The following is a 115343-nucleotide window of genomic DNA, read 5'->3' as shown; positions in this document are numbered from 1 at the left end:
ACGCGTCCCTGTCAGGACAAGCCGTGATAGCGGCGGGGAAAGTTGCTATTGTAGCCGTTTTAACAACAGGACGTGATGATGGAACTTACGCAGTGGCAGTCTTGCTTTGAGCGTTGGCTCGATGAAAACCACGCGACCCACGACGCCGCGCATGATATTTCGCACTTTCGTCGTGTCTGGATGACGGCGCAAAAAATCATGGCGAACCAGGCGGTCGATTCACTGGTGGTACTGACCGCCTGTTATTTTCATGACATTGTCAGCCTGCCGAAAAACCATCCCCAACGCAGCCAGTCATCACGTCTGGCGGCCAGCAAGACGCTCGACATTCTGCGTCGCGATTTTCCGGATTTCGCCTCTGAACGCTATGCAGCCGTGGAGCATGCCATTGAAGCGCACAGTTTTAGCGCCGGTATCACGCCGCACAGTCTTGAAGCCAAAATTGTTCAGGATGCTGACCGGCTGGAAGCGCTTGGTGCTATTGGTCTTGCGCGCGTCTTTGCGGTATCGGGGGCGCTGGGCGTGGCGCTCTTTAACGCTGAAGACCCGTTTGCCGACGCGCGCACCCTTAATGACCGCGCCTTTGCCCTCGACCATTTTCAGACCAAGCTGCTGCGCTTGCCTGATACAATGCACACAGACGTGGGGCGCGAACTTGCGCAACATAACGCCGATTTTCTCATCCAGTTTATGGCGAAATTAAGTGCCGAATTACAGGGCGACTGCCTGGGGCTGGATAGCCAGGTGCTGAGCCGCTTCCGTCGCAGTTTGAGCGAGTGAACTGTGGTAATCTGTTTCCAGTCTTTATTCTCCGGTTAAAAGAATGCAGGAAAATCGATCAGTGAGTGAGCCCGCGCCAGAGCAGGCTGAGAAATCAACGGCAACGGTGCAGGCTTTATTGCGCCAGCTGCTGGATATCTATGATGCTAAAACGCTGGCGAATCAGCTGGTGGCGCACGGTGAGAGCCACTGGAGCCCGGCAATCCTGAAGAGACTGCTGACCAGCGAGCGGGCAGGGCAGCGTCTGAGTGAGGGCGAGTTTCGTTACCTGCAAAACCTGCTTCCGCGTCCTTCAGCTACGCACCCGAACTATGCCTTCCGTTTTATCGATCTGTTTGCCGGCATTGGCGGCATTCGACACGGGTTTGAGGCCATTGGCGGGCAGTGTGTGTTTACCAGCGAGTGGAACAAACATGCGGTCCGTACCTACAAAGCCAACTGGTACTGCGATCCCCATGAACACCGTTTCAACGCCGATATCCGTGATGTTACGCTGAGCCACAAAAGCGGCGTGAGTGATGAAGAGGCGGCTGAGCACATTCGCCAGTCAATTCCGGCCCATGATGTCCTGCTGGCGGGTTTCCCGTGCCAGCCTTTCTCGCTGGCCGGCGTGTCGAAAAAGAATGCCCTCGGACGCGCCCACGGTTTTGCCTGCGATACGCAAGGCACGCTGTTCTTTGATGTTGTCCGCATTATCGACGCCCGTCGACCGGCGATTTTCGTGCTGGAGAACGTCAAGAATCTCAAGAGCCATGACGGCGGAAAGACCTTCCGCATTATCATGCAAACGCTCGATGAGCTGGGGTATGACGTAGCGGACGCTCAGCATATGGGCGCGGATGACCCGAAAATCATCGACGGTAAACATTTCCTGCCGCAGCACCGCGAACGCATTGTGCTGGTTGGTTTTCGCCGCGATCTCAACCTGAAGGGGGATTTTACCCTGCGGGATATTCCCTCTTTATATCCTGCGCGTCGCCCAACCGTGGCCGACCTGCTGGAACCTGTCGTCGACGCGAAATTTATCCTCACCCCGGTGCTGTGGAAATACCTTTACCGCTATGCGAAAAAACACCAGGCCAAAGGCAACGGTTTTGGCTTCGGGATGGTTAATCCGAACGATCCGCACTGTGTGACGCGCACGTTGTCCGCTCGCTACTATAAAGATGGCGCAGAGATCCTGATCGACCGGGGCTGGGACAAAGCGCTGGGGGAGAAAGATTTTGACGATCCCGATAACCAGCGTCACCGTCCGCGCCGCTTAACGCCGCGTGAATGCGCTCGGCTGATGGGGTTTGAGACCCCGCAGGGGTACACCTTCCGCATTCCGGTGTCGGACACCCAGGCTTATCGGCAGTTTGGTAACTCGGTGGTCGTTCCCGCGTTTGCGGCGGTGGCAAAACTGCTGGCCTCCCGCATCAGACAGGCCGTGGCGTTACGTGAGAGTGAGGCCGTCAATGACGGATGTTCACGATAAGGCGACGCGCAGTAAAAACATGCGTGCCATCGGCACGCGTGATACCGCCATTGAAAAGCGGCTAGCCGGGCTGCTGACCGAGGCGGGGTTTGATTTCCGCGTGCAGGATGCCGCGCTTGCGGGCCGTCCGGATTTCGTTATCGATGCGTATCAATGCATCATCTTTACCCACGGCTGTTTCTGGCATCACCACGACTGCTACCTGTTTAAGGTTCCCGCGACGCGTACGGATTTCTGGCTGGAGAAGATTGGCAAGAACGTCGCGCGGGACAACCGTGACCTTAGCACGCTTCTCGCGCAGGGCTGGCGGGTGTTGATTGTCTGGGAGTGCGCGCTGCGCGGCAGATTAAGACGTAACGATGCCGACCTGACAGAACGGCTGGAAGAGTGGATCTGCGGCGGCGGGCAGGCCGCGCAGATCGACACCCAGGGTATTCACCCGCTTACGGCTTCTCCACCTCACACGGCGTAACAACCGGCTTCGCAGGAAGCAGATATTTCCCCAGCGTTACCAGCACAACGGCAAAGACAATCACGCCCAGCGCCAGCCATTCCACGGGAGATAACGTTTCGCCCGCAAAGCTGGTGCCCAGCAGTACGGCAACCACCGGGTTCACGTAAGCGTAGCTGGTCGCGATCGCCGGCGAGACATTGCGGATCAAGAACATATAGGCGTTAATGGCGATGACAGAGCCAAATAGAGCCAGGTAACCCACGGCCAGGAAGCCCGAAAGGTCCGGCATGGCTGTCAGTTTTTCGCCCGTCAGCGTTGAGGCAATCAGCAGCACAATTCCCGCCGCGAGCATCTCAATCGCGCCCGCCATCATGCCGGTCGGTAGCTCAATTCGTGAACCGTATACCGACCCAAATGCCCAGCTCATGGAGCCGATCAGGATAATCACTGCGCCCCATGGATTTCCGCTCAGGTTACCGCCGCTGTTGAGCAGGATGATCCCGGCAAGCCCGATCCCAATCCCTACCCATTCGAGCTTGCGGGTGCGGAGGCCGAAAAGACGGCTAAAGCACAGGGTAAACAGCGGGACGGTCGCGACCACGACGGCGGCAATTCCGGACGGCACGTTCTGGTGCTCGGCGACCGTCACAAACCCATTCCCTATGGCCAGTAGCAGCAGGCCAATCAGAGCGGCATTGAGCATCGGGCGAAGCGGAGGCAGCTTATGGCCCCGTAACAGCAGGAAGGCCATCAGTAACACGCCCGCCGAGAGAAAGCGTACGCCCGCCATCATGAGCGGCGGCCAGCTCTCCACGCCGATACGAATGACAAAGTAGGTGGAACCCCAGATGATATACAGCGAAAAAAGTGCCCCAATGAGCGGTAGCAGTTGCCGGAAACGCATAATCCCTCGCGACAAAATGAAAAGGTCGCTGACAGTAAACGCCAAAACTATCGGCCTGGCGAGCGCTTTAATTGTGTAGTTGATGTGAATTTTTTGTTGACGCGAGGTGCCTGTTTCCGGGTTTACACTTTTGCTCCATACTATTCACTTAATTACCAAAAAAAGAAGGAATGAGATTTTGGCAGGAAGTAGCTTATTAACATTACTGGATGATATTGCCACCTTACTGGATGACATTTCGGTGATGGGGAAACTGGCGGCGAAGAAAACCGCCGGGGTTCTGGGAGACGATTTATCGCTCAACGCCCAGCAGGTGAGCGGCGTTCGGGCCAACCGTGAATTACCGGTGGTATGGGGCGTAGCGAAGGGTTCATTCCTGAATAAGGTGATCCTGGTGCCGCTTGCGCTGCTGATCAGCGCGTTTATCCCTTGGGCGATCACGCCGTTGCTGATGATTGGCGGCGCATTTTTATGCTTCGAAGGCGCTGAGAAAATCCTGCACTCGTTCGCCGCACGTAAGAACAGCGACACGCCGGAAATGCGCCAGCAGCGTCTTGAGGCGCTGGCCGCGCAGGATCCTAAAACCTTCGAGCGTGATAAGGTGAAAGGTGCCATTCGTACCGACTTTATTCTGTCGGCGGAGATCGTGGCCATTACGTTAGGTATTGTCTCTGAAGCACCGCTTCTGAACCAGGTCCTGATCCTCTCCGGGATCGCCATTCTGGTCACGGTGGGGGTGTACGGGCTGGTGGGGCTTATCGTTAAGCTGGATGATATCGGCTACTGGCTGGAAGAAAAATCGAGCGCTATCGCCAAAGGTATCGGTAAAAGCCTGCTGGTGACCGCGCCCTGGCTGATGAAGAGCCTGTCAGTGGTTGGTACGCTGGCGATGTTCCTTGTCGGAGGCGGTATTGTGGTTCACGGTATCGCGCCGCTGCATCATGCTATTGAACATTTCGCCTCGGCGCAGGGCAGCATAGTGGCGGCAATTCTGCCCACGCTGCTTAATCTTGTGCTGGGCTTTATCATTGGCATTATCGTGGTTGGGGCCGTAAAACTGGTCGAAAAAATCCGCGGAACGTCGCACTAATTGTTACCTGTTGCGGGGTGCAAAAAGATCATTCCTCGTCTAAATTGAAAACGTTTCACCCTGATACAGGAGGCAGGTATGGTCTTTTTGGTCAGTGATGAAGTTAAGCCTAAGAAGGGCGGCCCACGTATGATTGTCACCGGGTATTCCAGCGGTATGGTGGAATGCCGGTGGCACGACGGTTATAGCATCAAGCGGGAAGCGTTCCGTGAAGATGAGCTTCAGCCGGGAGACGGGCAGCGCAAGCGAGACAAGGCTTAATGACATAACGCCCGGCTTTGCCGGGCGTTTTTACCTTCCGTATCCGGCGTCGGGCAGTAATCAGGGAGTGTGTGTGCAGCGCGAGACCTTTGTTGTAAGACGATCTTTTCTGCAATGGCTGCATATGCGTAGCAATCCGGGGTTGATTGTTAATCTCTGTTTTCTCATCGTACTGATATTTTCCACGCTCCTGACCTGGCGAGAGGTGGTGGTACTGGAAGATGCGTATATCTCCAGCCAGCGTAATCATCTGGAAACGGTAGCCACTTCGCTGGACCGGCAGTTACAGTACAGCGTGGATAAAATGCTGTTTTTCCGCAAAAGCATGCGTGATGCCATCCAGACGCCGCTGGCCTTTGATGTCCTGTATGAAGCGATTTCACGCTTTAACGCCTTTCGCACGCGCCCCAGCTGGCAGCTCGCCGTTGATAAAAAACGCACTCTCCCTATTAACGGCGTGTCGGATGCGTTCGTCGAAAAAACCACGCTGTTGAATCGTGACCCTGAGCGTATCAGCAATGAAATTTCTGCCGCCCTCGAAGTGGGGTATTTACTCCGACTGGCGTCCTCGGTGGGGCAAAGTGAAGAGCGGGTTATCTATGCGTCACGCGCCGGGTTTTACCTCGCGACGGACACGCCTGAACAGACGAGTGATATTAGCCAGCGCTATTACTATCTGGTTACCCAGCCGTGGTTTACCCAGCAGTCTGAACGTAACAATCGCGCTCGCGCGGTGCGCTGGTTTATCTCCAGCCCGTCACCCTGGACCGGTGGTGAACGGATGATCACGGCCAGCGTGCCGATCTATTTTGACCATTACTGGTATGGCGTTGTGGCGATGGATTTCTCATTGAAGACCATGAAACATCTGCTGGAAGAGGCAACGCAAGAGCGTACAGAGGGGGAATATCAGCTGTACGACACCCGGCTGAATATGATTGCCACGTCAGAAGAGGCCGGGAGCCTGGTGAACCGGTTTGACGAACGCGAAACGGCGCAGATAGCACACGCAATCGAGAACGATACCGGCGGGGGGATCCGCCTCGGAAGCCGCTTTATCAGCTGGGAGCGGCTCGATCACTTCGATGGTGTGATTTTACGCGTTCATACCCTGCATGAAGGCGTGAAGGGGGACTTCGGCAGTATCAGTATCGTGCTGGCGCTGCTCTGGGCACTCTTCACCGCCATGCTTCTTATCTCGTGGCTGGTTATCCGTCGGATGGTCAGCAATATGTACACGCTTCAGCACTCTTTGCAGTGGCAGGCCTGGCACGATCCGCTCACCCGCCTGAATAACCGTGGTGCCCTGTTTGAGCGTGCCAAAATGCTGTCGGAAAAATGTCGGCAGCAGTCGCTGCCGTTCTCTGTGATTCAAATCGATCTCGACCATTTTAAAAGCATTAACGATCGCTTTGGCCATCAGGCCGGGGACAAAGTGCTTTCCCATGCCGCGGGCCTGATTGGCAGCGCACTGCGCAAGAATGATGTTGCCGGACGCGTGGGTGGGGAAGAGTTCTGCGTGGTACTGCCCGGCAGCGGGCTTGAAGAGGCGAGGGGGATTGCGGAACGCATTCGCTCACGCATCAACAGTAAAGAGATCCTGGTGAAAAAGAGTACCACCGTGCGTATCAGTGCCTCACTGGGGGTAAGTAGCGCCCAGGAAAAGGACAATTACGATTTCGAACAGCTGCAGTCAGTGGCGGATGCCCGGTTGTATCAGGCCAAGCAGTGCGGGCGCAACCGGGTGTTCTGGCACGATCAGGATAAGAAGTGATCCAGCCCCTCCTGCCAGCCCGCGGGTCCGGGCTGTTGCGTGTGGTACACCCGGGCGGGGTTATCGTCACGTAACGTGATGCCCTGCCGGTTAATGCCCTTAATCACCACGGCGTAGTCTACGCTGTCCAGCAGCGGGGCATCATTTGGACCATCGCCGAGCCCCAGGGTGACCGGCACAATGCCTTCCCGCGCACGGTACTGCTCAATCAGCCAGTCAACCGCAACGTCTTTACCGCAGCGAGCATCCAGAACATGCCAGAAGCGGGCTCCCTGCAGGCATTTCAGGCCGCACTGCGCCAGCGCCTCGTCAAATTGCGCCATTTTTTCATCGCTGTCGCGCCAGATAAGCGTGACTGAGGCTTCGTGTCGGCGCGCGAGGGTCGAACGATAGCGCGTCAGCCCCGTCCACTCGCTGATAACCCGTTCGTCGACGTCATCAAAGGTGGTGAATTTAAAGCCCCGCTGCTGGCGAATCTGGTCGATCAGCGGGCGAATGTCGCGGTGCGTCATCCCCCTGATGTGGCGTTGACCTGTCTCCCAGCGCACGTCGGGCTGAATCACCGCGCCATTCTCAGCTATCAAGGGTAACCCCTCCAGACCCAGATCCTGCTGGATATCCAGCATTTCTGCGGCGGTCTTGCTGCTGCAGAGAATAACCGGCACCTGGTTATCCTGGAGGGTGTCCAGCCAGGGCATGGCCGGTTGCCACTCGTACGTATGAATATCGAGCAACGAGCCGTCGAGATCGGAAAAGATCAGCAGGCTATCCTGCAGTGAAGGCATAACGACTCCTGATAACTGACAAACTGCCACCTAAGAATATTCCTAAAAAAATTCCTGATGCTTAAGTGAGGCAAAAGGGCATCCCGCCTGCCAAACCCGCATGCGGCGCATGTTGTCCCTCATAACTAAATTTATTATGTACCAAATATTATATTCGCCATGAGAATATATGCTTGTCATACAAAATGGTTGAGGATAGTGTTTTGTGTACATCAGATTTCCTGGTGTAACGAATTTTCAAGTGCTTCTTGCATAAGCAAGTTTTGATCCCGGCCATCCCCATGACCGGGATTTTTTTCGTCCTAACGATTTGCTTCAGACACGCTAAAATCGTGTATATCAAGCTCGAAGGCCTCCGCCAGTTCACGGTAGGTGTGATAATCCCTTCCGTTCACAATGACCCTGTCGGAATTGTCGTCTGAACGACGGACTTCTGACTCACTGATCTCATTAATGGCGGCCAGCAGGGCATCGACATCCACCTCAACCTCGCGTTTGATGGTGTCGCTGTACTCTTTGTCGGTCTTCATTACGGGGTACCTCATTTTGCCGTCTCCAACCGTAAGTATAGACTGCGCACAAAAACGCCATTCACACCGGGCAGCGATGCCAGTTAAGGCGTTTTGTTCTACACTGGCTCAAAACCAGAGGAGGAACGTATGAAGGTCAACGATCGGGTAACCGTTAAAACGGACGGTGGGCCACGCCGCCCGGGTGTGGTCCTGGCAATTGAAGAGTTTAGTGAAGGCACGATGTACCTGGTATCACTTGAAGACTACCCGCTCGGCATCTGGTTTTTTAACGAACTGGGACACCCGGATGGCATCTTTGTAGAGAAAGCGCAATAGCATGGCGTCGGGTGGCGACTGGCGCGCCCGACACTGTCCACAGAAGCAAAAATCTCTGGCCAGGCCAGAGATCAAAGGTAGGGTGCAAAGGGTTTTTTTAGCGACTAACGCATGTTGACGAAAATCCCGTTCGTCACATTATCGGTGAGGCGTACCACGTGATAGATCACTTGCTTATTATGCGTTTTAATTTTCCTTTTAATATTTCCTTTATGTGACGAAACGGTTTTGGCTTTAATATTCATCTGGTCTGAGATCTGAATAGTCCCTTGCCCTGCCATCCACATTCGCAGCATGCTTGATTCAGTCCTGCTTAATGATAGGGTGGGTAAGTTAACCGCTCCTACATTTTTAACTTCTTTATTCAAATAATCACCCAGAATGTCATCCAGCGACTCTGGTTTAATCGATTTAGAACTGATCAATAAATTTTTACGAACCAACAAATACTCATCGAAATGGATATTCGCGATCGCCATAAAAACAATAAACAGGGTTTTTGGATGCTGATTAATGATTTGCTTAATGTGCTGACTGTTGGCTGGATCGTGAATGAAACAGTCCTCATTAATAAACACCACGCCTGGTTTAAGTTCGTCACAAGCGGCTGCGAGTTCGTCAACGGTGTGTGCATCGTTGATGTCTCTCTTTCTTACCCCTCTGCTTGCCAGGTACCCGGTTAACCCTAGCCGGGTGTAGCTGCATAAATCCATAATGATCGTTGACATGGCATACCCTCACTCAATGCGTAACGATAATTCACCATCTGCCTGAGAGCTCATAACAGCCATACGGGATGGAAAAAATTAATAAACCTGTGAGCATGACAAAGACTTTCAGGCGGACTCACTATCCCGTAAAGTTACGTATAATTTGCCAGGAATCTTCTTAAAGTAAAGTAAATATTAAGTATTGTGAGGTGGTTAGAAACAATTAAACCGCGTCAGATATATCCTGGAAGATGTTTTTCACGTTTTATTTTAGGAATATCCTCAGAAAGACAATATCAACTGTGAGGACTATTATTTACGCGGTAGCTCACTGACAATATCTGCTAACAGATTGAATATCTCGCCGAATAAGTGCTCACAGAAGGGGGCGATAAGGGGCATCAGTAATGACATTAATAAAATACCGACCGTCAGCGTCAGCGGAAAACCAATGACGAACACCGAGAGCTGCGGTGCCATTCGGTTGAGTAAGCCTAAGGCGAGGTTCACGGTCAGCAGCAGGGTGATGATCGGCAGCGCCAGCATCAGGCCGTTCAGGAAAACAAGCCCGGCCGCACGCGTAAGCGCCAGAAACGCGTTGCTGTTCACCGGGTTTTCCCCAATCGGCAACGTATGGAAAGTATCCACCAGCATGGAGATGAGCCACAGATGGCCGTTGAACGACAGGAACAGCAGCATGGCGAGCAGATCGATAATGCGCGCCAGCACCGGCATGTTGAGGTGGCTACCGGGATCCACAAACGTGGCGAATGATAAACCCATTTGCAGGCCAATCAGTTCGCCGGCGGTCCGCACGGCCGCGAAGGCAAGCTGCATGGTAAAGCCTACGGCTACGCCAATCATCACCTGTTGCAGTGCAACCCACACCGCTTTCGCCGAGAAGATCGGAATATCCACGGGCGGGAGAGAAGGGGCGACGATAATGGTGATGATGATGCCCAGCCCCACTTTGACGCGCTTGGGTATCGTTTTCTCACTGAGAATGGGGGCCGTTGTAATCAGCGCCAGGATACGCAGCATCGGCCAGAAATAGACGCCAAGCCATTGAACCCACTGGTCACTGGTGAAGTGCAGCATCGTCGGGTCAGCCGATGATGTACGGCAGATTGGTAAACAGGTTGCGCATATAGTCCAGCAACAGGTTCAGCATCCACGGCCCGGCAACGATAATCGCCACGAACACGGCGATGATTTTTGGGATAAATGACAGCGTCATTTCGTTAATCTGCGTGGCGGCCTGCAGGATACTGATAATCAGACCGGTCACCAGCGCGACAAGCAGTAACGGCGCGGCAACGGCTATCGCGATTTTCATCGCTTCCGTGCCCATCATCATGACCGATTCTGGCGTCATTACGGCTCCTTAACTGTAGAAACTCTGCGCCAGCGAACTGACCAGCAGTTGCCAGCCATCGACCAGGACAAAGAGCATGATCTTAAAGGGCAGGGCAATGGTGGCCGGGGGCACCATCATCATCCCGAGCGCCATCAGAACGCTGGCGATCACCAGATCGATAATCAGGAACGGAATAAAGATGGTAAAGCCAATCTGAAAGGCCGTTTTCAGCTCACTGGTGACATACGCAGGCAGCAGAATACGCATCGGAACGGCTTCCGGTCCCTGAAGCTCGCCGGTATTGGACAGGCGGGCGAAGAGTGCCAGGTCCGCTTCCCGGGTCTGGCGGAGCATGAACTCCCGCAGCGGCTGAGCCCCTTTATCGAGCGCCTCCTGCATGGAGATTTTATCTTCGCTAAACGGCCGGTATGCGTCGGTATAAATCTTGTCGATAACCGGCGACATAATGAAAAAGGTTAAAAACAGCGCCAGACCCAGCAGTACCTGGTTAGGCGGCGCGGACGGGGTGCCCAGCGCATTGCGCAGCAGGCCAAAGACGATGATGATTCGGGTGAAGCTGGTCATCATCAGCAGGATCGCCGGAATAAACGTCAGCGAGGTGATGAAAACCAGCGTCTGCACCGGCAGAGACCAGCTTTGCCCGCCGCCTGCAAGAGGGGTTGAGACCAGACCGGGCAGTTGCGCGTAAACCGCAGGGGCAAACAGGCCGACGCCCACAAGCGTAAGGGATAACAAACGGCGCATCAGGATCTCCCGGAACGCTTAAGCAAACTCTTCATGACGGACTGAAAATCCGCAGGGACTTCTGCGCGCTCGTCACCCGTTGCCGGGGCTGGCGGCAGTTTATGCAAGACGTTGATGCTGGAGGCAGTCACGCCCAGCACCAGCCGTGCATCTTCCACATCGACAACGACCACGCGCTCGCGTGGCCCCAGTGTCGTGCTGGCGCTGACCTTCAGACCGCGGGTGCCGGCGGTTTTACCCGCCAGGCCGAAGCGCTTCGCCAGCCATGCGGCGATAAGAATAAAGGCAATAATACCGAGCAACGCGCCACTCACCTGGAGCAGCGGAGAGCCGGGAACGGCAGAGGGCTGTGATATTGTTGCCTGGGTTTTCATGCTTAACGGCTCAGACGACGCATACGCTCAGATGGCGTAATAATGTCGGTGATGCGCACGCCGTATTTATCGGCAACCACCACGACTTCACCCTGGGCAATGAGATAACCGTTGATCAGAATATCCAGCGGTTCGCCGGCGAGCCCGTCAAGGGCCACCACGGAACCCTGCGTCAGACGCAGCAGCTCTTTAATTGTCATGCGGGTACGGCCCAGTTCCACGGTCAGCTTAACCGGGATATCCATAATCAGATCAATATCCTGCAGCGTACCGCTGACATCGCCGCCGCCGAGCTGCTGGAACACAGCATCCGCTGCACTTTTGGCCGGAGTCGTTTTTTGCTCGTTTAACGCGTCAGCCCACAGATCGTCCAGTGCTCCGCTGTTTTCATCGGACGGATTGTTCATGTCACTCATTTGGGCTGTTCCTCATTCAGCGAATTCAATATCGGGTTGATCAAGTGCTCAACGCGTAACGCATACTGACCGTTAATTGTGCCGTACTGACTTGTCAGCACGGGGACACCATCCACATGGGCAATAATGCGGTCGGGTTTTTCTATCGGCAAAACATCGCCGGGTTGTAATTTCAGGATCTGGGATAAGCGCAGCGGGATATCCGCGAAGCTCGCCACCAGCTCAAGCTGAGAATGCTGAACCTGACGCACCAGGTTTTCACGCCAGTTCTGATCTTCGTTGCGTGAGTTCTCCAGCGGCGGGTTGACCAGCAGTTCACGCAACGGTTCGATCATGCTGAACGGCAGGCAGATGTTGAACTCACCGGTCAGGTTACCTATTTCCACATGGAACGGGGTATTCACGACGATATCGTTCGGGGAGGTGGTGATATTGGTAAATTTCACCTGCATCTCAGAACGTACGTACTCCACTTCCAGTGGGTTAATCGCTTTCCACGCGTCGCTGTAAGATTCCAGCGCCAGCTTCAGCATGCGGTTGATGACGCGCTGCTCGGTGTGGGTAAATTCACGCCCTTCCACTTTGGTCGGGAAACGCCCGTCGCCACCAAAAAGGTTATCCACCGCAATGAACACCAGGCTTGGCGAAAACACCACTAGACCTGTGCCGCGCAGCGGTTTCAGGTGGATCAGGTTAAGGTTCGTTGGCACCGGCAGGTTGCGGGCAAACTCATGATACGGCTGGATGCGGATCGCACCGACCGTGATATCCGGGCTACGACGCAGCAGGTTAAACAGCCCCATACGGAACTGACGTGCAAAACGTTCGTTAATGATCTCCAGCGCCTGCAGACGTTCACGTACTACGCGGCGCTGGGTATTGGGATCATAAGGACGAATATCGCTATCGCCGCCAATACCCGGTTGCGGATCATCGTTCTTATCGCTGTCGCCGTTAAGAAGCGCGTCGATTTCTGCCTGAGAAAGAATACTGTCGCCCATGTCGTTACCGCAGTATGAAGGCTGTATACAGAACGTCAGTGACTTCCTGCTTGGGTTGACCGTTTACCAGCGGGGTCGCCAGCGTCTGTTTAATGGCGTCGACCAGCTTTTGCTTACCGTCATCGGTAGCAAGTGTAGAGGCGTCCTGACGAGAGAACAGCAGCAGCAGACGGCTACGCACTTCAGGAAGATAATCATTCAGGCGCGCACGCGTGGCTTCATCTTTCAGGCGTAACGTAATACCCACATACAGCACACGATCCGCATCACCCAGATTCACGGTGAAGGTATCCAGTGGGAAGAATACCGGTGCCGGCGGAGGAGGCGGTTCGGCTTTGGCCGCAGCGGTAGAAGGTTCCTGCTGCATACGCCAGTAACTATAGCCCGCGGTAGCGCAGGCGGCGAGCGTGATTAACACCAGCAGCGGGATCCAGATGGAACGCTTGCTTTTTTTGGTGATCGCGGAGTCAGTCATCTGATACGAGCTTCCTGTTTCGGTACAGCATAATAAGGTGATTATCCCGTGTCCTGCTGTCGTCAAAGCGTGGAAAAGACGGGGATAATCACGCTACCTCTGGCGTTTAGGCAAAGATGTCTACGGCACTGTTGCCACGCGCCGCGGATTGCAGGGCGGCAGGGGCAGGCAGTAACTCATCGCTCTCCTCATTAAAACCGCCGGTATTACCGGAACGTGAAGCCTGTTGCTGCTGTTGAGAGGAGGACTGCTGCTGTCCGGCAAAGCTCTCGCTGCTGACACTGCTTTGCGCGAGCTGAATGCCACTCTCAGCAAGCGACGTGCGCAGGACCGGCAGTGCAGCTTCCAGGGCCGCACGCACGTGGCTGTGCGCCGACACCATTTGCAGTTGTGCCTGGTTATCATCCAGTTTCAGGGTAATCTGGACCTGGCCCAGATCTTCCGGGTGCAGACGCAACTCTGCGGTCTGCTGGCCCTGTTTCGTGAACAACGTAATGTGCTGACTCAGGGATTGCTGCCACTCCTGGGTTCCCAGCGGCTGGCTCAATACCGGTGCCGTGGCAACGGTTGCGGCAGCGTGGCTGGTGACGTTGCTGGAAATGACGGGCGTAAGCGTTGCGGTCGGGGCTGTTGAAGAGGGTGAACTGGCGAGATCCTGCTTCTCAGCGGCGGCGGCCACGATCGGGGTCGCCGGTGCGTTGACCGGTTGAGACGGATCGGCGTTTTGCGCCTGCGCCTGATAAGTCGACGCTTGTTGCGCTTTTTCATGGCCCGCCAGCAGGGTGCTCATGGACTGTTGACCTGCACCATTTTGCGAAAGCGCGGCAGCGTTCAGCGTTGATTTCGCCGTCAGGCCATTGCCTGTCGCGCCAGAGGCCACCGGCGTTGCCGTCTGCTGGTGGGGCAGCATCGCCATCAGCGCGCTCAACCCTGCCAGCTCTTCTTCGCTCAGCTCGCTTTTGCTGTCATCCTGCGTTTTCACCGCGCTCAGGGTCTTCAGGGCATCACCTTTTGAAACCGGCACCAGCCCGGAAACAAGGGTTTCCAGCGGGGTGGCTGCTGTCGGTTCATCGCCTGTCAGGGCTGGTTGACGCGAGAGCAGGTTGGCTATTTTGGCCTGCAGGGTGTTCTCCCCCCCGGCTTCCTGAGCAACTTTTGACAGCTTACTGCCGGCTGCTTTCAGGTCAGCCAGCGTCAGCGGCGCATCGTTGCTATGGCCTGTTGCGTCAGTCAGGGCGCCTGCCAGCAGAGAAAGAAAGTCTTGTGCACCGTCGGTGCCTTTCCCTGTTTGCATGCCGCCCGACAGGTCGCTGTCGGTCATCAGCAGTTGTTGCAATGTGATCATTCCGGTTTCCTCATTGATGCGCGCTGGGCAAACTCATCCATTTTCTTCTGATCCAGACGGTTTTCCGCCAGGGTCGTTGCCGCGATCTGTCGGTCCTGTAAGGTCTGCCAGGCCTGCAGTCGCTGCTTTTTCTCGCGCCAGAAATTCAGCGCGGTGTCGACTTTCTGGGTCCACTGGTTAAGCTGCTGGCGATGCTGTTCAATCGCCTTTTCCAGCGTCTGAATAAACTGCTGATAGTTAATCCAGCGCTGGCTTCCAATGCCCTGTGTCATATCGGTATTGAGGTTGGTGCGATATTCATGCTGATAGTCGATTAACATCTTCAACTGCTCTTCAGCCTGCTGGCACCCGCGTCGCATTGCGCCAAGCTGCAATGCGGCATCATCAACTTCTTTCTCAGCCAGATCTTTCAGCGTTGATAACGCGCTGTTTTGCGCCATGACCTTCGCCCTCCACCTGTGTTACACCTGCGGGAAAATCAGCTCCAGTGCCTGGAGTGAGTCTTCCCAGTCGGCGCGTTCAAAAATACCTTGTTGCAAAAACGCCTCCAGCTGCGGCCACAGGCTAATCGCTTTGTCGAGCATCGGGTCGCTGCCTTTGGCATACGCCCCCACGCTCACCAGATCGCGGTTGCGCTGGAAGCTGGAGAGGAGTTGTTTGAAGTTACGCACGCGGGCGTAGTGCTTCTCTGTGATCAATGCCGTCATTGCACGGCTGATTGATGCTTCGATATCAATTGCCGGGTAGTGGCCGGCTTCGGCCAGACGGCGCGATAACACAATATGACCGTCGAGGATCGCACGCGCGGAGTCGGCAATCGGGTCCTGCTGGTCATCGCCTTCGGTCAGAACCGTATAAAAAGCGGTGATTGAGCCGCCGCCGCTGATGCCGTTTCCTGCACGTTCGACCAGCGCCGGGAGCTTGGCAAAGACCGAAGGCGGATAACCTTTGGTCGCCGGAGGTTCTCCGATGGCGAGAGCGATTTCACGCTGCGCCATCGCATAGCGGGTCAGGGAGTCCATAATCAGCAGCACGTGCTGGCCGCGGTCACGGAAATCTTCCGCGATACGGGTGGCATACGCAGCACCCTGCATACGCAGTAACGGTGAGACATCCGCCGGTGCGGCGATGACCACCGAGCGGGCACGGCCTTCTGCACCGAGAATGTTTTCAATAAAGTCTTTTACTTCGCGACCACGTTCACCGATCAGACCCACGACGATGACATCGGCCTGGGTGTAGCGTGCCATCATGCCAAGCAGGACGGATTTACCCACCCCTGAGCCGGCAAACAGGCCCATACGCTGCCCGCGGCCTACGGTCAGCAGGGCGTTAATCGGGCGCACGCCGGTGTCGAGGACATGTTCGATGGCGGTACGCTGAAGGGGGTTAAACGGCTGGGTGATCAGCGCGCCGGTTTCGGTGGTATCCGGCGAGGGCAGGCCGTCCAGCGGTTTACCGCTTCCGTCCAGAACGCGGCCAAGCAGGGCAGGGCCAAGCGGGAGCTGTTTCCCGCTTTGCAGTCCATCGCCGCTGATGTTTTTCGCATACACGCGCGCACCGGGCAGAATACCTTCAACTTCTTCAAGGGGCATCAGGAACAGGCGTTGGCCGTTAAAACCGACGACTTCGCTCTCAACTTCACGCGTCTCTTGTCCATCCTGACGCTCAATCACGCAGGTGGCTCCCAGCGGAAGCTGCAGGCCAGTGGCTTCCAGCACCAGGCCGGTGGCACGCGTGAGTCGTCCGTAACGGCGAACGGACGGCAGCTGCGTCATCTTCGCTTCAAAATTATCGAGCGTGTTGAGCCAGCGGGTGAGGCGTGCAGTCATCAGACGACTCCCGGTGCTGCCAGGCGGCACAGTTCCTGCCAGCGGGTCGCAACGCTGGCATCCAGGTCGCCTTCATCGGCAGAGACCTTGCAGCCTCCGTGATGCAACGACGGGTCGCCGCGCAGACGCCAGCCGTGCAGGCTCAGCGTCGCGCCCAGACTCTCTTCCACGCGCTGGAGGTCGTCCGGATGCACGCGCAGCTGCGGTTTCCCACTGAACAGCGGCTCCTGCTGAAGCAGGCCCTGAATTTGTTTAATCAGCGCGGCGTTGTCCACCGCCGGCGCGTGGCCGATCACCTGACGGGCGGCTTCCAGCGCCATCTGCATCAGCCTTGAGGCAATGACGCTGTCCAGCGCATCCAGCGTGTGCTGAAACTCGCTGACCAGCTGCTGCATACGGGCGTGAAGTGGAGCCTGTTGCTGGCGCGCCTGTTCAATGCCGTGTTCTAACCCTTTGGCCAGACCTTCCTGATACCCCTGATCGTGGCCTTTCTGGCGTCCTTCGTTCAGGCCAGCCGTGTAGCCCTGCTCGTGGGCCTGCATCTGCAACTGGGCCAGCATCTGCGCGCGCTGCTCTTCTTCGCTCAGCTCAGGCTGCTCGACATCCGGGTCGCCCTCTTCGGGCGACAGCACGGCGGGTGTGAACTCTGACAGGGGAGGCGCCAGATCGTCGGGCGTCCAGCGCTTCCACGGCAGTTCATTAGACATAGGTGTCGTCTCCGCTGCCAATCACCATCTCGCCGGTTTCCGCCAGACGACGAACGATAAGCAGGATGGCTTTCTGTTCGTTTTCCACCTGAGACAGACGGACCGGGCCACGGTTGGCAAGGTCGTCGCGCAGGATATCTGCCGCACGCTGAGACATGTTGCGCAGGAACTTCTCGCGCAGCGGCTGCTCGGCACCTTTGAGGGCGATAAGCAGCGACTCGGAATCCACTTCCTGGAGCAGGCGCTGGATGCTGCGATCGTCCACTTCGACCAGGTTTTCGAACAGGAACATCTCGTCGATAATTTTCTGTGCCAGCTCGCCGTCGAATTCGCGAACGGCGGTAATGACCGCTTCTTCCTGCTGCGTTTTCATCAGGTTGATGATCTCTGCCGCCGTTCTCACGCCGCCCATTTTGCTGCGCTTGAGGTTCTGGCCATCGAGCAGGTTGTTCAGCACTTCGGTCAGCTCCGCCAGCGCGGCTGGCTGGACACCACCGAAGGTCGCGATACGCAGCATCACATCGTGACGCAGGCGCTCTTCGAACAACGCCAGAATATCGGCCGCCTGGCCACGTTTGAGGTGGACAAGAATGGTGGCGATAATCTGCGGGTGCTCGTCGCGGATAAGGTCGGCGGCACTCTGCGGCTCCATAAAGTTGAGCGTCTCGATACCGCTGGCGGTATCGCGCGTTTCCAGAATGTCTTCCAGCAGGCTGGCAGCACGCTCTTCGCCCAGCGCCTTGACCAGCACGGAGCGAAGATAGTCGTTGGCGTTGACGTTGAGCGCGGCAAACTGTTCGGCTTCCTGCTCAAATTCAGACAGCACTTCCGTCAGCTGTTTGTTAGAGATCTGGCGTACGTTTGCCATTGCCGCACTGAGAATCTGTACTTCGCGTTGCGAGAGGTGTTTGAACACCTCGGCCGCACGGTCTTCGCCAATGGTCATCAGCAGGATGACGCTTTTATCGGTGCCTGAAAGCGTGTTACTCATGTTCGTTACCCATCCACTGGCGGATGACCAGCGCCACGACGCGCGGATCGTTATCTGACATTTCGCGAATGCGCTGGCTCATGACCTCGGCGCCCATACGCTGGTTAGCACGGCGTTGCTGCATCTGTTCGTCTTTGCTGAGACGAACTTCAACCGCATCTTCCACTTCCTGACGGGTACTGACCTGTTCGCGCGCCGCTTTTTCAGCTTCAGCACGACGCTGGAGCTGAGGACGAATGCCCTTACGCCACAGCAGCCACGCGACAATCAGAACCAGCAGCCAGCGACCTGCGGACAGCAGCTGATCGATAAACGCCTGCTGTTGCCAGAACGGCAGTTCGCCACCTGACTCTTCAACCGAGTTGAACGGTGAGTTCACCACGTTGAGCGTGTCGCCGCGCTTCTCGGAGTAACCCATCGCTTCACGGGTCAGGTCTTCAATCTGTTTCATCTGCTCGGCGGTAAACGGCAACGGTTTACCATCCGCCAGCGTCTTGTAGTTCACCACCACCGCAACCGACAGACGCTGTACATCGCCCACGTTCAGTTTGGTGTGGCGGATAGTACGGTCCACTTCGTAGTTGGTGGTTTCGTTACGACTGCTGGTACGCGGACCGGCGGTGCTGGCTGTTGATGTGGTCTGCTGATTCGTTTGCTGACCATTCTGCTGATTAGCCGGTGGCGTTGAGATTGGCGCCGCGTTAGCCGGTGCTGGCTGGTTAGACAATGCGCCCGGCACACCGCCTGGGTATGCGCCGCCAACCTGTTCGTTTTCATTGACCTGACGAGAGCGCATTACCGCCTGAGCCGGGTTGCCATTCGGGCTGTATTGCTCTTCGGTCTGTTCTTTATTAGAGAAGTCAATTTGCGCGGTTACCTGTGCATGCACGTTGCTGTTACCGACGACCGGGCCAAGGATGGCTTCGATGCGACGCTGCACGCGACCTTCCACATCCGCGGCATATTTCAGCTGCGCGTCATTCAGATCGCGGCCTGCGGTATTGGACTGGGTCAGCAGATGACCACTTTGATCAACCAGCGTCACGTTACCCGGCGGGAGACCGGCAACGGCGCTGGAGACCAGATGGGTCACCGCGCTGATTTGTCCTTCATCCATTGCACGGCCAGGCTGGAGGTTAACGGTGACGGAGGCCGACGGGGATTTCTGCTCGCGGACAAACAGGGAGGGTTTAGGCATGGCCAGGTGCACACGGGCACTCTTCACCGGACCCAATGTTTCAATCGTACGGGCCAGCTCACCTTCCAGCGCACGCTGGTAGTTCACCTGCTCGCTGAACTGGCTGATACCGAATTTTTCCTGATCCAGCAGTTCAAAACCAACCGCACCGCCCTTTGGCAGTCCCTGTTGCGCCAGGCGCAGACGAAGTTCGTGCACCTTATCAGCCGGTACCTCCAGCGCACCGCCGTTATCCGCAAAGCGATAAGGGATGTTCATCTGGGTAAGCTGGGTGACGATGGCACCGCCATCCTGATCGGAAAGGTTACTGTAAAGCGTGCGGTAATCAGGGCTTTTCGCCCACAAGACCATCGCTACAAGGATCGCAATTGCGGCAGCGCCTGCCACGATCAACGGGATTTTAGGATTCGCGCGAAGGCGGTTCATCCACTCGAGTGATTTATTTTGTGGCGCTGTCGATGCTGTTGCACTCATTGCGCACCTCTTAAATCCTGGTGGTTTACGTTATTCGTGTAGAGAAACAAAACTGACTCCCGGGTCGGCAAACACGACAAAAGTTCCATATTGATGGCCCTGCCATTATTTGATGATTCAGGATTTTCTATGCGTCAAATAACCTGGTTTTTTCACGCTATTTACCGCCATTATCTTATTGACAAGCTGTTAGTCTTGACCCCGTAAAAAACCATTCAGGGGAGAGTCATGGCTATACAGGGTATTGAAGGGGTGATCAGTCAGTTGCAGGCAACGGCGATGACGGCCCGTAATCAGAATGTGGCAGAACAACCGAGCATCAGTTTTGCAGGACAACTGCACGCCGCGCTTGACCGTATCAGCGATACCCAGACCGCCGCACGTACTCAGGCGGAGAAGTTCACCCTCGGCGAGCCGGGCGTGGCACTGAATGATGTGATGACCGATTTGCAAAAAGCCTCGGTTTCCCTGCAGATGGGGATTCAGGTGCGTAACAAGCTTGTGTCTGCTTATCAGGAAGTGATGGGGATGCAGGTTTAAGCCCCGTCGATCTTCGCTGGCAGCCCAAGCGCTTTAATGCCACAATATTTTTTTCTTCGAATGCAGGAAAGATGATGAAAAAAATAGCAATTGCTGGCGCGCTGCTGGCACTGACCGGGTGCGTTCAGGTGGATAACTATCAGGAAGTGATCAAACACCCCGTCCCGGCGCATCTGGCAGGGTACTGGCAGTCAAAAGGGCCGCAGAGCAAAATGGTGAGCCCAGAGGCGATTGCCACGCTGGTGGTGACGGAGGAGGGCGATACGCTGGACTGCCGTCAGTGGCAGCGCGTGATCGCTGTACCGGGTAAAATCATGCTGCGTTCAGACAGTTATTATAACGTCACCCGCAAGCTGGATATTTATCCGCTGGAGCGCGATGGCTCTGTTCTTGAGTATGACGGTATGGAGCTACAGAAGGTCGATCGCCCGACGGTAGAGTGCGCAGATTATCTGAGCAAAAATCCGCTGGAGAGTAAACTTCCGTAGTGCATGTTGCCGGGTGGCAGCTTCGCCTGACCCGGCATTCAATTCACGTCAGATGCTTTTACAACTACAACGCATCCTCAATCACCCACACGCTGACGCTTCCACCTTTGCAGGTAAAGGTGCCTTCGCCATCCGCTGCGGTAGTGACCGTTTCTTCGCGATTGCCGAGAAAATCACGCCACGTTTTGTTGCCGTAGTTTTCACCCAGACAAATCACTTTCTCGCCGTCATCGCCATTCGACATCACCACCACACAGCCAGGATCGTCTTCGGTGCCGCTGCGGCTGAAGGCGATACAGTTTGGGTGATCGAAGAACAGCGTCTGCACGCCGTGGGCAAAACGCTGGCGGGCGAGGATCAGCTCGTGAAGCTGCTCGATGACCGGCATATCAATATGGTAGGTTTCGCCGTCACCGCCCGTATCGTCATAGCTGGCACCGAATAAATCCGGATAAAAGACGCTGGGCACTCCGTTTTCACGCAGCAGGATCAGGGCATAGGCCAGCGGTTTAAACCACGCTTCAACCGGCGCTTCCAGTGCCTGCAAAGGCTGAGTGTCATGGTTGGCAACCAGAGTTACTGCATGGAACGGATCGGCTTCGACCAGGGTGCCGGTAAAGATTTGGCTCATGTCGTATTCCCGACCCTGGCGCGATGCTTCGTGGAATTTCATCTGCAGGGGGGCATCGAACAGCATCGTCTTGCCATCGACCTGGTCAATATAGGCCTGCAGTTTATCCACTTCGTGGGACCAGTATTCCGCCACGATAAACAACGGTTGCGTTGCGACTTCCTGAACGTGCTCAATCCACTCCTTATAAAACCAGGCGGGAATGTGTTTGACGGCGTCCAGACGAAAACCGTCACAGCCAGTTTGTTCCATGACCCAGCGGGCCCAGTACTTGATTTCCTCGGTGACGGCATGGTTGCGAAAATCAATGTTTTCGCCCATCAGGTAATCAAAATTACCCATCTCATCATCAACCTGGTCGTTCCAGCCTTCACCGGTGTAGTCGTTGACGATTTTAAAAATGCCGTCTTCATCGGGGTTTTCAATATGGTCGACGCCGCTGAAGCATTTGTAATCCCAGATAAACTGCGAATATTGCCCGGCACGGGCAGGGAAGGTGTAGCGTGTCCAGGCTTCACACTCAATGATCTCATCGTCGATCTGCGTGCGATCCTGTTCGTTGACGCGCTGAACGCGGACGGGTTCTTTCTCGTCTGCGCCCATTTTGTGGTTAACCACCACGTCAAGGAGGACGGCGATCTCATTACTTTTGAGTGCGTCGATGGCCTCCAGCAGCTGAGCTTTGTCACCGTACTTGGTGGCGACGCTGCCTTTCTGGTCAAACTCACCGAGGTCGAAGAGATCGTAAGTGTCGTATCCAACCGAGTACCCGCCGGATGCGCCTTTACAGGCTGGCGGCAACCAGATCATATTGATGCCGATTTCATTAAGATTGGGGGCTAACGCCGTGACCTCTCGCCACAATTCACCGCCCGCAGGGTAATACCAGTGAAAACATTGTAACAGGGTGGGGTTTTTCATCGTCCGTGCTCCAGAAGCCGTTTGGCAGACTTCTGGAGTATGGATCAAGAATCGCTAATGTGAATTAATGATTCATCTCTCCGGGAAATAATATGTTGCCTGACAACTTCCCGTAGGTAACGTTAACGTTTTTTTGCTTGTTGGTTTGGGCAATAAGACCGCTCAACTCACTCATTCTTTCCTGCAACAAATCCTTGAGGAGGAGCTCATTCTGCAGCACCTGATTCAGTATCACCATCGCCTGATCCTGGATGTGTTTGCTGTCGGGCGGAAAAGGAGTCGTGCTGATCTCTTCAACCAGCGAAACGTATGCAACCTCCTGTTCGATAAGCTCATCCCATTTCCCGGATTGAGCAAGGCTCAGCATTGTATTGCTAAGCGCATAAAGAGCATGCCACTTTTTAAGGGATAAGCTGGAGTCGTTCATTAAAGTTAATCCTGCTTGGGAGTATAACCCGGGCCGATTTGCTTCCAGGCGTCGGAAATATTGAGCAGCAGAGCCTCGACTTCGGTAATAGCCTCGATGTCATTGCGCAGATTGGCATGTAACAAACGGCGTACCATATAGTCATAAAGCGCAGAAAGGTTGCGGGGGAGTTCTCCTCCCACATCCATATTTAACCCAGCCTTAAGGCCATTTTCGATAATATTAATGGCCTTAGACAGGGCCTCTCCTTTTGCCGGGATGTCCCCCTGCTCAAGGAAAAGGCGCGCCCGGATAAGCGCGCTATGGATACCGTCGAACAACATGACAACCAACTGGTGCGGGCTGGCACTCAAGACAGCAGATTCAAGACCTACCTGCTGATAGGCTTGTACACCAGATTTGCTATACATATCGTTTCCTTTCTTACTTACTGCTGAACTGTTGGGTCAAATAAGTGGCCGTGCCGTTGAATTTTGTGACCAACTTATCTAAATCGTTAAATTGCTTTTTATAGCGCGCCATCGTGGCTTCAATCGTCAATTCCATCGCGTCGTAACGTTTGCCGATGGATTTGAGCGTGGCGTTAATACCGTCCTTCGCATTCTGAATAACGCCTTCTTTGCCGACAGACGTGCTCAGCATATCGGTTAGCTTGTTATTCATCTGGGTAGCGAAACCGGTCGTTTTCCCGTCACCCACAAAATAGGCCTGTACACCAGCCGGATCGTCCGTGAGGATCTTGGTTAATTTCTTATCATCAATTTTCAGGTTGCCAACCGCGCCGTCCGCGCCTTTGACCGGGTCCTGTGTGATGCCAAGTTGGGCCATAATGGCATAGGAACCGCTCTGCACATTGGTCAATAAAGCACGCAGATCGGATTGTACTCCGCGGATAGTACTGTCACCCATCAGTACGCCGTTATTCGAAGACTGGGCGGTTGCCCCCACCGCAGGTGGCTCATATTTCGTCAATGAGGCAATGGTGGACTGCAGAGAGTTATAGGCAGTTACCCATTCTGTAATGGCTTTTTTGTTATCGTCTGTTGAGCGGGTTACGGTCAGGGTTTCATCGGCCGTGCTCTGCGCTTTCAGGGTTAATGTTACCCCTGGAATGGCGTCAGTGATGGTATTGGTCTGGCGGACAATCTGGATACCGTTGACGTTAACGACGGCATTTTGTGATTTTACCTGTTCGGTAAGTGCGCCACTGCCAATGATGCCTTTCAGCGTATCGTCGCCGGTCACTGTTACCGTCATATCAGAATCGGTACCGGTGGTTTTGGAGGTCAGCATCAGACGATAGTCGCCATCATCCGCTTTCACCACACTTGCCGAGACACTGCCGTTGGCAGCATTAATGGCTTTAGCGATCCCGTTCAGGGAGGTATCGCCATCGGCCAGGGTTACCGTCAGTGGTTTACTGTCAGCGCCTGCCTGGGTAATGGTAATGGTTCGGCTGTTGGTGCCCGTGGTGCCACCTAACTGCTTAGTATTGCTGTCGATAGTGCCTGGCGTGGTTGTCAGCACCTGGCCTTTAGCAATCTTGCTCACGTTGACTGTCACATCACCAACGTTAGCGCCGGAGGTACTGATAGCCGAAAATGCAGTATTGGTGCTGCTAATGGAGGTTGAGTTCCACGTATCTGTTTTTGCGAGCTTAGCAGCTGCGGTTTGCAGATTCGTCAGGGCGCTTTGTAATTTGCCGTAACCGGTAATCTGCGCGTCGTAGGTGGTTTTTTGCTTGGCAATAGCCGTCAATTTTGTTTCTTCTGCTGCCTGCAGCTTATCGTACAGATCTGACAGGCCGGGCATGCCCACCCCGAGATTACTGATAGTCGCCATGTAGTGTTCCTTCTTAATGGATGTTTCAGTCGTTTATCGGCCCGTTCGACGAAAAGTTTACGGCAAGCTTAAAAAATATATCGCTGAATAAGCGACCTAAATGACGCGTTTTAAATCAACAGGGTGCATGACGAAGAAATATACCGAAGAGAATAAGACGGTGATTTTTTGCGTTAATCTTTTATTCATCATGCACTCTGTAGCCGCTTTAGAGCAAAATAAATCTTTATAAAACAAATAATTAAATATTTTCTTCGATATTTTCTAAAGTCTGCTGTTCGAGCGTCGATAACCTTGTTGACGGTGAGAGACGCCGTGAGTGTTAGGCACCGACCCTAGAAACCATTTTTGAAGGAATTAAAATTATGGCAGTTATCAATACTAACCTGTTGTCCCTGACCACTCAGAACAACCTGAACAAATCTCAGTCTTCTCTGGGCACTGCTATCGAGCGTCTGTCCTCTGGTCTGCGTATCAACAGCGCGAAAGATGACGCTGCTGGCCAGGCGATTGCTAACCGCATGACCTCCCAGATTAAAGGTATGACCCAGGCGGCGCGTAACGCCAACGACGGCATCTCCCTGGTTCAGACTGCTGAAGGTAACCTGAACGAAATCAACACCAACTTACAGCGTATTCGTGAGCTGTCTGTTCAGGCTGCTACCGACACCAACGGTTCTTCTGACCTGACTTCCGTCAACACTGAAATCAAACAGCGTCTGGCTGAAATCGACCGTATCGCGGGCTCAGCTAACTTCAACGGTAAAAAACTGCTGGACGGCTCTGTATCTACCGCGCTGAAAATTCAGGTTGGTGCTGGTACTTCTGCTAACGACACCATCTCTGTAGACAGCAACGCGCTGATCAACGCGACCTCTGGTACCCTGAGCGCTGGTCTGAGCACTGCAATCTCCGATAACGCCTCTGCACAGGCTGTTATCTCTGCTGCTGATGCTGCAATCGCGAAAATTGATACCGCGCGTTCTAACATGGGTGCGATTCAGAACCGTTTTGAATCTACCATCAACAACCTGAACAACTCTATCAATAATCTGTCTGCTGCTCAGTCCCGTATCCAGGACGCTGACTACGCTACCGAAGTTTCCAACATGTCTCGCGCGCAGATCCTGCAGCAGGCTGGTACTTCTGTACTGTCTCAGGCAAACCAGGTTCCTCAGGCTATGCTGTCTCTGCTGCGTTAATCGCCGCGTCTGTTTCATAAAGGTTGCTGGAGACAGCAACCTTTTTTTTTGCCCGCCAGACAATCTCCGAAATAAGCCATTATTACCGGGGGTGTTCCTTCCATTATCTCGAATATTCCCTTGTACGATGGGTAAGAATCGCAATCTTACTAAGAGAATCGGGATGAACAAGTTCGAGCGTACACGATCGCTGCATCAGTATTACCGTGATGAATTTTCACGGCTAATCTTTTTGCCAGAAACGGATGCATTGCCTGCGCATGTTGTAACCGAAATCCTGCACTATAAAAATTCTGATATTGCCACGCTCGAACCCCAGATCATGGACGCAACGACCGATCTGGATGCACAAAAAGAACTCGCTGTTAAGCGCATGCTGTGCGCGATCGCTGCAGCAAACGCCGCGTTTGATTTTAAAAACCAGGGCAAGCCAACACCCTTTTCGCAAGAGCTGAGTGAAACCATTACCGGTTGGGTCGTAGAGGCGCTTCAGCATGACGACAGCATAAATCTTCTGGTGGCGGGTATTCAGGTTTTCTTCCGTATTAACGAAATTGACGCCGCCTTATTCCTGATTTCAAACTACTACGCGGTGGTGAGTCCATCCCCAACCGTGATGAAAATATTGCTGTTAGTGTGCCTGATGGAAGATGATTTTAATCAGATGCAGACGCTTATCCAGCAGCTGACCGCCGATCCTGAACATATTGGTGAAGACGCGTTAACGATGCTAATGATCGTCACGGGGATTCATAAACTGGGTGGCTGCCCTGAAACGTTCATCGATTTCTCCGCCCTGAATATGCCTGATTATGAGCCTGATTTTTCGCACTACGAGTGGCTTCTTTCGGCAGAGGAAAACGGAAAAACAACGGTTCTGGTAGCGTGCGACAAACGCTATTACTTCGATCACGCCCTGACGCTGTTAGGTTCGATCTTCCATACCAACGGCGACCAGCTTAACGTTCACCTGCATCTTTATAACCCTGATGATGAGACAAAGGCGCACGTTCATTCGCTGCACCAGCATTTTCCGGGAATGGTGATATCGGCGACAGCCGAAAAGATTGCGCCCGTTTTTGGTATCAATGTCTGGTACGCCTCAAGACGTTTTGTTTTCCTCAGCTATGCACTGAGCGTGTTCACCTCTCCAGTTATTGTTCTTGATGCAGATTGTCTCGTTCGTAAGAACTGGGCCGATATTAAGCAACATCTTCCTGATAAGGAAATTGTCCTCTCTTACAGTAACGGCGCACCGCCATGGGAGCAGGTTCCCGCCGGCTTTGTCTATACGGCTCCGGGGATGCTTTCGCGTAAATACCTGTCGCTTGTTGCGACATTTATTGACTGGAATCTACGCCGCGGCAATGCGGAGTGGTTCCTCGACCAGGTCGCACTTTCTGTCGCGCTGGATGCACTGCCTGCGGTTGAGCAGATGGCCATTCATCGCGAGCCGCTGGAGAAACTGATCGATATTCGCTACACCGACGCCACGTTCAGCTGGACAGTGACCACGCAAAAATCAGGCGGCGAAGCGTACCAGAACTACAAAGCTGCGATGCAACAAACCTATTTTGGCTAACCACTGAACTCATGGAACTTTCTCTGTATGTTGTATCCAGATAATCGATTCACGCTATCGGGTCTGCAGGCCGCCGCTGCCCTGTATCAGTTTCCTGCCGGGGCATTTGAGAATGCACGCGTCCTGGATTTAGGTTGCGGACAGGGCGAGGTGTTGTTATCCGCTGCGCTGGCCTGGCCTGATTGTGTCGGGATAGGTATTGATATTAACGAAGACGCTATTGCAGCGGGGCAGAGGCAGGCGCAGCGTCTGGGTATCGTCAGTATTGAACTGGTTGCGGCGGGTCTTAACGATGTGCTGAACGTGTCACCGGGTGAGTTCGATTACATTCTTATTCGCGGGGACTTTATTCCTGCAGGCATGCCAGAGCGTGACGCGCTGTTGCAGTGGTGTCGTCGCCACCTGTCGGCGTATGGCATTATTGCCATCCACCAGATTTTTACCCCGCCTGAATCCGCGGCACAATACGTTCAGGATGCGTTGGCCTTCCACGCACGCCTTGCGGGCCGGTCAGATGAGAAGGTTGCTTTTGCTCGTGGTATGCTCAGCTATCTGGCATTGACCCAGCCGGAAGGGGAGATCAAAGACTATGTGCTCGCGATGGAGCGCGTTGACGACACGACCCTTATTGAGAGCCTGGCAAGCGCCACGCACATCTCCGGGCAGTTCCTTCAGTTCACCGATACTCTCTCATCCTGCGGGCTGCGCTACGTGGGGGATGCGCTGCCTCAGTACGAAACGGGTGAGAGCTTTAGCGAGCAAATTCATCAGCTGCACGCACTGGTCTCATCTGGGCAGGCATCGATTGCCGCGCAGCAATATCTCGATTTTGCCGTCAACCGTCGCGAGCGCGTCAGCCTGCTTTCCCGTGATGATACTGTTAACGCGGCGGCGCTGGATTTTACCCGGTTAAACACGCTGCACTGGGCCGGTGATTTCAGACGTTGCCGCAACGATCGCGGCGAGATCGTCAATGCTCACACCAACGCTGAAGGGAAATTTTTCTCGACGCAAAATACCACGACGCTGCATATTCTCGATCTGCTTGGCGGCGCATGGCCGCTGAGCCTGTCATTTGATCAACTGGTGAGCAACGCTCGTCTTCCCGAAAAAGAGGAGGATGTCTCCCAGAGCGTACTTGAATCTCTAAAAGATCTCTTTCTCAACCAAATTCCGGGGCTCCACTGGGCGGGTTCACCGGGGCCTTACAATGTTCAGCCTGAAAGTGAACTCACGTTAATTGCTCCTCTTCTGGTAGGGCAAGACTTTGACATCATGCTTAATCTCTGGGGGGAGCGTGTGACCCTCAGTGACGACGAACGGGAGTTCGCGATTGCCGGCATGGATGTGAATCAGGCCAGAAGCCGAGAGTGCTTTTCTGCACTGAAGGCGAAAGGACTATTGAAAGGTACCCCTGAAGCTTGGCGCAAAGCACTGCAGCGTTTTTTGCGTCTGGGGGATGTCGACTACCTTAAAAGCAACATTGATACGCTTTTACTGCTTAATGTCGGATCGCAACAGGGCGGTTTACTTGTTGACGGGCAGATTATGGCAGGGGAGAGGGATGAACAGGATCCTGGCATCGATCTCATTTACCAAAACGTAAACGCGCTGATTGCCGCAGGTCTGGCGAAAGACGCGCGCGATTACATTACGGGACAGATTGAAAACGATCCTCATAATCTGCATCTGCTTCGCTGCTCTTCCCGTGCAAGCCTGCTGATGGGCGACTGGGACGAGGCTCTGTTGGCACTCTGCCAGCTCATGAGCCGCTACTCTGCTGGGCAGGATATCTGGTTCGACCTGGCAACCGTGCTGCAGAAAAAAGGTGAGCTGCATTATGCCGCCCGGATCCTGCAGGCGCTGCTGCGGTTGAATAAACATAATGCGTCATTCTGGAATACGCTGGCGGTGGTTTATCATGCGCGTCGCAATATGGCCATGGCTGAACGCTGCGCCAGGGAATCGTTGCGCTATAACGCCACGAATCCGCTGCATCTCGCGATGATGGGCATTATTCTCAGTGATAATCAGAAACTGACGGAAGCACGCTATTTCCTCGAGAAATCGCTCGAGTTTGCGCCGGGTGATTTTGACTGTTTCACCAGCCTGCTGTTTGTTCTTACCCACGATTTTTCTGTCTCGCCGGAAGTGCTTTTCAATCGCCATCTTGCCTATGGTGAACTGGTGACCGAGTGGGCGACAAACTTCGACCTGGCGCTGCCGTGGCAGGGTAGTAAGGATCCTGAGCGGCCGTTGCGCGTCGGCTTTGTCTCCGGAGACTTCCGTAACCATCCCGTAAGCCGCTTCCTGCGCCCGTTCTGGGACGGCATGGATCGGGAGCGGTTTTCCCTCTACGGATATAGTACGCTGGATAAAGATGATGCCGTCACGGAGCACTTCCGTAACACCTCGACGAAGTGGTTATCTGTTACCCATCTCAATAACGTTGAGCTGGCAAAACAGATCCACAGCGACGGGATTGATATTCTTTTTGATCTCTCGGGTCATACCACCGGGACGCGTTTACCCGCGTTTGCCTTTAAGCCTGCGCCGGTGCAAATCACCTGGCTCGGTTACCCGGGCACGACCGGGATGCGGCAGATGGATTACCGCATTATCAGCACCGGGTTTGTCAGGAATGCTGCGATAGACGCTCAGTTCACTGAAAAGCTGATCGCGATTCCACTCGATAACTTCTTTGAGCCGGATGCTTCCAGCCCTGACGTCAATGCCTTGCCAGCCCTAACGAACGGCTGGTTTACCTACGGTAGTTTCAACCGCCCGAAAAAATTGAATGACCAGGTCTTTGCGTTGTGGGCGCGCATTCTGCTGCATAACGCCACGTCACGTTTGCTGATTGGTTTTATGGATGACGATGCGATGATCGCCCGCTACCGCAAAAAGCTCAATGCGCTGGGCGTATCGGATGAGCAGCTTATCTTCCGTAAAACGACGGGACTGGAGTCGTATCTTCATATGCATCATGAGGTAGACATGTTGCTTGATTCCTTCCCGTACAACGGGGGAACCACCACCAGTCATGGCATATGGATGGGCGTCCCGACGCTTACCCTGGCAGGCGCAACCTATCCCGCGCGGCAGGGGCTGGAGATCTTGCATATTTACGGGCTGGATGAGTTTGTGGCGGAAAGTCAGCAAGACTATTTCGACAAGGCCGTTAGCTGGCAAACCCGACTGGAAACCCTCAGCGCTTTGCGTCAAAGCATGCGGAGCACAATCCCACTCCAGAGCCAGAGCAATGTGGCGATTCCTTTCCAGCAGGCCCTGCGCGGGGCCTGGCGAAAATGGTGTGCTGATGAAGCACCCCGCAGTTTCCAGGTATCAGGTACTGAGGATTAACTTATGAAAAATGTCTACGTTACCAGTCCACTTCTTCCGCCCCTTGAGGAGTTCATCCCTTACCTGGAGACCTTGTGGGAAAGTAAAATTTTGACCAACAGCGGGCAATTCCATCAGCAACTGGAAGAGGCGCTGGCGGCGTATCTTGGGGTAAAACATGTCTGCCTGTTCTCCAACGGCACGCTCGCGTTGCTGACGGCGCTTCAGACATTGCGTATAACCGGTGAAGTGATCACCACGCCATACTCTTTTGTCGCCACGTCTCACAGCCTGCTGTGGAATGATTTAACACCGGTGTTTGCTGATATTGACCCCGCCACTTTTAATATCGATCCGGATCGCATTGAAGAACTGATTACGCCTAAAACGACGGCGATCATGCCAGTCCACTGCTATGGTATTCCGTGCGATATGGAACGCATCCAGAAGATTGCCGATACCTATGGACTGAAGGTGATTTACGATGCGGCCCACTGTTTCGGCGTCAAACAGGATAACGCCAGCATTCTCAATTATGGCGATCTGTCCGTACTGAGCTTCCATGCCACAAAGGTGTTTAATACCTTCGAAGGGGGGGCCATTATTTGCCATGATGCCAAAACCAAGCAGCGCATCGATTATCTTAAAAACTTTGGTTTTGCCGATGAAACCATTGTGATGGCGCCGGGTATTAACGCCAAAATGAATGAAGTGCAGGCGGCCATGGGGCTGCTGCAGTTAAAGTATATTGACAGTGCGCTGCAGGAACGCGCGGTTATTTATCAACGTTACGTTGAACTGCTCGATTCCGCTCTTCCGGCGCTGGAGTACATTAAACCTGCCAGTAATATTGAATGGAATTACTCCTACTTCCCGGTACTTATCCGCGAAGATTCGGCGGTCAGCCGGGATGCTATCTATTCGGAATTACGCAAGCATAATATCTATGCCCGCCGTTATTTCTATCCGCTTATCAGCGCGTTCCCGATGTATCGCCACTTCCCGACGGCGAATGCACAACATCTCCCGGTTGCCGATGAAATTTCTCATGCGGTGCTCTGCCTGCCCATCTATCCCGGACTACTGGTGGCCGATCAACGTCGTATTATTGAGATTATCCAGGAACTCTTTATCAATGCCGCCCGTGCGGCAGAGCCTGCGCTTGTGGTCAATGGATAGGAAAGAAAACCGATGAAGCTGGCGATCATGCAACCCTATTTTTTCCCGTATTGCGGCTATTTCCAACTGATGGCGGCAGTGGATGCTTTCGTGGTGTATGACAACATCAAGTACACGAAAAAAGGGTGGATTAACCGTAACCGTATTCAGGTTCGCGGTGCGGAGTCATTAATCTCGCTGCCACTAAAAAAAGACTCGGACTTTCTGGATATCAGGGAGCGGCAGCTCTCAGCAGCATTTGACCGCAATAAGCTGTGCAATCAAATTGTCGGTGCGTATCGCCACGCACCCTCATTTTCCGCGGTAATGCCGATCGTTGAGGAGATTATTCAGAACCCGGAGGATAATCTTTTTAATTATCTGTGGCTGGGCCTGAACCGGTTGCGGGACTATTTTGGCTTCTCGTGTGAGCTAATTGTCTCGTCTTCGTTACCGGCGAATCACGCGTTAAAGTCTCAGGATCGCGTCATCGATATTTGTCAGGTGATGAACGTCCGTACGTATATTAACCCCCCGGGGGGCATGGCGCTCTATTCCCGGCAGGATTTTGTCGAACGCGGGCTTCAGCTGCAATTTATCCAGCCGCAACCGTGGCACTACCCGCATTCTGACGCGGCGTTTATTCCCTGGCTGTCCATTATTGACGTCATGATGTTTAACTCTCGCGATGAGGTGGTTCGTCGCCTGCAACTTGGTTATGAGTTAATTTAATATGTTTACATGGAAAAAATTGGGTAAGGTCTTTACCCCGCAGGAGGTGACTCATCTCCCTTGGCTTAAAGAGTTTGCTCAGGCCCCTGCGACGCTGATCTTTGATGATTTCGTGCGCGTCTATTTCTCCTGCCGCCCGCCTGCTGATGAACAGGGGAAATATGTCAGCTATTCCGCTTGGGTGGATTTGGCTCGTGACGATCTCTTCCAGGTATTGCGCTTTGCCCGTGAACCGATTCTCCCGCTGGGTGGATACGGAGAATTTGACGAATTTGGTACCTATCCCGTCTCCGTGATGCGCGATAAGGATGTGGTAAAAGCCTGGTATGCAGGCTGGACTCGCTGCGAATCGGTGCCGTTCAACGTGGCAATTGGCATGGCAGTAAGCCATGACCAGGGGGAGACCTTTGTTAAAGCGGGTCCGGGGCCAGCAATCGGTTACTCTCCGGATGAGCCGTTTGTAATGAGTGGGCCGAAAATTCGAAGATTCAATAACCAATGGCAGCTTTTTTATATTGCTGGTCGCAAATGGAAATGGGTGGATGGCCGCGCAGAGCCGGTCTACAAGATTCGCATGGCGACATCTGAAGATGGCATCAACTGGACGAAGCTGAATAAAGATCTGATCCCCAGCCGTATCGAAGAGGACGAGGCACAGGCCAGCCCGGATGTTTTTTACGCCAACGGCAAATACCATATGTTTTTTTGCTACCGCTACAGCGCCCATTACCGCGGAAAGCAGAACGGTTACCGCATCGGCTACGCGTGGAGTCTGGATATGATGTCGTGGCACCGGGATGATAGCAAAGCTGGCATTGACGTTTCTGCTTCCGGATGGGATGCAGAAATGATCAGCTACCCACACGTTTTTGAACTCGATGGCAATATTTACATGGCTTATCTGGGGGATCAGGTGGGCCGCTATGGCTTTGGCCTGGCACAACTTGAGGGCAAATTATGCTGACCCTGAAATGGCGTAAGCACGGGCTTATCTATTCGCCTTCACAGGTTCCTCCTCTGGCAAATGGGGTGGGTTTTGCCCAGTCTCCGCAAGCGCTGGTGTTTAATGACTTTGTCCGAATCTACTTTTCCACGCGTGAGCGGGAGGCGAATTCAGCAAAGTTTATTAGCCGTGTCTGCTATGTGGATATGGATAAATCTTTGCGGGAGGTGCTTCGTATCAGTCCCGAGCCGGTGATAGCATCTGCTGAATTGGGCACATTCGATGAGCACGGTATTTTCCCTTGTAACGTTCTGCGTCATGAAGGAAAAATCATGGCATGGACGACGGGCTGGAATCGTCGCGTTTCGGTCTCGGTTGATACAGCCATTGGTTTTGCGGTAAGCACAGACAATGGCGAACACTTCACCCGTTTCGGTACTGGGCCCGTGATGGGCCCCTCATTGCACGAGCCACACTTAGTGGGAGATGCCTTTGTTATACATACCCGTGAACGTTTCCACATGTGGTACATCTTTGGAACGGGCTGGAAGAAGCGCACACCGGATTCGGTTCCGGATCGCATCTATAAAATTGCTCATGCGGAATCACACGATGGCATCCACTGGCAGCGTGACAGCCAGCAAATTATCCCTTCCGTACTGGGGGACGATGAATGCCAGGCACTGCCGACGGTGATTGAAATCAATGGCCGTTATCATATGGTCTTTTGCTTCCGTGAGTGTTTCGATTTCCGCACAGAGCAGGGGCGCGGCTATCGTCTGGGCTATGCCTGGTCTGATGATTTACACCACTGGCATCGTGACGACAGCCAGATGGCGTCGCTCGCGTCCGTGAATGACTGGGACAGCGAAATGCAGTGCTATCCCCATCTGTTCCGCTGCGATGAGAAAGTTTATTTGCTTTATAACGGTAACGCGTTTGGCAAAGCAGGATTTGGCCTGGCGGAACTGGTGTTATGAATTGCTGGGCGTTTTGCCAGAACCGTGCCTCACCGGAGGAGATCGTCGAACACTTTAATCAGTGTGACCCGCTTTTTGTCGCGTCTATTACCGAAATAATCGCGTTGCAGGACTATGCCAAAAAAATAGCGGAGCGGGCATGGCGAACCGAAGCCTGGCATAACAACACGCTCATCGGACTGGTTGCAGCCTATTATAACGCGCAGCGTCAGCAGGGATTTATTACTCATGTTTCCGTTTTGCCTGACGCCCAGCATTGCGGTGTGGGTAGCAAGCTATTAATTCAAAGCATTGAACATCTACAGTCCCTGGGTGTGATGGAAATTAATCTTGAAGTCGATAAGAATAACGTGTCGGCACAACATTTATATCTAAAGCATGGATTTATCTTCGGCAGATCAAACGCTTCAAAGATAACCATGACTTTGCACAGTGAGATAACAACATGACCCTTCGTGATTACAATCTGGAAATCAAAGATACTGCCGATCATCAGTATGCCTATAACTTTGATTTTGATGTGATGCACCCTTTTATGATCCGTGCGTTCACACCATTTTTTAAGCCGGGTAATTTACTTGAACTTGGTAGTTTTAAAGGTGATTTTACCGCACGATTGACCGAAAAATTCAGCGACATCACCTGCGTGGAAGCCTCGGCAGAGGCGATGAATATCGCCAGTAAGCGCCTGGGGGAAAATGTCTCGTTTGTGCATTCCCGCTTTGAGGATGTTGAACTGCCGGAGCGTTATGACAATATTATTCTCACCCATGTGCTGGAGCATATTGACGATCCCGTTAACCTCTTAAAACGCATTAATAATGAATGGTTAACGGATGAAGGCCACTTTTTTCTGGTTTGTCCAAATGCGCATGCCGCCTCCCGACAGATTGCCGTAAAAATGAACTTAATCTCGCATAACAGTGCGGTGACGGAGGCTGAGTTTCAGCATGGCCATCGTTGTACTTATTCTCTGGATACTCTTGAAAGAGATGCCCGTCTTGCGGGACTTAACGTTGTTTATCGCACGGGTATTTTTTTCAAGGCGCTCGCTAATTTCCAGTGGGACAAACTTTTACAGACAGATATCATCTCAAAGCAATATCTTGAGGGGTGCTACGAGTTAGGCCATCAATACCCTGATTTATGTTCAAGTATATTCTTGCTATGTAAAAAAGGCTGACGTTATCCTTACCACAGGATGCATGTTATCCCTGCATGCATCGGTAACCCCCAAATAACCCCTTATTTTACCCACTATTCATCCAATTGAACGCCCTGCAGAATCGGATAATCATGCCGATAACTCAACTAACGCAGGGCTGTTTATCGTGAATTCACTCTATACCGCTGAAGGTGTAATGGATAAACACTCGCTGTGGCAGCGTTATGTCCCACTGGTGCGTCACGAAGCATTGCGCCTCCAGGTGCGTTTGCCGGCGAGCGTGGAACTTGACGATCTGCTACAGGCGGGCGGTATCGGGTTATTGAATGCAGTTGACCGATACGACGCTCTGCAAGGAACGGCATTTACGACTTACGCAGTTCAGCGTATTCGTGGTGCGATGCTGGATGAGCTGCGCAGCCGCGACTGGGTGCCGCGCAGTGTTCGCCGCAACGCGCGCGAAGTGGCGCATGCGATGGGGCAGCTGGAACAGGAACTGGGACGTAACGCAACGGAAACAGAAGTGGCGGAACGTCTTGGCATTGCTGTTGAAGAGTATCGTCAGATGTTGCTCGATACCAATAATAGCCAACTCTTCTCTTATGACGAGTGGCGAGAAGAGCATGGCGATAGCATCGAGCTGGTGACGGATGAGCATCAGCAAGAAAACCCGTTACACCATTTAATGGAAGGTAATTTACGCCAGCGCGTAATGGAAGCGATTGAGGCTTTACCTGAGCGCGAACAGCTGGTGTTGACCCTCTATTATCAGGAAGAGCTTAATCTCAAAGAGATTGGCGCTGTTCTGGAAGTGGGGGAGTCTCGGGTAAGCCAGTTGCACAGCCAGGCCATTAAACGTTTACGCACAAAGCTGGGTAAGTTATAGGTGATTGATTCACCTGAAAAATGCCGCACAACGTATTGACAACCAGGAGTTATCATGACGGTGCAGCAATCTAAAAGACGGCCTTTAAGCCGCTACCTGAAAGACTTTAAACACAGCCAGACGCATTGCGCCCACTGTAACAAGTTACTCGATCGTATCACGCTGGTTCGTCGAGGCGAAATCGTTAATAAGATCGCGATTTCACGCCTCGACACGTTGATGGATGAAGCAGCATGGCTCGAAGAACAAAAAGAGTGGGTGGCACTTTGCCGTTTCTGCGGTGATCTCCACTGCAAAGAGCAAAGCGACTTCTTCGACATTATCGGCTTCAAACAATTCCTGTTTGAACAAACGGAGATGAGCCACGGAACCGTACGCGAATATGTCGTCCGCCTGCGCCGTCTCGGACAACATCTCACCGTGAACAACATCTCCCGCGATCTGCTGAAGACCGGCTATCTGGATGAGAATCTTGAGCCGTGGCTGCCTGCGACCAGCACCAACAACTACCGCATTGCGCTGCGCAAGTATGCACAATATAAGGTACAAATGCCGGGTGTCATAAAGCAGAAAGCCCACGCTGGAACAACTTCTGATATATATTAAAAAAGAATAAGATGTAGCGCAGTCGCCTTTGACCTTGCAGGTGATTTCTCTACACTACTCAAAAATTCCACTATATCGGGGTATTTATGAAATTAGCACTTCTGGGTCGTCAGGCGCTGATGGGTGTAATGGCAGTCGCGCTGGTCGCGGGTATGAGCGTGAAAACGTTCGCCGCAGAAAATCTGCTGAATAAAGTGAAAGAGCGCGGTACGCTGCTGGTCGGGCTGGAAGGAACCTATCCTCCGTTCAGCTTCCAGGGCGATGACGGTAAACTCACCGGTTTTGAAGTGGAATTTGCACAGGAACTGGCGAAACACCTTGGCGTGAAAGCCTCCATCAAACCGACCAAATGGGACGGTATGCTGGCGTCGCTGGATTCCAAACGTATTGATGTGGTGATTAACCAGGTGACCATTTCTGACGAGCGTAAGAAGAAGTATGACTTCTCCACGCCGTACACCGTGTCCGGTATCCAGGCGCTGGTGAAGAAAGGTAACGAAGGCACCATCAAAACGGCCGCTGACCTGAAAGGCAAAAAAGTCGGTGTCGGTCTGGGGACCAACTATGAAGAGTGGCTGCGCCAGAACGTTCAGGGTGTGGATATCCGCACTTACGATGATGACCCGACAAAATACCAGGATCTCCGCGTAGGTCGTATTGATGCGATTCTGGTTGACCGTCTGGCCGCGCTGGATCTGGTGAAGAAAACCAACAATACCCTGGCGGTAGCCGGTGATGCGTTCTCTCGTCAGGAATCCGGTGTAGCTGTTCGTAAAGGCAACGACGACCTGGTTAAAGCGATTGACTCCGCGATTGCTGACATGCAAAAAGACGGCAGCCTGAAAGCCCTTTCTGAGAAGTGGTTCGGGGCAGACGTCACGAAATAAGTCTTTGACGTTAAAAAAAGGCGCTTTTAAAAGCGCCTTTTTTATTTCTTACGCGTCTGCGTGCATAATGAAAAATATCACCTTGAGTCTGTGTTACCGGAGAACCCATGTCACTACAGAATTTAACGCGCTTTCCCCGCCTGGAGTTTATCGGCGCGCCGACTCCGCTGGAGTATCTGCCGCGATTTTCTGACTATTTAGGACGCGATATTTTTATCAAGCGCGATGACGTAACGCCGATGGCGATGGGGGGCAATAAGCTGCGTAAGCTGGAGTTTCTGGCCGCTGACGCCCTGCGTGAAGGCGCGGATACGCTCATTACCGCAGGTGCCATTCAGTCTAACCACGTCCGCCAGACCGCCGCGGTGGCCGCAAAGCTGGGTCTCCACTGTGTGGCATTGCTGGAAAACCCAATTGGAACGCACGCAGAAAACTATCTGACTAACGGCAACCGTCTGCTGCTGGATCTGTTTAACGTACAAGTCGAAATGGTCGAGGCATTAACCGACCCGACCGCACAACTTGATGAACTGGCGACGCGTCTGGAAGCGCAGGGTTTTCGTCCCTACGTTATTCCTGTCGGCGGCTCGAATGCGCTGGGCGCGCTGGGGTATGTGGAAAGTGCGCTGGAGATTGCCCAGCAATGCGAGGGAGCGGTCAGCCTCTCTTCTGTCGTTGTTGCTTCCGGCAGTGCAGGTACCCACGCAGGGCTGGCCGTAGGTCTGGAGCAATTATTACCCGATGTCGAGCTTATTGGCGTGACGGTATCGCGTAGCGTCGCGGACCAGAAGCCGAAAGTGGTCACCTTACAGCAGGCGGTGGCAGAGCAACTGGCGTTGAAAGCAACGGCTGATATCGAGCTCTGGGACGATTATTTTGCACCAGGCTACGGCACGCCTAATGAAGAGGGGATGGACGCGGTGAAATTGCTGGCGCGCCTCGAGGGTATACTGCTTGATCCCGTGTATACGGGCAAAGCGATGGCCGGTCTTATCGATGGCATTGAACAGAAGCGCTTTAAGGATGAAGGGCCGATTTTGTTTGTTCACACCGGCGGGGCACCTGCGCTGTTTGCCTACCATCCTCATGTCTAAAATCAGGTCGAAAAATAATAATGCAAGAAAGTATTCAACTGGTTATTGATTCCCTGCCGTACCTGCTTAAAGGTGCGGTATTTACGTTACAGCTCAGTATTGGCGGGATGTTCTTCGGACTGGTACTCGGGTTTGTGCTGGCCTTAATGCGTATGTCACCCGTCTTACCAGTACGCTGGGTGGCGCGTTTTTATATCTCTGTGTTTCGCGGCACGCCGCTTATCGCGCAGCTCTTTATGATCTACTACGGTTTACCGCAGTTTGGTATTGAGCTGGATCCGATCCCGGCGGCGATGATTGGTTTGTCGCTCAATACGGCGGCATACACCTCTGAAACGCTGCGTGCGGCAATCTCGTCCATTGATAAAGGGCAGTGGGAAGCGGCGGCCAGTATCGGTATGACGCCCTGGCAAACGCTGCGCAGAGCCATTCTGCCTCAGGCGGCGCGTGTGGCGCTTCCGCCGCTCAGCAACAGCTTTATCAGCCTGGTGAAAGACACGTCGCTGGCGGCCACCATTCAGGTCCCGGAACTGTTCCGTCAGGCGCAGCTTATTACCTCGCGCACCCTGGAAGTGTTCACCATGTATCTGGCGGCCTCGCTGATTTACTGGGTAATGGCGACAGTGTTATCCGCCTTGCAAAACTATTTCGAAAACCAGCTTAACCGCCAGGAGCGTGATCCAAAATGAGTGCTATCGACGTTAAAAACCTGGTGAAAAAATTCCACGGTCAAACGGTGCTCCACGGGATTGATCTGGAGGTAGAGCAGGGCGAAGTGGTCGCCATTATCGGCCCGAGTGGTTCCGGGAAAACAACGCTGCTGCGCAGCATCAACCTGCTTGAACAGCCTGAAGAAGGCACGATTCGGGTGGGGAATATTACGATTGATACCGGCAAATCCATCAGCCAGCAAAAAGGTCTGATTCGCCAGTTGCGCCAGCATGTGGGCTTTGTTTTCCAGAACTTCAATCTCTTCCCACACCGGACGGTGCTGGAGAACATCATTGAAGGCCCGGTCATTGTAAAAGGGGAAGCCAAAGAGGACGCGACGGTTCGCGCGCGCGAGTTGCTCGCAAAAGTCGGGCTGGCCGGTAAAGAAACCAGCTACCCGCGCCGCCTGTCAGGCGGTCAGCAGCAGCGTGTGGCGATTGCCCGCGCGCTGGCGATGCGCCCGGATGTGATCCTCTTTGATGAACCGACCTCTGCGCTCGACCCTGAGCTGGTGGGCGAGGTGCTGAACACCATACGCCAGCTGGCACAGGAGAAACGCACAATGGTTATCGTTACCCACGAGATGAGTTTCGCTCGTGACGTGGCGGACCGCGCCATTTTCATGGATCAGGGAAGGATCGTGGAGCAGGGGCCGGCAAAACACTTATTTGCCAACCCACAGCAGCCGCGAACCCGTCAGTTCCTTGAAAAATTCCTCATGCAGTAGAATTTTTGCACTAATTTGCTCCAGAAAATTTATCTGGGGCAAATTATTCTCCCCCTGCGCCCGACACCGTGTTTTTTTATTCCGCTCAGGCCCAATAAACCTTATCAAACGTAAAGTTAATTGTGCTGTTGCCGATATTTTGTGGTTAGAAATAAGTTTTATGTGTTAGGTTATATTCACCATAATAATGAATATCATTTCAGAGGCTTCATTTAGTAAGTATGAAGGATTCAGACTTTTTCACCTGGCGACGGGAATGCTCCCTCCGGTTTCAGAAATTGACCTGTGCCGACGAGGTATATCAGGAACTTCAGCGACAAACTCAGGCGCTAGAATTTGATTATTACGCACTCTGCGTACGCCATCCCGTGCCTTTTACGCGGCCTAAGATTTCTGTGCATACCACTTATCCGCCACAGTGGCAGGCGCAATATCAGTCGAAGAATTATTTCGCCATTGACCCGGTGTTAAAACCGGAGAATTTCATCCAGGGGCATTTACCCTGGACTGACGAATTATTCGCGGATGCTGAGGAATTATGGCATAGCGCACGGGAGCACGGCTTACGTACAGGAATAACGCAGTGTCTGATGCTGCCGAATCATGCTCTCGGTTTTCTGTCGGTTTCTCGTACTAGCATGCTGGAGAGCCCGTTAGACCACGAGGAAATAGAGCTGCGGTTACAACTGCTGGTGCAAGTGGCCTTAACATCGTTGATTCGATTTGAAGATGAGATGGTGATGCCGCCTGAGATGAAATTCAGCAAACGTGAACGGGAAATTCTTAAATGGACCGCGGAAGGGAAGACCTCGGCGGAAATTGCGATCATTCTCTCCATCTCAGAGAATACGGTTAACTTTCATCAGAAGAATATGCAGAAGAAATTCAATGCGCCTAACAAGACGCAGATCGCGTGTTACGCGGCGGCGACCGGGCTTATTTGAGTAGAGAGTACGTTCTGCGTGTCAGACGAGGCAACGGCTGAATGCACCGCATCCAGCCGTTTTTTATTACTGGCGGTAGGCTTGTTTAATTTGCTTAACGGTGTTGGCAAATACCGCGGATTCAGCCTGGTCTTCCATCTGCGCGATTTGTTTTTCCATTTTAATGATCACACGACCGGCGTCAGCCTGGCCCATCGCCTGTAGCATCAGCGTTAGCAGCGATTTCAGGCAGTTTACTTCCTGTGCCAGTTCCTGGTTATTCTCCGCAGTGGCAAATTCAGGTGTGCTCATTTATTTTCCTCATTATAAAACGGCGCTCGTGCGCGACGATGAAAGTCAAGGCGGCGGAGTATACCACAAGGCGCAGCAAAAAATGCAGCGGTTGTTTTTCGTACTTTTACACTGGATGTTTATTTGCGTAAACAACGCGTGCCGCTAAACTGTGCGGCGTTAATAGCGACGAATTGTTTATACCCGGTTCGCTTGTCGTTAATTATTGTTACAAAAATTTAAGAACTGTTTTTTTACGGACTCAGGCGACAGGTTTTTTGTAACTTTTTGAATACAGATGCTTAAAAAAAGCTGCACAAGCCCTGGTGGCGCGGGCTCTCTTTCCACGTTCTGTACAGCCTAATTTCCAAAAACGAGAGCGAAATCGAATAGCCGATTTTTTAACGTTTTAATCTTGTGAGGAAAACCGTTAATATAAACCAAATTATCACTCAGTAGCGTTATCCCTATTCTGGAGACATTTCCTTTGATCAACGTCCTTCTTGTTGATGACCACGAACTGGTGCGCGCAGGGATACGACGCATTCTTGAAGATATAAAAGGTATTAAAGTTGCTGGTGAGGCTTGTTGCGGCGAAGATGCCGTAAAATGGTGCCGCACTAATTCAGCCGATGTGGTGTTGATGGATATGAACATGCCCGGTATCGGTGGTCTTGAAGCAACCCGCAAAATCGCGCGTACCTTTGTTGATACAAAAGTCATCATGCTGACCGTGCATACTGAAAACCCGCTGCCCGCGAAAGTGATGCAGGCGGGCGCTGCCGGTTACCTGAGTAAAGGTGCCGCGCCGCAGGAAGTTGTCAATGCTATCCGTTCCGTGTTTGCCGGACAGCGTTACATTGCTTCCGACATTGCTCAGCAGATGGCCCTGAGTCAGATCGAACCCGAGAAAACGGAATCGCCGTTTGCCAGTTTGTCCGAGCGTGAATTGCAGATTATGCTGATGATCACCAAAGGTCAGAAGGTAAATGAGATCTCGGAACAGCTGAATCTTAGCCCGAAAACGGTGAACAGCTATCGTTATCGCATGTTCAGCAAACTGAACATTCATGGTGATGTTGAACTGACTCATCTGGCCATCCGGCATGGTTTATGTAATGCGGAGACGTTGTTAAGTCAGTGAGTGATGTGTTCGATTCAAAAGCATTTCTGAAAACCGTAACCAGCCAGCCTGGCGTCTATCGTATGTATGACGCTGGCGGTACGGTTATCTACGTGGGGAAAGCGAAAGATCTCAAAAAGCGCCTCTCCAGCTATTTTCGCAGTAACCTTGCCTCCCGCAAGACCGAAGCACTGGTCGCACTCATACAGAATATTGATGTTACCGTCACGCATACCGAGACCGAAGCGCTGCTGCTTGAGCATAACTATATTAAGCTCTATCAGCCGCGCTACAACGTGCTGTTACGCGATGATAAATCCTATCCGTTCATCTTCCTGAGTGGTGATACGCACCCCCGGCTTGCTATGCACCGCGGTGCAAAACATGCCAAGGGTGAATATTTCGGCCCGTTTCCCAACGGCTATGCCGTACGTGAGACGCTGGCGCTGCTGCAAAAAATCTTCCCTGTTCGCCAGTGTGAAAACAGTGTCTATCGCAATCGCTCGCGCCCGTGTCTGCAGTACCAGATTGGCCGCTGTCTGGGGCCATGCGTTGCCGGGCTGGTGAGTGAAGACGAGTATGCGCAGCAGGTCGAGTATGTGCGCCTGTTTTTAGCCGGGAAAGACGATCAGGTATTAACGCAGCTGATCGCCCGGATGGAGAAAGCCAGTGCAGCGCTGGAGTTCGAAGAGGCCGCGCGGATCCGCGACCAAATCCAGGCGGTGCGCAGAGTCACTGAGAAACAGTTCGTCTCGAACACCGGTGACGATCTCGATGTGATCGGCGTTGCCTTTGACGCCGGCATGGCCTGCGTGCATGTGCTGTTTATTCGTCAGGGTAAAGTGCTCGGGAGCCGCAGCTATTTCCCGAAAGTGCCGGGGGGGACGGAGCTGGGTGAGGTGGTTGAAACCTTCGTCGGCCAGTTCTATCTGCAGGGGAGTCAGATGCGCACGCTGCCATCGGAGATCCTGCTTGATTTCAATCTCGACGATAAAACGCTTTTGGCGGATTCGCTGTCAGAACTGGCTGGTCGTCGGGTTAACGTGCAGACCAAACCGCGCGGTGACCGCGCGCGTTACCTGAAGCTTGCCCGGACCAACGCGGCGACGGCGCTTACTACAAAACTGTCCCAGCAATCGACGGTCCACCAGCGTTTAACGGCACTGGCTACGCTCCTGAAGCTGCCGGAGGTTAAACGGATGGAGTGCTTCGACATCAGCCACACGATGGGCGAGCAGACCGTGGCCTCCTGCGTGGTGTTTGATGCTAACGGCCCGCTGCGCGCGGAATATCGTCGCTATAACATCACCGGGATCACGCCGGGTGATGACTATGCAGCCATGAACCAGGTGCTGCGCCGTCGCTACGGTAAAGCCATCGAAGAGAGCAAAATCCCGGATGTGATACTGATTGACGGCGGGAAAGGGCAGCTCGGGCAGGCGAAAGCGGTCTTTGACTCACTTGATGTGAGCTGGGATAAAAACCATCCGTTGCTGCTGGGCGTGGCAAAAGGGGCCGATCGTAAAGCCGGTCTGGAGACGCTCTTCTTTGAACCGGAAGGGGAGGGCTTCAGTCTGCCGCCGGATTCTCCGGCACTGCATGTTATCCAGCATATCCGCGATGAGTCACACGATCACGCCATCAGCGGGCACCGGAAAAAACGGGCGAAGGTAAAAAACACCAGTACGCTTGAGACCATCGAAGGCGTCGGGCCAAAACGCAGGCAGATGTTGCTTAAATATATGGGCGGATTGCAAGGATTACTCAATGCCAGCATGGAGGAAATTGCAAAAGTGCCGGGTATTTCGCAAGCGCTGGCAGAAAAGATCTACTACTCGTTGAAACATTGAGGGCTCTGTAGCAACATAGAGCTAAATTTTACTGACAACAAACAGTTACCGTCATTATGCAATTTAATATCCCTACGTTGCTCACTCTTTTTCGCGTTGTGCTTATCCCGTTCTTTGTACTGGCGTTTTACCTGCCAGTCGTCTGGGCTCCTTTTGCCTGTGCACTGATTTTCCTGGTGGCTGCGGTTACGGACTGGTTTGACGGTTATCTGGCACGCCGCTGGAACCAAAGCACCCGCTTCGGTGCCTTCCTCGACCCGGTCGCCGATAAGGTCATGGTCGCTATCGCGATGGTGCTGGTGGCTGAGCACTACCACACGTGGTGGGTAACGCTGCCTGCAGCAACCATGATTGGTCGTGAGATCATCATCTCTGCGCTGCGTGAGTGGATGGCGGAGCTGGGTAAGCGCAGCAGCGTCGCGGTATCGTGGATTGGTAAAGTGAAGACCACCGCGCAGATGGCCTCGCTGGTCTGGATGCTCTGGCGTCCAAACGCCTGGGTTGAGTGGGCGGGGATTGGGCTGCTGTGGGTTGCTGCAGTACTGACGCTGTGGTCTATGCTGCAATATTTAAACGCTGCCCGCGGCGATTTGCTTGATCAGTGATCGTTTCGACGTAATTTTCAGCAAACGATCCGGGGATGCAAAAAATAACGTTGACTCATACCGTCATATCAGTAGAATGCAACGCATCGAACGGCGGCACAGCTAGCCGGACGATAATGAAATCAAGTGGTTAGAAGTTAACTTGATGACATGCGGGAATAGCTCAGTTGGTAGAGCACGACCTTGCCAAGGTCGGGGTCGCGAGTTCGAGTCTCGTTTCCCGCTCCAGATTAAAGACATGCGCAATAGCGGGTGTCGTGCAAAAAAGTTTTACGGCGCGTTAGCAAAGCGGTTATGTAGCGGATTGCAAATCCGTCTAGTCCGGTTCGACTCCGGAACGCGCCTCCACTTTCTTCCCTGGCCGGATGGTGGAATCGGTAGACACAAGGGATTTAAAATCCCTCGGCGTTCGCGCTGTGTGGGTTCAAGTCCCACTCCGGCTACCATGGGAAAAAGCAGAATAATCAAAGCAATAAGCAGTGTCGTGAAACCACCGAAAGGTGGTTTTTTTGTGCCTGTTTTTCGCCGTATACCCTAGTTTCACCCTTCAACTTCGCCACAATAAGAGGGCAATCATGCCCAACAATGGCCATTAGCGATAGGATCTGTCGGCGTCGGTCGTCAGCTGCGAAATCACGGTTTTAAATACTGATGGCACTGTCTCTCTGCGTCACCCGGCCCAGAAGGGTTCTCTAAACCGGGTAACGCAGTCGCACTACCAGGCGGTATGGTACAGCTCGCTAATATCTGCCAGGCTCGCTTCCCGTGGGTTGCCGGCAGTACAGACATCATCATATGCCGCCTGGGCCAGCATCGGGATATCTTCTTTTTGTACTCCAGCCTCATGCAGATGGAGCGGGATGCCCACATCGTGATTAAGCCTGAAGACGGCATCCACGGCAGCATTGCGCGCGTCTGCAAGGCTCAGCCCTTCAACCTTCACGCCCATCGCCCGTGCAATATCGCGGAATTTATCGCCGGTAAAGTCAGCGTTGTAACGCATGATATGAGGCAGCAAAATGGCATTCGCCACGCCGTGCGGTGTGTCATAAAAAGCACCCAGCGGATGCGCCATACCGTGAACCAGCCCCAGGCCAACGTTGGAAAAGCCCATGCCGGCAACATACTGGCCCAGCGCCATCGCCTCGACGGCATCTCGATCGCCCTTGACTGAATCGCGCAGCGCGCCGGCAATAATCTCAATCGCCTTGATGTGTAGCGCATCGGTTAAGGCCCATGCACCCCGGGTAATATACCCTTCAATCGCATGGGTCAGCGCATCAACGCCGGTTGCTGCTTTCAGCACTGGCGGCATACCGTCCATCATATCTGCATCGATAAAAGCCACCTGCGGAATGTCGTGCGGATCGACGCAAACAAATTTACGCCGCTTCTCTTCATCAGTGATCACGTAGTTAATGGTCACTTCAGCCGCTGTTCCGGCTGTAGTGGGAATGGCCAGAACGGGTACGCTGGGGTTACGGGTTGGGGACAGGCCTTCAAGGCTACGAACATCCTTAAACGCCGGGTTATTGCTGATAATGCCGATTGCCTTACAGGTATCCTGAGGTGAGCCGCCCCCGATAGCGATAAGGTAATCTGCGCCGCTGTTCTGAAAAACACCCAGTCCTTCCTGTACTATTCCGATTGTCGGGTTAGGAAGCACGCCGGAGTATATTTCCCAGGCCAACCCCGCCTCGTCCAGCTTATCCGTGACCTTCGCCACCACGCCACACTGTATCAGCGTCCTGTCGGTGACAATCAGCGCTTTTTGATAGCCGCGACGCTTTACCTCATCGCAAAGCATCCCTGTCGCGCCCCGGCCAAACCAGGCCGTTTCGTTCAAAATCATTCTTTTCGCCATGGCATTTCTCCTGTTTGCTATGCGATGTCATTCTTCAATGCGCAGTCCGTAGGTTTTGAATTTTTCCAGTACAATGGCGATAGCATCGTCATCCAGTACCGGGACCGGATCCGTTATTGCCAGCGTGCAAAGGTACAGTTGTGCCAGTACTTCAACTTCATGCGCCAGCCACAAGGCTTTTTCCAGATTTGCTTCACAGGCAATTAAGCCGTGGTGCTGTAACAGCGTTGCTTTGCGGTTCCTGAGGGCAAAGGCGACATAGTCGGACAACTCGCGTGTCCCAAATGTGGCATATGGCGCGCAGGGTATGGAATTACCGCCTGCGGCGGCAATCATGTAATGAATGGCCGGGATAGGGCGGTTAAGAATAGACACGGCGGTACAGTGCACCGCATGGTTATGCACCACCGCCTGCGCATCCGGACGCGTCTGGTAGGCGGCCATATGGAAACGCCACTCGCTGGAAGGCAATTTGCCCTGTTCATGCTGACCGTCGGCATCAATATAAACGATGTGTGACTCTGTCAGTTTTTCATAGGGGATCCCCGTTGGCGTTATCAATATCCCGTCCTGATAGCGCACGCTGACGTTGCCAGCCGTGCCCTGATTTAACCCCAGGCGGGTCATTTCCAGGCAGGTATCAATAATCTGCCGCGCCAGTCTATTTCGTTCCATTTGTTACCTCTCTTGATGATCTAAAGCACCAGCAGAACAAGCCTGTTGTCCTGATGAATTAACCGTATATTTGCGCACCATCTTTATAGGGAATAACGCTAAAAGAATTCCGGTGGTTGCACTTTGTGATCGCCGTCAATTAATAGTCGGGAATTGATCCTTATTCGATTAATTCATTTCGGTAAAAATGACCGATTCAGAAGATTTTTATTCAAACAGTCGTTTTGATGATTTTTACTGTGAAAATGCCCGTTTCCGGAGTAATGCATTAAATCGGTCACTGGGGTTGTGGTTTTTCATGTTTATTTTCCCCGGTGGGGGTTGTTTTTATTAAATTTAAAGTGATAACGATCACATAAAGATATCGCGTTGCCGTTAAATGTGATTGTCATCATATTCGCCCCCCTTTTTTACATGAAAATGCATTCACGAGATCATTCCGATCGCCAGATTCGCGTCAGTAAGAGTAAAGCACCTTTTTATTTTTACCGTCTGGCAAGAAAGGAAAGTCACATTCTGACGCTTCTGACTAACGAGGGTGTTATGGGAAATACAACAATACCAACGCAGAGTTTTCGTGCGGTCAATGCCGGGCAAGCCCAGCGTTACATTATTCCTTTCGCGTTACTCTGCTCACTGTTTTTTCTTTGGGCAGTCGCTAATAACCTGAATGACATTTTACTCCCCCAGTTTCAGCAAGCCTTTACCCTGACAAACTTCCAGGCTGGCCTGATTCAATCTGCGTTCTATTTCGGCTACTTTGTCATTCCAGTGCCTGCCGGGATACTGATGAAAAAACTCAGCTATAAGGCAGGTATTATTACCGGGTTGTTTTTATATGCCATTGGTGCTGCATTATTCTGGCCTGCGGCGGAGTTAATGAATTATACATTGTTTCTAGTCGGTCTTTTTATTATAGCGGCGGGGTTAGGTTGCCTTGAAACTGCTGCTAACCCCTTTGTGACAGTGCTGGGGCCAGAGAGTGGTGGTCATTTCCGTCTTAATCTGGCGCAAACTTTTAATTCTTTTGGCGCGATTATTGCCGTTGTGTTTGGACAAAGCCTAATTTTGTCTCACGTGCCGCATCACTCTCAGGCGGTACTCGATAAAATGACGCCAGAACAGCTAAGCATTTATAAGCATAGCCTGGTGTTATCCGTACAAACGCCTTATATGATTATCGTGGCAATTGTATTGTTGGTCGCCCTGCTGATTATGTTGACCAAATTTCCGGTCCTTCAGAGCGATAATCACGGCGACGGCACACAAAGCACATTTTCTGCCTCTCTTTCCCGTCTGGTCCGGATTCGCCACTGGCGCTGGGCGGTGCTGGCGCAATTCTGCTATGTCGGCGCGCAAACTGCCTGCTGGAGCTATCTGATCCGGTACGCTATTGAAGAGATCCCCGGTATGACGCCAGGTTTCGCCGCCAACTACCTGACCGGCACCATGGTGTGCTTCTTCATCGGTCGTTTTACCGGTACATGGCTAATCAGCCGCTTCGCACCGCATAAAGTACTGGCCGCTTATGCCCTGCTTGCCATGGTGCTATGCCTGGTCTCCGCCGTATTCGGCGGCCATTTCGGTCTACTGGCCCTAACGCTGTGCAGTGCATTTATGTCTATTCAGTATCCAACCATTTTCTCCCTTGGGATTAAGAACCTGGGTCAGGACACCAAATACGGCTCGTCATTCATCGTCATGACCATTATCGGCGGCGGGATTGTGACGCCGGTCATGGGCTTTGTCAGCGATGCTGCAGGCAATATCCCAACAGCAGAACTGGTTCCGGCAGTGTGTTTTGCCGTCATCTTCATCTTTGCCCGTTTCCGTTCGCAAGCGGCAACGAATTAAACCTGTATCCGAAAACGTGAGGGATCTGTCATGAAAAAAATCAGCTTACCGAAAATAGGTATCCGTCCGGTGATTGATGGTCGTCGTATGGGGGTTCGTGAGTCTCTGGAGGAGCAAACCCTGAATATGGCCAACGCCACCGCCGCGCTGCTCACTGAAAAGCTTCGTCACCCCAACGGCGAGCAAATTGAATGCGTCATTGCTGACGGTTGCATTGCGGGGATGGCCGAATCTGCCGCCTTGAAGAAAAATTCAGCAGCCAGAACGTCGGCGTGACCATCACCGTGACGCCGTGCTGGTGCTACGGGAGTGAAACGATCGATATGGACCCCATGCGACCGAAAGCCATCTGGGGTTTTAACGGGACTGAACGTCCGGGTGCCGTTTATCTGGCCGCCGCGCTGGCTGCACACAGCCAGAAAGGGATTCCGGCATTCTCTATTTATGGTCATGATGTCCAGGACGCCGACGACACCTCGATTCCCGAAGATGTTGAGGAAAAACTGCTGCGCTTTGCGCGTGCCGGTTTAGCCGTCGCCAGTATGAAAGGGAAAAGCTATCTCTCCATTGGGGGGGTGTCGATGGGGATTGCCGGTTCCATCGTCGACCCTAACTTCTTCGAATCCTGGCTAGGGATGAAGGTACAGGCAGTTGATATGACTGAACTGCGCCGCCGCATTGATCAGAAAATCTTCGATGAAACCGAACTGGAAATGGCGCTGGCCTGGGCGGACAAAAACTTCCGCTACGGCGAAGACCAGAACGCGCAGCAGTATAAGCGTAACGAAGCGCAAAACCGTGAGGTGCTGAAAGAGAGCCTGCTGATGGCGATGTGTATCCGCGACATGATGCAGGGCAACCCAGCACTGGCGGAAAAAGGGCGGGTGGAAGAATCGCTGGGCTACAACGCCATTGCGGCAGGCTTCCAGGGCCAGCGTCACTGGACCGATCAATACCCGAACGGCGATACCGCCGAAGCGTTGCTTAACAGTTCCTTTGACTGGAATGGCGTGCGTGAACCCTTTGTCGTCGCGACCGAAAATGACAGCCTCAACGGCGTGGCGATGCTAATGGGCCACCAGTTGACCGGCACAGCACAGGTGTTCGCCGACGTGCGCACCTACTGGTCTCCAGAAGCGGTAGCGCGCGTGACCGGTCAACCGCTCAGCGGTCTGGCTGAGAAGGGTATTATCCACCTGATCAACTCCGGCTCTGCGGCTCTCGATGGCTCATGCAAACAGCGCGGCAGCGATGGCAAGCCAACGATGAAGCCATTCTGGGACATTAGCCAGCAGGAGGTTGATGCCTGCCTGGCGGCCACCGAATGGTGTCCGGCGATACATGAATATTTCCGCGGCGGCGGTTTCTCTTCTCGCTTCCTGACGGAAGGCGGCGTGCCGTTCACCATGACTCGCGTGAATATCATCAAAGGTCTTGGCCCGGTTCTGCAGATTGCAGAAGGCTGGAGCGTGGAACTGCCGAAAGAGATGCACGATCAGCTTGACGCCCGTACCAACTCAACCTGGCCGACCACCTGGTTTGCGCCACGTCTGACGGGTAAAGGTCCCTTTACCGACGTTTATTCCGTGATGGCGAACTGGGGGGCAAACCATGGCGTGCTGACCATCGGCCACGTTGGCGCTGACTTCATCACCCTGGCATCAATGCTGCGAATTCCGGTCTGCATGCATAACGTGGAAGAGTCGAAGGTCTATCGTCCTTCCGCCTGGGCTGCGCACGGCATGGATAGCGAAGGCCAGGATTACCGCGCCTGTCAAAACTATGGCCCGCTGTACAAACGTTGAGTAACGTCTTTGCCCGGTAGCGTATGTTTACCGGGCCTGTAAAACACCGAATTGCAGGCCGGATAAGCGACACGTTAGCCGGCGACGTTTCAGGAGTTGCTATGAAACAAGAGGTTATTCTGGTTCTCGACTGCGGAGCGACCAATATCCGGGTCATTGCCGTTAACCGGCAAGGCAAAATTATCGCCCGTGCCGCTACGGCAAATGCCAGCGACATCGCCATAGAAAATAACGCCTGGCACCAGTGGTCTCTCGAGGCCATTATGCAACGCTTCGCGGACTGTTGCCGCTCGCTGAAGACGAGTCTGGCAAACTGCCACGTTCGCGGCGTCACGGTGACCACCTTCGGCGTTGATGGCGCGCTGGTCGATGAGCACGGCAGGCTGCTCTACCCAATCATCAGCTGGAAATGCCCACGCACCGCCGAAGTGATGAAAAATATTGGCCGCTTGCTGTCACCTCAGCGGCTTCAGGACATTTCCGGCGTGGGGGCATTTGGCTTCAATACGCTGTATAAGCTGGTGTGGCTAAAAGAAAATCACCCGCAGCTGTTGGAACAGGCACACGCCTGGCTGTTTATCTCGTCGCTGATTAACCACCGTCTGACCGGCGAATTCACCACCGACGTTACTATGGCAGGGACCAGCCAGATGCTGGATATTCAACAGCGCGATTTCAGTCATGAAATTTTTCAGGCGGCGGGTTTGCCGCGTCGGCTCTTCCCACGTCTGGTGGAAGCCGGTGAGCTCGTCGGTAATTTACAGTCTGATGCTGCCCAATGGCTTGACCTACCCGCCGGTATCCCGGTGATTTCCGCCGGACACGATACCCAGTTTGCGCTGTTTGGTGCAGGTGCCGCGCCGGATGAACCCGTCCTCTCCTCGGGAACATGGGAGATCCTGATGGTGCGTAGTGCGCAGGTCAACACGCCGCTGCTCAGTCGCTACGTCGGTTCTACCTGCGAACTGGACAGCCAGCCAGGGCTGTATAACCCTGGCATGCAGTGGCTGGCATCGGGCGTACTTGAATGGGTACGTAAACTGCTTTGGACCGAAGAGACGCCCTGGCAAACGCTGATTGAGACAGCCCGCCGCATACCCATGGGGTCCGAAGGGGTGAAAATGCACTGTGATCTCCTCGGCTGTGAGCATGCGGGCTGGGAGGGCGTCACACTCAACACCACACGCGGTCATTTTTATCGCGCTGCGCTGGAGGGCCTCACCGGGCAGCTGGCGCAGAATCTGCGCACGCTGGAAAAGATTGGTCACTTCAACGCGACTGAACTGCTGCTGGTCGGCGGTGGCAGCCGTAACATGCTGTGGAACCAGATCAAAGCCAATATGCTCGGCATCCCCATCAAGGTACTTGATGATGCAGAAACCACTGTCGCGGGGGCAGCCCTGTTTGGCTGGTACGGGGTCGGAGAATTTACGAGCCCGGAACACGCCAGAGCGCAGATGCATTATCAGTACCGCTACTTCTTTCCGGAAACCGAATCTGCACCGATTGAGGGAGTTTGAGATGTTAAAAACGATTTCACCGTTAATATCACCTGAACTACTGAAAGTCCTGGCCGAAATGGGCCACGGCGATGAGATTATTTTTTCTGATGCCCATTTCCCCGCCCACACTATGGGACCGCAGGTTATACGTGCCGATGGGCTAAAGGTCAGCGAATTGCTGCATGCGATTATCCCGCTGTTTGAGCTCGACAGCTACGCGCCGCCACTGGTGATGATGGCTGCAGTTGAGGGTGACTCCCTCGATCCCCGTGTTGAGGCTCGCTATCGCGATGCGCTTTCACGTCAGGCACCCTGTCCGGCAATTACCCGCATTGACCGCTATGCGTTTTACGCACGTGCCAAAAAATCCTTTGCGATCGTTGTCACAGGGGAGTGTGCTAAATACGGGAATATTCTTTTAAAAAAGGGGGTAACGCCGTAATCTCATGCCGGTGCGCCCGCCAGCGCGGGCGTGTATCGAATGATGGGTGAGAAAAAATGAAAGAGGCACGTCAGCAAACGATAATCGACCTGTTGATTCAGCATCATAGTCTGACGACGGACGTTTTATCCACCCAGCTTAACGTCAGTAAAGAGACCATTCGCCGCGATCTCAGCGAACTGCAGGCGCAGGGAAAAGTGCTGCGCAACCACGGTCGGGCGAAATATATTCACCGGGAAAACCAGGACAGCGGCGATCCTTTTCATATTCGCCTTAAGAGCCACTTCACGCATAAAGCGGATATCGCCAGAGAAGCGATGGAGTGGATTGAAGCCGGGATGGTCATTGCCCTGGATGCCAGCTCAACCTGCTGGTACCTTGCGCGTCAACTGCCTGACATCGATATTCAGGTCTTTACTAACAGTCACCCCATCTGCCTGGAACTGGGCAAACGTGAACAGATTCAACTTATTAGCTCCGGCGGTAAACTCGAGCGTAAGTATGGCTGCTACGTTAACCCCTCGTTGATTTCACAACTTAAACTGCTGGACATCGACCTGTTTATCTTCTCCTGCGAAGGGATAGACAGTCATGGAGGGTTGTGGGATTCCAACAGTGTCAACGCTGGCTTCAAATCGCTGCTACTCAAGCGCGCTTCTCAGTCTTTATTGTTGATAGATAAGAGTAAGTTTAATCGTTCAGGGGAGGCCAGAATTGGGCACCTGGATGAGGTAACGCATATTGTGTCTGACACACAACTGAATGAATCAGGGCTGAGACAATAAGCCACCTGACACATTATGACGCAATTAAGTCTATTAGGGATGTGTTTGTTCGCGATAGCGTTAACGTATTATTCATTCCGTATAAGATTTTTAACGCGGGGAGGGTAAACAAAAGATGTTAGCAGCACAAATAAGAAGGGGATTACCCTTAAATAAGGGCATCTACAAGAACAGCCATACATTCAGAATAATTATAAATATTTCTTAGCCGCATCCAGAATTTCCTGAGAAGTCAGCTCCCTGTCCGACGCCACATATACCACTTCATGATCGCCGGTCAGAGAAGGAAAACCTGCGGACATTATCTGCAGGTTTATCGCTTCACCATTCGGATATTCCTGCCGTATGGATGTAATACCCTTAAGCACGGTGACAACATTGCTCGGTTTACCATTGAAAAAGACGATGACTTTCTTCATATCTCACCTTGTTGGTCGTTATCTGCTTAAGCACCTTCTCTGTGAAGGCGAGGGGAATCAGGACGGCGCGAAAATTTTTGTCTGGCTGTCAGGTCTGTCTGCGAATGTCATCGTCGATTTGCAGAAAATGCATTTAGCGCCATACGGATTTTTTTCAGACACATCAAAAATCGACGTTCTGTATTGGGAGCCATGACAACATGGGCATCTGAAGTGAATATTTAAGTTGATATCATTTACCTTTTTTAACATTAGCGGTATTTAATTTTCGAAAAAGCGTTGCATTTGTACTTTCTTTGGTTTTTGCAATCATTCGGAAATAAAAGCAAGCAATCATCTTCGTGAACGTGTATGGTGACAGTCGTTTAAATCAGGAGATGTCTATGTCAGGACGTAAAAATACACAATTCCGTCGCAATTACTTAGTAAAATGTCCATGTCCAAACTGTTCAAAAGACTCTGAGCATAGTTTCAGCCGTGTACAAAAAGGGGCTCAACTTGTCTGCCCACACTGCAGCACTCTTTTCAAAACCGCTCAAAAATTCTAAAAATGCATTTGCCAGATGATGAATTTGCGTCTTTACAGACGATCTCATTTGGCAAAGCAACATTGAAGAAGTGATGCTTTTGGAGGTTGCCTGACCTCTTACGCACTTTGATATTTTACAAGCAGCTCGCTTCTGCTTTAAGACTCTTCGTGCAGCAGACCTGCACTTCATCACATCGGTCAGCACACTCTTTCTACGAGAAAAATATGCTGACCTGTTGCTCAGAAAAAGCCTTCTAATCCAGGACCCGTCTACTCAGGAAAAATCCATCATCGTGATCGCGGGTCCGTGATAACTTTATCTATCGCAAAGTATTACGCTTGCAGCAGCAGGGCCTTTTTCGCCACTCTGGATAGCAAATTCGACCTTCTGGCCTTCAAAGAGAGTTTTAAAATCATCACCCTGCAGAGCAGAAAAGTGCACAAACACATCTTTGCTGCCATCGACAGGAGAGATAAAACCGAAACCTTTATCTTCGTTAAACCACTTAACCAAACCTATAATTCTTGAAGACATGCAGACTCCTTGTGAGTATTTGAAATGATAAGAAACGTATAATATTAAACGTATGGACTCAAAAGGAGGGGATATCAGCGATAGCGCCTGGTTATGAGGACTGCCGGGTAAAATTTTTTACGCTCGTGTGTGGATTAAACCAACGACTTCATTAATGCATGAGGAGGGAGAATTAGCAATTTTTATTTTAGCCTTCCGGAAGGCTCACATAAAAAGTGTCACGCTGCATTAGCTTAAAATTAATTTGTGTGTATAGTTAATGCATGTTTTCTAAGAGGATCTTATTTGTCTCGTAAAATGACAGGAATTGTCAAAAGTTTTGATATGCACAGTGGCAAAGGCCTAATCATCCCTTCAGATGGTCGAAAGGACGTTTTTCTCCACATTTCAGCCTTTAATAACAACGAAAAAGAAACGCTCCTTCCCGGGATTCGCGTTGAGTTCTGTCGTATCAACGGACTCAGCGGACCGATGGCCGCAAATGTCTATCTTTCATAAATAATCAGCGAAGATGTTAATAGCGGTATATTGAATCATCCGCGTCGCATCGCCTGACATATATTTACAGTTATGCGCGACATGCGTATGAATTACACTCCGCCTAAATAGGCTTTTCTTACCTCCTGGTTTCCCAGCAACTCCTCGCCGCTGCCGCTGAGGCGAATTTGCCCGTTGACCATGACGTAGCCACGGTCAGAAAGCTTCAGAGCATGATGCGCATTTTGCTCTACCAGAAAAATGGTCATGCCGTTGCGAGCCAGCTCGCGCAGCGTCTGGAAGATCTGCTTAACCACTATGGGCGCCAGACCCAGGCTGGGTTCATCCAGCAGTAGCAGTTTAGGGCGGCTCATTAGCGCGCGGGCGATGGCAAGCATTTGCTGTTCTCCGCCGGACATGGTCATGGCTCGCTGTTTACGGCGTTCTTTGAGGCGCGGGAACAGCTCAAACATGCTCTGCATATCGTTGGCGGCAAATTGATTGCCGACAGGAATGGTCCCCATCAGCAGGTTCTCTTCAACCGTCATATCCGGAAAAATACGCCGCCCCTCGGGTGCCTGCGCTATGCCGCCGGAGGCCACATAGTGGGTAGATTTATGGCTGATGTCTTCGCCGCAAAACAGGATTTGCCCGTTACGAATACGCGGTTGGCCAAAAATAGACATCAGCAATGTCGATTTACCCGCGCCATTCGCGCCGATAAGCGCCACCGTTTCCCCTTTATGCACTTCGAGGGATACCTGCTTCAGCGCCTGAATCACGCCATAGAACACATCCACCTCGCGAAATGCCAGCAGCGGCTCATTCATAGAGTGACCTCGCTTTCATCGGTGCCCAGATAGGCGGCAATCACCTTTTCGTCATGCTGGATCTGCTCAGGTTTCCCCCGGGCAATCACATCGCCATGGTCGAGCACAATAATGTCGTCCGATATTTCCATCACCATCCCCATGTCGTGCTCAATCAGTAATACCGTTATGCCGTGGTTGTCACGCAGAAAACGAATAATGTTACTCAGCTTATGTGTCTCTACCGGGTTCAGCCCGGCGGCGGGTTCATCCAGACAGATCATTTCCGGGCCGGTGCACATGGCCCGCGCGATCTCCAGGCGCCGTTGTTGACCGTACGACATCTCGCCCGCCAGGCGGTTGGCACACTCCACAAGATCGACCACCTCCAGCCAGTAAAAGGCCCTGTCCAGCGCGTCGTTTTCCGCCCGACGGTACGCTGGCGTATTGAATACCCCAGCCAGCAGGTTGCGATTGACGCGCATGTGCTGTGCCACGAGCAGGTTTTCCACGACCGACATCTCGCGAAAAAGACGAATATTTTGAAAGGTGCGCGCAAGTCCGGCGCGGTTCACCAGGTGAGTGCCGCCGAACATTTTGTAGAACAGGCGTTGCCCAAACTGCGCAGGGTGGATCCAGTCTCCTGGCTGGAATTTTTGCCCGAGGATCTGAATGACGTTGGTCGTCTTATTGCGCGTATTGAAGAAAATATTGCCGCCGGAAGCCTTATAGAAACCGGTCAGGCAGTTGAAGACGGTGGTTTTTCCCGCGCCGTTTGGGCCAATAAGCGCAGTAATTGAACCGCGCTGCACGTCCAGGTTGACGTCGTTTAACGCCTTGATCCCGCCGAAATGCATCATCAGATGTTCAACGCTTAATATCGTTCCGTTCATGGCGCTACGCCCTTACGCACGGCAAACCCGCTGCGGTTAATGCGGATCAACCCGCGTGGACGCCAGATCATCATCACCACCATCAGCATGCCAAACAGCAAAACCCGGTACTCGGCAAAACTGCGCAGCAGCTCCGGCGTCACCGTGAGCACAAACGCCGCCAGCACCACGCCAAGCGTTGAGCCCATACCGCCGAGCACCACAATCGCCAGGATCAGCGCCGATTCAAAAAAGGTAAACGATGTCGGGTTGACAAAGCCCTGATAAGTGGCAAAAAACACCCCGGCGATGCCGGCAGTCGACGCACCCAGCGTAAAGGCCGAGAGCTTGACCAGCACATGATTTAAACCCATTGAGCGACAGGCGATTTCATCTTCCCGCAGGGCTTCCCATGCCCGACCAATCGGCATCCGCGTCAGAAGATGCTTGATATACAGCACCAGCATCACCACCAGGAACAGCACCGTGTAGATAAAGATAAACTTCATGTTCGGGTTGTAGGTCAAATGGAAAAATTCGTGAAAGGGCACGCCTCCTTCTTTGGCGCGGCGGCCAAACTCCAGTCCGAAAAAGGTGGGAGGCGGGGCAGAAACGCCGTTCGGGCCACCGGTGAAGGTCAGCCAGTTGTTGAGGATCAGGCGAATAATCTCCCCAAAGCCAAGCGTGACGATCGCCAGGTAATCACCGTGCATGCGCAGCACCGGAAAGCCGAGCAGGGCGCCGGCCGCGGCAGCCATAATCGCCGCCAGCGGCAGCATGCTCCAGAATCCTAATCCCAGATACTGATACCCCAGCGCCAGCCCGTAAGCGCCGATGGCATAAAAAGCGACATAACCGAGATCCAGAAGCCCGGCCAGACCGACCACAATATTCAGCCCGAGACCGAGAAGCACGTAGATAAGCCCAAGAATGGCGACGGTGAGAACGTACTTGGTGGCAACAAAGGGGAAGCAGATCGCAAGGGCGATAATCAGCGGGATTATCCAGCGCATGCGGCTTTTGTATTCCGGCGGCCGGACATAAACCCCCGCGCTGTCGGCTTCAAAACGTGCCTGGAAACGTGCACCCGGAGCGGTACCTAAAAAAGCGCTCAGCAGAAAACGGCCCAGCATCACGATGCCGACTATCCATGCGAGCCGCTGTCCGGCGAAATTAAAGCTGTATCCGTCCAGCACCACGCCGGCAATCGGGCCAAAAATTATTAACGCAATCAGCCCGGAAAAAATGGCGTCCAGAATGCAGCGCTTAAGTGAAAAGCCGTGAGAGGTCATCGTATTCTCCTTCACACTTTGGCGACAATCGGGCGGCCAAGCAGACCCTGAGGACGAAAAATCAGGATCAAGACCAGCAAGCCAAACGAGAACACATCTTTATAATCTGAGTTCACCATGCCGGAAAATTGCGCCTCGGCGACGCCCAGAATCAACCCGCCGAGCATCGCACCGGGCAGGGAGCCAATCCCGCCGAGCACCGCTGCGGTAAACGCCTTGATGCCAATGACAAATCCGACGTAGAAATCGAAGGTGCCGTAATTCATGGTGATGAGCACACCCGCCAGACCGGCCATCGCCGCGCCAATCACAAAGACCAGCGAAATGATTCTGTCGGTGTTAATGCCCAGAATGGAGGCCATTTTGCGGTCCTGCTGCACCGCACGGCACATCCGCCCAAGCCGGGTATTGTTGATTATCCATGTCAGCAAGAGCATGCCGGCGAACGAGGCAACCAGAATAAACACTTTGGTGTAGGTTATCTGAACGAACCCCTCACCGATATGCAGGCGAAGTACGCCATCCAGCATCGTGGGCACCCCTTGCTGACGTGGCCCCTGGCTCAGCTGCGCGTAGTTTTGCAAAATCAGTGACATCCCGATGGCGGAGATAAGCGGTGCCAGACGGGTAGAGTTGCGTAGCGGCTTATAGGCAATACGCTCGATAGTCCAGCCGTAAACACCGGTCACCACAATCGTGAAGATCAGCGTACCGAGGATAAGCAACGGGAACGACTGCAGGCCGAAGAAAGAGAGCAGCGCCAGGCCAATGGCGCAGAGGTAGGCGGAGATCATATACACTTCGCCGTGGGCGAAATTAATCATACCAATGATGCCATACACCATGGTGTAGCCGATGGCGATTAATCCATAGACGGAGCCCAGCGTTAAGCCATTTATTAACTGTTGCAGGAAGAATGTACTCATCATAGCGCGCTCGTTATTTTAAGCTGCGCGGCACGCGCAGCCTGATGTTTATTACGCGCCGACAGGCGAACCTGCCGGCGTTGAGCGTGACTCCGTCCCGTTACTGAACTTCCTTATATTTTCCGTTATCGTCCCACTGATACACCACGTAGTCAGACACTTTCAGATCGCCTTTGCTGTCCCAGGCTTTTTTGCCCATAACCGTGTCGACGGCATTGGCTTTCAGCCATTCGCTGGCCTTGGCCGAGTCTTTACCGCCCGTAGCCTTGAAGGCTGCGGCAATGGCCTGAACGGAGGCATAAGAGTAGAGGGTGTAACCTTCAGGCTCGAATTTTCCGGCGCGGAATTTCTCAATGACCGCTTTCCCATCCGGGATCAGACGCGGGTCTTTACCAAAAGTCATATAAATACCCTTGGTATATTGCGGTCCACCCGCCGCGGTCACCATCTCTTCGTTGACGATACAGTCGCCAGAGAAGAATTTCGCCTGCACGCCCTGTTCACGCATCTGGCGAACCAGCGGGCCGGCTTCCGGGTGACAACCGCCGAAGAACACCACATCCGGCTTTTGCGCGCCGATTTTTGTCACCAGCGCGTTAAAGTCTTTCTCACCACGGGATAAGCCCTCATACATCACATCCTGAACCCCGCGCTTCGCCAGCGCAGCTTTGGTGGCGTCTGCCAGCCCCTGACCGTAGGTGTCTTTGTCATGGATGATGACCACACGTTTGGCTTTCAGCTTATCGATAATGAAATCGCTGGCGACCTGGCCCTGCTGGTCATCGCGACCACACATGCGGAACATATCGGTCATGCCTCGTTCGGTAATGAGCGGGTTGGTCGAGCCGGGGGTAATGGCAAGGATCCCCGCGTCGCTGTACACCTCGGAGGCAGGCATTGTGGAAGAGGAGCAGAAATGGCCGACCACCGCGTTGACTTTATCCTGGTCGACCAGGCGGTTGGCGACGGCCACGGCTTGTTTCGGCTCGCAGGCATCATCCCCCTGAACCAGCTTAATCTTCTCGCCGTTAATGCCGCCTGCGGCGTTAATGTCTTCAGCGGCCTGCGTTGCACCGTGCCAGTACTGATCGCCATAGGTGGCGTTTGGGCCGGTAAACGGCCCGGCCACACCAATGACAATATCTGCATGCGCAGAAAATGCCGTCACCAGACAACCGGCCAGCACGAGAGAAAGGGGAGTTCTGATAAATTTCAGCGACATTATTATGTTCCTTAGCAAAGAGGTTTTTGCACCACGGCGTAAACCCGGACGCCGGCGGCGCAGCCAATCCAAAAACACGAGCAAGAACAAAATGCACTAAACGAACAAGATCCAGACAACGCCTGCGTAATACGGCGAGGTTTCCCTGCGCAGGTTCGCGCGAAGAACATTAAGCAAAATCGTTGCCAGAATGGTTAACCCATTGAGCGGGTTGTGACATGTTTGAGTATAGAGTGCGGTGATATGGCACCTTGTGGGACGCGATGAAATTACAGCGGAGATCACATATCGTTAACAACAAAGCCCATAAGTTGTGCAATGGTCACGATTTGCACGTTTTTGCAGCAATAAAGACCTAAACTTCAGATAGGAAAGCCGTGAGATATGTGTCAGGATCTTTTCCTTTTTTATCAGGAGTGTCAGCGATGACTGAAGGCCCATTGAATGAAAGCGAAATGGCGTGGCTGGAAGAGACATTAATGTCTTACGGTCATGACGATGCGTCCGTGATTGACGTGTCTGAACTGGACGGCATGCTTACCGCAGTCCTTTCCGGCCCTGTTGTCGTTGAGCCAGATACCTGGCTGGTGGCCGTGTGGGGTGGCGAGAAATACATTCCGCGCTGGAAAAACGATCGTGAAATGCACCGTTTTATCGATCTCTGCTTTAAGCATATGAACGACATTGCTGAGCGCCTGAGCGAATACCCGGATCAGTTTGAGCCGATGTTTGGTTACAACGATGTCGACGGCGAGAGCTATACCGTTGTTGAAGAGTGGTGTTATGGCTATATGCGCGGTGTGGCGCTGACGGACTGGTCAGCCTTACCGGAAGCACTGAAGGCCGATCTTGATGCGATTGCGCTGCACGGTACAGACGAGAACAGCGAGAAGCTGGATGAGCTGAGCGAAGACGAATATAAAGCCAGCATTGAGAGCATTCAGCCTGCGGCTCTGCGTTTGTACAATTACTGGGTGGACAACCCACAGCAGCCGGAAGCAAAAAAACCGATTGTTAACGGCACAAAGGTCGGGCGTAACGATCCGTGTCCGTGCGGCAGCGGGAAGAAGTTTAAGAGCTGCTGTTTGCACTAATAAAAAGGGGCTGATTTCAGCCCCTTTTTTGTTAACCCACTTCCGGTAGCATCCCTGCGGCTATCAAGCACTGCACCAGAATAATCATCACTCCGCAGGCAAACACCATGCACAGCAGCGGTTTGCCGCCCATGACGCGGTACCCTTGCTGAGGATGCTGCTGGCGGCTCTTCCAGGCCAGCAGGGAAGGGAGCAGCAGGGCCAGCACGGATAACGCCACACCTGCATACCCCAGCGCCATCACGAACCCACGCGGGTAAAACAGCGCGAACGCCAGAGGAGGCAGGAAGGTGACTGCCCCCGTCTGTAAGCGTCCTGCGGCAGTATTACGACGCTGGAACAGATCGGCCAGGTAATCAAACAGGCCGAGCGCCACGCCCAGGAATGAGGTGGCCAGCGCCAGGTCGGCAAACAGATGGACCGCCAGCTCAACGTGCGGGGAGGTGACTACCTCGCGCAGTGCCAGCAGAAAGCCGTTCAGGCCAGCGTGTTCCGCCATCAGCCCGGTAAAGGTCGACGCGTCAATGCTCCCCAGCGTCACCAGTTGCCAGAAAATATAGGCAATCAGCGGGATGGCGCTCCCCACCATAAAGACGCGGCGTAGCTTAAGGATATCGCCGTTCATATAGCTCACGATGCTGGGCACGCTACCGTGGAAGCCAAACGAGGTGAAAATAACCGGGATCGCGGACAGCGCCAGCCCTTTTTCCAGCGGCAGCGTCAGTAGATTGACCTTGTGAACATGCGGTACCAGCAAAACCAGCATCACAATCAGGAACAGTATTTTGGCGCTGAACAGAAAACGGTTAAACAGATCGACCAGCGAAGTCCCCACACAGACCACACCCCCGCCAATAAGCGCAAAGAAGATAACGCCCGTTGAAGGCGTGATGTCAGCGTCGAACCAGTCGTTAACGCTGGAGGCGATTAACTCGCCGGCGCCGCTGATATAGGCCGCGGTCAGGGCGTACATCAGAAACATCATGCTAAAGCCGGTTATCCACTGGCCATAGCGTCCCAGGTAGCGTGCCGCAAGAGAACCCAGGCCGGTATCCGCGGGCACATGCTGATAAACCTCAAGCAACAGCAGGGCGGTGTAGCACATCAACGCCCAGAGTGTGCCAAGGAGCAGCAGTGTCATTCCAAATCCAACGCCTGCGGCAGCCAGAGGCATCGCCAGCATTCCTGCGCCAATCGTCGTTCCGGCGACGATAAAAATACTTCCCAGGGTTCTGTTTTTCACGCATTCCTCTACAACGATTCGTAATCGCGACAAATTCTGCGGCGCAGAGTAAGGGAAAAGCCCCGCTTCGTCAAATGACCGTTACAGTAGGTGTAATGAATTATTTACGATATTTTTCGACTTTAGGTAATTTACCCGGACCTGCCCCTTTGGGAGGGGATACCTACTTCGTAAGGGCACTATTTTTGCCGAAAAATCAGGCGTAATTTAAACAATAACTATAAGTTTTCAAATAAAGTGAGGGCAGATGGCGGGAAATAATCCCTTTACCGCGGCGTGGAGCCGGGGCGGTAATTTACTGTGCCATGGTCACTGGATAATCAGCTGGCAGAACCAGGCCCTGCAGCTTCCTGAATCGCGTCGTGAAAAGGATATGGGCACCTGGGCCATTTATTCGATCATCGATCCTGAGGACGACACCTTTGCGCAGGGGCTAAAAGAAGATGAGTGGATCATTGAAAACGTAGACTGGCTGACAGATGTTTTTTTTGACGCCGGTATTCCGCTGGAGACGGCTAACTACCGGTATTTTTACCAGGCGGTCAATACGCAGGACTGGCGGTGTACAAGCTGTGCGGGGTGTATGTAAATCTGTGCGCGGAGAATAAAAGTGCGGCGCTGAAAACAGCACCGCAGCAATATTATTTCTGTGTATCGAGGGTAGAAAGTTCTTTATCGATAAAGTAAAGACCTTCGCCTGTTTTCCCCACCAGAGACAATTTATCCAGCACGGATTTAAACAGTTTCTCTTCTTCGTGTTGCTCTGCCACGTACCACTGCAGGAAATTAAAGGTCGGATAATCCTGGCCGATCATTGCCGCATGAACCAGTTCGTTAATTTTTTGCGTAATCAGTTGCTCGTGCTCATAGGTCGCACGGAAGAGCTCATCAAGCGAATTATACTCGGCAAACGGGGACGCAACGTTATCGATGCGCGGCAGGCTGCCCGTGTCAGTCAGATAATCAAACAGACGCTGCATATGGGTCATCTCTTCCTGCGCGTGGCGGCGCAGGAAGGCGGCAGCGCCTTCAAAACTGTGGTAGCTGCACCAGGCGCTCATCTGCTGGTAGAGAAGGGATGAAAAAAGCTCAAGGTTCATTTGCGCATTGAGCTTGTCGATCATTTCAGTTTTCAGCATGGTGACGCTCCGGGTTATTAATTCTGGTTCACAATGAGCGACACTATAATTTGTTATTTAATTATTTGCAAAACGTAAAATAATTATTTCTTTATTTAAAATACGAATGGGAATAAAACGCATTGCCGATTTATATTTTATTAATGAGAATTGTTTTTGTTCGTAATGAAATACACTGCCAGTCAATACTGGCAGCACAGATTAATACCACGGATTAGTTGCTTTAGGGTTTACGGCAAAGCCCATGCATTTATACTGGATCGTCACGCTCTCATTGAGACACAGAGAGCCGCTGGTCAGGGTGCAGGTTTTAATGGGCTGGCCATAGGCAGAGGCGGTGGCATACCCCATGCTCTGACACGCTTTAGCTGCGGTGCCGTTATTAACATACTCATCGGAATAGGCGTTTTGCAGCATTGCTTGCCCGTAGTCGAGGCGGACGATGCCGTTTGGCGCGTCCAGGGTGCTGACCTCAGCCTGGCGATTAATGCTACAGCCCGCCAGCAGCAGGATCGTACCGGCGACGAAGACTCTTTTCATGGTTCGCTCTGAGTGAGTGGAAATACGTTATCGTACCTGCAGATGTGAGTCGCAATGCGAGGAATAGCCGGGCAATCTGCGCTTTCTCTTTGCGACGGGCCGTTTAGTCGGCCAGGCTGTCAAAAATGGTTTTAAACTTAAGATGATGCAGGCGAAACAGCGCAATAAGCTGCGGGTCAAAATGGCGGCCGTCACCCTCCAGAATGATTTTGCAGGCTTGCTCGTGTGTGAATCCCGGCTTATAGACCCGCTTTTGCCTCAGGGCATCATACACATCGGCCAGCGCCAGAATGCGGGCTTCCAGCGGGATCTGTTCTCCCCGCAGCCCCTGCGGATATCCGCTGCCATCCCATTTTTCATGATGGAAATGGATAATATTCTCCGCAACTGCGCCCAGCTCTAAGCCCTGAATAATCCGCCACCCTTTCACGGTATGAAGTTTCATCTCGGCAAACTCGTCCTGGGTCAGCGGGCCTTGCTTACGCAGAATACGCTCCGGCACGGCAATTTTTCCGACATCGTGAAGTGAGGCAAAATGTTCTATCTCACGGGTCATTTTGCGCGAAAGCCCCAGCTCACGCGCCATCAAGCCGCAATATCGGGCGACGCGCTGAATATGGCTGCCGGTCTCGTCATCGTGCGCGCGGTTTACCTTCTCCAGCGCCTGCACCATATTGCGGTTAACCATCCGGTTCTGGCGTAAATGGCGACGCATCATGATCAGCATACCGATGCTGAACAGGGCCACGATCAGCAAAATCACGCTGATAATCTTCAGCGTGTTTTTAGAAAAATCGGGTAAGTAACTCTGCTCATCCTGACGTTCTATTTGCGTGCGGTATTCTGACAGGCGATGAACCTGAGTCAGCAGATGAAAGAGCGGATGCTGCGGATCCACCCACGGGCCAATAATAAACTCAGAGCGGGTGACCCCCGCGACTTTCAGCACCCCGCGAAACAACTCGTTGCCGCGAAGCGTGGACTCCAGCGAACTGAGGTCGCCCAGAATATAGTCAATCTCATCGTTCTCAATCGCGTCGATAAGACCGTCAATGGTTGGCCGGGTCACGATGATCACATCGCTGCCAAAACGCTGGCGTAAATAGGCTGCGGCAAACGAACCGTCGAGTACGCCGACGCGCTGGCTGCGAATACTCTCTTCGTTCCACAAGAAGGGCTGACTGCTGCGATTGTAATAGGCGTTGTGCCAGGCGATGTCGGGGCCGATACGGCCCTGTGCATGCGCACTGTCGCTTCGATCAACGATATCAATCAATCGAACCGCCCACTGCTGTCGCGGAAGACTCGAATAGTGATCGATAAAATTGACCTCAACCTTCATGCCCAGTAAATCGCGCATGTCGTTAATCATATCAATGGCTGTGCCGTGGTAGCCCTTGCTGTCCCGCCAGATAAGCGGGGCAAAATTCTCGTTTTTGGGCAGGTTGATCTGCAGGCGATTATGCGCGATCCAGGTTCGCTCCTCCTCTGACAGGGTGATACGGCTTAGCAGGTAATTGCGCTTGCTCTCCTCCAGCATCGTGTTGATTTCGCCGTTGCGATACCAGGTGCCAATCAGCGCATTGATTTTATCCCGCAGGGGAAGCAGGTCAGGGCTGAAGGCGAGGACGACAGGAATGCGTAGCTCAGGAAAGGGCCGGGAGACCAGATAATAGCGCTGGGTATTTTCCATCTCCGGAGCGTCATTAATATAGAAATCAGCCTGGTTGTCGCTCAGTAAGCGAAAAGCCTCGTCGCTGGTGGCGACGAGGCGCAGAGAACGAAATTTAAGGTCGGGATAACGTTGTTGCACGCTGTCGAGCGTCGCGTCGTCTTTACGGAACAGCACCCGGGCATGGCTGAGCTGTCCGGCGGTTGTCACCGTCATCGATGGACTGGCGGCCACCACGTCGTTATCAAACAAACGTGCTGAGAGAATTTTGGTTCTGGCTCGCTTCTCCGTGCGCAATACCCCGGCATACACGCCATACTCATTTTGTGCAAAACGCTGGCTAATATCGGCTCCGGAGAGCGGCCGCAGCTGCAGCTGCGTACCCGCCTGTTTATTGATGGCCTTAATCAGTTCAGGATAAAAACCCTGCCACTCTCCTTGCGGTGTGCGCCAGAATTCGAAGTTGTTAGCATCAAAGATCCAGACCGGTACAGGCTCTTCTGCCCGGGCAGGGGGGCAAACAAGCAACAGACCCGTCAACGCGAGTAGAAAGAGGGAGCGAAGCATCCGGCAGCGCTGATTCACAGGTCAACCCCATACGGTTTTAGCGTGTACTTTTGCAGTCTAGCTAACGGGCTGAAGCGGCAACAGGTTTGCTTTAACTTTTTAATGCACGTTTGGCGTACGGTCTCATTCTCGCTAAATTGTGAACCTGTCTTTGTTTTTTAAAACAACCTTTCATTTAATTTGAAAAGTTGTTTGTTTGATAGTAGGGTGAACAGGTAAAGGTATCCATAGCGGGATCTCCCGCCACGCATTCAGGAGAGATGAAATGAAAATTGCACTGATGATGGAAAACAGCCAGGCCGCGAAAAACCCAGTGATACTGAAAGAGTTGAAAACGGTAGCCGATGAAAAAGGGTTCCCGGTTTATAACGTGGGCATGAGCGACGAGAATGACCATCACCTGACCTATATCCATCTGGGGATTATGGCGAGCATTTTACTGAATGCGAAAGCCGTTGATTTTGTTGTGACCGGCTGCGGTACGGGGCAGGGGGCATTGATGTCGCTGAACATCCACCCGGGCGTCATCTGCGGCTATTGCATTGATCCTGCGGATGCGTTCCTGTTTGCTCAGATCAACAACGGTAACGCGCTCTCCCTGCCGTTTGCCAAAGGCTTCGGTTGGGGGGCTGAACTGAACGTTCGGTTTATCTTTGAAAAAGCGTTCACTGGTCGAAACGGTGAAGGTTATCCGCCCGAGCGCAAGGAGCCGCAGGTGCGTAACGCCGGTATTCTGAACCAGGTTAAAGCGGCGGTCGTGAAAGAAAACTATCTGGATACGCTGCGCGCAATCGATCCCGAGCTGGTGAAGACGGCCGTTTCGGGTCAACGTTTCCAGCAGTGCTTCTTTGAGAATTGCCAGGACAAAGAGATCGAAGCTTTTGTTCGCGGGATCGTAGGCTGACGCTTTCAGGTGCCGTGAGCCCCACTTTTCAGGTTTGGCGAGAAGCATAAAATTGTGATGCGCGTCACAAAAATATTGATTTTTGTGACGATGGTCATATTATAAGCACATTGACGATAAAGTTGTATAACAAGTTAATGGAGCTACCTGATGAAACTTCGCAAAATCCTGAAAAGTATGTGGGCTAACTACTGCAACACTTTCAAAGACGTGCCACCGGGCGCAATGTTCTGATGAAAAAAACCTGCTTCGGCGGGTTTTTTTGTGCCCGTAAGCGACGAGAGGGAGATGAATGGGCCTGCGTTTTGTTACTATGGCGGCCTTTAAATAAGGAGAAAGCCCCATGTCACAAAACCTGAGCGCCGATCAGGAGCTGGTGTCTGACGTTGTCGCCTGCCAGTTAGTTATCAAACAAATCCTTGATGTCCTGGACGTTATTGCGCCGGTTGAAGTGCGCGAGAAGATGTCCACGCAGCTGAAAAATATCGATTTCAACAGCCATCCCGCTGCGGCTGACCCGGTCACGCTTCGCGCTATTCAGAAAGCCATCGCGCTGATTGAACTGCGATTCACGCCGCAGGGCGAGTCTCACTAAAGCCCGCCTGACGCTAAAAAGGGCGACCGTTTGTCGCCCTTCGCTCACCTTAAAAGAACGTCTGTACCAGCAGATAGCTCGCCGCACACGCGCAGCTAACGCCAATTAATCCCGGCAGAATAAAGCTGTGGTTAATGATAAATTTGCCGATGCGGGTTGTGCCCGAACGGTCAAAGCCGATGCAGGCTAAATCGCTTGGGTAGGTCGGCAGGACAAAATAGCCGTAAGAGGCCGGGAAAAAGGCGATCAGCATTTTCGGGTCGATTCCCAGCATCAGCCCCATAGGCGCAACGGCCGTCAGGGCTGCCGCCTGGCTGTTCACCAGCTTGGATACCAGGAACAGCACAATCGCGTAGGTCCACGGATGGCTTTTCACCACGCCTTCCAGCGCCAGCTTTAACTCATCAAGATGCGCCTGGAAAAAGGTATCGCTCATCCACGCCACCCCGAACACCGAGAAGATCGCGACCATACCCGCCTTAAACACCGCGCCGTTAGAAATGGCAGACGCATTGACCTTGCAGGCCATCAGCATTACGGCACCGGCAATTAACATCATCATCTGGATGACAAGGTTCATCGACAACGCCGTCATTTTTCCTTTTATCTCAAATGCAGGGCGCAGGTCAGGGAATGCCCCCAGCAGGACAACCACGGCAATGCCGGCGAAGAAAATCCACGTGGACCAGTAGGCCTGTTTTGGAAAACGTTGATTCATTAACGTTTCCGTCCCGCCGTAGATGAATTCACGCTGCTTCGGATCTTTGAGCTTTTCCTGAAACTCCTTATCGTCCGCTAACGCTTTCCCACGACGCAAACTCCACAGCGCAGCAATCGCCACACCGAACAGTGAGGCAGGAACCGAGACGGCGAGAATTTCCAGTATTCCCCACGCGTGGCCGAGCCCATGCTGCGCGCCCAGAATGGAGACCAGTGACACAACGGCCACGGAGACCGGCGAGGCCGTAATTGCCATCTGCGATGCCACTGATGCCACGGCCATTGGGCGTTCCGGGCGGATCCCTTTTTTCAGGGCGATATCCGCAATGATGGGAAACATGGTGTACACCACGTGTCCGGTCCCGCAGAGAAAGGTCAGCATCCAGGTGGTAAAAGGGGCGAGAAGCGTGATGTGTTGAGGATGTTTGCGCAGCAGGCGCTCAGCAAATTGCATCATGACGTTCAGGCCGCCTGCGGTCTGAAGCGTTGCGGCACACCCAATGACGGCGAGAATGGTCAGCATCACGTCAACCGGCGGTTTGCCGGGTTGCAGACCAAAGACAAAACATAAAATAAAAAGGCCAATACCGCTTATCAACCCAAGCCCCATGCCGCCGAAACGCGTACCTGTCAGCAGGCAGAGGAGGATGACAATAAACTCAATGGTGATCATGATGCTCCCTCGTCAATGATAATGTAATTAAATAAATCATTACATGTTGTGTGGTTAATCATTGAGAGCGAGATCTGATTTGTTAAATCTTAGCAAAAGCAGAAGGTTGGCGACGAGAATGGGAACCTGCTCCCGGTAGGCCGAAAAGCGCGCCTGGCAGGGAGCAGGAAAAATGATCAGTGGTGCTGTACCGTCACAAGGTCAAGCAGATGACGGTCGGTTTGTTCCGGACATAAACCCGCCTGCTGCGCGTTATGGATTTCGTCCGCCAGCGTTTTAAGCAGCATGCCGTCCTGCTGTTGCGCTTTATCCATATCGCGTAAGAATTTAAGGGTTTTGGTGTCGTGTTGTGCTCTGGCTTCATCGGCCAGCTTGTTAAGCGTGCTGCAACGCTGTTCGTACTGTTCCAGTGTTTTCTCAAACAATTCTTCCAGAGAAGAGTAGTTATCGTCGATCGTATCAAGCGCTTTTACGGTTGGGTTCGCCCCTGCGGCTTTCATGAAATTAAAAACACGCATCATATGGGTGACGTTGCTTTGCGCCTGGCTGCGAAAAAAAGTGGCAGAGCCATTGAGACTGTTTTCGGAACACCACGAGCTGATATGCAGGTGCAGATTCGAGGCATAGAACTCGAGGTTCAACTGGGCATTGAGTTTTTGCATCATCGTTTGGGTAGTCATACTCATATCCTTATTGACTGTGGGACGTGATGTCCGCGGCTAACCTGACCCGGCAGGCACATATAATGGAATGCAGAAATGGCATTTCTGCGGCGACAAAAGTCGATCGAATATTCACTTCCTGTGTTCGATATAAATAAGCATACCCTTGTATTCTGTCTAAGAAAACTCTTAATTAGGCTGTGTTTACCATACATTACAAAATTTAATATAGTACAGAAATGAAAACAGGTGGATATAAGTTAACACATTAATAACAAATTGATTTTTATGTGTTTGTGTATTGTTTGTCTCGTTTTTTAAAGAGTGAAAATATTAAGGCAACAGAATCTTCTGTGACGATGTGAAAAACAGACCAATCAATCAGGATATATTTTGAGGAATAAAATTGCGCTAAATCAATTTATCGCAAAAAGGCGAGTGTGTGATCGCTGTGCAAGATTGTTCTTAATGATTATGTAAAAATGAAACACTGTTTTATCTTGTTTCAATCATTGAGGTCTATGATGGCAAAGGTTGCGGTGCTGTTGGCACCCGGTTTTGAGGAAGCAGAGGCGATTATCACCATTGATATTTTGCGCCGGCTGAACATCGACGTGGAAACTCTGGCCTGCGCGCAGTCGCGTGCAGTGGTCAGTTACCATAACATTCCCATGGTGGCAGACAGCACCTTATCAGAACGCAGCGATTCGCTTTACGATGCGATTGTTCTACCCGGGGGACCGCAGGGCAGCGCAAATCTGGCCGCGGATCCGCAGGTTATCCGTTTTATTTCTGCACATGACGCGCGCGGAAAGCTGATTTGCCCTATTTGTTCAGCAGCGGCGCGCGTGCTGGGGGGAAATGGGCTGCTTCGGGGGCGTCGCTACGTCTGCTCCGGGGATTTATGGGAGACGGTAAAAGACGGTGAATATGTGGATGCACCGGTCGTCCAGGATAAAAACCTGCTCAGTGGCAAAGGTCTTGGTCATGCGTTTGACTTTGCGCTGGCCCTTGCTGCTCGACTGTTGGGTGACGAAACGCCCGTTCGCGATCACGCTGACCACATCTATTACGCCTGGTAAATTTCCCGCCGGATGCTAGAGCGTCCGGCGCTCAGGGACTTCTTAGCTGATCTTATGGATAATTCTGCTTAACCCCGTTTCATTTGTCCGACAATTCCTGCCATTTTTATGTCATTTTCCGCTGAATTTATGTACGCAATTACTGTAATTCTGCGGTGTGATGGCGCTCTCTTATGGATGATTAATTTCCCGCTAAAACTATCACCAGCAATAACGCTTATGACGAGGTAAGCGCTAATGCCTTGTTTTAAGTCCGATTAAATAAGAAGCACGCAAATATTCCCTACAGAAAAGAATGCTAAAGCTGGAGTTTACCATGCACAAATTTACTAAAGCGCTGGCGGCCGTTGGTCTGGCTGCTGTTATGTCACAATCCGCTATCGCAGAGAATTTAAAACTCGGTTTTTTGGTAAAACAGCCAGAAGAGCCGTGGTTCCAGACTGAGTGGAAATTCGCCGATAAAGCCGGAAAAGATTTAGGTTTTGACGTCATTAAAATCGCCGTGCCTGACGGTGAAAAAACCCTGAACGCCATCGACAGCCTGGCGGCCAGCGGTGCGAAAGGTTTCGTTATCTGTACACCCGATCCAAAACTGGGGTCGGCAATTGCGGCTAAAGCGCGCGGTTACGACATGAAGGTTATTGCCGTTGACGATCAGTTCGTCAATGCCAAAGGCAAGCCAATGGACACCGTGCCGCTGGTAATGATGGCCGCGACCAAAATTGGTGAGCGCCAGGGTCAGGAACTCTATAAAGAGATGCAAAAGCGCGGCTGGGATGTAAAAGAGACGGGCGTCATGGCCATCACGGCTGATGAGCTGGATACTGCACGTCGTCGTACTACCGGTTCCATGGACGCTCTGAAAGCCGCCGGCTTCCCGGAAAAACAGATCTATAAAGTGCCTACCAAATCCAACGATATCCCCGGCGCGTTCGACGCCGCGAACTCAATGCTGGTTCAACACCCGGAAGTTAAACACTGGCTGGTGGTCGGTATGAACGACAACACCGTGCTGGGTGGCGTGCGTGCGACAGAAGGTCAGGGCTTTAAAGCTCCGGATGTGATCGGTATCGGTATCAACGGCGTTGACGCCGTCAGCGAACTGTCCAAAGCGCAGGCGACCGGCTTCTACGGCTCTCTGCTGCCAAGCCCGGACGTACACGGCTACAAATCCAGTGAAATGCTCTACAACTGGGTGACCAAAGGGGCTGAACCGCCGAAATTTACTGAAGTGACCGACGTGGTGCTGATTACCCGCGACAACTTCAAAGAGGAACTGGCGAAAAAAGGACTGGGCGGTAAGTAATACGCTGTGATTGCGCCCCTCATTCACCATGAGGGGCCAGACGTACACACTACAGGAATCACGGAGACGTTATGCGACAGTCTGATCCGTATCTCTCATTTCGCGGCATCGGGAAAACGTTCCCCGGTGTTAACGCGCTGACCGATATCAGTTTCGACTGCTATGCCGGCCAGGTTCATGCCCTGATGGGTGAAAACGGCGCGGGAAAATCCACGCTGTTGAAAATCCTCAGCGGCAACTATTCCCCTACGACCGGCACATTGGCCATTCGTGGCGAAGAGGTGGCTTTTGCTGATACCACGGCGGCGCTTAATGCCGGGGTGGCCATTATCTATCAGGAACTGCACCTGATCCCAGAGATGACCGTGGCCGAGAACATCTATTTAGGACAGCTCCCGCACAAAAGCGGCGTGGTTAATCGTTCGCTACTTAATTATGAAGCAGGGCTGCAGCTTAAACATCTTGGGCTGGACGTCGATCCTCAGACGCCGCTGAAATACCTCTCCATCGGCCAGTGGCAGATGGTTGAAATTGCCAAGGCTCTGGCGCGTAACGCCAGAATTATTGCCTTTGACGAACCCACCAGTTCGCTTTCCGCACGTGAAATCGAAAACCTGTTCCGCGTGATCCGGGAGTTGCGCCAGGAAGGCCGCACGATTTTGTATGTTTCGCACCGTATGGAAGAGATATTTGCCCTGAGCGACGCCATCACCGTGTTTAAAGATGGCCGCTATGTGCGCACCTTTAGCGATATGGCGCAGGTGAACCATGACCAGCTTGTCCAGGCGATGGTCGGACGCGATCTGGGGGACATTTACCACTGGAAACCGCGTGAGTACGGCCCTGAACGCCTGCGACTGGATAATGTAAAAGCGCCGGGAGTACGCATGCCGGTTTCGTTATCGGTACGCAGCGGTGAAATCGTCGGGCTGTTCGGCCTGGTGGGCGCAGGGCGTAGCGAGTTAATGAAAGGGTTGTTCGGCGGCACGCGCATTACCGAAGGCGTGGTGTCTATTGACGGCGCAGCGGTGGATATTCAGAAGCCCGCCCACGCGATTAAGGCAGGCATGATGCTCTGCCCGGAAGATCGCAAAGCGGAGGGGATTATTCCGGTGCATTCGGTGCGTGACAACATCAATATCTCCGCCCGTCGCAAATTTATCCGCGCAGGATGCCTGATCAACGATAGCTGGGAATCGAGCAATGCCGATCACCACATTCGTTCACTCAATATCAAAACGCCGGGACCGGAACAGCTGATCATGAATCTTTCCGGGGGCAACCAGCAGAAGGCCATTCTGGGCCGCTGGCTGTCGGAGGATATGAAGGTCATTTTACTGGACGAACCGACGCGCGGTATCGATGTGGGGGCAAAACACGAGATTTATAACGTGATCTATGAACTGGCAAAACGCGGCGTGGCGGTGCTCTTCGCCTCCAGCGATCTGCCTGAAGTGCTTGGCGTCGCCGATCGCATTGTCGTCATGCGTGAAGGTGAAATTGCCGGTGAATTGCTTCATGAACAGGCGAATGAACAACAGGCGTTGAATCTCGCCATGCCTAAAGTCAGCCAGGCTGTCGCCTGAGTAAGGAGTTAATGATGTCCTCTGTTACTACATCCGGAGCGCCAAAGTCGGCGTTCAGTTTTGGCCGAATCTGGGATCAGTACGGCATGCTGGTGGTCTTTGCCGCCCTGTTTGTCGCCTGTGCGATCTTCGTTCCTAATTTTGCCACCTTTATTAATATGAAAGGGCTGGGGCTGGCCATTTCCATGTCCGGCATGGTGGCCTGCGGTATGCTGTTCTGTCTGGCCTCGGGCGATTTTGACCTGTCGGTGGCCTCGGTTATTGCCTGTGCCGGTGTCACCACGGCTGTGGTAATCAACATGACGGAGAGCCTGTGGATTGGCGTGCTGGCGGGTCTGTTACTGGGCGTGCTCAGCGGTCTGGTGAACGGCTTTGTAATTGCTCGTCTGAAGATTAACGCCCTGATCACAACGCTTGCGACCATGCAAATTGTGCGTGGTCTTGCCTATATCATCTCTGACGGTAAAGCGGTGGGGATTGAAGACGAGCGCTTCTTTACCCTCGGTTACGCTAACTGGCTGGGGCTGCCAGCGCCAATCTGGCTGACCGTGGCCTGTCTTATCCTGTTCGGGTTCCTGCTCAACCGGACCACGTTTGGCCGTAATACCCTGGCTATCGGGGGCAATGAAGAAGCCGCACGTCTGGCCGGTGTGCCGGTGGTGCGTACCAAGATTATTATCTTTGTTCTTTCCGGGCTGGTCTCTGCAGCCGCAGGGATTATTCTGGCGTCGCGAATGACCAGTGGCCAGCCAATGACCTCTATCGGTTATGAGCTGATCGTCATTTCAGCCTGTGTTTTGGGGGGCGTTTCCCTGAAAGGCGGCATCGGAAAAATCTCATATGTGGTGGCCGGTATCCTGATCCTGGGGACGGTAGAGAACGCCATGAACCTGCTCAATATTTCGCCGTTCTCTCAGTACGTCGTTCGTGGCCTGATCCTGCTGGCAGCGGTGATATTCGACCGTTACAAGCAAAAAGCGAAGCGTACCGTCTAAGGTTTTTCCTATCTTTATATTGCTCAACTAATAACCTTAGCTGACCCCCGAACCGCCTCGCCAGTTTTGCTGGCGGGGCGGTTGTCAAATGGCGAGCGACGTCACACTGTCTATACTTACATGGCTATGAAAGAGGTAAAGGCGTTTACCTCTCGTAAACCGTAAGGAGGAATAGGGTGGCTGACTTGTTAACTGCACCGCCTGTACTGCCCGGACACTATGCTTTCTTTTTTGATCTCGACGGTACGCTCGCCGAGATAAAGCCGCATCCTGACCTGGTGGCGATCCCCGCCACGGTTCTTCAGAAGTTGCATCAGCTCTCGCAGATGACTGAGGGAGCAGTGGCATTGATATCAGGGCGCTCGATGGCCGAACTGGACCAGCTTGCCAGGCCTTATCGCTTTCCGCTGGCCGGTGTACACGGAGCGGAGCGCCGCGACATCCATGATCAAACGCATATCGTTTCACTCCCCGACGCATTAATCCAGGCGCTACAGGTACAACTCTCGTCTGCGCTGGCAGAACTGCCCGGTACGGAGCTTGAAGCCAAAGGGATGGCCTTTGCCCTGCATTATCGCCAGGCGCCGCAGCACGAAGCGGCTGTGCTTGCGCTTGCGACCGCTATAGCAAATGCACATCCGGAGCTGGCGCTGCAGCCGGGTAAATGCGTGGTGGAGCTTAAACCTAAAGGGATCAATAAAGGCGCGGCGATTGCGGCGTTTATGGCGACACCGCCTTTTAACGGCAGGACGCCCGTTTTTATTGGGGATGACCTGACCGATGAGGCAGGGTTTCGTGTGGTGAATCAGGCCGGAGGGATCGCCATCAAGGTCGGGCCTGGTGAGACTGTCGCCGAATGGCGTCTGGCGGATGTCGCCAGTGTCTGGCAGTGGATATCTGACATCGCTAACCAGCAACAACAACAAATAGCGCAAAACAAAGGGGGAAACCATTATGGGTCGCTTAGTCGTCGTCTCTAACCGAATTGCACCGCCTGATGATAAAAAATCCAGTGCAGGTGGCCTGGCGGTTGGGGTATTAGGTGCCTTAAAAGCCGCCGGTGGGCTGTGGTTTGGCTGGAATGGTGAAATCAGTGAAGAACAGAAACCGCTCAAGAAAGTGACGCGCGGAAATATTACATGGGCGTCGTTTGCGTTAAACGAAAAAGATTATGACGAGTATTACTCGCAGTTCTCCAATGCTGTGCTGTGGCCAGCGTTTCACTATCGTCTGGATCTGGTCAAATTCCAGCGCGAGTCCTTTGAAGGCTACACGCGGGTGAATTCGCTGCTGGCGGATAAACTGCTGCCTTTAATCGAGGAAGACGATATTTTATGGATCCACGATTATCACCTGCTGCCCTTCGCCAGAGAGTTGCGTAAAAGGGGAGTGAATAACCGGATTGGTTTTTTCCTGCATATTCCGTTCCCGACGCCGGAAATCTTTACCGCGCTGCCGCCGCATGAAGAGTTGCTGGATGCGCTGTGTGACTACGATCTGCTGGGCTTCCAGACCGAGAATGATCGACTTGCGTTCCTTGATTCTGTGTCCGGCAAAACGCGAGTGGTGACCAAAGGGGGGAAAACCCATACGGCCTGGGGCAAGACATTCCACACTGAAGTGTATCCCATCGGTATTGAACCTGAAGAGATTGCCGAGCAGGCTTCCGGTCCGCTGCCGCCCAAACTGGCGCAGCTTAAGAATGAACTCAAGCACGTGAAGAATATCTTCTCGGTGGAACGTCTTGATTATTCCAAAGGGCTGCCGGAACGTTTCCTGGCGTATGAAACGCTGCTGGAAAAGTACCCGCAGCATCACGGTAAAATCCGCTATACGCAGATAGCGCCCACCTCGCGCGGTGAAGTGCAGGCTTATCAGGATATTCGTCACCAGTTGGAGACGGAAGCAGGGCGCATTAATGGCCGCTACGGTCAGTTGGGCTGGACGCCACTCTTTTATCTCAATCAACACTTTGACCGTAAGATCCTGATGAAAGTGTTCCGCTATGCGGATGTCGGGCTGGTTACGCCATTGCGGGACGGGATGAACCTGGTCGCGAAAGAGTACGTCGCCGCCCAGGACCCCGCCGATCCGGGTGTGCTGGTGCTTTCCCAGTTTGCCGGGGCCGCCAATGAATTGACGTCTGCGCTTATCGTCAACCCTTACGATCGTGACGACGTGGCGAATGCCCTCAACCGTGCGCTGACGATGCCGCTCACGGAGCGTATTTCCCGCCATGCCGAGATGATGGAAACGATCCGTAAGAACGATATTAACCACTGGCAGGCGCGTTTTATTCGCGATCTTCGTGATATTGCGCCGCAGAGTAATGAAGGCCATCTGCAAAAAAAGATCGCGACATTCCCTAAACTCGCCTGATTTTCCTCTGGGGGTTTAACGGCCCCCAAGAGGCACTAACAACACATCCACCTGGCTTGACGCCACAATCGATTTCGCCGCACAGGCTGCGCGAGAAAAAAAGCTGTGGTTATGATTCCCGCATATTACTAAATCAATATTCTGCTTACTGCACATGTTGAGAATATGCGCATTAAGCTCCCCTGTCGCAATAATGGTGTCATATATAGGATATTGCGCCTTTTCTACCAGCTCACGCATAAATTGCTGCGTTTCTTCCTGTAAGACCTCACGAATATCTTCCAGCATGGGGGCAGCCAGTTGATTATACATCTCAGGCTCGGCCGCGAGGGTGATCAGGCTGATACGGGCATTATGCGGTCTGGCAATGGAAACCGCCCGGGCGATGAGTTCATGGCTTTCGGGCGAAACCGCAACAGAAACAAGAAGATGGGAGTAACTCATAACGCACTCCTTAGGTGTCTGAAAGACAGCGTCTTAGTCACCATTACCGCGATTTCACCGGATCTGCAAGAGGTGAATACGACATAAGTGTGAAGCTAATCATAATTATTCATTAATTATTCTTATAAGAAGAATAACGGGAAAACGTGCCTAAATGAAAAAAATTAACAACTTAACCTGAATCACACTTTTTTACGTTTCCGGTGTTAAATCGTTTTAACGCGTTATAAACACATTTCTAATGATTACCATGTGAAACAATTGTTATAGGCGTTTTGCATAACTACATGTTTTTTATAGATAATTAAAATGTGACCTTACGATGGATTCGCTGTGACGCGCATCTGGTCGCTGATACGTTTCGAACAGCACATGTCATGCCACTTCTGCTCATACTCCTGCATGAGTATTCGCCCATAAAGAATAGAAAACAGTGTCGATCGTTCAAAAAACAACCAATTTACAAGTCATACTGATGGATTTATGGGAGATATTCACTTAAATTGTGTGACGTATATCACATTTTTTTTAAATTTGGGGGTGGCTGCATTGTATGTGTCAAAACTGACGAGTAGAGTTTGCGTCGAATTAGGAAAAATCTTAGTTATTTGTAAGAAATGATAAAACGTGTAAGAGACGTAACCGCGTTTCAGCTGTTGCGCGTTTCAATGAATACAAACCTAAATTCGACTATGCATTTAGCCTTTTCTTTTTTATACCGGGTGATTTCCCGGCGACATCACGGGGTGCGGTCTTTCCGCATAAAAATAATAGTTGGTTATTCGGGATGGGAACAATGCATACATCCGAGTTGCTAAAACATATCTATGACATCAATTTGTCGTATTTACTGCTCGCGCAGCGTTTGATTAGTCAGGACAAGGCGTCCGCGATGTTTCGTCTGGGTATTAATGAAGAAATGGCAACCATGCTGGGTGGGTTAACCCTTCCTCAAATGGTTAAACTGGCGGAAACAAACCAACTGGTTTGCCAGTTCCGTTTTGACAATCCTCAGACTATCACGCGTCTGACGCAGGATTCCCGTGTTGACGATCTTCAACAGATCCATACCGGTATTCTTCTTTCCACTCGCTTGCTTACCGAAATCAGCCAGCCTGATGACGCAGCCCGTAAGAAAAGGGCCTAGCAATGAGCGAGAAAAGCATTGTTCAGGAAGCGCGTGACATACAGTTAGCAATGGAGCTGATTACGCTCGGTGCTCGTTTACAAATGCTGGAAAGCGAGACTCAGCTGAGTCGTGGTCGCCTCATCAAATTGTATAAAGAGTTACGTGGTAGTCCCCCGCCGAAAGGAATGCTGCCGTTTTCAACGGACTGGTTTATGACCTGGGAACAGAACATTCATGCCTCCATGTTCTGTAATGCCTGGCAGTATCTTCTCAAAACCGGTTTGTGTAGCGGCGTTGATGCCGTGATCAAAGCGTATAAACTTTACCTTGAACAATGCCCGCAGCAGGACGAGGGTCCTTTGCTGGCGCTCACCCGCGCATGGACGCTGGTGCGTTTTGTTGAAAGCGGAATGCTTGAGCTGTCGCGCTGTAACTGCTGCGATGGCAATTTTATTACCCATGCGCATCAGCCTGCAGGCAGCTTCGCCTGTAGTTTATGCCAGCCTCCATCCCGAGCAGTAAAAAGACGTAAACTTTCCCGGGAAGCTGCCGATATTATTCCACAACTGCTGGATGAACAGATCGAACAAGCTGTTTAACCCGAACGTGTGGGCAAGATTCCAGCAGCGGTAAGCAATTACCGCTGCTTTTTTTTACCCCGCAAACGGTAAACGCTGCGAGCTGAACATCCTTGCCATAGTCACTAGCGGAAGGATGATGTCGTGCTTATCTTATTAGGTTACCTGGTAGTTCTCGGTACAGTTTTCGGCGGTTACATGATGACCGGCGGGCACCTTGGAGCACTCTATCAACCGGCTGAACTTATTATCATCGGCGGCGCAGGGGTAGGGGCTTTTATCGTTGGTAATAACGGTAAATCGATCAAGGGCACGCTGAAAGCTATTCCACTGCTGTTCCGTCGCTCTAAATACACCAAAAGCATGTATATGGATCTGCTTGCGCTGCTCTATCGTCTGATGGCGAAGTCGCGTCAGCAGGGCATGTTCTCGCTTGAGCGGGATATTGAAAACCCGAAAGAGAGCGAAATTTTTGCCAGCTACCCGCGCATTCTCGCTGACGCAATGATGCTGGATTTCATCGTCGATTACCTGCGACTGATCATCAGCGGCAACATGAACACCTTCGAAATCGAAGCGCTGATGGACGAAGAGATTGAAACGCACGAAAGCGAATCCGAAGTGCCGGCAAACAGCCTGGCGCTGGTGGGCGATTCCCTCCCTGCGTTCGGTATCGTCGCGGCGGTGATGGGCGTGGTACACGCGCTGGCCTCGGCGGATCGTCCTGCGGCAGAGTTGGGCGCGCTGATTGCGCATGCGATGGTGGGCACCTTCCTCGGTATTTTGCTGGCGTATGGTTTTATCTCTCCGCTGGCCAGCGTTCTGCGTCAGAAAAGCGCGGAAACGACCAAAATGATGCAGTGCGTGAAGATCACGCTGCTCTCTAACCTTAACGGTTATGCGCCACCTATCGCAGTTGAATTCGGCCGTAAAACGCTTTATTCCAGCGAGCGCCCGTCGTTTATCGAGCTTGAAGAACACGTGCGCGCGGTGAAAAACCCAAACCAACAGACGACAACTGAGGACGCATGAAAAATCAGTCCCATCCGATCGTCATCGTAAAAAAACGCAAGCACAAGGGGCATGGGCACGGCGCGCATGGCTCCTGGAAAATCGCGTACGCCGATTTTATGACCGCAATGATGGCATTCTTTCTGGTGATGTGGCTCATCTCCATCTCCAGCCCGAAAGAGTTGATCCAGATTGCCGAGTATTTCCGAACGCCGCTGGCGACCGCCGTGACCGGTGGGCAGCGAATCTCTAACAGCGACAGCCCGATCCCTGGCGGCGGCGATGATTACACCCAGCAGAAGGGTGAGGTGAAGAAAGAGCCGAACATCGACGAGCTGAAAAAACGCATGGAGCAAGCGCGCCTGAAGAAACTGCGCGGCGATCTCGATCAGCTGATTGAGGCGGATCCTAAACTGCGTGCCCTGCGACCACACCTGAAGATCGATCTGGTGCAGGAAGGTTTACGTATACAGATTATTGATAGCCAGAATCGCCCGATGTTCAAAACGGGCAGCGCGGAAGTTGAGCCATACATGCGCGACATTTTGCGCGGCATTGCGCCAGTGCTGAACGGTATTCCTAACCGTATCAGCCTGTCTGGACACACGGATGACTTCCCGTACGCCACGGGTGAGAAGGGATACAGCAACTGGGAGCTTTCTGCCGATCGTGCCAACGCCTCGCGTCGCGAGCTGGTGGCAGGTGGGCTTGATGATGGCAAGGTACTGCGCGTGGTCGGCATGGCATCAACCATGCGTGTCACTGACCGCGGGCCGGATGACGCCATCAACCGTCGTATCAGTCTTTTAGTGCTGAACCAGCAGGCGGAGCAGGCCATCCTGCACGAAAACGCCGAAAGTCAGAATGAGTCACTGGACGATTTAAAACAGCCTGGGGCCGTTCCTTCGGCTGCCGTTCCAACATCGCCACCAGCCAATCCGAGGTGATAGCGTGAGCATGGATATTAGCGATTTTTACCAGACATTCTTTGATGAAGCCGACGAATTGTTGGCCGATATGGAGCAACACTTGCTGGATTTGGTGCCTGAAGCACCGGACTCCGAGCAGCTCAATGCCATCTTCCGTGCGGCGCACTCGATTAAAGGCGGAGCCGGAACGTTTGGATTTACCATCCTGCAGGAAACGACCCATTTAATGGAAAACCTGCTGGATGAAGCACGACGCGGTGAAATGCAGCTCAATACCGACATTATCAACCTGTTTTTGGAAACCAAAGATATTATGCAGGAACAGCTCGACGCCTATAAAAGCTCGGCAGAGCCTGATGCAGCCAGCTTTGAATACATCTGCAATGCGCTGCGCCAGCTCGCGCTGGAAGCCAAAGGTGACGCAGCCGCAGCCGTTGTTCCGGCAGCCAAACTGAGCGTTGTCGATGCCGTTACCGCACAAGAGGCGGCCCCGGCCGCCGCTGCGAGTAAAGTGCGCGTGGTGCTGTCACGCCTCAAAGAGAACGAAGTTGACCTTCTTGAAGAAGAGCTGAGTAACCTGGCGAAATTAAGCAACGTGGTGAAAGGCAAAGACAGCCTGAGTGCGACGCTGGAAGAGGGGATCAGCCAGGACGATATCGTGGCGGTCCTGTGCTTTGTTATCGAAGCCGACCAGATCGCGTTTGAAACCGAAACGGCGGCGGTTGACGTGCCAGCGGCAGTGGAAGAGGTGGCGGTTGATCCTCAGGCGGCTGCACCTGCCGTTGCGCCTGCGGCGCCGGTATTGAAAGCGGTGCCAAAAGATGCCGGCGCGCCAGGCCGTGGTGACAAACCGGCCGCGCGTTCCAGTGAATCCACCAGCATCCGCGTCGCCGTCGAGAAAGTTGACCAGCTGATTAACCTGGTGGGTGAACTGGTGATTACCCAGTCGATGCTGGCACAGCGGTCTAACGAACTGGATCCGGTGACCCACGGCGATCTGATTACCAGCATGGGGCAGTTGCAACGTAATGCCCGCGACCTGCAGGAATCGGTGATGTCCATTCGTATGATGCCGATGGAATATGTCTTCAGCCGCTTCCCGCGTCTGGTGCGTGACCTGGCCAGCAAACTGAATAAACAGATTGAACTGACGCTGATGGGCAGCTCCACCGAACTGGATAAAAGCCTGATCGAACGCATTATCGACCCGTTAACGCACCTGGTGCGTAACAGCCTCGACCACGGTATCGAACTGCCGGAAAACCGCATTGCCGCCGGAAAATCCCCGGTCGGGAATCTGATCCTCTCCGCCGAACACCAGGGCGGGAACATCTGCATCGAAGTGACCGATGACGGTGCGGGCCTGAACCGTGAGCGCATTCTGGCGAAAGCCATTTCGCAGGGAATGGCGGTCAACGAAAACATGACTGACGAAGAAGTGGGCATGCTGATCTTCGCGCCAGGCTTCTCGACCGCAGAGCAGGTGACGGACGTTTCCGGCCGCGGCGTGGGAATGGACGTGGTGAAGCGTAACATTCAGGAGATGGGCGGCCACGTTGAGATCAAGTCTAAACAAGGTTCCGGCACCACCATTCGTATCCTGCTGCCGCTGACGCTGGCAATCCTCGACGGCATGTCGGTGAAAGTGGCGGACGAAGTCTTTATTCTGCCGCTGAACGCGGTGATGGAATCGCTGCAGCCGCGTGAAGAAGATCTGCATCCGCTGGCGGGTGGCGAGCGCGTTCTTGAAGTGCGCGGTGAGTACCTGCCGCTGGTCGAATTGTGGAAAGTGTTCGAAGTGGATGGCGCGAAAACCGAGGCCACGCAGGGGATCGTGGTGATCCTGCAAAGTGCGGGTCGCCGCTACGCGCTGCTGGTTGATCAGCTGATTGGCCAGCACCAGGTGGTCGTGAAGAACCTCGAAAGCAACTACCGCAAAGTGCCAGGTATTTCTGCCGCCACTATTCTGGGTGACGGTAGCGTGGCGCTGATCGTTGATGTGTCGGCGCTTCAGGGATTAAATCGTGAACAACGTGTGGCGTACACAGCCGCCTGATTAAGTAGAAGGTAATAACATGACCGGTATGAGTAATGTAACGAAACTGGCGGGCGAGCCATCAGGGCAGGAATTCCTGGTATTCACTTTAGGCGATGAGGAGTACGGCATCGATATCCTGAAAGTGCAGGAAATTCGTGGTTACGACCAGGTTACCCGCATCGCGAACACGCCTGCCTTTATTAAAGGTGTCACCAACCTGCGCGGCGTGATTGTACCTATCGTTGACCTGCGCGTGAAGTTCAGCCAGGGCGACGTGGACTATAACGAGAACACCGTGGTGATTGTCCTGAATCTGGGGCAGCGCGTGGTTGGGATCGTGGTGGATGGCGTATCTGATGTGCTGTCTCTGACGTCCGATCAAATCCGTCCGGCGCCGGAGTTTGCGGTCACGCTGTCTACCGAGTATCTGACGGGGCTGGGAGCACTGGGTGAACGTATGCTGATTCTGGTGAATATTGAGAAGCTGCTGAACAGTGATGAGATGGCGCTGCTGGATATCGCGACGAATCACGTGGCGTAATGTTTCTCTAAACGGTTCTGTGAGGCTTTCGTGGAACCGTTTCGTTCAGTCGGGCATTTCGGTTATCTGATTCGCCCGCTGCGGTGAACGTATTAAGGGGGCTATTGCAGCCCCCTTATCTTATTCACTTACTGCAGGCGTAGTATTTTCTGCTGGCCTTAAGGTGAACGAAACCATTCGGCCAACCCGTTACGCTTCCTGCTCTACCAGCTCAGTCTCCGCTTCACGCGCCCCTTCATTTTGCGACAGCATCGCAGTCGCAATACCGTTACCCAGCACGTTAATCGCTGAACGTCCCATATCCAGGAAATGATCGATCCCCATCAGCAGCAAAATACCCGCCACCGGAATATTGAAACTCGGGATGGTTGCCGCCAGCACCACCAGCGACGAACGAGGCACCCCCGCAATCCCTTTTGAAGCCAGCATCAGCGTCAGCATCAGCACGGTCACTTCGGTGAAGCTCAGGTGAATATTGTACGCCTGGGCGATAAACATCGAGGCGAAAGAGCAATACACCATAGAGCCCACCAGGTTAAAGGAGTAACCGATTGGCAGAACGAAAGAGGCGATATTGCGCGAGCAACCAAAACGCTCAAGCTGTTCCAGCGTTTTTGGATACGCCGCTTCTGAGCTGCTGGTGGTAAACGCCACCAGCACTGGGTCCTTCAGCATGCTGACCAGGCGGAACACCTCTTTCTTCAGCACCATATAGCCGACGGCCAGCAGCACCATGCAGGTGAGAAGGATTGCCACGTAGTAGCCGCCAATAAAGGAGGCGTAGTTCAGCAGAATGCCCAGACCCTGAGTGGCAATCACAGATGAGATGGCGGCGAAAATGGCCAGCGGGGCGACGTACATCACGTAACCCGTCACCTTCAGCATGATATGGGAGACCACATCCAGCGCGGCCACCAGCGGGGCATTGAATTTTTGCCCCAGCGACGCGCCGGCGATGCCGAAGAACATAGAGAACACCACAATCTGCAGGATTTCATTGTTCGCCATCGCACCGGCGATACTGGTCGGAATGGTATGGGACAAGAACGCTTTCAGCGTCATCCCCCCCACCGCAAGGCCGGTGTCTACCGCCTCTTTCGGGATAGCCAGGTTCAGGCCGCTGCCCGGACGCTCCAGCGTGACGATAAACAGTCCCACCAGAATGGAAAGCACGGATGAGCTAATAAACCACACCATCGCTTTGCCGCCCACGCGACCAATGGTGGAGGTTTCACCCAGTTTCATAATGCCCACGGTCAGCGTGCTGAAGACCAGTGGCGCAATAACCATTTTAATCAGACGCAGGAAAATATCGGTCAGCAGCGTGATGTTATCCGACCATGCTTTGATAGCATCCGCAGAGGCATACTCATGAATCGCCGCCCCTGAAAGAATACCCGCCAGCATGAATATCACGATGAAGAGTGTGAGTTTGTTTGCACTTGCCACGAAAAAAGACCCTCTATGCGCTTTGGTTGCCGTCTGCGCCGATGTATATAGATTTTTTATTACGACGCAGGAAATTATTCGGCACATAAATTGAAGTAAAGCGGAGGGAGATACAACTAGTTTTTAATTTTTATTAATTTTGTTGTTAACGCCTCGACGATATATTGTGATGCAGATCACATTTCAATGGATATATCCTCTGCGTATACGAGAAATAAGGCATTTACAAAGTATTAACATCCTGTTTTATAAATAAATATTCAGTCAATAAGCCATTAGTCTTGCCCTCCGCGGCGCGGGTGGTCGAAGCGGTATCCATAAACTAAATTCTCAATAACCCCCGGAAGAGGAACGTTAAGTGGGGCTAACATCTTGAACAGCAAAAATAAAATGTGGCAAGCGAACGGAAATGTCTTCTGGAGGGTGGTAAATGAAAAGAAAACTCCTTTTGATCTGTGCAGGCACGTTGCTGACGGCGACAACAGCCCAACAGGCGCTGGCGGTGACCAGCAGCGGTACTATTGGCGCGACGTTAACCCTGACGAACGGTTGTCTGATAAACGGCTCGCCCACGCAAAATGGCATTAACTTCGGGACCCTGGATTTCGGCACCCATCCCGCAACGTTTTCCACCCTGACGACGCAGCTGACCGGTGCCAGCGGCGGTAACACGTTCACCATTCAATGTACGACCGCCAGCTATACGGTGGCGATCACCGGGAATACCAACTCCACCGCGCCGGGTACCGTTGTGGGGACGCCAGGCACGCCTGCGCGCTATCTGGTCAACACCACCAATGCTGCACAGGGGGTGGCTTACAGCCTGTATAGCGACAGCGGATTTAACAACGTCGTTGCCAACAACGCGGCACTGCCAATAGCGTCAACCGCCGGGGGCATCGACAGTTACACACTTTACGGGCGCATTACCGGGGGCGGTAACAGCGTTACGGTCGTTCCGGGTACCTACACCGACACGATTAACGTCAGCGTCACCTACTAGTTTCACGCAGCCATGAAGGCATCCATTTTGCGTCTGCGCAACAGCGCGGAGGGGATCGTGCACCCTTTGTACGCGCTGATCGTCTGCCTGATGCTGGTGCCTGCGGCGGGTGCTGTGACGTCCCAGTCATTTAAGGTCAGCGCGACCATTGTGCCCGGGTGCGCGGTATCCACGGGCAGCGGAGGAGTTTTCGGTACGCTCGATTTCGGTACCCACAACGGGGTGGAAAGTGCCCCGGTGAGCACCAGTTTTGTGCCTAACGGGGCCTTGTCCATCGCCTGCACGCCCGGCGTGGCGCTGAGTATGAGCATTAACGGCGGACAGAATTACTCCTCCGTTCGGCGTATGAAGCGCTCAGGGGGAACGGAAGTGGTGGGATATCGCCTTTACAGCAGCAGTTCGCTGGCGGCGAACAGCGAAATTGGCGTCAATCAGGCAATACCGGTGACCTATACCAACAGTAATAACATTGCGCTGCCGCTTTTTGGCGTGGCGCTGCTGACCGGGTTTAGCCCGGCAGGAACGTATTCTGATCAACTCACCGTGACCTTGTCATGGTGATAAAGGGAGACAGTCGATGAAGCCATTTTTCAGACACCTTTGTCTGGTGAGTTTGTTGGGGGGAATGGCTGCGGCGACAGGCCAGGCGCAGGCGGCGGCAACCATTCTGTTGTGGCCCATCGATCCGTGGCTGTCAGCGGATGCCAAAGCCACTGAATTATGGATCCAGAATCAGGGGAACAGCGCAACGACAATGCAGGTCCGCATTGTGCGCTGGAAGCAGGAGGGCGGTTATGAACGCTACTCCGCACAGCAGGACGTGGTGGCCAGCCCGCCCATCGTCACCATTGGCAAAGGCAGTAAGCAGCTTATTCGTCTGATTAAGCAGGGTACGGTGCCGCTCGGCGTCGAACAGGCCTACCGCATTATTGTGGATGAAATCCCCCAGCCGGATGCCAAAGCCGAGCCGGCCATTGGCCTGAAATTGCAAATGCGCTACTCCATTCCTTTGTTCGTTTATGGACAGGGAATCCCGACCCTCAAAGAGGGGGCACATCATGCGCTGGTGGAGACCAAAAATCTGAGCTGGCGGGTGACGCAGGAGAAGGGACATCCTGCCCTGGAGGTCCGTAATCAGGGGGATGTGCACGTCAAACTCAGCCAGGTGGCGCTGGAGCAGGGCGGGCAGAAGCGGACGGTTGCAGACGGATTACTCGGGTATGTTCTTGCGGGCAGCACCCGCACCTGGTCAATCCCGGCCGGAATAGGTCAGCCAGACCGGCTGAGCGCGCAAATTAATGCCAGGGATACGCGATGGCAGTCGACGCCCGTCAACTGAAACCGGCGATGATGATCCTGCTCTGCGTCAGTACCAGCACCTGGGCTGAGCCCGGCGATGACAGTTTACCGCCGCCGCCGCAGGCTCAGGCGTTGAACGGCGAAGCGGTCTTTCAGCTCTCGATTGTGTTGAATCACTACGACACCGGTATGGTGGTGCCCGTGACGCAACGCGAGGGGGCATTCTTTATTTCCAGCGCCGACCTGCTGCGGGCAGGGCTTCCGCCGGAGCATGTGCCTGCCGGAGACGTAAACCTTTCTACCCTGCCGCAGGTGCGCGTAGAGTACGACAGCGCCGCGCAGCGTCTGCTGCTGGGCGTTCCGGCCGACTGGGTCGCCTCACGCGTGACCCCTTTCAGCGGACAAATGTCACAAAGCAAACCACACTTCGGGCGTGGAGCGCTGCTCAATTACGATCTCTACACCAACCATACGGAACATGTCGGCGGACAGGCCTCGCTCTGGCATGAATTCCGCTACTTCAATGAGAACGGCTCCTTTTCTTCAACCGGCTATGCCCGGGAAAATTTCACCGGAAACGACGGTCAGCAGGAAGGGTATGTGCGCTATGACACGACGCTTCTGATGACGAACGAGGACGAGGCAACGACCTGGACCGCCGGGGATGTGATCAGCGATGCCCTGAGCTGGAGCACCAGTGTGCGCATGGGCGGGATCAGCTACGGGCGGGATTTCTCCCTGCGTCCTGACCTCGTGACCTGGCCACTCCCAGAGTTCTCGGGCGAAGCGGCGGTTCCCACCTCGGTGGATCTCTTTATCAATGGCTATCGTTCCGGCTCGACCCAGCTTCAGCCGGGACCGTTCACCCTGACCAATCTGCCCTATATCAACGGAGCAGGGGACGCGGTACTGGTCACCACCGATGCGCTGGGCCGCCAGGTGAGTACCACGCTGCCGTTTTACGTCACCAGCGAATTGCTGAAACAAGGCCTGAGCGACGGGGCGGTGACGCTCGGCAGCCTGCGGCGTAATTACGGCATCAAGAATTTTGACTACGGCCCGGCGGCGGGTAGTGGGTCGTATCGCTATGGCATTACGGACTGGTTGACGCTGGAGGGCCATGCCGAAGGGGCAGAAGCGCTGGCGCTGGGCGGGATGGGGACGGTGGTTAAATTGGGTCGGTTTGGCGTCGTGAATACCGCGTATTCTCAAAGCCGCATGCGCGGAGATAATGGCGGGCAAATCAACTGGGGCTATCAGTACAGTACCAGTGAATTTAGTGTAGCGACACAGCATACGCGGCGCGATCGCGACTTTGGCAACCTCGCCCTCTACGACCAACCGACGGTCTATGACGAAAATGACCGGCCCATCGCCAGTTTTAGTCGCAACACCGACCAGTATTCTCTCACCTTTAACCTGGGCGAATATGGCAGTCTCGGTGCTGCCTGGATCGGCGTGGAGAGCTTTGACAACCAAAAAACCGAACTGCTGAATCTCTCCTGGAGCCGCAATCTGTGGGGGGCGAGCAGTATTTATCTGGCTGCAAGCCGCGATCAGCAGCGGGGAGACTGGACGGTGGCCATGTCGCTTCAGGTGCCGCTGGGAGAGCGTGACAGTGCCGCCGTAACCTATGAAAACACGCCAGATGCCGGCAGCACGCAGCGTATCAACTACAACCACTCCATGCCTTCCGACGGTGGCTTTAGCTGGAACATGGCATGGGCCAACCAGTCGAAAGCCAATGATTATCAGCAGGGAACACTGGGCTGGCGCAATAACAACATCGAACTTCAGGGCGGTGGTTATGGCGAAAGGGGCATGATGACCTGGTGGGGAGAGGCGATGGGCGCGGTTGTGCTGATGGACGGCGAGCTATTTGCGGCAAATAAAATCAACGATGCGTTTGTGGTGATCAGCACCGACGGTCACCCGGACGTTCCCGTCAGCTATGAGAACCAGCCGGTCGGCAAAACGAACAATAACGGCTACCTGCTGGTCAGCGGGGTATCGGCTTATTACCCGGCTAGTTATCGCATTGATACCCTGAATCTGCCCGCGGATACCCGGCTGAAAGAGACAGAGCGGCGGATCGCTATTCGCCGCCACAGCGGTTATCTGGTCGATTTCCCGATGGAGCAGGAGCGGGTGGCAAGCGTCATTCTGCATGACAAGCAGGGGCAGGCTATCCCGGTGGGAAGCCAGGTTCGACGCGCCTCGCGCAACAATGCGGTGGTGGGGTATGACGGCATCGCCTGGCTGGAAAATCTCAGCGATGTGAACCCGCTTGAGGTGATTACGCCAGACGGAAAACACTGCTCGGCCACGCTGACCGTGGGGGCCAACCCGGAACATAAGCTGCAGACATACGGACCGCTGATTTGCCGGGAGGAACGGTGAAGCGCTTACTGCTGTTGATACTGCTGCTGTTTTCCGGCGGCGGCTGGGCGGCGTGTACCGTCAGTACGGTAAATGCGTCATTTGGTAGCGTCACCTCGTTCGCGCTCAGCGGAACCGGGGAGGTCGAAACCACCGGCAGGCTGATCGTGGCATGCGACGCTGTGCTCAATCTTCTGACCAACGACTCGGTGACGCTGAACTACACCGCCGCGTCGGTTTCAGGCAACAGCCGTGCCACCATGAAACGCACCGACAATGCGGCCATCACGGATGTGATCCCCACCCGGTTGTGCGGGTTAACGGGGTGTTCGAGCAACAGCGAAGTGCAAATCAGCAAAGCTTATACCTGGAGCGGCAACACCCTGCTGGGATTACTGGGGTCAAAACAGTACAGCATTCCGCTTTATTTCCGCACCGTTGCCGGACAAAACGTCACGGCCGGGCCCTATCAGGTGCTGCTCACCTTCAGCATCAACTACAGCGTCTGTTCCGTGGGCGTGCTGGGCCTTTGCACCGTTCCCCAGACAGGCACGGCGACCACCAGTATTCTTCTCAACATGACCGTTACCAACGACTGCAGCGCCATGACCACGCCGGACGTCAACTTCAACAGTGCGCCGCTGGTGCAAAGTTTCCCCACTGTCTCGCAGGCGATTGCCGTCACCTGTACCAAAGGAAGCACTTACACTATCGGAATTAATAATGGTGCCAACGCGCTGAATAACGTTCGCCGCATGGTGAGCGGCAGTAACTACATGAGTTACGACATTTATAAAGAAGCCACGACCAACCGTTGGGGTGGCAGCGGTACCGAGCGCTGGACCAGCGCAACCTCCTCGCAGGTCAGTACCGACGGTTTATTGCGAACCTACAACTACACTGCCAAAGTCCTTACCAGCCAGTCTACGCCGCCTGCCGGCACCTATACCGATACGCTGATCGTTGACGTTGCGTTTTAACCCCGCGCTTTTCCCTTTCTCAAATGTAAAGTTCCTGTAGTCAGTGCCGATAACACCGTTAATAAATCTATGAGAAGGTGTTGTATGTTGAACCGTATCCGCGTTGTCACAATGCTTATGATGGTGCTGGTCATTTTCGCACTTCTTCAGCTTACCTCCGGCGGGCTTTTTTTCTCGTCACTTAAACAAAACCAGGACAGTTTCGCCGCCTCGAACGATCTCCGCGTACAGCAGAGTGAACTGACGTCGACGTGGGATCTGATGCTGCAAACGCGTATCAACCTGAGCCGCTCTTCCGCCCGCATGATGATGGATCCAAATAATCAGCAGAGCAGTGCGAAAACGGAATTGCTGAAAAATGCGCGGGCGACCCTTGCTGACGCCGCGAAACACTACGACGCCTTTAAGAAAATCACGCCACAGCCTGCCATGGCGCAGGTGAGCCAGAATATCGATGAAAAGTACAACGCCTACTATGCCGGTCTGACGGAGCTTATTCAGTTCCTGGAAAGCGGCAACATGGACGCGTATTTCGCGCAACCTACCCAGGGGATGCAAAACGCCCTTGGTGCGGCACTCGGGGAATACGCCAAAGCCAGTGGCGACCTGTATCACTCGGCCTTTACGCAAAGCCAGAATGATTACCGCTTTGCCAAATGGCAGATGGCCGTCATGGCGCTGGCGCTGGTCATCGTGCTGGTGGGCGTGTGGTACGGCATTCGCCACATCCTGCTTAATCCTCTCGGTCGCGTCATTGCCCACATTCGCGAGATTGCCGGTGGTGACCTGACCAAAACGCTGACCGTCTCCGGGCGCAATGAAATTACCGAGCTGGCAAACAGCGTTGATCATATGCAGCGCTCGCTAATTGAGACCGTCGCCAACGTGCGTAACGGATCGGAAGCCATTTATACCGGTACCAGCGAAATTGCGATGGGCAACAACGATCTGTCGTCGCGCACCGAACAGCAGGCGTCGGCGCTCGAAGAGACCGCCGCCAGCATGGAGCAACTTACCGCGACCGTGAAGCAGAACGCGGACAACGCCCGTCAGGCCTCACAGCTGGCGGAAAGCGCGTCCGAAACGGCGCAGCGAGGCGGTCGCGTGGTGGACGGCGTGGTGAAAACCATGCACGAAATTGCCGACAGTTCGAAAAAAATCGCCGACATCATTAGCGTTATCGACGGCATCGCTTTCCAGACCAATATCCTCGCCCTCAACGCTGCCGTTGAAGCCGCACGTGCGGGCGAGCAGGGTCGCGGGTTTGCCGTGGTGGCCGGGGAAGTGCGCAACCTTGCCAGCCGCAGTGCCAACGCGGCGAAAGAGATCAAGGCCCTGATTGAAGACTCCGTTTCCCGCGTCGATACCGGCTCCGTGCTGGTAGAAAGCGCAGGGGAAACCATGAATGACATCGTGAATGCCGTTACCCGCGTAACGGACATCATGGGTGAAATCGCCTCTGCGTCTGATGAGCAGAGTCGTGGTATCGATCAGGTCGCTCTGGCGGTATCGGAAATGGATCGCGTGACACAACAAAACGCCGCGCTGGTGCAGGAGTCCGCTGCGGCGGCCGCTGCGCTGGAAGACCAGGCAAGCCGTCTGAAGATGGCCGTCTCGGCGTTTCGTCTCGCTTCACTCGCTGGAAACACGGTCACCCCGCAAGCAACGTATCTCGCGCCTGCCGCAGCAGCGGCAGCGACCCGTAAACCTGCAGCGACGACCGGACATGAAAACTGGGAAACATTTTGACTGACATTTAAACCGCGGCTGCTTGCCGCATGATGGGAGCGTGGATGTTAAATCGTATTCGTATCTCGACCACACTGTTTTTGATTCTGATCCTTTGCGGTGTGTTGCAGGTTGGCAGTAACGGGTTGTCTTTTTGGGCGTTTCGCGATGGCTATCAGAATTTGCAGGAAGTTGAGGCGAGTAACCAGCAGCGCGCCGCCGTGGCACAGACGCGCGCCGTACTGTTGCAGGCAAGCACGGCGCTGAACAAAGCGGGAACCTTAACCGCCCTGAGTTATCCGCCGGATGACATCAAGGCGTTGATGGTGACCGCGCGCGACAGCCTGAAGCTGGCTGACGCGCAGTTTAACGCCTTCGCGGCACAGGACGCCGGCAGCGCGGAAGTGAAAGCGCTGAAAGTCGCCATGAAGAAGCGTTTTGATCAGTGGCACAGCGACCTGGATCACCAGGCGACCTGGCTTGAGAACAACCAGCTCTCGGACTTTATGACCGCGCCGGTCCAGGCGTCCCAGGCGGCGTTTGATGCGAGCTTTAATGCCTGGCAGCAGAACATTAACCAGTTTGTCCAACGCGCCGGGAATGACAGCCGTAAAAACTACCATATGTCAGGCGTGATTTTTGCCGTGGTGGTGATTCTGGCGGTGCTGCTGACCGGCGGTGCCCTGTACTGGTCGCGCAGAATGATTGTGCAACCGCTGGCGATCGTCAGCAGCCACTTCGACAGTATTGCGAAGGGTAACCTGGCGCGTCCGGTGGCGGTGTACGGCAAGAACGAAATTTCGGCGATTTTTGCCAGCCTGAAGGCGATGCAGGGCGCCCTGCGGGAAACGGTCTCCGATGTGCGACAGGGCAGTTATGCCATGCACACCGGGATCTCGGAGATTGCGGCAGGCAATAACGATCTCTCGTCGCGCACCGAGCAGCAGGCAGCTTCGCTGGCGCAAACGGCTGCCAGCATGGAGCAGCTCACCGCGACGGTAAGCCAGAACGCGGATAACGCGCGTCAGGCGTCTGACCTGTCCAGACAGGCGGCGATGACGGCGAAGAAAGGGGGCGATCAGGCCTCTCACGTGGCCAGTACCATGCAGGACATTGCCGCCAGTTCACAGAAAATTGGCGACATCATCAGCGTGATTGACGGTATTGCGTTCCAGACCAACATTCTGGCGCTGAACGCGGCCGTTGAAGCGGCACGCGCCGGTGAGCAGGGGCGTGGTTTTGCGGTTGTGGCCGGTGAAGTCCGTAATCTGGCGAGCCGCAGCGCCAACGCCGCGAAAGAAATTAAAGGACTGATTGAAGAGTCCGTCTCTCGCGTCCAGCAAGGCTCTGCCCTGGTGGACACGGCGGCGAAAACCATGCACGAAATCGTCACCTCCGTTACGCGGGTTAACGACATCATGGGCGAGATTGCTTCTGCGTCCGATGAACAGCGTCGCGGAATTGAGCAGGTGGCCCAGGCGGTAAGCCAGATGGATCAGGTCACGCAACAAAACGCCTCGTTAGTGGAGGAAGCGGCAGCGGCAACCGATCAGCTGGCCAGCCAGGCGGATCATCTGACCGGGCTGGTCGCGGTATTTAATGTGAAAGAGCACGTTGAAGCAGTAACAGAAGTCGGGCGGTCGCAGGCCGTGCCAGTTGTATCCTGAATGTAATTAAGAAGGCGCTATGACATCACCAATGCCCCCAGGGCAAACGTCATTACTGTTGCAGATGACACAGCGCCTCGCGCTGTCCGACGCGCATTTTCGTCGGATATGTCAGTTAATCTACCAGCGTGCGGGGATTGTGCTTGCCGATCATAAGCGAGACATGGTCTACAACCGTCTGGTGCGGCGCTTGCGTACGCTGGGGCTGGACGATTTTGGTCGCTATCTGAGCATGCTCGAAGCGAACCAGAACAGCGCAGAGTGGCAGGCTTTTATTAACTCGTTAACCACCAACCTGACCGCATTTTTCCGTGAAGCTCACCACTTCCCAGTCCTGGCGGAGCACGCGCGTCGCCGCAGCGGGGAGTATCGCGTCTGGAGTGCGGCCGCCTCAACCGGGGAAGAGCCGTACTCGCTGGCGATCACCCTTGCCGACACGCTGGGTATGGCGCATGGACGCTGGAAAGTCTACGCCAGTGATATTGATACCGAAGTGCTGGAAAAGGCACGCAACGGCGTGTATCGCCAGGATGAGCTGAAAACGCTGTCACCTCAGCAGTTGCAGCGTTACTTCATGCGCGGAACCGGCCCGCATGAAGGCCTGGTGCGCGTGCGCCAGGAGCTGGCGAACTGTGTCGAATTCGCGCCCGTTAACCTGCTGGATAAGCAGTACAACGTGCCGGGGCCATTCGACGCCATTTTTTGCCGTAACGTCATGATCTATTTTGATAAAACGACGCAACAGGACATTCTGCGTCGGTTTGTTCCGTTGCTCAAGCCTGACGGTTTACTGTTTGCCGGGCACTCGGAAAACTTCAGCAACCTCGTGCGTGAGTTTAGCCTGCGTGGGCAAACGGTATATGCGCTGAGTAAGGAAAAAGCATGAGTAAAATCAGGGTGTTGTCTGTCGACGATTCTGCGCTGATGCGCCAGATCATGACTGAAATTATCAATAGCCACAGCGACATGGAGATGGTGGCGACAGCGCCTGATCCGCTGGTAGCGCGGGATTTAATTAAAAAATATAACCCCGACGTGTTAACGCTGGATGTCGAAATGCCGCGCATGGATGGCATTGATTTCCTGGAAAAATTGATGCGCCTGCGGCCCATGCCGGTGGTGATGGTCTCATCCCTGACCGGAAAAGGATCTGAAATTACCCTGCGTGCGCTGGAGTTAGGGGCGGTGGATTTTGTCACCAAACCTCAGCTTGGCATTCGTGAAGGGATGCTGGCGTACAGCGAAATGATCGCCGAGAAGATCCGCACCGCGTCACGTGCGAAGCTTGCCGCGCACAAACCGATGGATGCACCGGTAACGCTGAAGGCCGGTCCTTTACTCAGTTCAGAAAAACTGCTGGTGATTGGGGCGTCAACCGGGGGAACAGAGGCAATTCGTCATGTACTCCAGCCATTGCCGCTGTCAAGTCCGGGTATTCTGATCACGCAGCATATGCCACCAGGCTTTACCCGCTCGTTCGCCGAGCGTCTGAACAAGCTGTGTCAGATCAGCGTGAAAGAGGCGGAAGACGGTGAGCGCGTACTCCCCGGCCATGCGTATATCGCACCGGGTGACAAGCATATGGAGCTGGCGCGCAGTGGCGCTAACTATCAAATCAAAATTCATGACGGGCCGCCGGTAAACCGGCACCGTCCGTCGGTGGATGTGCTGTTTCATTCGGTGGCGAAACATGCGGGGCGCAACGCCGTTGGGGTGATCCTGACGGGGATGGGTAACGACGGTGCCGCCGGAATGCTTGCAATGCACCAGGCTGGCGCCTGGACGATTGCGCAGAATGAAGCAAGTTGTGTGGTGTTCGGCATGCCGCGCGAGGCCATCAATATGGGTGGCGTGAGCGAAGTGGTCGATCTTAGCCAGGTAAGCCAGCAGATGCTGGCGAAAATCAGTGCCGGACAGGCAATACGTATTTGACTCAGGAGTATTATTTTATGGCGGATAAAGAGCTTAAGTTTTTGGTTGTGGATGACTTTTCCACCATGCGTCGTATCGTACGCAACCTGCTGAAAGAGCTGGGCTTCAACAACGTTGAAGAAGCAGAAGACGGCGTTGATGCGCTGAACAAACTGCAGGCGGGCGGGTTTGGTTTTGTTATCTCCGACTGGAACATGCCAAACATGGACGGTCTGGAACTGCTGAAAACCATCCGTGCGGACGCGGGAATGGCGTCATTGCCGGTTCTGATGGTGACCGCAGAAGCGAAAAAAGAGAACATTATTGCCGCAGCACAGGCGGGCGCTAGTGGCTATGTCGTGAAGCCGTTCACTGCGGCCACCCTGGAAGAGAAGCTCGGTAAGATCTTCGAGAAACTCGGCATGTGAGGTGTTGGTTATGATGATGCAACCTGCTATGAAACCCGTTGAAGAACACTCGCCCAGCGATATCATTGCCCGCATCGGCAGCCTGACACGCATGCTGCGTGACAGCCTGCGTGAACTGGGGCTGGACCAGGCAATTGCTGAAGCGGCGGAAGCCATTCCGGATGCCCGCGATCGTCTGGACTACGTTGTGCAGATGACCGCTCAGGCGGCTGAACGTGCGCTGAACAGCGTTGAAGCGTCACAACCGCATCAGGATGCGATGGAGAAAGGCGCGAAAGCGCTGACCAAACGCTGGGATGAGTGGTTTGAGAATCCAATCGAGCTGGCGGATGCCCGCGAGCTGGTCACGGATACCCGTCAGTTCCTGGGCGATGTGCCGGGCCACACCAGCTTTACCAACGCGCAGCTGCTGGACATCATGATGGCGCAGGATTTCCAGGACCTCACGGGCCAGGTTATCAAGCGCATGATGGATGTGATTCAGGAAATTGAACGTCAGCTGCTGATGGTGCTGCTGGAGAACATTCCGGAACCGGCCGCTCGTCCAAAACGCGAGAACGAAAGCCTGCTCAACGGTCCACAGCTCGACGCCACCAAAGCGGGCGTTGTGGCAAGCCAGGATCAGGTAGACGATCTGCTGGACAGCCTTGGTTTCTGATTGAGGTGATGACCCTCAGGTTGCGTACGCAACCTGAGGGTATGCCGCTTAATTTTGAGTGCATAACGCTGGGGTGGCTGGCCCTTGCTCACGCCCTGCTTGCTGACAGTCTTGCCAAACGCTATCTCAAATTTTTTTTTTGCCGTTTTTTACTCATCACCCGATTGCTCCGACGCTGAACTGGCTAAAAGAACCCGGTTATTGGGTTTTTTCAACCCATTGATGAAGGGTCAGGCTGGCATGATACCCGTGACTAAATGGGCTGCGAGCAGGCACTGTGGCAGAAGAGAACGACGACAAAACGGAAGCCCCCACACCCCACCGACTAGAAAAAGCGCGTGAGGAAGGGCAGGTCCCCCGATCCCGAGAACTGACATCCCTGCTGATCCTCATCGTAGGCGTGTGCATTATCTGGTGGGGTGGGGAGGCGCTCGCCCGCAAACTGGCGGGAATGCTCTCGGCTGGCCTACGTTTTGACCACAGTATGGTCAACGACCCTAACCTGATCCTCAGCCAGATAATCCTGCTCGTTAAAGATGCCATGCTTGCGCTGTTGCCCCTGATTACCGGCGTCGTGCTGGTGGCGCTGGTCTCGCCCGTGATGCTGGGCGGTCTGGTGTTTAGCGGGAAATCGCTGCAACCCAAGTTTTCGAAACTGAACCCGCTGCCGGGGATTGCGAAAATGTTCTCGGCGCAAACCGGTGCGGAGTTGCTTAAAGCGATTCTTAAATCGGTCCTGATGGGCAGTACCGGCGGTTTTTTTCTGTGGCACCACTGGCCGGAAATGATGCGCCTTATCAGCGAATCGCCGTTAACCGCGATGAGCAATGCGCTGAACCTGGCCGGGCTCTGTGCCCTGCTGGTGGTGCTCAGCATTATTCCCATGGTGGGTTTTGACGTTATCTTCCAGCTTTACAGCCACTTCAAGAAACTGCGCATGTCTCGTCAGGATATTCGGGATGAATATAAGCAGATGGAAGGTGACCCGCACGTGAAAGGGCGTATCCGCCAGATGCAGCGTGCTGCCGCCCGTCGACGGATGATGGAAGATGTGCCAAAAGCCGACGTCATTGTGACTAACCCGACACACTATTCCGTTGCGCTGCAGTACGACGAAAACAAAATGAGCGCGCCGAAAGTGGTGGCGAAAGGGGCGGGGCTTATCGCCCTGCGTATTCGTGAAATTGGTACCGAAAACCGGGTGCCCATACTCGAAGCGCCTCCGCTGGCGCGAGCGCTGTATCGCCATGCGGAAATTGGACAACAGATCCCAGGACAACTCTACGCCGCGGTGGCGGAAGTGCTGGCCTGGGTATGGCAGTTGAAACGCTGGCGTCTGGCTGGCGGTCAACGGCCTGTGAAACCTGAGAACCTTCCGGTGCCTGACGCGCTGGATTTTATGAACGAGAAGGACACTGATGGCTAATCTGGTGGCAATGTTGCGCCTACCCGGCAACCTGAAATCGACGCAATGGCAGATCCTTGCCGGACCGATTCTCATCCTGCTAATTCTGTCGATGATGGTGTTGCCGCTTCCGGCGTTCATCCTCGACCTGCTTTTCACATTCAACATTGCGTTGTCCATTATGGTTTTGCTGGTGGCGATGTTCACCCAGCGCACCCTTGAGTTCGCCGCATTCCCGACCATTCTGCTGTTTACCACCTTGTTAAGGCTGGCGCTGAACGTGGCGTCAACCCGTATCATCCTGATGGAAGGCCATACCGGTGCTGCTGCGGCGGGTAAAGTGGTTGAGGCATTCGGCCACTTCCTGGTCGGCGGTAACTTTGCCATCGGTATCGTGGTGTTCGTCATTCTCGTCATCATTAACTTTATGGTTATCACCAAAGGTGCCGGACGTATCGCGGAAGTGGGCGCGCGTTTTGTGCTTGACGGGATGCCGGGCAAGCAGATGGCCATCGACGCGGATCTGAACGCCGGGCTTATTGCCGAAGATGAAGCCAAAAAGCGCCGCTCGGAAGTGACGCAGGAAGCTGACTTCTACGGCTCAATGGACGGTGCGAGTAAGTTTGTTCGCGGTGATGCCATTGCGGGCATCCTGATCATGGTGATTAACGTGGTCGGCGGCCTGCTGGTGGGCGTGCTGCAGCACGGTATGGACATGGGCCACGCGGCGGAAAGCTATACGCTGCTGACCATTGGTGACGGTCTGGTGGCGCAGATCCCGGCGCTGGTCATCTCAACGGCGGCGGGGGTTATCGTGACCCGCGTCAGTACCGATCAGGATGTTGGCGAGCAGATGGTCGGGCAGCTCTTCAGCAACCCGCGCGTGATGCTGCTGGCCGCTGCGGTGCTGGGCCTGCTCGGTCTGGTGCCGGGAATGCCAAACCTGGTGTTCCTGCTGTTCACTGCGGCATTGCTGGGTCTTGCCTGGTGGATGCGTGGCCGTGAGATGACCCCGGCAGCGGAACCTGCTCCGGTAAAAATGCCGGAGAACACGCAGGCCGTGGAAGCGACCTGGAACGACGTTCAACTGGAAGACTCGCTGGGAATGGAAGTAGGGTATCGCCTCATCCCGATGGTCGATTTCCAGCAGGATGGCGAACTGTTGGGCCGAATCCGCAGCATCCGTAAAAAATTCGCCCAGGACATGGGCTTCCTGCCGCCGGTGGTTCACATCCGCGACAATATGGATCTGCCGCCAGCGCGCTATCGTATTCTGATGAAAGGCGTAGAGATTGGCAGCGGTGATGCTTATCCAGGCCGCTGGCTGGCCATTAATCCAGGCACCGCGGCGGGTACGCTGCCGGGCGAGCAAACCATCGACCCGGCCTTTGGCCTGGCTGCCATCTGGATTGAAAGTGCGCTGAAAGAGCAGGCGCAAATTCAGGGCTACACCGTGGTGGAGGCGAGTACCGTGGTGGCGACCCACCTGAACCATCTGATTGGACAATTCTCGGCAGAGCTGTTTGGTCGTCAGGAAGCCCAGCAACTGCTCGATCGCGTCACGCAGGAGATGCCGAAGCTGACAGAAGATCTCGTGCCAGGCGTCGTGACGCTGACCACGCTGCACAAGGTGCTGCAAAACCTGCTCGAGGAAAAAGTGCCGATCCGCGATATGCGTACCATTCTGGAAACCCTCGCCGAGCATGCACCGTTGCAAAGCGATCCGCACGAACTGACGGCGGTGGTGCGTGTGGCTCTGGGACGGGCGATCACGCAGCAGTGGTTCCCGGGCACCGGGGAAGTGCAGGTTATCGGCCTCGATACGCCGCTTGAACGTCTGCTGCTGCAGGCTCTGCAGGGCGGTGGAGGGCTGGAACCTGGCCTGGCCGACCGTCTGCTGGAGCAAACACAAGAGGCGCTGGCGCGTCAGGAGATGCTGGGGGCGCCACCGGTTCTGCTGGTGAACCATGCGCTGCGTCCGCTGCTGTCACGCTTCCTGCGCCGTAGCCTGAACCAGCTGGTCGTGCTGTCGAATATGGAGTTGTCGGATAACCGTCATATCCGTATGACGGCGACGATCGGAGGAAAATAATGCGTAAGTGGTTATGGATTTTACTTTTTCCGCTGGTGGCCCAGGCCGCCGGGGAAGGGACCTGGCAGACCAGCAGCATTGGCGTGACCCTCAGCAACCGCGGTGTCGCCATGTCTTCGCGACCGCTATCACCGACTGAGCCGGTGTCCGGTCTGATGACCCTGGTGGTCTGGAACTACACGCTTATTGGCCCAACGCCTGCCGGGCTTCGGGTACGGCTGTGCTCCCAGACACGCTGTACGGAAATTGACGGAGAGAATGGCACCACTCAGGCCTTCAACGGCGTGCCTGCTGTCGAACCTTTGCGCTTTATCTGGGAAGTGCCGGGCGGCGGACGCCTGATCCCTGCGCTGAAAGTTCAACGTAATTCCGTCATCGTCAACTACCGCTAATACCCCGCCTTCTGCGTCAGCCATCAGCCATTTCTGATGGCTGGCTCGCAAAAAATGACCTCCTCTTTTGATGTAAAAGAAACGCTGTTTTATAAATCAGTGACACGCGTAACGACACTCTTTGCATTTTTGCCAGCCGCTTGCCGGTGATGGCAAAAACAGAAAGGTATCACCAGGTCGATACTCTTACTGTAGCCGTGTAATAACTCCCGGATCAGATTTTGCTTACAGGGAGTCTCCCAAAACTGAGTAGGGTTGACGGCAATGAAAACACGAAAAATTGGACTCGCAAATTATCTTGCTTACGGGTCAGGCGATTTCCTCGGGGCGGGAACCACCGCCCTGACGGCGGCCTGGCTTTTGTATTTTTATACAACGTTCTGTGGACTCTCCCCGATTGAAGCAACCTTCATCTTTGCCGCCGCAAGGGTACTGGATGCCGTCGTCAGCCCTTTGATGGGCTTTTTGACCGATAACTTTGGCACGACCTGGCTCGGCAAGCGCTTCGGTCGGCGTAAGTTCTTTATTCTGCTGGGGATCCCGTGCGTGTTCAGCTACTCCCTGATGTGGGTGGGGGAGATGAGTTTCTGGTATTACCTGCTGACCTATCTGGTGTTCGATATCGTCTACACCATGATTCTGGTGCCGTACGAAACGCTGGTGCCGGAAATGACCGATGACTTCAAACAGAAAACCCGCTTCTCAGGTGCCCGTATCTCGATGGCGCAAATGTCTGCCATCCTGGCCTCATTCCTGCCGGGGATCCTGCTCACGCATTTCGGCAAAGACAATGCGGTCTCCTTTTTCTATGCAAGCCTGGTCTTCTCCGTGCTGTGCGCGCTGATGCTCATGCTCGTCTGGTTCTTCACCTGGGAGCGGCCGCGGGAAGAGTGGAGCGAAGCCGCCCTGCGTGCCGAAGAGGAGAAGAAGAAACTGTCGCTCGGGCAGAGCCTCAACCGCCTGTTTGTGGAGTTGAGCTCTACGCTGCGCGTGAGAATTTTTCGTCAGCATCTGGGGATGTACCTTGGCGGGTATATCGCCCAGGACGTCTTTAATGCCGTGTTTACCTACTACGTGGTTTTCGTGCTGATGCAGGAAGCATCCATGGCCTCCAGCCTGCTGGGCACGATGGCCATCTTCCAGTTTATTGCGGTTATCGCCATGATCCCGCTGTGCATTCGCTTCGGACCCGCGCCGTCCTATCGGATGGTCGTGGTGCTGTTTGGCCTGGCATCGCTTTCCTACGCCGTGCTGTATTACGCGGGCCTGAGTGATATCTACTCTCTGCTATTGCTGGTCTCTGCAGTTGCCGGTCTGGGACGCGGTGGGATCAACTATGTACCGTGGAATACCTACACCTACATTGCTGATGTCGATGAAGTGATCACCGGCCAGCGCCGCGAAGGGATTTTCGCCGGCATCATGACGCTGACCCGTAAAGCCTCGCAGGCGGGGGCGGTAATGCTGGTGGGCATTGTGATGCAGATGTCCGGCTTTGTCAGCGGACAAAAGATCCAGCCCGCGGAAGTGAGCCACACCATTCTGCTGATCCTGAGCGTGGGAACGCTTCTGGTTCTGTTCTGCGGCTTCCTGGTTTCGCTGCGTTTCAAACTCAATTTGCACACCCACACCACGCTGCGTGAAGAGACCGCCAAAATGCGCGCGTCTGGCCGCGCCATTCCTGAGAGTGCGACATCAGAAGCCCGCGCCACCGTGGAGATGCTGGCCGGTATGCCTTATGCGTCGCTGTGGGGCAATAACAACATCGGTTATCTGAATCGTAATAAGCCTGCGGCACCTTCGCTGAAGGGGCGTGCGGTACTGAATTCGACATACAACAGAGGTTAAGATAATGAAAGTTTGGCCGGTCAAACACAGTCCACTCCTGCGTCAGCCTGCGCATTTCATCGCCCGGGACGAGCTGAAATCGCTGATTGAAAAGGTGACGCATAACCTCGTTAATATCCACGATACAACAGGTGAGTTTTTACTGCGCCTGGACGACGGGCGGGTCATTGACACCAAAGGATGGGCAGGCTGGGAGTGGACCCACGGCGTGGGGTTATACGGTATCTGGCAGTATTACTGCCAGACGGGCGACGAAGCGATGCGTGACATCATTGACCGCTGGTTTGCCGATCGTTTCAGGGAAGGGGCGACCACCAAAAACGTGAATACCATGTCACCGTTCCTGACGCTGGCTTATCGTTACGAAGAGACCAGAAACCCGGCCTGGCTGCCGTGGCTGGAAAGTTGGGCGGAGTGGGCCATGAATGAGATGCCGCGCACCGACCATGGCGGCATGCAGCACATCACCCTGGCGGAAGAGAATTCTCAGCAGATGTGGGATGACACGCTGATGATGACGGTTCTGCCGCTGGCGAAAATCGGCAAGCTCCTTAATAAACCGGAGTACGTTGAAGAGGCGGTGTATCAGTTTCTGCTGCACGTGCAAAACCTGATGGATCGCGAAACCGGCCTGTGGTTCCACGGCTGGAATTACGAAGGCCACCATAACTTTGCGAAGGCACGCTGGGCACGAGGCAACAGCTGGCTGACCATCGTGATCCCGGATTTCCTTGAGCTGGTGGATTTGCCTGAACATAACGCCGTTCGCCGCTACCTTGTGCAGGTGCTGAACGCGCAGATTGCGGCCCTCGCCAAATGTCAGGACGATAGCGGCCTGTGGCATACGCTGCTCGACGATCCGCACGCCTACCTTGAGGCGTCAGCTACGGCAGGCTTTGCCTACGGTATTCTGAAAGCGGTGCGTAAACGCTATGTCGGCGCGGAATATGCTGAGGTGGCGGAGAAAGCGATTCGCGGCATTGTGGGAAAAATCTCGCCGGAAGGGGAGTTACTGCAGACGTCGTTCGGTACGGGGATGGGCAGCGATCTGGCGTTCTATCGCCAGATCCCACTCACGTCGATGCCCTATGGACAGGCCATGGCAATCCTGTGTTTAACGGAATACCTGCGCAAATATTTTTGAACATAAAAAACCCGGCGATGGCCGGGTTTGTTTATTACATGCGCTCTACGGTTTCGATACCCAGGGTATCCAGACCCAGCTTCAGGGTCTTCGCCGTCAGCTGAGCCAGCTTCAGGCGGCTGTTGCGGACCGCTTCGCTTTCCGCAGACAGGATAGGGCAGTGTTCGTAGAAACCGGAGAACAGACCCGCCAGATCGTACAGGTAAGAGCACATCACGTGCGGGGTACCGTCACGTGCGACAACGGCCAGCGTCTCTTCAAACTGCAGCAGACGTGCCGCCAGCTGGGCTTCGCGATCTTCGGAAATGATCACCTCAGCATTGGCCAGCGCGCTTTCATCGATACTGGCTTTACGGAACACGGAGAGCACGCGGGTGTAGGCGTACTGCATATACGGCGCAGTATTACCTTCAAAGGCCAGCATGTTATCCCAGTCGAAGATATAGTCGGTGGTACGGTTCTTGGAGAGATCCGCGTACTTCACTGCACCGATACCCACGGCGTTGGCGAGTTTTTCCAGCTCATCGGCAGGCATATCCGGATTCTTCTCGGCCACCAGACGGCGGGCGCGTTCCAGCGCTTCGTCCAGCAGGTCGGACAGCTTCACGGTACCGCCCGCACGGGTTTTGAACGGCTTACCGTCTTTACCCAGCATCATGCCGAACATATGGTGTTCAAGCGGCACGGAATCCGGCACGTAGCCTGCTTTGCGCACGATAGTCCACGCCTGCATCAGGTGCTGGTGCTGACGGGAGTCGATGTAGTACAGCACGCGATCCGCATGCAGCGTTTCGTAACGGTATTTCGCACAGGCGATATCGGTGGTGGTGTAGAGATAGCCGCCATCCTTTTTCTGGATGATCACGCCCATCGGTTCACCTTCCTTGTTTTTATACTCATCAAGGAACACGACCGTAGCGCCTTCGCTCTCAACCGCCAGGTTTTTGGCCTTCAGGTCAGCCACAATGCCAGGCAGCATCGGGTTATAGAGGCTTTCACCCATCACATCGTCACGGGTCAGGGTGACGTTCAGACGGTTATAGGTGAGCTGGTTCTGGGACATGGTGATGTCAACCAGTTTGCGCCACATCTCGAGGAAGTACGGGTCGCCGCCCTGCAGTTTTACCACGTAACTGCGCGCGCGCTCGGCAAAAGCGTCGTCTTCGTCGTAGTGTTTTTTAGCTTCGCGGTAGAACCCTTCCAGGTCTGCCAGGGCCATCTCACCCGCATTTTCCTGCTGCTGTTTTTCCAGGTAAGCAATCAGCATCCCGAACTGGGTACCCCAGTCGCCCACGTGGTTCGCGCGGATCACTTTGTGACCGAGGAATTCCAGGGTACGCACGGCCGCGTCACCGATAATGGTGGAACGCAGGTGCCCGACGTGCATCTCTTTCGCCACGTTTGGCGCTGAGTAGTCAATCACCACGGTCTGCGCTTCTGGCTGGGAAACACCCAGACGGTCAGATTTCAGCGCCGCGTCAACGTGGCGTGCCAGGAAAGCAGGCTCAAGGAAGATGTTGATAAATCCAGGGCCGGCGATTTCAGTTTTGCTGGCAATACCGGTGAGATCCAGATGAGTCAGCACCTGCTCAGCGAGTTGTCGCGGCGGCATACCCAGTTTTTTAGCCACTGCCATCACGCCATTAGCCTGATAGTCGCCAAACTGTACTTTTGCTGACTGACGAACCTGCGGTTCGCAATCCGCAGGCGCACCTGCGGCAATCAGTGCCTGACTGACTTTTTCGGAGAGAAGAGCCTGAATATTCACCTGGATACCTTACATTTTTGATGCGGGCAAATAACCGCCCGCGCCAGTTAAAGAATTTAGGGCGGGAGTATACTGCAAATGCCTTCTGGCGTCAGCATTGCGGGGGCCGAAGATTGCTCAGAATCCAGGCTAAGAAAGCATGCATAAACATGCAGTCGTAAAAACCGCTATTCAGAGGTTGGTCGAAAGAAGGCAACAGAGTAAATTAGCGGCTTTGCGACACGATAAGAGACTGACGTATGGCGAACTGGCACTCCATTGACGAACTGCATGATATTTCCGCAGATTTACCGCGCTTCACCCAGGCGTTCACAGAACTTGCCACCCGCCTTGGTCTGGATATTGCGCCGCTTGAGGCCGATCACATCTCCTTGCGCTGCCATCAGAACGCAACCGCCGAGCGCTGGCGTCGCGGATTTGAACAGTGTGGCGAGTTGCTCTCAGAGAACGTCATTAACGGTCGCCCCATCTGCCTGTTCAAACTGCATGAACCGGTGTGCGTGGCTCACTGGCAGTTCAGTGTGGTCGAATTGCCCTGGCCGGGCGAGAAACGCTATCCGCATGAAGGCTGGGAGCATATCGAAATTGTCCTGCCGGGTGAGCCCGAAACGCTGAATGCCCGTGCACTGGCGCTGTTGTCTGACGAGGGCCTGAGCAAGCCTGGTATTTTTGTGAAAACAAGTTCCCCGAAAGGCGAACGTGAGCGTCTGCCTAATCCTACTCTGGCCGTCACTGACGGACAGGTTACCGTGAAGTTCCATCCCTGGACGATTGAACAGATTGTTGCCAGCGAAGCATAAGATGTGACCGTACGCTGAGACCGGGCGTAGCCTGCGTGTCATGATGGTGCGTTAAGTGGATATTAAGGAGGATGTAATGGCGCTGCTGGAGATTTGTTGTTACAGCGTGGAGTGTGCCGTCACCGCGCAACAGCACGGGGCTGACCGCATTGAACTGTGCGCCGCACCCAAAGAGGGTGGGTTAACGCCTTCATACGGGATGCTGAAGTCTGCCCGTCAGGCTGTCACCGTTCCGGTACACCCGATTATTCGTCCTCGCGGCGGCGATTTCTGTTACACGCCGGGCGAGTTCAGTGCCATGCTTGAAGATATCACTCTCGTTGGCGATCTGGGATTCCCCGGCCTGGTTATTGGGTTGCTTGATGAAGACGGCAATGTCGATCTGCCGCGCATGCGTCAGGTCATGAACGCGGCAAAAGGGATGGCGGTCACTTTTCATCGCGCGTTTGATATGTGTAAAGATCCCCTGCAATCCTTTGATATTCTTGCTGAACTTGGCGTGGCGCGGGTCCTGACATCGGGTCAGCAGTCCTCTGCTGAAAAAGGACTGCAATTAATTACGGAACTAAAAGCACATTCCGGTGTTCCAATAATAATGGCGGGTGCGGGAGTGCGTGCCAGCAATATGGAACTGTTTTTAAACGCCGGGGTAGAGGAGCTTCACAGCTCTGCGGGCAAATGGATGCCATCGCCCATGCGTTATCGCAACACAGGGTTGTCAATGTCGACGGATGCTGAAGCGGATGAGTACTCACGCTACGGTGTAGAGGGAGCGTCGGTTGCGGTAATGAAAACGATGATTGAACGTCATCACGTGTAGCAACGTACCGATTTTTACCGCGCATCATGTCGCCCAATATGATGCTTGCTTGTACCAGGCCCCTGCAATTTCAACAGGGGCCTTTTTTTATGCCCCTCACCCTAACCCTCTCCCCAAAGAGGAGAGGGGACTGTACGGTGCGGTCTTTTCTCCCGCGCCCCTTTGGGAAGAGGACCGGGGGAATCTACGGTTTCGTCGCGATCAACACCGCGCGCATTGGCGCAGGATACCCTTCGACAGTCTTGCTGTGGTCTGCCGGGTCGAGGAATTCCGCCAGCGATTCGGTGATCATCCAGTCGGTGCGACGCTGTTCTTCAGTTGACGTTACGCAGACATCGGCAATACGGACATCCACAAAACCGCACTTCTCCAGCCAGTTTTTCAGCGCCGGCGCGGAAGGGATAAAGTAAACGTTCCGCATCTGCGCATAGCGATCGCCCGGCACCAGAACGGTATTTTCATCACCCTCTACCACCAGCGTTTCCAGCACCAGCTCGCCGCCGCTGACCAGCTGATCTTTCAGCTGCCACAGATGTTCGAGTGGGGAGCGGCGGTGGTACAGGACCCCCATCGAAAACACGGTGTCAAACGCCTTGAGGGCAGGGAGCTGCTCAATACCCAACGGCAGCAGGTGCGCGCGCTGGTCGTTACCCAGCAATTTACGCACCGCTTCAAACTGGCACAGGAACAGCTGCATAGGGTCAATCCCCACCGCCAGATGTGCCCCTGCGCCAATCATGCGCCACATGTGGTACCCGCTGCCGCAGCCAACATCCAGAATGGTTCGCCCGGTCAGGTCGGAAAGGTGAGGTAGCACGCGATCCCATTTCCAGTCAGAACGCCATTCAGTATTAATGTTAACGCCGTAGAGTGAGAACGGACCCTTGCGCCACGGCATCAGGTTACGCATCAGCGTTTCAATGCGGTTTATCTGCCCGGGCGGAAGCGGCGTTTCGCTTTGTGCGGTAACGCTGTGGAGCAGATCCAGACGGTGTGGGGTCAGTTCCGGCAGAAACTCCACCGCGTTGGACCACTGCTTTAACAGACCATGCTGCTGATCCCGCTGCCAGGCAGCAATTTGTGCAGGCAGTGTCTCCAGCCAGTGGGAGAGGTGGTTTTTGGCAATCAGCTGATAGAAATTACTGAACTCGATCATGCGATGTCCCCACCTTTCAGCGCCACCAGCGAGCCGAAGTTGAAGCACTGGAACCACAGTTCGCTGTGCTCGAAGCCTGCCTGACGCAGGCGTGCTTTATGGGTTTCGACGGAGTCCGTCAGCATCACGTTTTCGAGCATGCTACGTTTCTGGCTAATTTCCAGTTCGCTATAGCCGTTGGCCCGTTTGAAGTCGTGGTGCATATTGAACAGCAGCTCACCCACTTCGGCATCTTCAAAGCTGAATTTCTCGGACAGCACCAGCGCGCCACCGGGTTTCAGGCCTTTATAAATTTTGTCCAGCAACAGCTGACGGTCTTCAGGCACCAGGAACTGCAGAGTAAAATTCAGAACCACCAGCGACGCGTTATGGATGTCGATATCACGGATATCACCTTCCACAACCTCGACTGGCGTCGGGGCTTTATACGCGTCGATGTGGCGACGGCAGCGTTCCACCATGGCCGGGGAGTTATCGACGGCAATGATTTTGCAGCCTTCATGGTGAACGTTACGACGAACAGACAGCGTTGCCGCGCCGAGCGAGCAGCCCAGATCATACACCTGCGTGCCGGGTTGAACGAAACGCTCAGCCAGCATGCCGATCATAGAGATGATATTGGAATAACCGGGAACAGAGCGCTGGATCATATCCGGGAAGACTTCGGCTACCCGTTCATCGAAGGTCCAGTCGCCCAGGCTGGCGATAGGCGCGGAAAAAAGCGTGTCGCGATCTGACATAACGTAAAAATCCGGGAAAAATAAAGTGGCGTATTGTGCGCTAATGGAAGGAGAAAACCAACTCCCACGGCATATACCAAAGGTTAGCCAGCACCATCAGCAAAAGCGAACACCAGGTCGCGCTCATGCCGGAACGGCGCCAGCGGAATAAGCGATGGTGAAAGCCGTAATAATGCATTAACCGGCCGGCAATCAGAAGCAGGCCGCAGACGTGCACCATCCAGGTTTCCGCGCCGTTCATTTCCATAAACAGCAGCAAAATTAACGCAACGGGGATGTACTCAACCGCGTTACCGTGAATGCGGATAGCGCTCTGTAACTCCGAAAAACCGCCGTCACCGTAAGAAACACGGTACTGCATTCGCAGGCGCACAACATCAAATGAAAACTTAATCAGCAGTAATGCACCTAACACCGCATACAGCGCGCTGACCATACTAACTCCCTGTTTTTGGCAGATGGCACCTTCCTATGATAGGGGCTGATATCAGAAAAGAGAAGATTGTTGTGGGATAGAAGGGGCGCTGCCTACAGACGGAACCGCAGCCTGCAAGGCCTGCCAGAGAACATCGACCAGTTCGGGGGCGTGAGCGATATCCGGCGTATGGAGAAAGAGATACGGCGTGGTGGTTTGCTCCCATTTCGCTAATTTTTGCAGCCAGACGGCGAACATCTCCTGGTTTTGCTGCATATTATCGCTGCCGATAAACCTGACCATCGGGTTTTGCGCGGTGACCACGGCGTGAACAGGCACTCTGGGCTTTTTACGCTGGGCATCAATGATGGCCTCGTTATGTGGGATGGCGCTGTGCACGGGACGGCTGTCGAGAATCACCCGGTTCACCCCGCGCGCATGTAAGCCACGGTTAAGGGCCGTTTCAGCCTCTCCCTTGGCAAAAAACGCCGCATGTCTCACCTCAACGCCATAGGTAAAGTCCTTGGGCAGGGTATCAAGGAACTGCCATAGCGCAGGCAGGTCACGTGGGCTAAAGGTGGCCGGAAGCTGCAACCAGTACTGACCGATGCGGTTCGCCAGCGGTGACATCCGGCCAAAGAACTCGTGGGTCAAATCACCGCAGTTTCGCAGCGCAGCGGTGTGGGAGATCGTCGCCGGAAACTTGAAGCAGAAGCGGAAATCATCGGTCGTCTGGTCGCGCCAGCGCTCAACAATCTCTGCTCTGGGTAGCGCGTAGAGGGTGGTATTGCCCTCGACGCAGTTGAAATGACGGGCATATTCTTCAAGGCTGGTAATACCCAGGCGCACCCATTTCGGGTGCGACCACTGGGGCAGGCCAAGGTAGATCATAGGGCGCTTATAATGTCGTCCGTGCTACGCACGCGGCCAATGCGCGGGAAGATGTGGGTCATACTGCCCTGGTGCTGCTCCGCAGACGCTGCGCTGCATGCATCTTCAGCAATCACCAGGTTAAAGCCCAGTTCCCAGGCGTTTCGGGCGGTGGATTCCACGCCAATGTTGGTGGAGATCCCACAGAGAATCAGGGTGTCGATACCGCGCCGACGCAGCTGCAGCTCAAGATCGGTGCCGTAGAATGCGCCCCACTGGCGTTTGGTCACTTCGATATCGCTGTCCCGTTTGCCGAGCGAAACCGGATAGGTCCACCAGTTTTCAGGTAGTGAATGTGCTGCAACCTGAGCATCGACAGGCTGTTTTAAGGCCTCAGCGAAATCCGCTGACCAGCCAACGCGCACCATGATCACAGGGGCACCGCTGGCACGGCATTTTTCTGCCAGACGCGCGGCGCGGCTGACAACATCTTCGGCGCTGTGCGGGCCTCCGGCAAACGGCAGGATCCCTTCCTGTAAATCAATCACCACAAGCGCGGTTTTGCGGGCATTAAGTGTTAACATGGTAACTCCAGTGAAATGAGTCGCTTCCGCTACACCTTACGACGTAATGACCTGTTATCGGTCGGATAATTTTGTTAATTTTTGTGAGAATACGCAATAAGCGCGCAGCAAACGACCGTCTGGCCGTGGTTCGCTCTTATCGTCCGGCGGAATTTCCAGTATAATAGCCGCCTTTTTTCATCCAGTTGTGACATACAGAAAGCTGCGACATAGTAGCCTGCATTCCAGGCGACATTTAGCCTGCGGCTAATTAAGGGATATCTCATGCGTACAGAATATTGCGGGCAGCTGCGTCAGTCCCACGTTGGACAGCAGGTAACCCTGTGTGGTTGGGTCAATCGTCGTCGTGATCTTGGGAGCCTTATCTTCATCGATATGCGCGACCGCGAAGGTATCGTTCAGGTGTTCTTCGACCCACATCGCGCAGATGCGTTGAAGCTGGCTTCTGAGCTGCGTAATGAGTTCTGCATTCAGGTCACCGGCACCGTACGTGCGCGTGACGAGAAAAACGTTAACGCAGACATGGCGACCGGCGCAGTTGAAGTGCTGGCGTCGGATCTGGTTATCATCAACCGTGCTGAAGCGCTGCCGCTGGACTCCAACCACGTCAACACTGAAGAAGCGCGTCTGAAATACCGCTATCTGGATCTGCGTCGTCCGGAAATGGCTCAGCGCCTGAAAACCCGTGCGAAAATCACCAGCCTGGTGCGTCGCTTTATGGATGACCACGGTTTCCTCGACATCGAAACCCCGATGCTGACCAAAGCCACGCCGGAAGGCGCGCGAGATTACCTGGTTCCATCCCGTGTACACAAAGGCAAATTCTACGCGCTGCCACAGTCTCCTCAGCTGTTCAAACAGCTGCTGATGATGTCCGGCTTCGATCGCTACTATCAGATTGTAAAATGCTTCCGCGACGAAGACCTGCGTGCTGACCGTCAGCCAGAATTTACCCAGATCGATGTGGAAACCTCCTTCATGACGGCCGAGCAGGTGCGTGAAGTGATGGAAGCCCTGGTGCGCAGTCTGTGGAATGACGTGAAAGGCGTGGAACTGGGTGATTTCCCCATCATGACCTTCGCTGAAGCTGAACGTCGCTACGGCTCTGACAAACCAGACCTGCGTAACCCGATGGAGCTGGTGGACGTTGCAGACCTGGTGAAATCCGTTGAGTTCGCGGTATTTGCCGGCCCGGCTAACGATCCAAAAGGTCGCGTGGCTGCCCTGCGTGTACCGGGCGGTGCGGCGCTGAGCCGTAAGCAGATTGACGATTACGGCAACTTCATCAAGATCTACGGCGCGAAAGGTCTGGCCTATATTAAAGTGACCGAACGTGCGAAAGGTCTGGAAGGCATTACCAGCCCGGTGGCGAAATTCCTGAACGCGGAAATCGTGGAAGCGATCCTCGAGCGTACCGGCGCACAGGATGGCGACATGATCTTCTTTGGCGCAGACAACAAGAAAATCGTTGCTGACGCGATGGGCGCGCTGCGTCTGAAGCTGGGTAAAGACCTGAGCCTGACGGACGAGAGCAAATGGGCTCCGCTGTGGCTAATCGACTTCCCAATGTTCGAAGACGACGGTGAAGGCGGCCTGACCGCAATGCACCACCCGTTCACCTCGCCAAAAGACATGACGGCGGCAGAGCTGAAAGCGGCACCGGAAGATGCGGTAGCAAACGCGTATGACATGGTTATCAACGGCTACGAAGTGGGTGGCGGTTCCGTGCGTATTCACAGCGGCGAAATGCAGCAAACCGTGTTTGGTATTCTGGGAATCAACGAGCACGAACAGCGCGAGAAATTCGGCTTCCTGCTGGACGCCCTGAAATACGGTACGCCGCCACACGCGGGTCTGGCATTCGGTCTTGACCGTTTGACCATGCTGCTGACCGGCACCGACAACATTCGTGATGTTATCGCCTTCCCGAAAACCACGGCTGCGGCCTGTCTGATGACGGAAGCCCCAAGCTTTGCCAACCCGGCCGCGCTGGCTGAGCTGGGCATTCAGGTGCTTCCGAAAGCTTCAAAAGAGATTTCGGAGAACGAATAATATGCAGTATAAGCGTCCCGTTTCGGTTCTGGTTGTCATTTATGCAGAAGATACGAAACGGGTGCTGATGTTGCAGCGGCGCGATGACCCTGATTTCTGGCAGTCGGTTACCGGCAGCCTGGAAGAGGGGGAGACCGCGTCGCAGGCCGCCGCGCGCGAAGTAAAGGAAGAGGTCACCATTGACGTTGCTTGCGAGCAACTGACCCTGAAGGACTGTCAGCGCACGGTGGAGTTTGAAATTTTTAG

The 115343-nt window shown here is 53.8% G+C and carries 117 protein-coding genes, 3 tRNA genes and 2 pseudogenes (1 of these 122 cut by a window edge); 75 read left to right on the top strand and 47 right to left on the bottom strand.

Annotated elements, in window-relative coordinates; genetic code table 11:
- Positions 1–78: 78 nt before the first annotated feature.
- From BH714_RS10290 to BH714_RS10280, 3 genes are all read left to right on the top strand, one after another.
- Entirely contained in the window at positions 79–780 is a 702-nt protein-coding gene (locus BH714_RS10290) for a phosphohydrolase (protein ID WP_040017838.1), read from the top strand.
- Positions 781–841: 61 nt separating this feature from the next.
- Entirely contained in the window at positions 842–2257 is a 1416-nt protein-coding gene (locus BH714_RS10285; protein WP_040017837.1) for a DNA cytosine methyltransferase, read from the top strand.
- A complete protein-coding gene (locus BH714_RS10280; protein ID WP_040017836.1) occupies positions 2238–2729 on the top strand; it encodes a very short patch repair endonuclease in 492 nt (163 codons plus the stop codon). Before BH714_RS10285 ends, BH714_RS10280 begins: the two co-directional genes overlap by 20 nt.
- Here BH714_RS10280 and yedA read toward each other — a convergent pair.
- A complete protein-coding gene (gene yedA / locus BH714_RS10275) occupies positions 2701–3615 on the bottom strand; it encodes a drug/metabolite exporter YedA (protein ID WP_040017835.1) in 915 nt (304 codons plus the stop codon). The two genes, BH714_RS10280 and yedA, sit on opposite strands and share 29 nt — an antisense overlap.
- 178 nt (positions 3616–3793) lie before the next feature.
- On the opposite strand from yedA, the gene BH714_RS10270 reads away from it, so the two are divergent.
- The 3 genes from BH714_RS10270 to dgcQ all read left to right on the top strand — a co-directional run bounded on the left by BH714_RS10270 (position 3794) and on the right by dgcQ (position 6740).
- Complete coding sequence (locus BH714_RS10270) at positions 3794–4705, top strand: DUF808 domain-containing protein (protein ID WP_020883330.1); 912 nt, start codon at positions 3794–3796, stop codon at positions 4703–4705.
- Positions 4706–4783: 78 nt separating this feature from the next.
- Positions 4784–4966, top strand: a complete 183-nt coding sequence (locus tag BH714_RS10265; protein ID WP_014170745.1) for a YodC family protein — start codon at positions 4784–4786, stop codon at positions 4964–4966.
- A gap of 73 nt (positions 4967–5039) precedes the next feature.
- Positions 5040–6740: a cellulose biosynthesis regulator diguanylate cyclase DgcQ gene (gene dgcQ, locus BH714_RS10260; protein ID WP_025203799.1), complete on the top strand. Its 1701-nt coding sequence runs from the start codon at positions 5040–5042 to the stop codon at positions 6738–6740.
- Here dgcQ and BH714_RS10255 read toward each other — a convergent pair.
- Entirely contained in the window at positions 6725–7525 is an 801-nt protein-coding gene (locus tag BH714_RS10255) for a mannosyl-3-phosphoglycerate phosphatase-related protein (RefSeq protein ID WP_040017834.1), read from the bottom strand. The genes dgcQ and BH714_RS10255 overlap by 16 nt on opposite strands.
- A 302-nt stretch (positions 7526–7827) precedes the next feature.
- The gene (yodD, locus tag BH714_RS10250) at positions 7828–8055 is read right to left on the bottom strand and encodes a YodD family peroxide/acid resistance protein (protein ID WP_008500310.1); all 228 of its coding nucleotides are present in this window, start codon (positions 8053–8055) and stop codon (positions 7828–7830) included.
- A gap of 129 nt (positions 8056–8184) precedes the next feature.
- Here yodD and dsrB point away from each other — a divergent pair, with 129 nt between their 5' ends.
- Positions 8185–8373: a protein DsrB gene (gene dsrB / locus BH714_RS10245; RefSeq protein WP_020883333.1), complete on the top strand. Its 189-nt coding sequence runs from the start codon at positions 8185–8187 to the stop codon at positions 8371–8373.
- Between the two features lie 104 nt (positions 8374–8477).
- Here dsrB and rcsA read toward each other — a convergent pair whose 3' ends face one another.
- From rcsA to fliF, 14 genes and pseudogenes are all read right to left on the bottom strand, one after another.
- Positions 8478–9101 carry a transcriptional regulator RcsA gene (gene rcsA, locus BH714_RS10240; RefSeq protein WP_008500313.1) on the bottom strand — a complete coding sequence of 208 codons (624 nt, stop codon included), beginning with the start codon at positions 9099–9101 and terminating at the stop codon, positions 8478–8480.
- A gap of 278 nt (positions 9102–9379) precedes the next feature.
- Positions 9380–10181: pseudogene (gene fliR / locus BH714_RS10235) on the bottom strand (flagellar biosynthetic protein FliR).
- Between the two features lie 7 nt (positions 10182–10188).
- Positions 10189–10458 carry a flagellar biosynthesis protein FliQ gene (gene fliQ, locus BH714_RS10230; protein WP_008500315.1) on the bottom strand — a complete coding sequence of 90 codons (270 nt, stop codon included), beginning with the start codon at positions 10456–10458 and terminating at the stop codon, positions 10189–10191.
- A 9-nt stretch (positions 10459–10467) separates the two neighbouring features.
- A complete protein-coding gene (fliP, locus tag BH714_RS10225) occupies positions 10468–11205 on the bottom strand; it encodes a flagellar type III secretion system pore protein FliP (protein ID WP_040017833.1) in 738 nt (245 codons plus the stop codon).
- Positions 11205–11579 (bottom strand): flagellar biosynthetic protein FliO, encoded by a 375-nt coding sequence (gene fliO / locus BH714_RS10220; RefSeq protein WP_025203802.1) that lies wholly within the window; start codon positions 11577–11579, stop codon positions 11205–11207. The genes fliP and fliO overlap by 1 nt, the downstream gene beginning before the upstream one ends.
- Before the next feature lie 2 nt (positions 11580–11581).
- Positions 11582–11995, bottom strand: coding sequence for a flagellar motor switch protein FliN (gene fliN / locus BH714_RS10215; protein ID WP_014170738.1), 414 nt, complete (start codon positions 11993–11995; stop codon positions 11582–11584).
- Positions 11992–12996 carry a flagellar motor switch protein FliM gene (gene fliM / locus BH714_RS10210; RefSeq protein ID WP_014170737.1) on the bottom strand — a complete coding sequence of 335 codons (1005 nt, stop codon included), beginning with the start codon at positions 12994–12996 and terminating at the stop codon, positions 11992–11994. The genes fliN and fliM overlap by 4 nt, the downstream gene beginning before the upstream one ends.
- Positions 12997–13000: 4 nt before the next feature.
- A complete protein-coding gene (fliL, locus tag BH714_RS10205; RefSeq protein WP_020883336.1) occupies positions 13001–13471 on the bottom strand; it encodes a flagellar basal body-associated protein FliL in 471 nt (156 codons plus the stop codon).
- A gap of 106 nt (positions 13472–13577) precedes the next feature.
- Complete coding sequence (gene fliK / locus BH714_RS10200; RefSeq protein ID WP_040017831.1) at positions 13578–14816, bottom strand: flagellar hook length control protein FliK; 1239 nt, start codon at positions 14814–14816, stop codon at positions 13578–13580.
- Positions 14813–15256: a flagellar export protein FliJ gene (gene fliJ, locus BH714_RS10195; protein ID WP_014170734.1), complete on the bottom strand. Its 444-nt coding sequence runs from the start codon at positions 15254–15256 to the stop codon at positions 14813–14815. Before fliJ ends, fliK begins: the two co-directional genes overlap by 4 nt.
- A 21-nt stretch (positions 15257–15277) precedes the next feature.
- Positions 15278–16648, bottom strand: coding sequence for a flagellar protein export ATPase FliI (gene fliI, locus BH714_RS10190; protein ID WP_032678467.1), 1371 nt, complete (start codon positions 16646–16648; stop codon positions 15278–15280).
- Positions 16648–17355 (bottom strand): flagellar assembly protein FliH, encoded by a 708-nt coding sequence (gene fliH, locus BH714_RS10185; RefSeq protein WP_040017829.1) that lies wholly within the window; start codon positions 17353–17355, stop codon positions 16648–16650. Before fliH ends, fliI begins: the two co-directional genes overlap by 1 nt.
- Complete coding sequence (gene fliG, locus BH714_RS10180) at positions 17348–18346, bottom strand: flagellar motor switch protein FliG (protein ID WP_014170730.1); 999 nt, start codon at positions 18344–18346, stop codon at positions 17348–17350. Before fliG ends, fliH begins: the two co-directional genes overlap by 8 nt.
- Complete coding sequence (gene fliF, locus BH714_RS10175) at positions 18339–20018, bottom strand: flagellar basal-body MS-ring/collar protein FliF (protein ID WP_040017828.1); 1680 nt, start codon at positions 20016–20018, stop codon at positions 18339–18341. Before fliF ends, fliG begins: the two co-directional genes overlap by 8 nt.
- A gap of 228 nt (positions 20019–20246) precedes the next feature.
- On the opposite strand from fliF, the gene fliE reads away from it, so the two are divergent.
- Positions 20247–20558, top strand: a complete 312-nt coding sequence (gene fliE, locus BH714_RS10170; protein ID WP_014170728.1) for a flagellar hook-basal body complex protein FliE — start codon at positions 20247–20249, stop codon at positions 20556–20558.
- 74 nt (positions 20559–20632) lie between these two features.
- The gene (gene yedD / locus BH714_RS10165) at positions 20633–21046 is read left to right on the top strand and encodes a lipoprotein YedD (RefSeq protein ID WP_020883340.1); all 414 of its coding nucleotides are present in this window, start codon (positions 20633–20635) and stop codon (positions 21044–21046) included.
- A gap of 64 nt (positions 21047–21110) precedes the next feature.
- Here yedD and amyA read toward each other — a convergent pair whose 3' ends face one another.
- The 4 genes from amyA to fliD form a co-directional block, all read right to left on the bottom strand.
- Positions 21111–22598 (bottom strand): alpha-amylase, encoded by a 1488-nt coding sequence (amyA, locus tag BH714_RS10160; RefSeq protein ID WP_020883341.1) that lies wholly within the window; start codon positions 22596–22598, stop codon positions 21111–21113.
- A 64-nt stretch (positions 22599–22662) separates the two neighbouring features.
- Entirely contained in the window at positions 22663–23025 is a 363-nt protein-coding gene (gene fliT, locus BH714_RS10155; RefSeq protein WP_014170725.1) for a flagella biosynthesis regulatory protein FliT, read from the bottom strand.
- A 5-nt stretch (positions 23026–23030) separates the two neighbouring features.
- Positions 23031–23435: a flagellar export chaperone FliS gene (fliS, locus tag BH714_RS10150; RefSeq protein WP_014170724.1), complete on the bottom strand. Its 405-nt coding sequence runs from the start codon at positions 23433–23435 to the stop codon at positions 23031–23033.
- 13 nt (positions 23436–23448) lie between these two features.
- Positions 23449–24867: a flagellar filament capping protein FliD gene (fliD, locus tag BH714_RS10145; protein ID WP_032680745.1), complete on the bottom strand. Its 1419-nt coding sequence runs from the start codon at positions 24865–24867 to the stop codon at positions 23449–23451.
- A 365-nt stretch (positions 24868–25232) separates the two neighbouring features.
- Here fliD and BH714_RS10140 point away from each other — a divergent pair, with 365 nt between their 5' ends.
- The 16 genes from BH714_RS10140 to sdiA all read left to right on the top strand — a co-directional run bounded on the left by BH714_RS10140 (position 25233) and on the right by sdiA (position 41826).
- A complete protein-coding gene (locus BH714_RS10140) occupies positions 25233–26069 on the top strand; it encodes a flagellin N-terminal helical domain-containing protein (protein ID WP_028013689.1) in 837 nt (278 codons plus the stop codon).
- 163 nt (positions 26070–26232) lie between these two features.
- Complete coding sequence (locus tag BH714_RS10135; RefSeq protein ID WP_040017824.1) at positions 26233–27651, top strand: hypothetical protein; 1419 nt, start codon at positions 26233–26235, stop codon at positions 27649–27651.
- 27 nt (positions 27652–27678) lie between these two features.
- Complete coding sequence (locus BH714_RS10130) at positions 27679–31014, top strand: bifunctional class I SAM-dependent methyltransferase/glycosyltransferase (protein ID WP_040017823.1); 3336 nt, start codon at positions 27679–27681, stop codon at positions 31012–31014.
- A gap of 3 nt (positions 31015–31017) precedes the next feature.
- Positions 31018–32172, top strand: a complete 1155-nt coding sequence (locus tag BH714_RS10125) for a DegT/DnrJ/EryC1/StrS family aminotransferase (RefSeq protein WP_032680748.1) — start codon at positions 31018–31020, stop codon at positions 32170–32172.
- Between the two features lie 12 nt (positions 32173–32184).
- Complete coding sequence (locus BH714_RS10120) at positions 32185–32883, top strand: WbqC family protein (protein WP_032680749.1); 699 nt, start codon at positions 32185–32187, stop codon at positions 32881–32883.
- A 1-nt stretch (position 32884) separates the two neighbouring features.
- Positions 32885–33847, top strand: coding sequence for a glycoside hydrolase family protein (locus BH714_RS10115; protein WP_032680750.1), 963 nt, complete (start codon positions 32885–32887; stop codon positions 33845–33847).
- Positions 33841–34806 (top strand): glycoside hydrolase family protein, encoded by a 966-nt coding sequence (locus tag BH714_RS10110; protein ID WP_040017822.1) that lies wholly within the window; start codon positions 33841–33843, stop codon positions 34804–34806. The genes BH714_RS10115 and BH714_RS10110 overlap by 7 nt, the downstream gene beginning before the upstream one ends.
- Positions 34803–35255 (top strand): GNAT family N-acetyltransferase, encoded by a 453-nt coding sequence (locus BH714_RS10105; protein ID WP_040017820.1) that lies wholly within the window; start codon positions 34803–34805, stop codon positions 35253–35255. The genes BH714_RS10110 and BH714_RS10105 overlap by 4 nt, the downstream gene beginning before the upstream one ends.
- Complete coding sequence (locus tag BH714_RS10100) at positions 35252–35989, top strand: class I SAM-dependent methyltransferase (RefSeq protein ID WP_032680753.1); 738 nt, start codon at positions 35252–35254, stop codon at positions 35987–35989. Before BH714_RS10105 ends, BH714_RS10100 begins: the two co-directional genes overlap by 4 nt.
- Before the next feature lie 148 nt (positions 35990–36137).
- Positions 36138–36857, top strand: a complete 720-nt coding sequence (locus tag BH714_RS10095; protein WP_014170714.1) for an RNA polymerase sigma factor FliA — start codon at positions 36138–36140, stop codon at positions 36855–36857.
- Between the two features lie 54 nt (positions 36858–36911).
- Entirely contained in the window at positions 36912–37463 is a 552-nt protein-coding gene (fliZ, locus tag BH714_RS10090) for a flagella biosynthesis regulatory protein FliZ (protein ID WP_014170713.1), read from the top strand.
- An 86-nt stretch (positions 37464–37549) separates the two neighbouring features.
- Positions 37550–38350: a cystine ABC transporter substrate-binding protein gene (gene tcyJ, locus BH714_RS10085; protein ID WP_020883350.1), complete on the top strand. Its 801-nt coding sequence runs from the start codon at positions 37550–37552 to the stop codon at positions 38348–38350.
- 107 nt (positions 38351–38457) lie between these two features.
- Positions 38458–39444, top strand: coding sequence for a D-cysteine desulfhydrase (gene dcyD, locus BH714_RS10080; RefSeq protein WP_040017818.1), 987 nt, complete (start codon positions 38458–38460; stop codon positions 39442–39444).
- Positions 39445–39464: 20 nt separating this feature from the next.
- Positions 39465–40133, top strand: coding sequence for a cystine ABC transporter permease (tcyL, locus tag BH714_RS10075; protein ID WP_014170710.1), 669 nt, complete (start codon positions 39465–39467; stop codon positions 40131–40133).
- Positions 40130–40882 (top strand): L-cystine ABC transporter ATP-binding protein TcyN, encoded by a 753-nt coding sequence (tcyN, locus tag BH714_RS10070; protein ID WP_014170709.1) that lies wholly within the window; start codon positions 40130–40132, stop codon positions 40880–40882. Before tcyL ends, tcyN begins: the two co-directional genes overlap by 4 nt.
- A 221-nt stretch (positions 40883–41103) precedes the next feature.
- Complete coding sequence (sdiA, locus tag BH714_RS10065; RefSeq protein ID WP_014170708.1) at positions 41104–41826, top strand: transcriptional regulator SdiA; 723 nt, start codon at positions 41104–41106, stop codon at positions 41824–41826.
- 66 nt (positions 41827–41892) lie between these two features.
- Here the strand turns inward: sdiA and BH714_RS10060 are convergent, their stop codons facing one another.
- Positions 41893–42117 (bottom strand): DUF2594 family protein, encoded by a 225-nt coding sequence (locus BH714_RS10060; protein WP_003859644.1) that lies wholly within the window; start codon positions 42115–42117, stop codon positions 41893–41895.
- The gene (locus tag BH714_RS24500) at positions 42104–42184 is read right to left on the bottom strand and encodes a hypothetical protein (protein WP_418251707.1); all 81 of its coding nucleotides are present in this window, start codon (positions 42182–42184) and stop codon (positions 42104–42106) included. The genes BH714_RS10060 and BH714_RS24500 overlap by 14 nt, the downstream gene beginning before the upstream one ends.
- 399 nt (positions 42185–42583) lie before the next feature.
- Here BH714_RS24500 and uvrY point away from each other — a divergent pair, with 399 nt between their 5' ends.
- The 6 genes from uvrY to BH714_RS10030 all read left to right on the top strand — a co-directional run bounded on the left by uvrY (position 42584) and on the right by BH714_RS10030 (position 46120).
- Positions 42584–43240 (top strand): UvrY/SirA/GacA family response regulator transcription factor, encoded by a 657-nt coding sequence (gene uvrY / locus BH714_RS10055; protein WP_013096026.1) that lies wholly within the window; start codon positions 42584–42586, stop codon positions 43238–43240.
- On the top strand, positions 43237–45069 hold the full coding sequence (gene uvrC / locus BH714_RS10050; RefSeq protein ID WP_014170707.1) for an excinuclease ABC subunit UvrC: 1833 nt from the start codon (positions 43237–43239) through the stop codon (positions 45067–45069). Before uvrY ends, uvrC begins: the two co-directional genes overlap by 4 nt.
- Positions 45070–45125: 56 nt before the next feature.
- Complete coding sequence (pgsA, locus tag BH714_RS10045; protein ID WP_014170706.1) at positions 45126–45674, top strand: CDP-diacylglycerol--glycerol-3-phosphate 3-phosphatidyltransferase; 549 nt, start codon at positions 45126–45128, stop codon at positions 45672–45674.
- A 152-nt stretch (positions 45675–45826) separates the two neighbouring features.
- Positions 45827–45902: transfer RNA gene (locus BH714_RS10040), tRNA-Gly, on the top strand.
- A gap of 46 nt (positions 45903–45948) precedes the next feature.
- Positions 45949–46022 (top strand) — tRNA-Cys (locus BH714_RS10035).
- A gap of 11 nt (positions 46023–46033) precedes the next feature.
- Positions 46034–46120: transfer RNA gene (locus BH714_RS10030), tRNA-Leu, on the top strand.
- Positions 46121–46389: 269 nt separating this feature from the next.
- On the opposite strand, the gene fucO is transcribed toward BH714_RS10030, so the two are convergent.
- Positions 46390–47538: a lactaldehyde reductase gene (fucO, locus tag BH714_RS10025; RefSeq protein WP_040017817.1), complete on the bottom strand. Its 1149-nt coding sequence runs from the start codon at positions 47536–47538 to the stop codon at positions 46390–46392.
- Between the two features lie 27 nt (positions 47539–47565).
- A complete protein-coding gene (fucA, locus tag BH714_RS10020) occupies positions 47566–48213 on the bottom strand; it encodes an L-fuculose-phosphate aldolase (RefSeq protein ID WP_020883353.1) in 648 nt (215 codons plus the stop codon).
- 543 nt (positions 48214–48756) lie between these two features.
- On the opposite strand from fucA, the gene fucP reads away from it, so the two are divergent.
- The 5 genes and pseudogenes from fucP (at position 48757) to fucR (ending at position 54601) form a co-directional block, all read left to right on the top strand.
- The gene (gene fucP, locus BH714_RS10015; protein WP_040019047.1) at positions 48757–50067 is read left to right on the top strand and encodes an L-fucose:H+ symporter permease; all 1311 of its coding nucleotides are present in this window, start codon (positions 48757–48759) and stop codon (positions 50065–50067) included.
- A 30-nt stretch (positions 50068–50097) separates the two neighbouring features.
- Positions 50098–51872 (top strand): annotated as a pseudogene (gene fucI, locus BH714_RS10010) (L-fucose isomerase).
- A gap of 101 nt (positions 51873–51973) precedes the next feature.
- Positions 51974–53392 carry an L-fuculokinase gene (gene fucK / locus BH714_RS10005; RefSeq protein ID WP_040017816.1) on the top strand — a complete coding sequence of 473 codons (1419 nt, stop codon included), beginning with the start codon at positions 51974–51976 and terminating at the stop codon, positions 53390–53392.
- Position 53393: 1 nt separating this feature from the next.
- A complete protein-coding gene (gene fucU, locus BH714_RS10000; RefSeq protein ID WP_032678451.1) occupies positions 53394–53816 on the top strand; it encodes an L-fucose mutarotase in 423 nt (140 codons plus the stop codon).
- 56 nt (positions 53817–53872) lie between these two features.
- A complete protein-coding gene (gene fucR, locus BH714_RS09995; RefSeq protein WP_040017815.1) occupies positions 53873–54601 on the top strand; it encodes an L-fucose operon activator in 729 nt (242 codons plus the stop codon).
- A 191-nt stretch (positions 54602–54792) separates the two neighbouring features.
- Here fucR and BH714_RS09990 read toward each other — a convergent pair whose 3' ends face one another.
- Positions 54793–55020 (bottom strand): hypothetical protein, encoded by a 228-nt coding sequence (locus BH714_RS09990; protein ID WP_014170703.1) that lies wholly within the window; start codon positions 55018–55020, stop codon positions 54793–54795.
- Positions 55021–55077: 57 nt separating this feature from the next.
- The gene (ymcF, locus tag BH714_RS24345) at positions 55078–55272 is read right to left on the bottom strand and encodes a cold shock small protein YmcF (protein WP_032669962.1); all 195 of its coding nucleotides are present in this window, start codon (positions 55270–55272) and stop codon (positions 55078–55080) included.
- 125 nt (positions 55273–55397) lie between these two features.
- Here ymcF and BH714_RS24340 point away from each other — a divergent pair, with 125 nt between their 5' ends.
- Positions 55398–55568 (top strand): YnfU family zinc-binding protein, encoded by a 171-nt coding sequence (locus tag BH714_RS24340; RefSeq protein ID WP_335671958.1) that lies wholly within the window; start codon positions 55398–55400, stop codon positions 55566–55568.
- Positions 55569–55865: 297 nt separating this feature from the next.
- Here the strand turns inward: BH714_RS24340 and BH714_RS09980 are convergent, their stop codons facing one another.
- On the bottom strand, positions 55866–56084 hold the full coding sequence (locus BH714_RS09980) for a cold shock domain-containing protein (protein ID WP_014170702.1): 219 nt from the start codon (positions 56082–56084) through the stop codon (positions 55866–55868).
- 285 nt (positions 56085–56369) lie between these two features.
- Between BH714_RS09980 and cspF the strand changes: the two genes are divergently transcribed.
- The gene (gene cspF / locus BH714_RS09975) at positions 56370–56582 is read left to right on the top strand and encodes a cold shock-like protein CspF (RefSeq protein WP_025203826.1); all 213 of its coding nucleotides are present in this window, start codon (positions 56370–56372) and stop codon (positions 56580–56582) included.
- A 92-nt stretch (positions 56583–56674) separates the two neighbouring features.
- Here the strand turns inward: cspF and BH714_RS09970 are convergent, their stop codons facing one another.
- The 5 genes from BH714_RS09970 to BH714_RS09950 all read right to left on the bottom strand — a co-directional run bounded on the left by BH714_RS09970 (position 56675) and on the right by BH714_RS09950 (position 61682).
- Positions 56675–57391 carry an ABC transporter ATP-binding protein gene (locus BH714_RS09970; RefSeq protein ID WP_040017813.1) on the bottom strand — a complete coding sequence of 239 codons (717 nt, stop codon included), beginning with the start codon at positions 57389–57391 and terminating at the stop codon, positions 56675–56677.
- Positions 57388–58263, bottom strand: a complete 876-nt coding sequence (locus BH714_RS09965) for an ABC transporter ATP-binding protein (protein ID WP_014170700.1) — start codon at positions 58261–58263, stop codon at positions 57388–57390. The genes BH714_RS09970 and BH714_RS09965 overlap by 4 nt, the downstream gene beginning before the upstream one ends.
- Positions 58260–59534 carry a high-affinity branched-chain amino acid ABC transporter permease LivM gene (gene livM, locus BH714_RS09960; protein ID WP_040017811.1) on the bottom strand — a complete coding sequence of 425 codons (1275 nt, stop codon included), beginning with the start codon at positions 59532–59534 and terminating at the stop codon, positions 58260–58262. The genes BH714_RS09965 and livM overlap by 4 nt, the downstream gene beginning before the upstream one ends.
- Before the next feature lie 11 nt (positions 59535–59545).
- Positions 59546–60460: an ABC transporter permease subunit gene (locus BH714_RS09955; protein ID WP_025203827.1), complete on the bottom strand. Its 915-nt coding sequence runs from the start codon at positions 60458–60460 to the stop codon at positions 59546–59548.
- 100 nt (positions 60461–60560) lie between these two features.
- Entirely contained in the window at positions 60561–61682 is a 1122-nt protein-coding gene (locus BH714_RS09950; RefSeq protein WP_020883361.1) for a branched-chain amino acid ABC transporter substrate-binding protein, read from the bottom strand.
- 425 nt (positions 61683–62107) lie between these two features.
- Between BH714_RS09950 and BH714_RS09945 the strand changes: the two genes are divergently transcribed.
- Positions 62108–62776, top strand: coding sequence for a YecA/YgfB family protein (locus tag BH714_RS09945; RefSeq protein WP_020883362.1), 669 nt, complete (start codon positions 62108–62110; stop codon positions 62774–62776).
- A gap of 31 nt (positions 62777–62807) precedes the next feature.
- Here BH714_RS09945 and tyrP read toward each other — a convergent pair whose 3' ends face one another.
- Positions 62808–64019 carry a tyrosine transporter TyrP gene (gene tyrP, locus BH714_RS09940; RefSeq protein WP_040017809.1) on the bottom strand — a complete coding sequence of 404 codons (1212 nt, stop codon included), beginning with the start codon at positions 64017–64019 and terminating at the stop codon, positions 62808–62810.
- A gap of 247 nt (positions 64020–64266) precedes the next feature.
- On the opposite strand from tyrP, the gene BH714_RS09935 reads away from it, so the two are divergent.
- Complete coding sequence (locus tag BH714_RS09935) at positions 64267–64608, top strand: hypothetical protein (protein ID WP_025203830.1); 342 nt, start codon at positions 64267–64269, stop codon at positions 64606–64608.
- A gap of 52 nt (positions 64609–64660) precedes the next feature.
- Here the strand turns inward: BH714_RS09935 and ftnA are convergent, their stop codons facing one another.
- From ftnA to BH714_RS09920, 3 genes are all read right to left on the bottom strand, one after another.
- Positions 64661–65158 carry a non-heme ferritin gene (ftnA, locus tag BH714_RS09930; RefSeq protein ID WP_014170693.1) on the bottom strand — a complete coding sequence of 166 codons (498 nt, stop codon included), beginning with the start codon at positions 65156–65158 and terminating at the stop codon, positions 64661–64663.
- 201 nt (positions 65159–65359) lie between these two features.
- Positions 65360–65698, bottom strand: coding sequence for a YecR family lipoprotein (yecR, locus tag BH714_RS09925; protein WP_040017808.1), 339 nt, complete (start codon positions 65696–65698; stop codon positions 65360–65362).
- 103 nt (positions 65699–65801) lie between these two features.
- Complete coding sequence (locus tag BH714_RS09920; protein ID WP_236918401.1) at positions 65802–67955, bottom strand: HD domain-containing phosphohydrolase; 2154 nt, start codon at positions 67953–67955, stop codon at positions 65802–65804.
- A 247-nt stretch (positions 67956–68202) separates the two neighbouring features.
- Here BH714_RS09920 and BH714_RS09915 point away from each other — a divergent pair, with 247 nt between their 5' ends.
- From BH714_RS09915 to BH714_RS09910, 3 genes are all read left to right on the top strand, one after another.
- A complete protein-coding gene (locus BH714_RS09915; RefSeq protein ID WP_020883367.1) occupies positions 68203–68841 on the top strand; it encodes an RpiB/LacA/LacB family sugar-phosphate isomerase in 639 nt (212 codons plus the stop codon).
- A gap of 150 nt (positions 68842–68991) precedes the next feature.
- Entirely contained in the window at positions 68992–69075 is an 84-nt protein-coding gene (azuC, locus tag BH714_RS24060; protein ID WP_014832437.1) for a stress response protein AzuC, read from the top strand.
- A 109-nt stretch (positions 69076–69184) separates the two neighbouring features.
- Entirely contained in the window at positions 69185–69436 is a 252-nt protein-coding gene (locus BH714_RS09910; RefSeq protein ID WP_014170688.1) for a DUF2766 family protein, read from the top strand.
- Positions 69437–69485: 49 nt separating this feature from the next.
- On the opposite strand, the gene BH714_RS09905 is transcribed toward BH714_RS09910, so the two are convergent.
- Positions 69486–70829 (bottom strand): anaerobic C4-dicarboxylate transporter, encoded by a 1344-nt coding sequence (locus BH714_RS09905; protein ID WP_020883368.1) that lies wholly within the window; start codon positions 70827–70829, stop codon positions 69486–69488.
- 176 nt (positions 70830–71005) lie between these two features.
- Positions 71006–71509, bottom strand: a complete 504-nt coding sequence (locus tag BH714_RS09900) for a non-heme ferritin-like protein (protein ID WP_020883369.1) — start codon at positions 71507–71509, stop codon at positions 71006–71008.
- Between the two features lie 506 nt (positions 71510–72015).
- On the opposite strand from BH714_RS09900, the gene BH714_RS09895 reads away from it, so the two are divergent.
- The 6 genes from BH714_RS09895 to otsA all read left to right on the top strand — a co-directional run bounded on the left by BH714_RS09895 (position 72016) and on the right by otsA (position 78839).
- The gene (locus BH714_RS09895; RefSeq protein ID WP_032679709.1) at positions 72016–72573 is read left to right on the top strand and encodes a DJ-1 family glyoxalase III; all 558 of its coding nucleotides are present in this window, start codon (positions 72016–72018) and stop codon (positions 72571–72573) included.
- Positions 72574–72889: 316 nt separating this feature from the next.
- Positions 72890–73879: an arabinose ABC transporter substrate-binding protein AraF gene (gene araF / locus BH714_RS09890; protein WP_020883371.1), complete on the top strand. Its 990-nt coding sequence runs from the start codon at positions 72890–72892 to the stop codon at positions 73877–73879.
- A gap of 71 nt (positions 73880–73950) precedes the next feature.
- Complete coding sequence (gene araG, locus BH714_RS09885) at positions 73951–75465, top strand: L-arabinose ABC transporter ATP-binding protein AraG (protein ID WP_020883372.1); 1515 nt, start codon at positions 73951–73953, stop codon at positions 75463–75465.
- Positions 75466–75479: 14 nt separating this feature from the next.
- Complete coding sequence (gene araH / locus BH714_RS09880) at positions 75480–76460, top strand: arabinose ABC transporter permease AraH (RefSeq protein ID WP_014884358.1); 981 nt, start codon at positions 75480–75482, stop codon at positions 76458–76460.
- Between the two features lie 176 nt (positions 76461–76636).
- Positions 76637–77440, top strand: a complete 804-nt coding sequence (gene otsB, locus BH714_RS09875; RefSeq protein WP_014170681.1) for a trehalose-phosphatase — start codon at positions 76637–76639, stop codon at positions 77438–77440.
- On the top strand, positions 77415–78839 hold the full coding sequence (gene otsA, locus BH714_RS09870; protein WP_014170680.1) for an alpha,alpha-trehalose-phosphate synthase: 1425 nt from the start codon (positions 77415–77417) through the stop codon (positions 78837–78839). Before otsB ends, otsA begins: the two co-directional genes overlap by 26 nt.
- Before the next feature lie 15 nt (positions 78840–78854).
- On the opposite strand, the gene uspC is transcribed toward otsA, so the two are convergent.
- The gene (uspC, locus tag BH714_RS09865) at positions 78855–79283 is read right to left on the bottom strand and encodes a universal stress protein UspC (protein WP_040017806.1); all 429 of its coding nucleotides are present in this window, start codon (positions 79281–79283) and stop codon (positions 78855–78857) included.
- Between the two features lie 796 nt (positions 79284–80079).
- Between uspC and flhD the strand changes: the two genes are divergently transcribed.
- The 6 genes from flhD (at position 80080) to cheW (ending at position 85509) form a co-directional block, all read left to right on the top strand.
- Positions 80080–80430 (top strand): flagellar transcriptional regulator FlhD, encoded by a 351-nt coding sequence (gene flhD, locus BH714_RS09860; RefSeq protein ID WP_020883374.1) that lies wholly within the window; start codon positions 80080–80082, stop codon positions 80428–80430.
- A 2-nt stretch (positions 80431–80432) separates the two neighbouring features.
- Positions 80433–81011 (top strand): flagellar transcriptional regulator FlhC, encoded by a 579-nt coding sequence (flhC, locus tag BH714_RS09855; protein WP_014170677.1) that lies wholly within the window; start codon positions 80433–80435, stop codon positions 81009–81011.
- Positions 81012–81134: 123 nt separating this feature from the next.
- Positions 81135–82022 carry a flagellar motor stator protein MotA gene (motA, locus tag BH714_RS09850; protein ID WP_008500417.1) on the top strand — a complete coding sequence of 296 codons (888 nt, stop codon included), beginning with the start codon at positions 81135–81137 and terminating at the stop codon, positions 82020–82022.
- On the top strand, positions 82019–82948 hold the full coding sequence (gene motB, locus BH714_RS09845) for a flagellar motor protein MotB (protein ID WP_014170676.1): 930 nt from the start codon (positions 82019–82021) through the stop codon (positions 82946–82948). The genes motA and motB overlap by 4 nt, the downstream gene beginning before the upstream one ends.
- Positions 82949–82952: 4 nt before the next feature.
- The gene (cheA, locus tag BH714_RS09840; RefSeq protein WP_040017805.1) at positions 82953–84986 is read left to right on the top strand and encodes a chemotaxis protein CheA; all 2034 of its coding nucleotides are present in this window, start codon (positions 82953–82955) and stop codon (positions 84984–84986) included.
- 19 nt (positions 84987–85005) lie between these two features.
- Entirely contained in the window at positions 85006–85509 is a 504-nt protein-coding gene (cheW, locus tag BH714_RS09835; protein WP_020883376.1) for a chemotaxis protein CheW, read from the top strand.
- 189 nt (positions 85510–85698) lie between these two features.
- On the opposite strand, the gene BH714_RS09830 is transcribed toward cheW, so the two are convergent.
- Positions 85699–86958 carry a dicarboxylate/amino acid:cation symporter gene (locus tag BH714_RS09830; protein ID WP_025203835.1) on the bottom strand — a complete coding sequence of 420 codons (1260 nt, stop codon included), beginning with the start codon at positions 86956–86958 and terminating at the stop codon, positions 85699–85701.
- 430 nt (positions 86959–87388) lie between these two features.
- Between BH714_RS09830 and BH714_RS09825 the strand changes: the two genes are divergently transcribed.
- The 16 genes from BH714_RS09825 to bglB all read left to right on the top strand — a co-directional run bounded on the left by BH714_RS09825 (position 87389) and on the right by bglB (position 105892).
- Positions 87389–87961 carry a Csu type fimbrial protein gene (locus tag BH714_RS09825; RefSeq protein WP_020883378.1) on the top strand — a complete coding sequence of 191 codons (573 nt, stop codon included), beginning with the start codon at positions 87389–87391 and terminating at the stop codon, positions 87959–87961.
- 12 nt (positions 87962–87973) lie between these two features.
- Complete coding sequence (locus BH714_RS09820) at positions 87974–88522, top strand: Csu type fimbrial protein (protein ID WP_025203836.1); 549 nt, start codon at positions 87974–87976, stop codon at positions 88520–88522.
- 16 nt (positions 88523–88538) lie between these two features.
- Positions 88539–89300, top strand: a complete 762-nt coding sequence (locus tag BH714_RS09815) for a fimbrial biogenesis chaperone (RefSeq protein ID WP_040017804.1) — start codon at positions 88539–88541, stop codon at positions 89298–89300.
- Complete coding sequence (locus tag BH714_RS09810; RefSeq protein WP_040017803.1) at positions 89276–91660, top strand: fimbria/pilus outer membrane usher protein; 2385 nt, start codon at positions 89276–89278, stop codon at positions 91658–91660. Before BH714_RS09815 ends, BH714_RS09810 begins: the two co-directional genes overlap by 25 nt.
- A complete protein-coding gene (locus BH714_RS09805; RefSeq protein WP_040017802.1) occupies positions 91657–92619 on the top strand; it encodes a Csu type fimbrial protein in 963 nt (320 codons plus the stop codon). Before BH714_RS09810 ends, BH714_RS09805 begins: the two co-directional genes overlap by 4 nt.
- An 84-nt stretch (positions 92620–92703) precedes the next feature.
- Positions 92704–94368 carry a methyl-accepting chemotaxis protein II gene (gene tar, locus BH714_RS09800; protein WP_020883382.1) on the top strand — a complete coding sequence of 555 codons (1665 nt, stop codon included), beginning with the start codon at positions 92704–92706 and terminating at the stop codon, positions 94366–94368.
- A 44-nt stretch (positions 94369–94412) separates the two neighbouring features.
- Positions 94413–96014: a methyl-accepting chemotaxis protein IV gene (gene tap / locus BH714_RS09795; protein ID WP_032680769.1), complete on the top strand. Its 1602-nt coding sequence runs from the start codon at positions 94413–94415 to the stop codon at positions 96012–96014.
- A gap of 19 nt (positions 96015–96033) precedes the next feature.
- Positions 96034–96900 (top strand): protein-glutamate O-methyltransferase CheR, encoded by an 867-nt coding sequence (gene cheR / locus BH714_RS09790; protein WP_040017798.1) that lies wholly within the window; start codon positions 96034–96036, stop codon positions 96898–96900.
- Positions 96897–97946, top strand: a complete 1050-nt coding sequence (locus BH714_RS09785) for a protein-glutamate methylesterase/protein-glutamine glutaminase (protein WP_014170663.1) — start codon at positions 96897–96899, stop codon at positions 97944–97946. The genes cheR and BH714_RS09785 overlap by 4 nt, the downstream gene beginning before the upstream one ends.
- Before the next feature lie 17 nt (positions 97947–97963).
- A complete protein-coding gene (cheY, locus tag BH714_RS09780) occupies positions 97964–98353 on the top strand; it encodes a chemotaxis response regulator CheY (protein WP_000763862.1) in 390 nt (129 codons plus the stop codon).
- Between the two features lie 13 nt (positions 98354–98366).
- On the top strand, positions 98367–99011 hold the full coding sequence (gene cheZ, locus BH714_RS09775) for a protein phosphatase CheZ (RefSeq protein ID WP_013096065.1): 645 nt from the start codon (positions 98367–98369) through the stop codon (positions 99009–99011).
- A 277-nt stretch (positions 99012–99288) separates the two neighbouring features.
- A complete protein-coding gene (gene flhB / locus BH714_RS09770) occupies positions 99289–100437 on the top strand; it encodes a flagellar biosynthesis protein FlhB (RefSeq protein ID WP_014170659.1) in 1149 nt (382 codons plus the stop codon).
- Complete coding sequence (flhA, locus tag BH714_RS09765) at positions 100430–102508, top strand: flagellar biosynthesis protein FlhA (RefSeq protein WP_014170658.1); 2079 nt, start codon at positions 100430–100432, stop codon at positions 102506–102508. The genes flhB and flhA overlap by 8 nt, the downstream gene beginning before the upstream one ends.
- Positions 102508–102900, top strand: a complete 393-nt coding sequence (gene flhE, locus BH714_RS09760; RefSeq protein WP_040017796.1) for a flagellar protein FlhE — start codon at positions 102508–102510, stop codon at positions 102898–102900. Before flhA ends, flhE begins: the two co-directional genes overlap by 1 nt.
- Positions 102901–103164: 264 nt before the next feature.
- On the top strand, positions 103165–104748 hold the full coding sequence (locus BH714_RS09755; RefSeq protein WP_040017795.1) for an MFS transporter: 1584 nt from the start codon (positions 103165–103167) through the stop codon (positions 104746–104748).
- A 4-nt stretch (positions 104749–104752) separates the two neighbouring features.
- Complete coding sequence (bglB, locus tag BH714_RS09750; protein WP_040017793.1) at positions 104753–105892, top strand: beta-galactosidase BglB; 1140 nt, start codon at positions 104753–104755, stop codon at positions 105890–105892.
- Between the two features lie 34 nt (positions 105893–105926).
- On the opposite strand, the gene argS is transcribed toward bglB, so the two are convergent.
- Complete coding sequence (argS, locus tag BH714_RS09745) at positions 105927–107660, bottom strand: arginine--tRNA ligase (protein ID WP_014170653.1); 1734 nt, start codon at positions 107658–107660, stop codon at positions 105927–105929.
- Positions 107661–107899: 239 nt separating this feature from the next.
- Between argS and BH714_RS09740 the strand changes: the two genes are divergently transcribed.
- Together BH714_RS09740 and cutC are read left to right on the top strand one after the other, a co-directional pair.
- A complete protein-coding gene (locus tag BH714_RS09740) occupies positions 107900–108460 on the top strand; it encodes a VOC family protein (protein WP_020883387.1) in 561 nt (186 codons plus the stop codon).
- 76 nt (positions 108461–108536) lie between these two features.
- On the top strand, positions 108537–109280 hold the full coding sequence (cutC, locus tag BH714_RS09735) for a copper homeostasis protein CutC (protein ID WP_040017792.1): 744 nt from the start codon (positions 108537–108539) through the stop codon (positions 109278–109280).
- 184 nt (positions 109281–109464) lie between these two features.
- Here cutC and cmoB read toward each other — a convergent pair whose 3' ends face one another.
- The 5 genes from cmoB to BH714_RS09710 are packed head-to-tail and all read right to left on the bottom strand — an operon-like array spanning position 109465 to position 113045.
- Entirely contained in the window at positions 109465–110436 is a 972-nt protein-coding gene (cmoB, locus tag BH714_RS09730) for a tRNA 5-methoxyuridine(34)/uridine 5-oxyacetic acid(34) synthase CmoB (RefSeq protein ID WP_020883389.1), read from the bottom strand.
- Positions 110433–111176 (bottom strand): carboxy-S-adenosyl-L-methionine synthase CmoA, encoded by a 744-nt coding sequence (gene cmoA, locus BH714_RS09725; RefSeq protein WP_014170649.1) that lies wholly within the window; start codon positions 111174–111176, stop codon positions 110433–110435. The genes cmoB and cmoA overlap by 4 nt, the downstream gene beginning before the upstream one ends.
- Positions 111177–111216: 40 nt before the next feature.
- Positions 111217–111612: an MAPEG family protein gene (locus BH714_RS09720; RefSeq protein ID WP_020883391.1), complete on the bottom strand. Its 396-nt coding sequence runs from the start codon at positions 111610–111612 to the stop codon at positions 111217–111219.
- Between the two features lie 51 nt (positions 111613–111663).
- On the bottom strand, positions 111664–112482 hold the full coding sequence (locus BH714_RS09715; RefSeq protein ID WP_040017790.1) for a DUF72 domain-containing protein: 819 nt from the start codon (positions 112480–112482) through the stop codon (positions 111664–111666).
- Complete coding sequence (locus BH714_RS09710; protein WP_032678431.1) at positions 112479–113045, bottom strand: hydrolase; 567 nt, start codon at positions 113043–113045, stop codon at positions 112479–112481. Before BH714_RS09710 ends, BH714_RS09715 begins: the two co-directional genes overlap by 4 nt.
- A gap of 264 nt (positions 113046–113309) precedes the next feature.
- On the opposite strand from BH714_RS09710, the gene aspS reads away from it, so the two are divergent.
- Both aspS and nudB read left to right on the top strand, forming a co-directional pair.
- A complete protein-coding gene (aspS, locus tag BH714_RS09705) occupies positions 113310–115097 on the top strand; it encodes an aspartate--tRNA ligase (RefSeq protein WP_040017789.1) in 1788 nt (595 codons plus the stop codon).
- Between the two features lies 1 nt (position 115098).
- Positions 115099–115343: the 5' portion of a dihydroneopterin triphosphate diphosphatase gene (gene nudB, locus BH714_RS09700; RefSeq protein ID WP_014170644.1), read on the top strand. 199 nt of this gene lie beyond the right edge of the window; the window shows 245 of its 444 coding nt (coding positions 1–245); the start codon lies at positions 115099–115101; its stop codon lies beyond the right edge, outside the window.

The organism is Enterobacter ludwigii (assembly GCF_001750725.1).
Lineage (GTDB): Bacteria > Pseudomonadota > Gammaproteobacteria > Enterobacterales > Enterobacteriaceae > Enterobacter > Enterobacter ludwigii.
The sequence above is the reverse complement of the archived record's forward strand: the minus strand, read 5'-3'. Positions and strand labels throughout refer to the sequence as shown.

Bases quoted from the DNA above. Each gene is read 5' to 3' on its own strand.
- BH714_RS10135 (WP_040017824.1), top strand. From the start codon at position 26,233: ATGAACAAGTTCGAGCGTACACGATCGCTGCATCAGTATTACCGTGAT.
- BH714_RS09980 (WP_014170702.1), bottom strand. From the start codon at position 56,084: ATGTCTTCAAGAATTATAGGTTTGGTTAAGTGGTTTAACGAAGATAAA.
- fucP (WP_040019047.1), top strand. From the start codon at position 48,757: ATGGGAAATACAACAATACCAACGCAGAGTTTTCGTGCGGTCAATGCC.
- tcyJ (WP_020883350.1), top strand. From the start codon at position 37,550: ATGAAATTAGCACTTCTGGGTCGTCAGGCGCTGATGGGTGTAATGGCA.
- BH714_RS09945 (WP_020883362.1), top strand. From the start codon at position 62,108: ATGACTGAAGGCCCATTGAATGAAAGCGAAATGGCGTGGCTGGAAGAG.
- fliQ (WP_008500315.1), bottom strand. From the start codon at position 10,458: ATGACGCCAGAATCGGTCATGATGATGGGCACGGAAGCGATGAAAATC.
- fliJ (WP_014170734.1), bottom strand. From the start codon at position 15,256: ATGGCGCAAAACAGCGCGTTATCAACGCTGAAAGATCTGGCTGAGAAA.
- BH714_RS09825 (WP_020883378.1), top strand. From the start codon at position 87,389: ATGAAAAGAAAACTCCTTTTGATCTGTGCAGGCACGTTGCTGACGGCG.
- BH714_RS09810 (WP_040017803.1), top strand. From the start codon at position 89,276: ATGGCAGTCGACGCCCGTCAACTGAAACCGGCGATGATGATCCTGCTC.
- BH714_RS09740 (WP_020883387.1), top strand. From the start codon at position 107,900: ATGGCGAACTGGCACTCCATTGACGAACTGCATGATATTTCCGCAGAT.
- araF (WP_020883371.1), top strand. From the start codon at position 72,890: ATGCACAAATTTACTAAAGCGCTGGCGGCCGTTGGTCTGGCTGCTGTT.
- BH714_RS10280 (WP_040017836.1), top strand. From the start codon at position 2,238: ATGACGGATGTTCACGATAAGGCGACGCGCAGTAAAAACATGCGTGCC.
- fliI (WP_032678467.1), bottom strand. From the start codon at position 16,648: ATGACTGCACGCCTCACCCGCTGGCTCAACACGCTCGATAATTTTGAA.
- fucA (WP_020883353.1), bottom strand. From the start codon at position 48,213: ATGGAACGAAATAGACTGGCGCGGCAGATTATTGATACCTGCCTGGAA.
- fliM (WP_014170737.1), bottom strand. From the start codon at position 12,996: ATGGGCGACAGTATTCTTTCTCAGGCAGAAATCGACGCGCTTCTTAAC.
- tap (WP_032680769.1), top strand. From the start codon at position 94,413: ATGTTAAATCGTATTCGTATCTCGACCACACTGTTTTTGATTCTGATC.
- cmoB (WP_020883389.1), bottom strand. From the start codon at position 110,436: ATGATCGAGTTCAGTAATTTCTATCAGCTGATTGCCAAAAACCACCTC.
- BH714_RS10255 (WP_040017834.1), bottom strand. From the start codon at position 7,525: ATGCCTTCACTGCAGGATAGCCTGCTGATCTTTTCCGATCTCGACGGC.
- cheW (WP_020883376.1), top strand. From the start codon at position 85,006: ATGACCGGTATGAGTAATGTAACGAAACTGGCGGGCGAGCCATCAGGG.
- araG (WP_020883372.1), top strand. From the start codon at position 73,951: ATGCGACAGTCTGATCCGTATCTCTCATTTCGCGGCATCGGGAAAACG.
- fliZ (WP_014170713.1), top strand. From the start codon at position 36,912: ATGACGGTGCAGCAATCTAAAAGACGGCCTTTAAGCCGCTACCTGAAA.
- yodD (WP_008500310.1), bottom strand. From the start codon at position 8,055: ATGAAGACCGACAAAGAGTACAGCGACACCATCAAACGCGAGGTTGAG.
- motB (WP_014170676.1), top strand. From the start codon at position 82,019: ATGAAAAATCAGTCCCATCCGATCGTCATCGTAAAAAAACGCAAGCAC.
- BH714_RS09900 (WP_020883369.1), bottom strand. From the start codon at position 71,509: ATGACTACCCAAACGATGATGCAAAAACTCAATGCCCAGTTGAACCTC.
- BH714_RS09935 (WP_025203830.1), top strand. From the start codon at position 64,267: ATGGCGGGAAATAATCCCTTTACCGCGGCGTGGAGCCGGGGCGGTAAT.
- fliO (WP_025203802.1), bottom strand. From the start codon at position 11,579: ATGAAAACCCAGGCAACAATATCACAGCCCTCTGCCGTTCCCGGCTCT.
- BH714_RS09915 (WP_020883367.1), top strand. From the start codon at position 68,203: ATGAAAATTGCACTGATGATGGAAAACAGCCAGGCCGCGAAAAACCCA.
- ymcF (WP_032669962.1), bottom strand. From the start codon at position 55,272: ATGTTAAAAAAGGTAAATGATATCAACTTAAATATTCACTTCAGATGC.
- pgsA (WP_014170706.1), top strand. From the start codon at position 45,126: ATGCAATTTAATATCCCTACGTTGCTCACTCTTTTTCGCGTTGTGCTT.
- BH714_RS09715 (WP_040017790.1), bottom strand. From the start codon at position 112,482: ATGATCTACCTTGGCCTGCCCCAGTGGTCGCACCCGAAATGGGTGCGC.
- fliG (WP_014170730.1), bottom strand. From the start codon at position 18,346: ATGAGTAACACGCTTTCAGGCACCGATAAAAGCGTCATCCTGCTGATG.
- dcyD (WP_040017818.1), top strand. From the start codon at position 38,458: ATGTCACTACAGAATTTAACGCGCTTTCCCCGCCTGGAGTTTATCGGC.
- BH714_RS09785 (WP_014170663.1), top strand. From the start codon at position 96,897: ATGAGTAAAATCAGGGTGTTGTCTGTCGACGATTCTGCGCTGATGCGC.
- araH (WP_014884358.1), top strand. From the start codon at position 75,480: ATGTCCTCTGTTACTACATCCGGAGCGCCAAAGTCGGCGTTCAGTTTT.
- livM (WP_040017811.1), bottom strand. From the start codon at position 59,534: ATGACCTCTCACGGCTTTTCACTTAAGCGCTGCATTCTGGACGCCATT.
- fliS (WP_014170724.1), bottom strand. From the start codon at position 23,435: ATGTATAGCAAATCTGGTGTACAAGCCTATCAGCAGGTAGGTCTTGAA.
- fucR (WP_040017815.1), top strand. From the start codon at position 53,873: ATGAAAGAGGCACGTCAGCAAACGATAATCGACCTGTTGATTCAGCAT.
- tcyL (WP_014170710.1), top strand. From the start codon at position 39,465: ATGCAAGAAAGTATTCAACTGGTTATTGATTCCCTGCCGTACCTGCTT.
- tcyN (WP_014170709.1), top strand. From the start codon at position 40,130: ATGAGTGCTATCGACGTTAAAAACCTGGTGAAAAAATTCCACGGTCAA.
- flhA (WP_014170658.1), top strand. From the start codon at position 100,430: ATGGCTAATCTGGTGGCAATGTTGCGCCTACCCGGCAACCTGAAATCG.
- cheY (WP_000763862.1), top strand. From the start codon at position 97,964: ATGGCGGATAAAGAGCTTAAGTTTTTGGTTGTGGATGACTTTTCCACC.
- BH714_RS10130 (WP_040017823.1), top strand. From the start codon at position 27,679: ATGTTGTATCCAGATAATCGATTCACGCTATCGGGTCTGCAGGCCGCC.
- fliL (WP_020883336.1), bottom strand. From the start codon at position 13,471: ATGACTGACTCCGCGATCACCAAAAAAAGCAAGCGTTCCATCTGGATC.
- BH714_RS09895 (WP_032679709.1), top strand. From the start codon at position 72,016: ATGGCAAAGGTTGCGGTGCTGTTGGCACCCGGTTTTGAGGAAGCAGAG.
- flhC (WP_014170677.1), top strand. From the start codon at position 80,433: ATGAGCGAGAAAAGCATTGTTCAGGAAGCGCGTGACATACAGTTAGCA.
- yedA (WP_040017835.1), bottom strand. From the start codon at position 3,615: ATGCGTTTCCGGCAACTGCTACCGCTCATTGGGGCACTTTTTTCGCTG.
- sdiA (WP_014170708.1), top strand. From the start codon at position 41,104: ATGAAGGATTCAGACTTTTTCACCTGGCGACGGGAATGCTCCCTCCGG.
- BH714_RS10110 (WP_040017822.1), top strand. From the start codon at position 33,841: ATGCTGACCCTGAAATGGCGTAAGCACGGGCTTATCTATTCGCCTTCA.
- fliK (WP_040017831.1), bottom strand. From the start codon at position 14,816: ATGATCACATTGCAACAACTGCTGATGACCGACAGCGACCTGTCGGGC.
- dsrB (WP_020883333.1), top strand. From the start codon at position 8,185: ATGAAGGTCAACGATCGGGTAACCGTTAAAACGGACGGTGGGCCACGC.
- yedD (WP_020883340.1), top strand. From the start codon at position 20,633: ATGAAAAAAATAGCAATTGCTGGCGCGCTGCTGGCACTGACCGGGTGC.
- BH714_RS10290 (WP_040017838.1), top strand. From the start codon at position 79: ATGGAACTTACGCAGTGGCAGTCTTGCTTTGAGCGTTGGCTCGATGAA.
- BH714_RS10265 (WP_014170745.1), top strand. From the start codon at position 4,784: ATGGTCTTTTTGGTCAGTGATGAAGTTAAGCCTAAGAAGGGCGGCCCA.
- fliN (WP_014170738.1), bottom strand. From the start codon at position 11,995: ATGAGTGACATGAACAATCCGTCCGATGAAAACAGCGGAGCACTGGAC.
- flhD (WP_020883374.1), top strand. From the start codon at position 80,080: ATGCATACATCCGAGTTGCTAAAACATATCTATGACATCAATTTGTCG.
- fliH (WP_040017829.1), bottom strand. From the start codon at position 17,355: ATGTCTAATGAACTGCCGTGGAAGCGCTGGACGCCCGACGATCTGGCG.
- otsA (WP_014170680.1), top strand. From the start codon at position 77,415: ATGGGTCGCTTAGTCGTCGTCTCTAACCGAATTGCACCGCCTGATGAT.
- BH714_RS09965 (WP_014170700.1), bottom strand. From the start codon at position 58,263: ATGAACGGAACGATATTAAGCGTTGAACATCTGATGATGCATTTCGGC.
- cheZ (WP_013096065.1), top strand. From the start codon at position 98,367: ATGATGCAACCTGCTATGAAACCCGTTGAAGAACACTCGCCCAGCGAT.
- yecR (WP_040017808.1), bottom strand. From the start codon at position 65,698: ATGAAAAGAGTCTTCGTCGCCGGTACGATCCTGCTGCTGGCGGGCTGT.
- ftnA (WP_014170693.1), bottom strand. From the start codon at position 65,158: ATGCTGAAAACTGAAATGATCGACAAGCTCAATGCGCAAATGAACCTT.
- BH714_RS10140 (WP_028013689.1), top strand. From the start codon at position 25,233: ATGGCAGTTATCAATACTAACCTGTTGTCCCTGACCACTCAGAACAAC.
- fucO (WP_040017817.1), bottom strand. From the start codon at position 47,538: ATGGCGAAAAGAATGATTTTGAACGAAACGGCCTGGTTTGGCCGGGGC.
- BH714_RS09720 (WP_020883391.1), bottom strand. From the start codon at position 111,612: ATGGTCAGCGCGCTGTATGCGGTGTTAGGTGCATTACTGCTGATTAAG.
- fliP (WP_040017833.1), bottom strand. From the start codon at position 11,205: ATGCGCCGTTTGTTATCCCTTACGCTTGTGGGCGTCGGCCTGTTTGCC.
- BH714_RS09955 (WP_025203827.1), bottom strand. From the start codon at position 60,460: ATGAGTACATTCTTCCTGCAACAGTTAATAAATGGCTTAACGCTGGGC.
- bglB (WP_040017793.1), top strand. From the start codon at position 104,753: ATGAAAGTTTGGCCGGTCAAACACAGTCCACTCCTGCGTCAGCCTGCG.
- BH714_RS10125 (WP_032680748.1), top strand. From the start codon at position 31,018: ATGAAAAATGTCTACGTTACCAGTCCACTTCTTCCGCCCCTTGAGGAG.
- cutC (WP_040017792.1), top strand. From the start codon at position 108,537: ATGGCGCTGCTGGAGATTTGTTGTTACAGCGTGGAGTGTGCCGTCACC.
- BH714_RS09755 (WP_040017795.1), top strand. From the start codon at position 103,165: ATGAAAACACGAAAAATTGGACTCGCAAATTATCTTGCTTACGGGTCA.
- BH714_RS09905 (WP_020883368.1), bottom strand. From the start codon at position 70,829: ATGATCACCATTGAGTTTATTGTCATCCTCCTCTGCCTGCTGACAGGT.
- tar (WP_020883382.1), top strand. From the start codon at position 92,704: ATGTTGAACCGTATCCGCGTTGTCACAATGCTTATGATGGTGCTGGTC.
- fliE (WP_014170728.1), top strand. From the start codon at position 20,247: ATGGCTATACAGGGTATTGAAGGGGTGATCAGTCAGTTGCAGGCAACG.
- BH714_RS09815 (WP_040017804.1), top strand. From the start codon at position 88,539: ATGAAGCCATTTTTCAGACACCTTTGTCTGGTGAGTTTGTTGGGGGGA.
- BH714_RS10115 (WP_032680750.1), top strand. From the start codon at position 32,885: ATGTTTACATGGAAAAAATTGGGTAAGGTCTTTACCCCGCAGGAGGTG.
- uspC (WP_040017806.1), bottom strand. From the start codon at position 79,283: ATGAGTTACTCCCATCTTCTTGTTTCTGTTGCGGTTTCGCCCGAAAGC.
- amyA (WP_020883341.1), bottom strand. From the start codon at position 22,598: ATGAAAAACCCCACCCTGTTACAATGTTTTCACTGGTATTACCCTGCG.
- BH714_RS09970 (WP_040017813.1), bottom strand. From the start codon at position 57,391: ATGAATGAGCCGCTGCTGGCATTTCGCGAGGTGGATGTGTTCTATGGC.
- BH714_RS10120 (WP_032680749.1), top strand. From the start codon at position 32,185: ATGAAGCTGGCGATCATGCAACCCTATTTTTTCCCGTATTGCGGCTAT.
- cheR (WP_040017798.1), top strand. From the start codon at position 96,034: ATGACATCACCAATGCCCCCAGGGCAAACGTCATTACTGTTGCAGATG.
- aspS (WP_040017789.1), top strand. From the start codon at position 113,310: ATGCGTACAGAATATTGCGGGCAGCTGCGTCAGTCCCACGTTGGACAG.
- rcsA (WP_008500313.1), bottom strand. From the start codon at position 9,101: ATGTCAACGATCATTATGGATTTATGCAGCTACACCCGGCTAGGGTTA.
- flhE (WP_040017796.1), top strand. From the start codon at position 102,508: ATGCGTAAGTGGTTATGGATTTTACTTTTTCCGCTGGTGGCCCAGGCC.
- cmoA (WP_014170649.1), bottom strand. From the start codon at position 111,176: ATGTCAGATCGCGACACGCTTTTTTCCGCGCCTATCGCCAGCCTGGGC.
- fucK (WP_040017816.1), top strand. From the start codon at position 51,974: ATGAAACAAGAGGTTATTCTGGTTCTCGACTGCGGAGCGACCAATATC.
- BH714_RS09710 (WP_032678431.1), bottom strand. From the start codon at position 113,045: ATGTTAACACTTAATGCCCGCAAAACCGCGCTTGTGGTGATTGATTTA.
- BH714_RS09950 (WP_020883361.1), bottom strand. From the start codon at position 61,682: ATGTCGCTGAAATTTATCAGAACTCCCCTTTCTCTCGTGCTGGCCGGT.
- fliD (WP_032680745.1), bottom strand. From the start codon at position 24,867: ATGGCGACTATCAGTAATCTCGGGGTGGGCATGCCCGGCCTGTCAGAT.
- BH714_RS10060 (WP_003859644.1), bottom strand. From the start codon at position 42,117: ATGAGCACACCTGAATTTGCCACTGCGGAGAATAACCAGGAACTGGCA.
- BH714_RS10100 (WP_032680753.1), top strand. From the start codon at position 35,252: ATGACCCTTCGTGATTACAATCTGGAAATCAAAGATACTGCCGATCAT.
- BH714_RS09820 (WP_025203836.1), top strand. From the start codon at position 87,974: ATGAAGGCATCCATTTTGCGTCTGCGCAACAGCGCGGAGGGGATCGTG.
- fliF (WP_040017828.1), bottom strand. From the start codon at position 20,018: ATGAGTGCAACAGCATCGACAGCGCCACAAAATAAATCACTCGAGTGG.
- BH714_RS10105 (WP_040017820.1), top strand. From the start codon at position 34,803: ATGAATTGCTGGGCGTTTTGCCAGAACCGTGCCTCACCGGAGGAGATC.
- BH714_RS09910 (WP_014170688.1), top strand. From the start codon at position 69,185: ATGTCACAAAACCTGAGCGCCGATCAGGAGCTGGTGTCTGACGTTGTC.
- fliT (WP_014170725.1), bottom strand. From the start codon at position 23,025: ATGAACGACTCCAGCTTATCCCTTAAAAAGTGGCATGCTCTTTATGCG.
- azuC (WP_014832437.1), top strand. From the start codon at position 68,992: ATGAAACTTCGCAAAATCCTGAAAAGTATGTGGGCTAACTACTGCAAC.
- BH714_RS09990 (WP_014170703.1), bottom strand. From the start codon at position 55,020: ATGAAGAAAGTCATCGTCTTTTTCAATGGTAAACCGAGCAATGTTGTC.
- BH714_RS24340 (WP_335671958.1), top strand. From the start codon at position 55,398: ATGTCTATGTCAGGACGTAAAAATACACAATTCCGTCGCAATTACTTA.
- fucU (WP_032678451.1), top strand. From the start codon at position 53,394: ATGTTAAAAACGATTTCACCGTTAATATCACCTGAACTACTGAAAGTC.